This window comes from Nonomuraea sp. CA-218870 (assembly GCF_050936535.1).
GTDB classification, from domain to species: domain Bacteria; phylum Actinomycetota; class Actinomycetes; order Streptosporangiales; family Streptosporangiaceae; genus Nonomuraea; species Nonomuraea corallina.
Map to the genome: position 1 here is coordinate 1,053,387 of NZ_JBNJMN010000001.1, position 111,338 is coordinate 1,164,724.

The window sequence follows — 111,338 nt, forward strand, 5'->3', positions numbered from 1 at the left end:
GCCGGTGCGATCATCGGTTGCGCCAAGGACGACATCAAGAAGGGCCTCGCGGGCTCCACGATGTCGCAGATCGGCTACATGATGCTGGGCGCCGGCCTCGGCCCGGTGGGCTACGCCTTCGCCATCGGCCACCTGATCACGCACGGCTTCTTCAAGGCCGACATGTTCCTCGGCGCCGGCTCGGTCATGCACGCCATGAACGACGAGGTGAACATGCGCAAGTACGGCGGGCTCCGCAAGTACATGCCGATCACCTTCGCCACCTTCTTCATCGGCTACCTGGCGATCATCGGGTTCCCGCTGCTGTCCGGCTACTTCACCAAGGACGGCATCATCGAGTCGGCGATCCACGCCCAGCCGGTCCTCGGCTGGCTGGCCGTGCTCGGCGCGGGCCTCACCGGCTTCTACATGTCGCGGATGGTCTTCATGACCTTCTTCGGCGAGAAGCGCTGGGACGAGGAGGCCCACCCGCACGAGTCGCCGGCCGTCATGACGGTGCCGCTGATCGTGCTGTCGATCGGGTCGATCTTCCTGGGCGGCTACCTGGTGCTGAGCAACACGCTCCTGCTGTGGCTGGCCCCGGCCGTCGGACGTCCCGCGGAGCTTCCTGGCTTCCACCCCTTCAGCGTCCCCGGCCTGTCCACGCTGGCGCTGGTCGCGGTCGGCGCGGCGTTCGCCTGGTTCAAGTACGGGCGCGCCGAGGTGCCCGCCGTGCAGCCGCGCGGCTCGTTCCTCACCACGTTCGCCCGGCGCGACCTGTACGGTGACGCCATCAACGAGTCGCTGATCATGCGACCCGGCCAGTGGCTGACCCGCCTCGCGGTGTTCTTCGACAACCGCGGCATCGACGGCGTGGTCAACGGGCTGGCGGCGGGCATCGGCGGCAGCTCCGGGCGCCTGCGCAGGCTCCAGACGGGCTTCGCCAGAACCTACGCGCTGTCCATCCTGTTCGGCGCCGCCATCCTGACCGGCGCCCTGCTCCTCGTTGGGAACATCTGATGTCGTCACTCTGGCTCCCAATACTCATGGCGGTGCCCGTGCTGGGCGCCGTCGTGGTGGCCCTGCTCCCGAAGGGCAGCACCACCCTGGCCAAGCAGGTCACGCTGCTGGTCTCCCTGGTGGTGCTGGCCCTGACGCTGGTGATGGCGTTCCAGTTCCCGAGCGCCGCCGGTGACCGCTTCAAGTTCGAGGCCACGTACGACTGGATCCCGAGCTTCGGGGTGCACTTCGGCGTCGGCGTCGACGGCATCGCGCTGGTGCTGATCGCGCTGTCGGCGGTGCTGGTGCCGATCGTGGTGCTGGCCTCCTGGCACGACGCCGACGGGGTCAAGGCCGCCGACGGCACCGTGGTCGCGCCCAAGCGCTCGGTGAAGACGTACTTCTCGCTGCTGCTCGTGCTCGAGGCGATGATGATCGGCGTCTTCGCGGCGACCGACGTCTTCCTGTTCTACGTCTTCTTCGAAGCCATGCTGATCCCGATGTACTTCATGATCGGGTCGTACGGCGGCGCGCAGCGGTCCTACGCGGCCGTCAAGTTCCTGCTGTACTCGCTCTTCGGCGGCCTGCTCATGCTGGTCGCGGTCATCGGGCTGTACGTGGTCGCGGGCAAGGGGACGTTCATGTTCCCCGAGCTCGTCGGGGCCATCCAGGACCCGGCCACCCAGAAGTGGCTGTTCGCCGGCTTCTTCATCGCCTTCGCCATCAAGGCGCCGCTCTGGCCGGTGCACACCTGGCTGCCCGACGCGGCCGCGCAGGCGCCCGCCGGGGCCGCCGTGCTGCTCGTCGGCGTGCTCGACAAGGTGGGCACGTTCGGCATGCTCCGCTTCTGCCTGGAGCTGTTCCCGGACGCGGCCAAGGCGTTCACCACGCCGATCATCGTGCTCGCGGTCATCAGCATCATCTACGGCGCGATCGTGGCCATCGGGCAGACCGACATGAAGCGGCTCATCGCCTACACGTCGATCTCCCACTTCGGCTTCATCGTCATGGGCGTGTTCGCCATGTCGCAGGTCGCCCAGGCCGGGGCGGCTCTCTACATGGTCAACCACGGCTTCGCGACCGGCGCGCTGTTCCTGGCCGCCGGGTTCCTCATCGCCAGGCGCGGCTCGCCGCACATCGCCGACTACGGCGGCGTCCAGAAGGTCACGCCGGTGCTCGCCGGCTTCTTCCTGATCGCCGGTCTGGCCGGGCTCTCGCTGCCGGGGCTGTCGTCGTTCGTCAGCGAGTTCATGGTGATGATCGGCACCTACTCCAGCGACGCGTTCGGTTCCGGCGCGCTGGCCGCGGCGGCGATCGTCTCCGCGCTGGCCGTCATCCTCGCCGCCGTCTACATCCTGTGGATGGTGCAGCGGGCGATGAACGGCCCGACCGCCGAGCCGGTCAAGGCGTTCAAGGACCTGAACGCCCGTGAGGTGTGGGTCCTGGCCCCGCTCGTCGCGCTGATCATCGGCTTCGGGTTCTTCCCCAAGCCGCTGCTCGACGTGATCAACCCGGCCGTCACCTCCACCCTGACGAACGTCCAAGTGGACAACCCGGGCGTCGCTGAGAAGGGAGCCGGGCAGTGAACCCGACCATCGAGATGCCGACGATCGAGTACGCGACCCTGGCGCCGCTGCTGCTGGTGTTCGGCGCGGCGATCATCGGCGTGCTCGTGGAGGCGTTCGCGCCTCGCTACCTGCGCCGCTCCTTCCAGGTGCCGCTCACGCTGCTCTCCCTGATCGGCGCGTTCGCGCTGGTCATCGTGCAGGTCGTCAGGGGCGACGTGGAGACCGGGCCGGTCGCCATGGGCGCGCTCGCCGTCGACGGGCCCGCGCTGTTCATCTGGGGCGTCATCCTCGTTCTGTCCGCCGTGTGCGTGCTGCTGATCAACGACGAGGGCCACTTCGTCGCCTCGGCCGCGTCCGTGCCCGGCAGCTCCGACGAGGAGGCGTCCGAGAAGGCGGGCCACGAGCACACCGAGATCTACCCGCTGGTCCTGTTCGCCGTGGGCGGCATGCTCATGTTCCCCGCCGCGAACGACCTGCTGACGATGTTCGTCGGCCTGGAAGTCATGTCGCTGCCGCTCTACCTGCTGTGCGGCCTGGCCCGCCGGCGCCGCCTGCTGTCGCAGGAGGCGTCGATGAAGTACTTCCTGCTCGGCGCGTTCTCCTCGGCGTTCTTCCTGTACGGCACCGCCATGCTCTACGGCTACGCCGGCTCGGTGTCCTTCGCCGGGATCAACCAGGCGCTGGGCCAGGGCTCGCTGCTCGACCCGCTGCTGCTGCTCGGGGCCTCGCTGCTCGGCGTGGGCCTGCTGTTCAAGATCGGTGCGGCTCCGTTCCAGGCCTGGAAGCCGGACGTCTACCAGGGCGCGCCCACGCCGATCACCGCCCTCATGGCCTCCGGCACGCTGGTGGCGGCCGTGGGCGCGCTGCTGCGGGTGTTCTGGGTCGGTCTGGGCAACCTCGACTGGGACTGGCGCCCGGTGCTGTGGGCCGTCGCCGCGCTGACGATGATCGTCGGAGCCGTGATCGCCATCACGCAGACCGACATCAAGCGCATGCTGGCCTACTCCTCCATCGCGCACGCCGGCTTCCTGCTGGTGGGCGTGCTGGCGACGTACGACACCGGGGCGGGCAACGTCGTCTCGCTGCAGGCGATCCTGTTCTACCTGCTGGTGTACGGCGTCGCGACCGTGGGCGCGTTCGCCGTCGTCACGCTCGTGCGCGACGCCGGCGGCGAGGCCAACCACCTCTCCCGGTGGGCCGGCCTGGGCAAGCGGGCCCCGATCCTGTCCGGAGTGTTCGCCTTCTTCCTGCTCGCCTTCGCCGGCATCCCGCTCACCAGCGGGTTCTTCGGCAAGTACGCGCTGTTCACGGCGGCGATCGGCAGCGGCAGGGAGGCCGGCGACTCGCTCGGCGCCTGGATGACCGGCCTGGTGGTGGTCGGCGTCATCGCCTCGGCCATCGCGGCGTTCTTCTACGCCCGCGTGATCGTGCTGATGTTCTTCAGCGAGCCGGTGGCCGACGGACCGACGATCGCGGTGCCGAGTACGGGCACCGTGGCCGTCATCGCGCTCTCGCTGCTCGTTACGGTAGGAGTGGGGCTGTTCCCGGAGCCCGTACTCCAGCTCGCCAACACGGCTGCTTCCAGCCTTTTCGTCAGATAAGGGGAAAACCATATGTCCGCGCCTCCCGTTGTTGACCTTCCCATCGACGATGAGCGGCTGGCGCAGGACGTGGCCACCGGCCTGGCCGCGGTCGAGAAGCTGCTGCGCTCGTCGGTCGAGAGCGAGGACGCCTTCGTCACGGAGGCGTCCAAGCACCTCATCGAGGCCGGCGGCAAGCGGTTCCGCACCCTGATGGTGCTGCTGGCCGCGCAGTTCGGCGACCCGTCGGCGCCGGGCGTGGTGCCCGGCGCCGTGGTCATCGAGCTCACCCACCTCGGCTCGCTGTACCACGACGACGTCATGGACGAGGCCCGGGTGCGCCGCGGCTCGGCCTCCGCCAACGCCCGGTGGGACAACACCGTGGCCATCCTCACCGGCGACTACCTCTTCGCCCAGGCCTCCGCCCTGCTCGCCGACCTCGGGCCCGAGCTGATCAGGATCCAGGCGCAGACGTTCTCCCGCCTGGTGCAGGGGCAGATCCGCGAGACGATCGGGCCGCGCGCCGACGACGACCCCATCGCCCACTACATCCGCGTGCTCGCCGACAAGACCGGCTCGCTGATCGCGGCGGCCGGCCGCTTCGGCGCACTGCTGTCGGGCGCGGCCGCCGACGTCGAGGAACGGCTCAGCCGGGCCTGCGAGGCGATCGGCGTGGCCTGGCAGCTCGGCGACGACCTGCTGGACGTGGCCTCCTCGTCCCGGCAGTCGGGCAAGACCCCCGGCACCGACCTGCGTGAGGGCATCAGGACCCTGCCGGTGCTGTACGCACTGTCCGGCGACCCTGAGTCGCGGCTGGCCAAGCTGCTCGCGGGGCCGGTCGCGGAGGAGGACCTCGACGAGGCGCTGACCCTGCTGCGCGCCCACCCGGCGATGCTGCGGGCCCGCAGCGACCTGGCCGCCTGGGTCGACCGGGCCCGGGCCGACATCGCCGGCCTGCCGGACATCCCGGCCAAGGCGGCCTTCCTGACGCTATGTGACTACGTGGTCGAGCGGTCGGGCTGACCTGCCGACGCGGGCGGCCCGCGCCGCCCGCAAGCTGTCGTACGTGAAGATCGCCAGCGCCAGCCACACGATCGAGAAGCCTATCCACCGGCTCGGCGGCATCGTCTCCTTCGCGACCAGCACGCCGCACAGGAACTGCAGCACCGGCGCGATGTACTGCAACAGCCCGATCGTGCTGAGTGGGACCCGGATGGCGGAGGCGGTGAAGAAGAGCAGCGGCACCGCCGTGATCACCCCGGCGCCGATCATCAGCGCCACGTGCCAGCCGCCCTGGTGCCCGAACGTCGCCTCACCGCTGACCTGCAAGAACCCGATGTACGCCAGCGCGGGTGCCAGCAGCACCAGCGTCTCCACCGTCAGGCTCTCGGCCGCGCCCACGTTCGCGTGCTTCTTGATCAGCCCGTACAGGCCGAACGAGAAGGCGAGCGCCAGCGCCAGATACGGCGGCCGGCCGTAGTCGGCCGTCAGCACGATCACGGCCAGCGTGCCGAACCCCACCGCCGCCCACTGCAGCGGCCGCAGCCGCTCGCGCAGCAGCACCACCCCGAACAGCACGCTCACCAGCGGGTTGATGAAGTATCCCAGCGCGCTCTCCACCACGTGGCCGGAGTTGACCGCGTAGATGTAGGTCCCCCAGTTGACCGTGATGACCGCGGCGGCCAAGCCCAGCAGGGCGAGCTTGCGCGGCTGCCGCACGATCTCCTTGATCCACGACCAGTGCCTGCGCACGGCCAGCACCACGATCACGGTGATCAGTGACCAGGCCATCCGGTGAGCCAGGATCTCGACCGCCCCGGCGGGCTTGAGCAGCGGCCAGTAGAGGGGGAACAGACCCCACATCACATACGCGGCCACACCGAAGAGAACACCGCGCCGTAGTTCAGGCATGAAACCCATCTTCGAGCATGACCACCTTTAAACACAAATGCGGGTTCCTTCACGGAAATATGTAGCGTCTGTTAACGGTTGCACGGTCTGTAGAGTGGACTGCGGAGGTGCGCGATGGGCTGGATGTTCGGAACGAAGACGACCATGGTCACTCCCGAGGAGGCCCTCACCGGCCGCTCGGAGCCGATCCCCGTTCCGGCCCGCCACGCGGTCCTGGACGCCCCCCTCGCGCCGCCCTACCCCGAGGGCTACGAGATCGCCGACTTCGGCCTCGGCTGCTTCTGGGGGGCCGAGCGCAAGTTCTGGCAGACCCCCGGCGTCTACACCACCGCCGCCGGCTACCAGGGCGGCTACACCCCCAACCCGACGTACGAAGAGGTCTGCACCGGGCGCACCGGACACACCGAGGTGGTCCGGGTCGTCTACAACCCGGCCGAGATCTCGTACGAGCAGCTCCTGAAGGTCTTCTGGGAGGCCCACGACCCCACCCAGGGCATGCGCCAGGGCAACGACGTCGGCACCCAGTACCGCTCGGCGATCTACTACCACGGGGCGTCGCAGCAGGCGGCCGCGGAGGCTTCGCGGGACGCGTACGAGAAGGTGCTCGCCCAGGCGGGGTACGGGGGGATCACGACCGAACTGGCCGAGGCGAAGCCGTTCTACTTTGCCGAGGATTATCACCAGCAGTACCTATTTAAGGTGCCTGACGGCTATTGCGGCATCGGCGGTACCGGAGTCACCTGTCCGGTGGGTATCGCGCCGGCCGGTGAGTGAACTGTGACGCCATCCAGTGGTTCCGAGCCGTGCGTAGCCACTGGAAGCCGCTCGCAGTGGTGTCTCGGTTTCTACTGGTGACCACAACTCGAACCGTGAACGCAGCTTCTGCGGGGAAGTCTCTCTTCCGGGCGCACGTCGAGATAGTGCAGACACAGAACAGCGTGCACGACTCTCTGCAGGACCTTGCAGGTAGGCTTGGGACTTTTCTTTCTAGCCATATTTTCGGCGGGCGTAGTGGCTGCCGCCGGCGATGCGGCACTTCTCGTGGCGTTCCTCCCCGGCGTCTTGTTCGTGGTGCTCCAGGGGTGGCTGATATTTCGCTGGTCGTCACGTAGGAAATGGGTGCGCTGGTCCGCCATCGCCATCGAGGTGGTCGCGGTCGGCTGGAGTGTCATCCCGGACGCTGTCGACGGCGAGCTCGGTTGGGCCACGCTGACCAGCCTGGTCCTGCCGCTCGCGATCGTCGTCCTGCTGCTCACGCCCTCGGCGGCACGCTGGTTCGACCGCTGACGTCGCCCAGCATGAGTCCATCGGCACGCGTTCCTCCGCCGATGGACTCATGCTGGCCCCCCGGCCAACTGGAGATCCAGCGGCGGGCGTCTCGCCTCTATACGTTGAGCTGCGGTCGCGGTGGTTTTCGGCGGGCCGTACAACTCCCGGTAGACCTCGTAAAGCTCGACTGCTTCGGGCGGGCCATGCTCCTCGATACCGTCGAGTGACCTCACCTCAGGTGTCCGTACTACCGGGGGAACCTCATCGTGGTTCTATGCAGAAAGATGCTCAGTTGATGTATGACTGTCCTGCACGACGCTACGGAGCTGAGCGTCACCGAAGCGGCCCAGCGAGGGGTTGCCCGCTTGGTGGCTGAGGTGGAGCGGGGGACCGATTCCGCCGACTCAACCAGTTGGAGGAAGCTGCGGCCGATCCGCGAGATCTGGCGCTTGTGCTCGGTCGCTCGGTCACGGATACGGGGGATCGTGTCGCGCATGACGAGGTGCTCGCGGCTTTCGGGCACACCCGTGAGTCGCTGACAGCTGTGCGTCCTCCGCCTGCCGGTCACGAGCTGGTACGGGATGCCGGGCCGGCGTTCAGCGCTCGCGCCGGCGACGTAGTTTGCCGTTCACCCCGCCGAACAGCGCCAGGCCCTTCACCACGAGCACCGGCGCCGACGGGTCGATGTCCGGGCCGCTGTGGACGTCGAAGCCGCCGAAGATGCCGATGCCCTGGCTGCGCACCTCCATCCCCTCCGGCACGATGAGGTCGGCCCCGCCGAAGATCGCGACAATGGTGATCTCGGCTTCTCTCGCCTCGAACTCGGCGTCGGTCAGGTCGAACCGCAGGCCGCCGAAGAGGGCGAGCGCTCTGGTCCGTCGCCGTACGCGCCAACGGCCCTTGCGTTCGGCGCCGCCGAAGACGGCGATCACGTTCTCGGCCTCGGAGTCCGTGGCCGGTGAGGGGGAGAGCGAGGTCGCGGTCACCGGCTGTGTCTGGAGGTCGTGGGTGAGGAGCTGGAGTTCTCCCACGGTCTTGGCCTGGTAGAGCTTGTCCAGGCGTTCGGAGTACTCCTCGTGGCTCAGCTGGCCGGTGCTCATGGCCTCGCCGAGCACGGTGGCGACCTGTTCCCTGTTGCTGTCGGAGGCGCGCAGGTGGGAGGGGTGGGGGTCCATGGGCGAGGGGCGGTTTTCCATATCGGTCACGATAGTACTCGTCCTCCCGCCAGGGGAGTCCGCGTGCCAGGTAGCGGTGGAGAAGGATTCGCGCGGGCGTCACTCACGGTGATGTCCGTGGGTGTCTCTGGAGCGGGAACGTTCCATGATGTCGATCGCAAGAGTTTCACATCTCGGATTGGTAACGCTCTCATATGTCGGGATAGTCATAGGCCGCCCGCATGGCATACGGTCACAGCGACATAACGCTGTTGTGTCTGGGGCCCACGAGGGGAATGCGGGCCACGGGGTGATCGATGTTTCGCGGGCGGTCCCGCGAGCGCTGTTCCGTGTGCGCAAGAGCGCGTCCCTCGGCCGGGCCATACCTCGAAAGGTGAACGATGCTCCGGAAACGCATAGGGCCAGTCCTGGCCGCCGCTTCCCTGGCCGCGGCGGGCGTGCTGGTTCTCGAAGCGCCGGCTCAGGCGGCCTCGTCACACGCCATCGTCAAGACGGGCGGCACCCGCGCCGGTGAGGTGTGGTTCAACCGCGCCGACGGCAGTCACGGCAACAACGCGTGGTTCGACCTGTACGACGCGAAATGCGATGCGGAACCGGTCTACGTCTACTGGAAGTACGTCACCGACGGCCTGTCCAAGTGGAACACGAACAGCAACGACGGCGGCTGCAACACCACCGCCGGCTTCAACCTCAAGAGCGGCAGCTTCACGATCGAATACAAGGTGTGCGTCGACGACGGCGTCTTCAGCGACACGTGCTCAGGCACCGTGAGGGACCGGAATTGAACGGCGAGAGCCGTACGAGGGAGTGCTGCGCATGAGAAGTCGCCTGCTGGCCGTCCTGACCACGCTGGTGCTGGCCGTGGGGGGCACGCTCGCCCTCGCGCCGCCGGCGCTGGCGGCGGCCTCGTCGAACGCGATCGTCAAGACCAACAACACCCGCGCCGGTGAGGTGTGGTTCAACCGTTCGGACGGCAGCCACGCCAACAAGGCGTGGTTCGACCTGTACGACGCCAAGTGCGACGCGCACTCCGTGTACGTCGAGTACCAGATCAACAACAACGGGACCGTCCAGAAGGAGAACGAGGGAGGCTGCGGCAGCACGAAGGGGTTCAACCTGCAGACCGGATACTTCGTGATCGTCTACCGCGTCTGCGTGAACGACACCTTCGGCAACCACCCGTGCTCGAACTGGGTGTCCGACCGCAACTGAGCCGATGAGCTCCGGCTCGCCGGGGTGAAGGGTGCCGGGGCCGGTCGGTGACGACGGGCCCCGGCATCCGACGCGCCGAGCGCCGTCGTCGCGCACGGCTGGAGCGGCAGGAGGGCGCCGGGAACGCCGACGGCGTCACACCTCGGGCGGCTGTCTCGTCGGACGGGTGACGGCCGCCGCGCGGAGGGAACCGACGACGCCATGTCCACACCGTCCGACCCGAGCCTGAGCGTGATCATGAGCGAGCGGGGTCACCTGGTCAACCTCGCGTACCGGCTCCTCGGGTCCCTGAGCGAGGCCGAGGACGTCGTCCAGGAGACGTACGCCCGCTGGTACGCCATGTCGCGGCGGCAGCAGGAGGAGATCGAGGTCCCCGGCGCCTGGCTGACGAAGGTCGCCGGTCGCATCTGCCTGGATCTGCTGCGCTCGGCGCGGGTGCGGCGGGAGCGCTACGTGGGGGACTGGATCCCGGAGCCGCTGCCGGAGCGTACGGAGCCGACGGGCGACCCGGCCGACCGTGTCACCCTCGACGAGTCGGTCAACATGGCCTTCCTCGTGGTGCTGGAGTCGATGACTCCGGCGGAGCGGGTGGCGTTCGTGCTGCACGACGTCTTCCGCTACCCCTTCGCGGAAGTGGCCCAGATCGTCGGCCGGACTCCGGCGGCCTGCCGCCGGCTGGCCTCGTCCGCCCGCCGGCGGGTCCGCGACTCGCGGCCTCCCGTGACGCCGGAGGCGCGGCAGGCGGGCGTCGTCAGGGAGTTCAAGCGGGCCTGGGAGGCCCGCGACATCGAGGCCCTGGTGGGCCTGCTCGACCCGGACGCCACGGTCGTCACCGACAGCGGCGGCCTGGTCGACGCGGTGCCCGGTCCGATCGAGGGCGGCGAGCGGATCGCGCGCCACGCGGTCGACCTCGTCGGCAGGGCGCCCGGCATGGCGATCCTGGAATGCTCGGTCAACGGCCGGCCCGGTCTGCTGGTGCGGCTGGACGGGGTGACGGTGACGGTGATGGCCTTCGAGGTCGCGGGTGACCGGATCACGCGCGTGTGGGGCGTACGGAATCCCGACAAGCTCAAGCCGTGGACCACGGAGTACGAGCGACGCCTCACATTCCCCGGGGCCGTCTCGTCGGATGAGTGAGGGGTTCGCCGACGCGTCCCCTCACGACGTGCCAGGAACGAACAAGGGGATGCCATGTCCACACCCACGACCGAGCAGGCCGGCCTCCGTTCGCGGCTGCCCGACCCGAGCGCGTTCTTCCCCGAGGAGGTGGGGATGCTGGCCGGGGGGATGGCCGCCGTCGTCGGCAACGGGCTGATTCCGCGGACCACCGTCGGCCTGGTGCAGCTCCGCGGCGGGCAGCTGGTCGGGAGCACGTACCACACCGTCCGGCAGGCCGGCCTGCTCCGTGAGGCGGGGGAGCCGGAGGAGCGCATCACCGCCGTGGCGTCCTGGCGGGACGCCCCGTACTTCACCGGCCCCGAACGGGTGGCGCTGGAGCTCGTGGAGGCCGTGCTGTCCCCGAACCCCGCCGGGGAGCGGGTCCCGGACGAGTTGTACGCCAGAGCGCGCGGCCACTACGACGAGCGGGCGCTCTGGACGCTCACCATGGCGATCGGCCAGATCTGCTTCTTCATCCCCGTCGCGCTCATCGCCAAGCCGATCCCCGGCCGGCCGCTGGGGGAGAACTACACAGGATGAACGGCGCCGTCAGTCGAACGCGCCGTGCAGGTCCTCGGCGGCGGCCATCCGCCTGACGAACCCGAACCGGCCGTCCCGCATCTCCCTGGCCGCGTCCATGAACGAGCCCAGCGCGACCCGGGAGAGCGCCCCGCCGACGCTGACCCGGCGGACGCCGATCTCGGCGAGCCGCGTCAGGGTGATGTCCGGGTCGGCGAAGCCCATCACGACGTTGACCGGCTTGCCGACCGAGGACACGACCGCGCGCATCTCGTCGAGCGTGCGCAGCCCGGGGGCGTACAGGACGTCCGCGCCCGCCGCCTCGAACGCCTGCAGGCGCCTGATGGTGTCGTCGAGGTCGCCGGCCTGCCACAGCAGGTTCTCGGCCCGAGCCGTCAGGACGAGGGGGACCGGCAGGGCGCGGGCCGCCTCGACGGCCGCCCGCACCCGTTCGACGGCCAGCTCGAAGTCGTAGATCGGCGCCGCGGGGTCGCCGGTGGCGTCCTCGATGGAGACCCCGGCCGCGCCGGCGGCCCAGGCGTCCGCGATCATCGTGGCCGCCTCGGCGGGGTCGTCGGCGAAGCAGTTCTCCAGGTCGGCGTTGACGGGCAGCGGCGTGGCTTCGCTCACGGCGCGGAGGTTGTCCAGGACGTCCTGCCTGCCCACCCGCCTGCGGCCGAGCTGGTTGGCCACGCCGAAGCTGGTCGTGGCCAGGGCTTCGAAGCCGAGCGAGGCCAGCAGCCTGGCGGTGCCCGCGTCCCACGGGTTGGGCAGCAGGAAGGGCTCGGGGCGCTCGTGCAGCTCGCGGAAGCGGCGGGCTCTGGCCGTCTGATCGTTCACGGGGCTCCTCAAGGGGTCGGATGACGCCCTCCACTCTCGGCCGCTGCCTTCCCTTCCGGCAAATGCATAGAACGGATGCTTCCATCAGGAAAACTGATGGATGTGATGACCATCGACGAAGTCGTGGCCTTCGTGGCCGTCGCCGAGTGGGGCGGTTTCACCGAGGCGTCCAGGCGGCTCAACCTCTCCCAGCCGGCGGTCAGCCGCCGGGTCCGGGAGCTGGAGCGGTCGCTGGGGGCGCCCCTGTACGAGCGGGCCGGTCGCCGGGTGCGGCTGACGGCCGCGGGCCGGGCGCTGCTGCCGCACGCGGAGGCCGTGCTGGCCACGGTCCGCGACGCCGAACGAGCCGTACGGGAGGAGGTGGCGCGGCAGGGTGAGACGAGGAGCCTCGGCCTGGCCATCGTCGGCACGCTGGCCGACTCCCACCTCGTGGACGCGCTGCGCGCGTTCGAGTCGCGTTCCCCCGACGTCGCGGTCGAGCTGACCACCGCCACCAGCCGGCAGGTCAGCGCGCTCGTCCGCACCGGGGAGGCGTCCCTCGGGCTGCGGTACTTCCCGGACGCCGACCCGCGGCTGGAGTCGATCCCGCTCGGGGCGGAGCGCCTGGTGGTGGTGGTCCCGGCCGCGCACCCCCTCACCGCCGGACGCCTGCCCGGCCTGGAGGCGCTGCACGGCGAGCGGTGGCTGGGGTTCTCTCCCGAACGGGGTCAGCCGGACTCGTTCGGGCACCTGCTCGACCGGCTCCTGCCCGCGGGCACGCGGGTGACCAGGATCGACAGCCTCACGGCGCAGAAGCGGCTGGCGCAGGCGGGGCTCGGCGTCGCCCTGATGCCCGTCAGCAGCGTCCACGAGGAACTGCGCATCGGCAGCCTGCGGGCGGTCGAGGTCGACGGCATGGAAGCGCGGCTGCCCGTGGTCGCCGTCCGGCGCCGGGGCGGCCATCGGGGGCCGCTCACGGAGGCGTTCCTGGAGGTGCTGCGCGAGCACACGCCGGGCCTGCGCGGCTGACGCGAGCTGATGTCCGAAATTGTGCGGATGTTGGCGTTCCGGACGGTCGTGCTAGCCGGTCGCCGCTGCCAGGATTCCGGTGACGCAGAATCCGGTCGAAAGAGGAGAAGCGATGGAATCGGGGCAGACGGTCGCGGTGTACGGGGCGTACGGGCACACCGGGCGGTTCGTGGTGGCGGAGTTGCTGGAGCGCGGGTTCGTCCCGATCCTGTCCGGGCGTGACGAGGTCAAGCTGAAGGCGCTGGACCACCCGGGGCTGGAGGTGCGGCCGGCCGCGGTGGACGATCCGGCCGCGCTGGACCGGGCGCTGGCCGGGGCCGCGGCCGTGATCAACTGCGCCGGGCCGTTCGCCACGACCGCCGCCCCGGTGATCGAGGCGGCGCTGCGGGCCGGCATCCCCTACGTGGACGTCGCCGCCGAGATCGAGGCCAACGCCGACACGTTCGCGCACTTCGAGGACCGGGCCCGCGCGGCCGGAGCCGTGGTCGTCCCCGCGATGGCCTTCTACGGCGGCCTGGGCGACCTGCTGGCGAGCGCGGCCATGGGCGACTGGACCGCGGCCGACGAGGCGCACGTCGCCTACGGCCTGAGCGGCTGGCACCCCACCGAGGGGACGCGCCTGGCGGGCCAGGTCTCCGGGCGGCGGCGGGACGGCCGGCGCGTCCGTTTCACCCAGGGGCGGCTGGAATACCACAGTGACGACCTGCCGACGCTGCGGTGGACCTTCCCCGACCCGGCGGGCCCCCGGGACGTGATCGGCGAGTTCACCATGGCCGACGTCGTCACGATCCCCAGCCATCTGCCCATCCCCGAGGTCCGCACGTACATGACCGTCGAGGCGGCCGGAGACCTGGCCTCCCCGGACACGCCGGCGCCGTTCGCGGCCGACGAGCGCGGACGGTCCGGGCAGACGTTCCTCGTCGACGTCGTCGTACGGTCCGGCGAGGAGCGGCGGCGGGCCGTGGCGAGCGGGCAGGACATCTACGCCGTCACCGCGCCGCTCGCGGTGGAGGCGGTCCGGCGCATCCTCACCGGGCGGACCAGGGCCGTCGGCGTGGCCTCCGCCGGCGCCATCTTCGACGCCCCCGACTTCCTCCGCGCGCTGTCCGCGCACCTCACGGTCACGCTGGAGACGCACCCCCCGGCCACGCCGGAGCCGACGGCACCCTGATCATCAGGGCCGGCCCTCGCCGTCCCGGTAGCGCCGCGCGGGTCGCGGTGCCGCTGTGTCCGGTTAATGCCCTCCTCATGTCCTCGATCGGTCTGTCCGGACTCGTGACGATGAAGCGCGGAAGACGGAACGGACAGTCAGGAGGACTGATGGGAACTCGCAGCATGCGCGGCCCCGGACGCGCGTTCAAAGCACTCGCCGGGCTCATCGGGTCGGCACTGGTGGTGTCGACCATGATCATCGCGTCGCCGGCGTCGGCGACCGCCGAATCCAGGGCGGTCACGAACTCTGTCGCGACCGCGGCCTGGGCCCCCCGGGTCGTCCCGCTCTACTCGGGCGAGCCGCGCATGGATCTGAGTTTCCCGGAGATGCGAGAGTCCTTCCTCGACGTCTGCGAGACCGAGGACATGAACGGTTACGCCTGCATCACCGTGGGAGACGGCGATGGGACGCACACCGGCTTCCCCCTGTTCAAGTGCGGATGGCGGAAGGTCTACGACTTCATCAACGCGGGCGCTCTCGTGAACAACCAGTACGGCGGCGCGAGGGTGAGGCTCTACAACGCGTCGCAGGCGGAGCTCGTGTCCTACGGGACCGGCAGGCACGGCATCCCCAACGAGATCCTGTACGCGACGGAGTGGATCAAAATCTGCTGAACCGGCCTTCCCCGGCCGGTCAGTCCGTGCGCTGGAGCAGGAGGGTGACGAACCCGAGGACGCCCCGGTAGCCGTGCAGCCACGAGTCGCGGTGCTCGCGGGCGGCCGCGCGGGCGGCGTCGGCGTCCGGACCGGGGTGTTCGTTGGCCCAGCGCAGCAGCGTCCCGGTCCAGGACCACTCGTAGTCGTCCCATTCGGACAGGTCGCTGGTGTAGGCGTAGACGGTGTCGAAGCCGGCGGACTCGGCGGCGGCGACGGTGCCGGGCAGGTCGAGGAACTCCGACGGCTCGGCACCGAGCCGGGCGAGCGCCTCCGGCGTCGGCTCGCGCTCCCAGAACCCCTCGCCGATGAGGGCCAGGCCGTTCGGCCTGAGGTAGCGCCTGACGTGGCCGGCGGTGGGGATGAGCCCGCCGAACGCGTGCGTGGCCCCGACGCAGAGCACCAGGTCGTACTGTTCGGCCACCGGGAAGCCGGCGGCGGGCCGTTCGTGCAGCCGGACGCGTTCCCACACGCCCTGGGCGTCGGCGTGCTCCTCGGCCGCCTTGAGCGCCTCGGTGGAGACGTCGACGCCGTCGGCGGTGGCGTCCTCGTAGAGCGCCAGCGCGCGCAGCGTCCACGCGGCCTCGCCGCAGCCGAGGTCGAGGATCCTGGCTCCCTCCGGCAGCCGGGCCCGGCGCAGCAGCCGGGTCACGTGCGCCCCGGAGACCGGTGCGGCGATGGGGTGGTCACGGTGGGCGAGATGGCTGATGAGCTGGCGGTCCATGGGACAAATCTGTCCTATGGCGGACGGGCGCACCAGCGGTTCGGCTCCGGTGGTGGACGCGCGGGGCCGGCGGGACGCTCACACCGTGACGACGATCTTCCCGGAGGCGTGTCCCGCCTCGGAACGCCGCAGCGCCGCCGGGATCTCGGCGAAGGCGTAGGTGCGGTCGATCACGGGTGTGACCTGGCCGGACTCGATGAGCTCGGTCAGCGCCAGCAGGTTCCGCCGGTTCTCGGTGCAGCCGATCACGTCGGCCGTGGTCATCGTCTGCGACACGAACGGCGACACCAGGGGCGCCGCGACCACGTGGGGCATGGGACGCAGCCACCGGCCGCCCTTGCCGCCGATGACCACGTAGGTGCCCTTGCGGGTCATCACCCGACGGCAGGCCAGAGCCGAGTGGCTGCCGGCGCAGTCCAGGACGACGTCGTAGCGCCGGCCCAGCCGGGTGAAGTCCTCCTTGGCGTAGTCGACGACCTCGTCCGCGCCGATCGACCTGACCAGGCCGACGTTGCGCGGGCCGCATACGCCGGTGACGTGCGCGCCGAACGCCTTGGCGAGCTGCACGGCGAAGGTGCCCACGCCTCCTGAAGCGCCGATCACGAGCACGCTCTGGCCCGGCCGGACCCGGGCCCGGTCGCGCAGCGCGATCAGGGCGGTGTTGGCCGCTAGGGGCACCGCCGCGGCCTGCTCGAACGTCAGGTTCTCCGGCTTGGGGGCCAGTTCGGCCGCGGGTACGAGGGCGTACTGGCCGAAGCCGCCCTGCTTGGACATCGCGTACACCTCGTCCCCCGGGCCGAACCCGGTCACGCCCTCGCCGACCGCCTCGACCTGCCCCGCGACGTCGGCGCCGAGGATGGCGATCTTCGGCCGGCGCGGCCCCAGGGGGCCGCCCATCAAGCGTGAGACGCGCGGCTCGCCTCTCATGAGGTGCCAGTCGAACGGCTGGACGGAGGTGGCGCGCACCCGGACCAGCACGTCGCCGCGGCCCGGCACGGGCCGGTCGACGGTGGTGAGCTCGAGCGCGTCGGGCGAGCCGTACGAGCGCAGGACGAACGCCTTCATCGTCTTCTCCTCGGAGGGATTCGGAGTCACGCGATCAGCGTAAAAATCCTGTTCAAAGGGGTCATCGGCCGAAAGTACGCCTGATTGAGCGACGATCGGCCAGCTCAGAACGGACCTTTCTGGCGATGAGCCGCCACCGGTCCCACCGTCACGATCGACGGCATGACAGACAAGATGGCGACGCGGCGGGAGCGGGCGGGCTGGACCGTCACCGCCCTGATCGGGCTCGGCCTCATCCCGGTGCTCGCCGGCGGCATCCGCCTGGCCGAGCTGACCGGCGGCGCCACGGTCACGCCGGACAACGCGCGCTTCCTCGCCTCGCCCGTCCCGATCCTGCTGCACATCGTCGGCGTGACCGTCTACACCGTGCTCGGGGCCTTCCAGTTCGTCCCCCGGCTGCGTCGCAGGAAGCCCGGCCGGCACCGGAAGGCCGGACGGCTGCTGGCCCCGTGCGGGCTCGTCGCGGCGCTCAGCGGGATGTGGATGGCCGTGTTCTACGCCCTGCCCGAGCATGACGGGCCGCTCCTGGCCGTCTTCCGGCTGGTGTTCGGCGCGGCCATGGCCGCCTCGATCGTGCTCGGCCTGGCCGCGGTCCGGCGGCGCGACTTCACCGCGCACCGCGCCTGGATGATCCGCGGGTACGCGATCGGCCTGGGCGCGGGCACGCAGGCGTTCGTGCTGGCGCCCTACTACGCGATCGCCGGCCCGCCCGACGCGCTCGCCAGGGCGCTGCTGCTCGGCGCCGGCTGGGTGATCAACCTGATCGTGGCCGAGGCGATCATCCAGAGGTGGCCGGTCCGGTTCAGCTCCTGACCCGGTTCGTCTCGTACGCCCACATGGCGATCTCGACCCGGTTCCGGGCGCCGAGCTTGGCCATCAGGCTGGCGATGTGGGACTTGACCGTGCTGAGTGAGATGTGGAACTCGTCGGCGATCTCCCCGTTGGTCCGCCCGCGCGCCACCGTCACCAGGATCTCCTCCTCCCGATCGGTGAGCGCCTCGACGGGACGGACCGGCGGACCGGCGGGACCGGTCCTGGCGAAGGCGTCGAGCAACCGGGCGGTGACGCTCGGGGCGATCAGCGCGTCGCCGCCCGCCGCGGCGTGCACCGCCTGGGAGAGCAACTGGGCGCCGGCGTTCTTCAGCAGGAAGCCCCGGGCGCCGGCCCGCAGCGCCGCGTAGACGTACTCGTCGAGGTCGAACGTGGTGATGACGACGACCGCGAGAGGATCGGCGACGTCCGGCCCGGCGAGGGCTCGGGTGGCGGCGATCCCGTCGAGGCCGGGCATGCGGATGTCGAACAGGCACACGTCGGGGCGCAGCCGCCGGGCCAGCTCGACGGCCCGCCGCCCGTCGGCGGCCTCGCCGACGACCTCGATGTCCGGCTGCGCGTCCAGGATCATCACCAGCCCGGTACGGACGATCTCCTGGTCGTCGGCGACGAGCACCCGGACGCTCACGTCGCCGCCCCCGTCCGGGGCAGCACGGCGGTCACGGTCCAGCCCCTGCCGGGGTTGGGACCGGCCACGCACGTGCCGCCCAGCAGGCCGGCGCGTTCGATCATGCCGACCAGCCCGTAGCCGGGCGAGGCGTTCAGCCGTACGAGCCCGTCGTCGCTCACCCGCAGATGCACCGACGTGTCGTCGGCGTCGACGCGGACCTCGATGCGGGTGGCGTGGCGGGCGTGCCGCCGGGCGTTGGTGACCGACTCCTGGGCGAGCCGGTAGACGGCGGCGCCGACCGAGGGGGAGAGCCCGTCGAGGTCGCCGGAGACCTCCACGTCGACGGCCGGGCCGGACGGGCTCCCGGCCGCCAGCCGCTGGAGGTCGGCGATGCCCCGGCCGGGCTGCTCGGCGTGGCGCAGCACGCGGACCATGGCCCGCATCTCGTCCAGGGCCCGCGCCGCCTCGGCCTCGATCACCCGCAGCGCGTCGGTCGCGGCCTCCGGTCGCGACGCCGCGGTGGCGAGGCCCGCCTGCGCCCGGATCGCCATGGCCGAGATGTGGTGGGCGACGGTGTCGTGCAGGTCTCGCGCGAGCCGCTCGCGTTCGAGGGACTTGACCTGTTCGAGCTCGCGCGCCCGCGCCCCGGCCCGGAACCGGAAGGCCGCGCCCAGCGCGAGGGCCGCGAACATGACGGCGAGCCCGCCGACCGCGTCGGCGGGCGCCATGCGGCCGGCGGCCATCGCCAGGAAGATCGAACCGAACATGATCGGCAGCCCGATCACGACCTCGCGCCCCGACCCCCACCGGGTCAGCGCGTAGACCAGGATCAGCAGATAGGCCAGGGTGTTCGTCTCCGCGGACTCGCCGGCCGTGACGAGCGTGGCCAGGTTCGTGACGCCGAAGGCGATCGCGAGCATGAGCAGCGGACGGGTGCGGCGCCACAGCAGCGTGGGGATCAGCCCGAGGGTGATGAGCACCGCGACGGTCCGCCACGGGAGGTCCGCCCGCAAGGCTCCTTCGAGCACCGCGACCGGGACGAGCACCGCCACGAGCGCCCAGTCACGCCACCCACGCGCGGGCGGGCCGGGGGGCCGCGGCTCATTCCACAGGGAGCGGACGAGACCGATCACGTGCTCATCGTACGAGAGCGCCCCGTCAGTCGGTCAGGACGAGTTTCCGGCGTCTGCCGAGCACATGGGCGCCGTCAGTTCAGGTTCTGAACGTCTCCTGGTTCCGGCAGTCGTAGAAGGTGTAGACGCCGTTGCTCTCGCCCAGCAGCATCAGCTTGGCTCCGTCGCGCAGTTCCTTGCCGCTGGCGCGGTCGGCGGCCCTTGTCGGGTTCGGCGCTCTCCTGCGTGTCGGAGCGCCGGTCGACCTCTGCGACGGTCATGGGAACTTTCGTGTGGATCAACGCGGAACACGGGATGCCGGGGCGCGATCCGGTGGAACTCCGGCAGCGGCGCCGTCGGCCTCAGCCCCACGTGAGGCCGCGCACCGGGTGCGATGGCGAGGTAGCGGCGGAGGATCTCGGCCCGATGCTCGGACGGGATCTCCTCCAGCAGGACCGGGGTGTCACGCCCCCGGCGGCGGAGCGTGGCCCTGCCACCCGCGGCCCGGACGTTGCGCACCCGGTTCGCGTCCGGCCCGAGCATCGAGACGAGGAACTCGGCGTCGCGGTGGCGGGCGACCGCGACGGGAACCGACGTGACCTTCCCGCTGCGGCGCCCTTCCACCTTCAGCACGGCGGTCCGGTGCGGTGACAGCCGCCGAGCCCCGTAAACCAGGACGTCGAGCCGGTTCATGAGCCGCATGAGCGCGTTCGGCCGCCCTCCGCGGTACATCGCGCGTTTCAGGGCCGCGAGCCCGCGTACGATCATTCAGTCCTCCTCCACAACGCGACCGTGGCCAGACCGGGAACGCACGGAAGGACCAGCAGCCAGCCCAGCAGCGGCGCCAGGCCGACGTCGCCCGAGGTGTCGCGGACGGTCAGCGCGGCGACCGCGACGCAGAGCCCGGACACGAGCAGCGCGACCGCCGCCGAGAAGGTCCAGCGCTTGGCGGCGCCGGCCGCCCAGATCGTGCCGGCCCAGCCGAGGAGTCCCAGCGCCCCGACCACGGCCAGGATCACCAGGTACGCGGTGACGGCGGCGTCGATCTCACCGGACGTGTAGGCCGGGTAGCCCGCCCTGATGTGATCCGCCAGGACGGTCCGGTCAACGAACGGGAACAGGGCGGCGACCACCCGCCGGGCGCGACCACCCCGACCCGCTCAGTGGCCCACGCTCTGGTAGTGGGTGAGCTGGCGGCGCCAGATGAGGCAGGCCGGCCAGAGCAGGACCACGCCCAGCAGCGGGGCGGCCAGGGCCCAGGGGGTGTCGAGCTTGCCCAGCACGACGCTCGACGGGATGTAGGCCACGAAGGCGACCGGCAGCACGTAGGTGAGCAGCCGCTCGGTCACGCCGCCGAAGATCTTCATCGGGTACGAGCCGAACTTGCTGAAGACGTCGTCCAGGAAGACCCGCAGGGCGAAAGTGTCGATCATGCGCAGCGACAGTGAGCAGAGCGCGAGGAGGAAGGCGGCCTCGATGAGGGCGCCGCCGACGATCGCCAGGGCGCAGAAGGCGACCAGGCCGGGGCTCCAGCCGACCTGGGCGTCCTGGGAGGCGACGGCGAGCAGCGCCACGCCCACCAGCAGGTCGCCGAACTGGGCCAGGCCCATCCGGTTGCCCATGAGCTGGACGAGCGGGTTGAGCGGGCGCAGCAGGAAGCGGTCGAACTCGCCGTTGCGCACCACCCAGTGGATGTCGTGCACGCTCATCATGGGGATCATCGCCAGGGCGTGGGCCGTCAGGCGCATGCCGTACAGGAAGGCGATCTCCGCCAGGCCCCAGCCCGCGAGCGAGGGGAAGGTGTGCATCACCACCCAGATGAAGGCGAACCCGGTGCCCTGCCAGATCGCGCCGCTGAGGACGCCGATCGCGGTGTTCAGGCGGTACTGCAGGGCGCCGCGGGCGGAGGCGCGCTGGAGCAGGACGTACAGGCGCAGGGCGCGGACGACCTCAGCCACCCTGGATCACCACCCTGCGACGGGTGCGTGACCAGGTCAGCGTGAGCAGGGCCCACAGCCCGGCGACCCAGGCGAGCTCGACCAGCAGAGGTCCCGAGATGTCGGAGATGTGGCCGACGTAGATCGCCGCGGGCACGTACCCCAGGTACTTGAACGGCAGCACCTCGGCCAGCGTGCCCAGGAAGCCGGGGAAGAAGGCGAGCGGCACCATCGTCCCCGCGAAGAACTGGCTGACCAGCTGGTAGAGCAGCGAGATCGCGCCGATCTCCAGCATCCAGAAGCCCGCGAGGCTGATCAGCAGCGCCAGTTGCACGGCGATCACGTACCCGAGCGCCAGCGTGACCACGTAGCCGGGCCCGTTGACCGGCGCCGTGATCGACCCGACCAGCAGCACCACCGGCACGACCGGGGCGAGCAGCAGCAGGCTGCCCGCGGTGTTGCCGGTCTGGAAGGCGGCCATCTGCCGCAGGTAACCGATCGGCCGGGCCAGGTCGAAGAAGACCGTCCCGGTGCGGATGCGGTGGTGGATGACGCGGGAGACGGTGGTCTGGGTGGCGAAGGCCTGCAGGTTGGCCAGGGTGAGGTAGGCGAGCAGGGCTTCGAGGGTGAGCCCTCCGGCCTCGGGCCGCGACCCGTACACCGCGGTCCAGATCATGCGCAGCAGGAACACCTGGGCGACCAGCGTCACGCAGGTCATGACGATGGTGCTGCGGTAGGCCAGCGCGGAGAGGAAGCCGACGCGGGTCATCGGGCGTAGATCCCTTTGATCACGCTCTCCAGGTCCGGTTCCTCGATCGACAGGTCGCGGATCGTGTGCTCGGCGGAGATCGCGGCGATCATGGCGGGCAGGTCGCCGTGGATGTCGAAGACGTGGCGGCCCTCGTCGTCGCGCGCCACCCCGCGCACCACCTCGGGCGCGGACTCCAGCAGCACCACCAGCCGTCTGGGCTGGTCGACCAGCGCGTCGATGGCGCCGTCGAAGAGCACCTTGCCGTGGTCGATGAGGATGATCCGCTTGCACAGCGCCTCGACGTCGGCCAGGTCGTGCGTGGTCAGGATGACGGTGGTGCGCCCGGTCCGGTTGGTCTCCACGACGAACTCGCGCACCGCCTCCTTGGCCAGCACGTCGAGCCCGACGGTCGGCTCGTCGAGGTAGAGCAGCGGCGGCTCGTACAGCACGGCCGCGGCCAGGTCGCCGCGCATCCGCTGGCCCAGGCTGAGCTGGCGGACCGGGGTGTCGAGGAAGTCGTCGAGCCCGAGCAGGTCACGCAGTTTCTTCAGCGAGGCGTCGAAGCGTGCGGCGGGGACGTCGTAGAGCGAGCCGACCAGGCGTAAGGACTCGATCAGGGGGAGGTCCCACCATAATTGGCTGCGCTGGCCGAAGACGACGCCGACCCGGCGGGCGTTGGCCGACCGGTCGCGCCACGGCACCAGCCCGTTGACCCGCACGGTGCCCGCGGTGGGGGTGAGGATGCCGGTAAGGATCTTGATTGTGGTCGACTTGCCGGCGCCGTTGGGCCCGAGATAGCCGATGACCTCGCCCTCGTCGATGGCGAAGCTGATGTCGTCGACGGCGGTCCTCTCCTCGTACTGGCGGGTCACGAGGGTGCGGAGCGCCCCGAAGGGGCCGGAGAAGGTACGCGGGCGGCGGAAGACCTTGGTTAACCCCTCGACCCGGATCATGACGGAATTTTTTCGGTACGGGTCGAGGGCTGCAAGCTTTTTTCAGGGCTTCATGGCCGGGGTGAAGACGACCGGGAGGGCCGACAGCATGCGGTTCCAGATGTTGCGGCGCCAGCGCAGCTCCTCCGGCGCGACCGCCAGGCGCACGTCCGGCAGCCGGTCCAGGAGGACCTCGACGGCCGTCTTGGAGATGATCTCGGCCAGCTCGGGGGCGGGGAACGGGCAGCTGTACTCGCCGTGGCCGAACGCCATGTGCGCCCGGTTGGCCGCGGAGTGACCCTGCCGCACCTGCGGGTCGGCGTTCGCGCCGACGAGACTGATCACGATCATGTCGCCGCGCCGGATGCGGTGGCCGGCCAGCTCGCAGTCCTGCGCGGCGTAGCGTGACGGCAGGTTCTGGGCGGGCGGGTCCTTCCACAGGACCTGGTTGAGCGCCTCGGCGACGCTGCTCCGGCCGCCCTGGAGGTCCATCTGGAAGTGGTCGTCCACGAGCATCAGGCGCAGCGTGTTGCCGATCCAGCCGGCGCAGTTGTCCTGCGAGGCGATCAGCAGCGACAGCATGTCGTAGACGACCTCGGGGTCGGTGAGCCGGGCGTCGTGCGTCACCAGCCGGGAGGCGAGGTCCTGGCCGGGCCGGACGCGCTTGCCGGCGACCAGGCGGCCCATGAGCTCGCCGACCTTCGTCTCCGCCTCGTCGCGGTTCGCCGGGTCGTTCATGGCCTGGAAGATGGCGCGCAGCAGGGTGCCGACGTCCGGCTCCGGCAGCCCGAACAGCCGGGCGATGACCTGGGCCGGCATCCGGTGGGCATACTGGGAGACCAGGTCGGCCTCGCCGTCGCCGGCGAACAGGTCGACGTTGGCGTCGGCGACCTTCTCGCACAGCTGGGTCAGCTCGATGCGGTCGATCTCGTCCAGCGCGTCGCCGATGGCGCCGCCGCGCCGCCGCCGCTCCTCGCCCTCGGTGAACACCACCGACGGCTGGTACGTGACGTGCGGGCGGGCCGGCCAGTCCGGCGGCACCAGGTCGTGCTGGTTCCAGCGGCGCGGGTCGCGGGCGAACAGCTGCGGCTGGCTCGTCACATGGTGCAGCTCGCGGTAGCCGAGGACGAGCCAGGCGGGCAGGTCGGCGTCGAGCAGCACAGGCACGACCGGGCCGTGCTCCCTGCGCAGCTTCTCCAGGAACGCGGCCGGGTCGTCGAGGACCTCCGGCTCGTACAGCCGGACGGCGCCGGCGTGCTCAGGATGTCCGGGGTTCGTCACGGCTGCCCTCTCAGGCCGGGGTCCGGTCGTACAGGTGGGTGAGATGCTCGACGAGCGTGATCAGCACGTGCTTGCACGACTGCCGCTCCCGCGCGTCGCAGTCGACCAGCGGGATGCCGGGCGACAGGTCCAGCGCCTCGCGCACGGCGTCCAGCGACGGGCCGCCCGCGAAGCGGTTGACCGCGACCACGAACGGCATGTCGTGGTGCTCCAGCCGGTCGATCGAGTAGAACGAGTCCTCCAGGCGGCGGGTGTCGACCAGCACGACCGCCCCCAGGCTGCCGGCGAACAACTGGTCCCAGACGAACCAGAACCGCTCCTGGCCGGGCGCCCCGAACAGGTAGAGCACGGCGCTGTCGCTGACCGTGATGCGCCCGAAGTCGAAGGCCACGGTGGTGGTGGTCTTGGTACGGACCCGGCTCGCGTCGTCGATGCCCACGCTCGCCTCGGTCATCACCTCTTCGGTGCTCAGCGGGCGGATCTCGCTCACCGAGCCCACCATGGTGGTCTTGCCGACGCCGAAGCCGCCCACGACCACGATCTTCATCGCGTCCGCGGCGGAGTCGTGCAGCGGCGCCCGCACGGGGGTCTCGTCAGAGGTTGTTGAGCGCAACGAGCACCTGCCTCAGGATGTCCGGGTCCGGCTTGCCCGCCGTGGCGCCGGCGGACGGGTGGCGTACGGTGATGCGGCCCGTGTCGAGCAGGTCGCGCAGCAGGATCTTCACCACGCTGACCGGCAGCCGCAGCTCGGCGGAGAGCTCCACCACGGCCGTCGGGCGGCGGGCCAGCTGAAGGATCTTGACGTGCTCCGACTGCATGCCCGGGACCGGGTCGCACTCGCTGACGATGAGCGAGACCGAGTCGAACGCGGTCTCGTCGGCGCGGGTGCGGCCCCCGGTGACCGTGTAGAGGCGGTCCGGGCTCTCCCGGTCGATCGGGCGCCGGTTCACGAGGCGTCGCCCTCCGCCGGTCTAGGAGCCGCGGTGAGGTACACCCCGATCTGCTCGACCAGTTCGTTCATGTTGTGCGCGATCAGCCCGACCTCGGCGTCCTCCTCGGCGACCACCGCCAGATGGGCGCCCTCTCCGGCGGGCACGATGAGCAGCAGCCCACCGGCGAACTCCACCATCGCCTGCCCGGCGCCGATCGCGTCGCCGAACTCGGCCGAGGCGCTCAGCGACAGGCTCTGGATCCCGGCGGACAGCGCCGAGAGCTGGTCGGCCCTGTCCCTGGTGAGGCCGCTGCTGTAGCTCATCTTGAGCCCGTCCCTGGTCAGGACCAGGACGTACCTGATGCCGGGGGTCCGGTCCTTGAGGCTCTCCAGCAGCCCGTCAATGGTGCGATCCGTGGAACGCGATGCGTCGATAGTGCTCATCGAAACGCGGGGCGTCCGCCCGGGGGCGGCCCCTGCCTCCTATCTGAGAAGAAGTGGTCCGGTGCTCGCCGCGCCCGGAGGTCTAGGCGTCGCCGGAGGCCGGATCGGCGGGACGCCCGCGACCGCCCGCCTGACGGAACGCGGCGAACCTGGCCGCCGCCTCGCGCCCGCCGCGCTGCGGCTTGACCGCCGTCGCCGGCCGCGACCCGGTGGCCTCGGCGAGCGTCTGGCCGCGCCGCCGCCGCGGCAGGGACTCCTCGGCCTCCTCCACAGGCGCCGCCTGAGCGGGCACCGTCGCGGCCACCAGGGCGGGGCGGGCCTGCCGCTCGATCGCGGCGGGCGGCTCGCCGGCCCTGGGCTGGGTGATGAGGACGCGCGGGATCAGCATCACGACACCGGTGCCGCCCCTGGCCGACGGCCGGAAGCTGACTGTGAGGCCGTACTTGTCGACCAGCCGGCCCACCACGGCCAGGCCCAGCCGGGTGCCGGAGAGCGTGCGCAGGTCGAGCGGCTCGGAGACGAGCTTGGCGGCGTGCCGGCGCTCGCGGGGGCGCATGCCCAGGCCGCTGTCCTCGATCGTGACCACCATGCCGGCGTCCTCCTCGTCCACGTACACGTGCACCTCGGTGCCGTGCGCGGAGAAGGTCGCGGCGTTGTCCATGAGCTCGGCCAGCGCGTGCATCACGCCTTCGGCGGCGTACCCGACCACGGCGACCGTGCTGGTGGAGTGGACGCGGACGCGCTGGTAGGCGCTGATGCGGCCCATCGCGCCGCGCAGGACGCTCTCCATCACGATCGGCCGGGTCCACCTGCGGCCGGAGCGGCCGCCGCTGAGCAGGGCGATGTTGTCGGCCAGCCGGCCGAGCTGGGAGACGCGGTGGTCCAGGTCGAGCAGGTCGGCGAAGACCTCCTCCTGGTCGCCGTACTCCTCCTCCAGGTCGCGCAGCCGCGCGAGCAGGCTGGTGGCCTGGGCCTGCACCCGGGCCGCGGCCCCGGCGCAGGCGGCCATCACGGCGGCGCCCCTGCGGTCACCTTCGGAGAGGTGCTGCGCCGTCTCGGTGAGCAGGTCGCGCAGCGGGGCGTGCACCGGCCGGCGCACCCCGGCGAGCGCGGAGGCGACCGGCTTGCGCTCCGCCTGGATCTGCCTGACCAGTTCGGGCAGCGTGTCGCGGGTGAGCGTGAGGATCTCCGACTCGGTGGCCGAGCGGGACGCGTGCGCGATGGCCCGCTCGCGTTCGAGCCCGTCGAGCTCGTTCGCGGTGGCCTTCAGCAGCTGTTGCAACGGTCCATCGGGAGGCCGCGGCAGGCGGGAGAGCGCGTCGGGGACGGAACTGCCGCCGCGCATCTGGCGGCCGAGCGCCGGCAGCGTGTCCTCGGCCACCCGGACGATCTCGCGCTCCAGCCGGGCGACCCGGGAGGCGGCGGCCCTGGCCTGCTCGCGCAGGCGGCGGCCGGTGGCGACATGGTGGGCGATCACGGCGGCGGCGGTGGTCAGCAGCACCGCGCAGAGCCCACCGGTGATCGCCATCACCCCGCGGGCGTCGGCCGGCGTGGCGAACCCGGCCCACAGCCACAGGCAGGACACCACGACCATGGTGCCCAGGGCGGTGATCACTGTGAGCTCTCGCGGGGCGAGATCGCGCCGCGTCTGAAGAGGTACGTCTGCTGACATCCGCGGTCCTCGGGGGGTCGGTACTGCTGCTCCCCGTGCAGCAGAGGCTTACTGTTACCGCCACGTGACAGAGCGCGAACGGGAACAGGCGCTTACCGTAGCACCAGGTGGATCAGAGACAACAGGCAAAACACCCGTTTCACTTCAGTCCACCTTTAGTCAACTTATATGTCGACTTATCGGGCCGATAACGTCAGCGGTCGAACCAGCGGGCGGCGGCGGGTGTGAGGAGCATGGCGATGACCAGCCCGGGAAGGAGGACGCCGGGCGTCAGGAGCGACCGGGTCGCGAAGCCGGAGTCGATCCACGCGATCACCAGGGAGCTCGCGATCGTGACCGCCTGGAGCGCCGTCGCCCCCCATCGCACCCGTCGCTCCCGCTTGGGGAAGCGCGCGAGGATCCATCCGGTCAGTCCCGTGAGCGTCGCGCCGAGGACGGCGAGGCCCCACAACGCCAGGCGCATGCCGGTCACCGCCGCGACGATGCTCAGGATCAGCCCTATCACCCCCAGCAGCAGTTCGAGCGCCAGGAGGAAGTGCGCGGCCTGCACGGTCAGCGGCCAGCGGGATAACTTGCCGTTGGTCATGCCTGTCACCCTAGAGGCGCGGGTTCACTGAAAGGCGTTGTCCGCGGAATGTCGGGGACGTTTGGTACACAAACACCATGGGTGTGAGTGTCGACGAGTTCCTCGAACTGCTGAAGAGCCTTCCGGAGGTGCGCACGAGCGACGGGCCGGGCTGGGTCGCGATCAAGGTGCGGGGCAAGGGCTTCGGATACCTGTGGGAGGACACCGAGACGGTCGGGCTCAAGTCGACGATCGAGGAGCAGCTGGCGCTGGTGGCCGAGCGGCCCGAGGTGTTCGAGGTGCAGTTCACCGCGGGGCGGTTCGGGTGGGTCGTGGTCCATCTTGACAAGATCGACTACGACGAGCTGTTCGAGCTGACGGCCGAGGCGTGGTGCCTGACCGCGCCGAAGGCCCTGGTCACCGCCTTCGAGGCCGCCCATAAAATAGGCGGTTAATGGGACAGATCAGACTTCGGGAGTGGCTGGAGGAGGACGCGCCGGTCGTGCTGCGCGCCTTCCGGGCACCCGACCTGCGGTCGCAGAGCGCGTGGCCGGTCGTCACCCCGCGCGACGCGGTCGGCTGGATCGCCTCCTGGGAGGGCGCCGGTCACGCCTTCGCCGTCGTCCTGGACGGGTGGGTCGTCGGCAACGTGGCGGTGACCCGGATCGACGACCACGACACCGGCTCGGTGTCCTACTGGACGGTCCCCGAGGCGCGGGGCCAGGGCGTCGCGGCGTCGGCCCTCCGCGCGCTGACGCGCTGGGCCTTCACCGAGCGCGGCCTGCACCGGCTGGAGCTGGGCCACCGGGTCGACAACCCGGCCTCCTGCCGGGTGGCGGTCAAGGCCGGCTTCCGCCGGGAAGGGATCGAACGCGACCGGCTCCACCACGACGGGGGCCGCCACGACGTCGAGCGCCACGCCCGCCTCGCCACCGACCCGCCACCGCCCGTCCGGACCTGACGAGTCCCCCACCACTCGCCCGCCCGGCTCGTGCCGGCCATGCGGAAGCGGGAGCGGGTGGTCAGCGGGTGGGCGGGTGATCTACGCTGGCCGGGTGGACGGCGACAGCCTGGCCGCGGCCGACCTGCTGGCCGCCCTGGGCCGGGTGGCGGGCATCCTGTCCGCGTTACGACACCCGTTCGCGCGCAGCCGCCCCTTCTCCTATGTGGTGCCGCCCGCCGGGGTGCGGACCGGCAACGCGTTCATGCTGCCCGACGGCCGCGAGGTGACGTTCGCCGTGCTCGTGGCGGCGTCCGGCGACGGGTTCCGGGTCGAGGGCGGGGCGACGGTGGAGGACGAGCCGCTGCTCTCGCTGCCCGCCGTGCACGCGCCGGAACTGCGCCGCGCGCTGGCCCTGCTGGACGAGTACGCCGCCGAGGTGGCAGGCGCGGCGGGCCGGCTGCTCGATGGCGCGCTGGACGAAATTGTCTAGTTGTCAGACAATGTCTGGCATGAAGAATGGCCCCCTCGCCGTCGTCGGCGCCGCCGTGCTCTGGGGGACGGCCGGCACCGCCGGGTTGCTCGTCTCCGCCGACTCCGTCGCCCTGGCCGCCGCCCGGCTGGTCATCGGCGGGGCCGCGCTCGCGGTGTTCGCCAGGTCGGGGCTCAGGCGGGCGCTCCGGCCCGGCCTGCTGCTGGCCGCGGTGGCCGTGGCCGCCTACCAGCTCTGCTTCTTCGCCGCCGTGGCGCGCACCGGCGTGGCGATCGGCACGGTGGTGGCGATCGGCAGCGGGCCGGTCTTCACCGGGCTGCTCTCCTGGGCGCTGCACCGCCGCCGGCCGAGCGCGCGCTGGGCGGCGGCCACCGCCGCGGCCGTGGCGGGCTGTGTCGCGCTGATCGCGGGCGGCGGGGCGGAGGCCGGTGGGCAGGTCGTGTCGGGGGTGCTGCTGGCGCTGCTCGGCGGGCTGCTGTACGCGTTCTACGCGGTGAGCGCGGCCGGCGCGATCGGCGCGGGCGCGGAGTCGAACGCGGTGATGGGCGTGCTCTTCGGCGGGGCCGCGGTGCTCATGCTGCCGGTCCTGCTCTGGCAGGGGGTCGGCTGGCTCGGGGAGCCCGCGAGCCTGCTCGCCGTCCTCTACCTGGGCCTGGGGACGACCGCGCTGTCCTACTTCCTGTACGGGCGAGGGCTGCGGACCACGCCGGTGGCCACGGCCGCCACGCTCGCGCTGGCCGAGCCGGCGGTGGCGGCGCTGCTCGGCCTGGTCGTGCTGGGTGAGAGGCTGACCCCTGTCTCGGTGGCGGGGCTGGTGCTGCTGGCGATCAGCCTGGTGGCCGTGGCCCTCCCGGAGAAGGGGCGCGGGACCGTACCAGAAAGTGAGGATGGCTCGGCTTTGGGGCGGGAGGTGCCGGCGGAGCGTTAGAGTCGCACCCGTGCGGACCCCGATCAGACCCGTCTCCGCCGTCGGCGCGCTCGCCGGCGCGCTGCGCGGTCGAGTGCTGTCCGGCGAGATCGAGCCCGGCACGGCCCTGCCCGAGCAGGAGATCGCCGCCGCCTACGGGGTGGCGCGGCCGACAGTGCGCGAGGCGCTGGCCCGGCTCGTCCACGAAGGGCTGCTCCGGCGGGAGCGCAACCGCAGCGCCTACGTCCCGGAGGTGACGACGGCCGACCTGGACGACCTGATGTTCGTGCGGCGTCCGCTGGAGGACCTGATGGCGGGGGCGCTGGCCGGGCGGCGGGTGGCCGAGGCCGACGCGGCGCTGGAGCGGATGGCCGCGCTCGACGCCGGGATGCCGTGGTCGGAGTCGGTGGCGGAGCACATGGCGCTGCACGAGGCGCTGATCGAGGCGGTGGGCAGCCCCCGGCTGGTGCGGCTCTACGGCGTGCTCGCGGCCGAGACCCGGCTCGGGCTGGTGCGGCTGCGCCGGGTCTACGAGGACCGGGACGTGCTGGTGCGCGAGCACCGAGAGCTGCTCGACGCCATCGCGACCGGCCCCGCCGACGCCGCCCGCGCGGCCGTGGCCGCCCACCTCTCCCATACCTGGGGGGCCTGAGGCCGACGGGTACGCGCGAACCCTTGCGGGACAGCCCCAGAACTCGCAAGAATCGCGGCCATGCACGGCAACCCGATGCCGGACTCCTACGTGTACGTCACAGAAGAGGGCGTAACCCGCCACTACGCCGACGGGAGCGTCGAGGCCCTCGCGTGGGAGGACGTCGTGGAAGTCCGTGTGGTCACCGAGACCGATTCCGACGTCCTTTATGTTCTGCTCGACCGCGACGGCGAGGGCTGCGTGGTTCCGCGTTCCGCGACGGACGCGACATTTCTGGCGCGCTTACGTTATCTGCCGGATTTCGACCTGGACCGCCTGACCATGGCGAGCGACGCGCGGCACGCCGGGGTGGTGGTCGTGTGGCGGAGTCCCGACCCCCCGTCGGCGCTGCCCGACCTGGAGTACGACTGACCGTGGCGCCTGGCCGTATCGCCGGGAAAACAAATCCGTAATTCCACGAATACCCTCTCTAGAGATCACTAGTGGATCGTTCCGTCAAGCCCTCAAGGTCGTTGACCTTCGTCCGATTGTGGACATATCACGATATTCCCCATCACCTGGATGATCTTTAGTCTTTAGTGGGGGCCGCCGCCCTTGATGAAGCACGGGGACCTCGCCGACCCGTGAGCGGGGTCAAGGCACGTCTGTCATCACGCGGCACGAAGATTCTGGGTGGTGCTATGAGGGTGCGGACCGGAGAGTCCGTTGGCGCGCTCCTCAACGCTCAACCGCGCCATGCGTCGAGCATCTGGACGCGCGCGTACCTGCGGCTGCTGCTGTCGGGGGACACGGCCTGCGCGCTGCTGGCGTGCGCGAGCGTGCTGGCCGTCCGGCTGCTGAACGGCGTCTACGTCCCGGCGGAGGAGTTCCTCCTGGGCGCGGGGCTGGTCACGGCCTGGCCGGTCACGCTCGCCCTCGGCGGGGCCTACCGGCAGCGGGCCAACGGCGAGGGCACCGACGAGTTCAAGGCGGTGCTCAACGGCGGCGTCGGGCTGATGGCCGCCGTGGCCATCGGCGCGTACGCCACGCAGACCCCGATCGCACGCAGCTTCGTGATGGCGATGCTGCCGCTGGGCCTGATCGCCACGCTCTACTTCCGCTACCGGATGCGCAAGCGGCTGCACCGCAGGAGGGCGGTCGGCGAGTACATGCGCGAGGTCATCGCGGTCGGCCACCGGGAGTCGGTCCTCGACCTGGTGATGCAGTTCCGCCGGCAGACGTACCACGGGATGCGGGTCGTGGGGGCGTGCCTGCCGGCCGAGCGGCAGGACGACGACCTGGACGGGATCCCGGTCCTCGGCACGTTCGCCGACGTCGCGGACGTGGTGGCGCGCACCGGGGCGGACGCCGTCGCCGTGCTCGCCTGCCCCGAACTGGACGGGGTGGCGCTGCGCCGGCTGGCGTGGAGCCTGGAGACGGACCGCACCGACCTGTTCGTCGCGCCGGCCCTGCTGGACGTGGCCGGGCCGCGGATCAGCATCCGCCCGGTCGCCGGGATGCCGCTGCTGCACGTGGAGCACCCCGAGTTCGACGGGACGCGGCAGTTCGTCAAGAGCGTGTTCGACCGGCTGGTCGCCGGGTCGGCGCTGCTGGTGCTGGCCGGGCCGCTGCTGGTCATCGCGGCGCTGATCCGGGCGACGAGTCCCGGCCCCGCGCTGTTCCACCAGATCAGGGTGGGCCGGGGCGGCGGGGAGTTCAGGCTGGTCAAGTTCCGCACCATGGTCCCGGAGGCGGAGCGGCTCAAGGACGGGCTCGCGAACGAGTTCGACGACGTGCTCTTCAAGATGAGGAACGATCCAAGGGTCACCCGGATCGGCGCGTACCTGCGCCGCTACTCGCTCGACGAGCTGCCCCAGCTGCTCAACGTGGTGCGCGGCGAGATGTCGCTGGTGGGCCCGCGCCCGCCGCTGCGCGAGGAGGTCGCCCGGTACGGCGCCGACGTGCGCCGCCGCCTCGTCGTCAAGCCGGGCATGACCGGGCTCTGGCAGGTCAGCGGGCGCTCCGACCTGACCTGGGAGGAGTCGGTCCGGCTCGACCTGCGGTACGTGGAGAACTGGTCGCTCGTCCTCGACCTGCAGATCCTGTGGAAGACCTGGTCCGTGGTCGCACGGGGAGAAGGGGCGTACTGACGGTGAAAGCGCTCGTGCTCGCCGGGGGGTCGGGCACACGGTTACGGCCCATCACGCACACCTCGGCCAAGCAGCTCGTGCCGGTCGCCAACAAGCCGGTGCTGTTCTACGGCCTGGAGGCGATCGCCGCCGCCGGGATCCGCGAGACCGGGCTGGTCGTCGGCGACACCCGGGCGGAGATCGAGGCCGCCGTCGGCGACGGCTCCGCCTTCGGGCTGGAGGTCACCTACCTGCACCAGGAGGCGCCGCTCGGGCTGGCGCACGGCGTGCTGATCGCCCGCGACTACCTGGGCGACGACGACTTCGTCATGTACCTCGGCGACAACTTCGTCGTGGGCGGCATCACCGGCCTGGTGGACCGCTTCGCCGGTGCACGGCCGGCGGCGCAGATCATGCTCACCCGCGTCGGCGATCCGGGGCAGTTCGGGGTGGCGGAGCTGGACGCGCACGGCCGGGTCGTCGGCCTGGAGGAGAAGCCCGCCTCGCCCAAGAGCGACCTCGCGCTGGTGGGCGTCTACCTGTTCAGCCCGGCCGTGCACGAGGCTGTGGCCGAGCTGAAGCCGTCGTGGCGGGGCGAGCTGGAGATCACCGACGCCATCCAGTGGCTGCTGGAGGCCGGGCTGCGGGTGGAATCCTCGATGATCAGCGGCTACTGGAAGGACACCGGGAACGTCGCCGACATGCTGGAGGTGAACCGGCTGGTGCTGGAAGGACTCGACGCGGACAGCCGCGGCCGGGTGGACGGGGCCAGCGAGCTGATCGGACGGGTGCGGGTCGAGGCGGGCGCGGTGGTGGAGCGCTCGCGGCTGGTCGGCCCGGTGATCGTCGGGGCGGGCGCGGTCGTCCGCGACTCGTACGTGGGCCCGTACACCTCGATCGGGGCGGGCTGCGCGGTGACGCGCAGCGAGGTGGAGTACTCGATTCTGATGCCCAGGGCGTCGATCGACGGGGTGGGCCGGATCGAGCAGTCGCTCATCGGTCACGACGCCGAGGTCACCCGGGCGCCCGACACGCCCAGAGCGCACCGGCTCGTGCTGGGCGATCACAGCAAGGTACAGATCAGCTCATGAAGAGGATCCTGGTGACGGGCGGCGCGGGGTTCATCGGCTCGCACTTCGTCCACTCACTCGCCGGCCACTCACTCGCCGGCCACTCAGGGGACGGCGCGGACGTGACCGTGCTGGACAGGCTCACCTACGCCGGCGACCGCCGCAACCTGGACGGCGCCGCGCACACGTTCGTGCGCGGCGACGTCTGCGACGCGCGCCTGCTGGCCGAGGTGGTGCCGGGCCACGACCTGGTGGTCAACTTCGCCGCCGAGTCGCACGTCGACCGGTCGATCGACGCGGCGGCCGAGTTCGTCCGCACGAACGTGCTGGGCACGCAGACGCTGCTGCAGGCGTGCCTGGACGCCGGGGTGCCGCGGGTGGTCCAGGTGTCCACCGACGAGGTGTACGGGTCGATCGACGAGGGGTCGTGGACGGAGGACGCGCCGCTGCGGCCACGCTCGCCGTACGCGGCCTCGAAGGCGGGCGGCGACCTGATCGCCCGCTCGTACGCGATCACCTACGGGCTGAACGTGTCCATCACCCGCTCCGGCAACACCTACGGCCCGCGCCAGTACCCGGAGAAACTCATCCCACTGTTCGTGACGAACCTGCTGCGCGGCAGGAAGGTGCCGCTCTACGGCGACGGCGGGAACGTGCGCGACTGGATCCACGTCGAGGACCACTGCGCGGGCATCCGCCTGGTGGCCGAGGTGGGCGAGCCCGGCGAGGTCTACCACGTCGCCGGCACCGCCGAACTGTCCAACAGGGAGCTGACCGGCCGCCTCCTGGAGGCGTGCGGCAAGGGATGGGACATGGTGGAACACGTCGAGGACCGCAAGGGCCACGACCGGCGCTACTCGCTGGACGACGGGAAGCTGCGCGCTCTCGGCTACCGGCCGCGCGTCCCCTTCGAGCGGGGCCTGAAGGAGACCGTCCGCTGGTACGCGGACAACCGTGACTGGTGGGCCGGCTCATGAGGTGGCTGGTCACCGGCGCCGACGGCATGCTGGCCGCCGACGTGGCGCACCGGATCGCCGTGACGGGGGAGCCGGTGCTCGCGCTCGGCCGCGCCGAGCTGGACCTGCGCGACGCGGGCGCGGTGCGCGACGTCGTGGGCGCCTACCGGCCCAGAGCGGTGATCAACTGCGCCGGGTGGACGGCGGTCGACCTGGCGGAGACCCGCGAGCCCGAGGCCCTGGAGATCAACGGCACGGCGGTGCGCACGCTGGCCGAGGTCTGCGAGCGGGCCGGGACGCGGCTGGTGCACGTGTCGACGGACTACGTCTTCGACGGCACGGCCGCCGGACCGTACCCGGAGGACGCCGAGCCCTGCCCGGTCAACGCCTACGGCCGCACCAAGCTGGCGGGCGAGCGGGCGGCGCTGGAGCACGGCCAGTACGTGGTCCGCACGGCCTGGCTCTACGGCTCGGGCGGGACCAACTTCGTCCGCACCATGATGGAGCTCGCGGCCACCCGGCCGACCGTGGACGTGGTGGACGACCAGCGCGGCCAGCCCACCTGGTCGGCGGACCTGGCCGACCACCTGGTCCGGCTGGCCCAGTCGGACCTGCCGCCGGGCGTCTACCACGGCGTCAGCGCGGGCGAGACCACCTGGTACGGCCTGGCCAGGGAGGTGTTCGCGCTGCTGGGCGCCGACCCGGACCGGGTGCGGCCGGTGCCCGCCACGGCGTTCCCCCGCCCGGCCCGGCGACCCGCCAACAGCCTGCTGGCCACCACGAGAAGCGAGCCGATCCGTCACTGGCGCGACGCGCTGCACGCCGCCTGGCCGGTGCTCGACAGGAGGGAACCCCGGTGCGACGTCGCGTGACACACCCGATCATGGAACCGCTCGGCATCGACGGCGCCTGGCGCCACACCCCGGTGGTGCACGGTGACGCCCGCGGCGCGGTGCTGGAGGCGTTCCGCGCGGACCTGCTGCCGCGGCCGTTCGACCTCGCCCAGGTCAACTGCTCCATCTCCAAGCGGGGGGTGCTGCGCGGGATCCACTTCGCCGAGGTACCGCCGGGCCAGGCCAAGTACGTGACGTGCGTGTCCGGCGCCGTCCTGGACGTGGTGGTGGACCTGCGTGCGGGCTCGCCCACGTTCGGCCGGTGGGAGACGGTCCTGCTGGACGACGAGGAGCGCGCGGCGACGCTGATCGCCGAAGGGCTGGGCCACGGGTTCGTCACGCTCTCGGACCAGGCGACGGTCATCTACCTGTGCACCGCCCCGTACACGCCGGCCCGTGAGCACGGGGTGCACCCGCTCGACCCGGAGCTCGGCATCGCCTGGCCAGAAGGCGTGGAGCCGGTGCTGTCGCCGAAGGACGAGGCCGCGCCCTCGCTTGCGGAGGCGCTGGCCGCCGGGCTGCTGCCCTCGTACGAGGTGTGCCGGGAGTTCTACGCGGCTTTAGGCAGATCGGGAGCGATGGCATGACGACCTGCCGGCTCTGCGGCGCGGACGATCTGGTCTCGGTGCTGGACCTGGGGGCGACCCCGCCGTGCGAGCGGTTCCTCACCGCCGCGCAGCTCGACGAGCCCGAGGTCACCTACCCGCTGCACCTGCGGGTGTGCGCCGCCTGCCGGCTGGCGCAGCTCCCGCCGCTGATCACGCCGGAGGACACGTTCACCGACTACGCGTACTTCTCCTCCTACTCGACGTCGTGGGTGGAGCACGCGCGGGCGTTCGTGGCCGGGCTGCGGCTGCGGCCGGACGCGTTCGTGGTGGAGGTGGCCAGCAACGACGGCTACCTGCTGCGGCACGTCGCCGAGCGGGGCGTGCGCTGCCTGGGCGTCGAGCCGTCGGTGAACGTGGGCGAGGCCGCCCGCCGGGCCGGCGTGCCGACGGTGACCGCGTTCCTCACCCCGGAGACCGCGCGGGCGCTCGTGCGCGAGCACGGCAAGGCCGACCACGTGGTGGCGAACAACGTGTACGCGCACGTCCCGGACGTGGTCGGGTTCACCGAGGGGCTGCGCACGCTGGTCGCCGACGACGGGTGGGTGTCGATCGAGGTGCAGCACCTGCTCACGCTGATCGAGCGCAACCAGTACGACACGATCTACCACGAGCACTTCCAGTACTACACGGTCGACTCGGCCCAGCGGGCGCTGGCGAGCGGCGGGCTGACGCTGGTGGACGTCGAGTCGCTGCCCACACACGGCGGCTCGATCCGGCTGTGGGCGCGGCTGTCCGGCACCCCGGGTGAGCGGGTGCGCGACGTCCTCGCCCAGGAGAAGGCGGCGGGGCTGCACGACCTGTCCGGCTATCTCGGCTTCGCGGCCCGGGTCGCCAAGGTCCGGCGCGACCTGCTGGGCTTCCTCGTCGGCGCGGCCGAGGCCGGGAAGACCGTGGCCGGCTACGGGGCGCCAGGCAAGGGCAACACGCTGCTCAACCACTGCGGCGTCCGGCCCGACCTGCTCGCCTACACGGTGGATCGCAACCCGTACAAGCACGGCAGGTTCACCCCCGGCGCGCGCATCCCGATCTTCGAGCCCGGCAGGATCGCCGCCGACCGGCCCGACTACGTGCTCGTCCTGCCGTGGAACCTGCGGGACGAGCTGGTCGGCCAGCTGTCCTACGTCCACGACTGGGGTGGCCGGCTGGTCTTCCCCATCCCCGAGTTGGAGGTCGTGTGAAGGTCGTCCTCTTCTGCGGCGGGTACGGCACGCGGATGCGCTCCGGCGCTCCCGGGGACGTGCCCAAGCCCATGCAGCTCGTCGGCCCGAGACCGCTGATCTGGCACGTGATGCGCTACTACGCGCACTGGGGGCACAAGGAGTTCGTGCTCTGCCTCGGCTACGGGGCCCACCAGATCAAGGACTTCTTCCTCCGGTACGAGGAGACCGCGTCCAACGACTTCGTGCTCCGGCACGGCCAGGTCGAGCTGCTGGCCAACGACATCTCCGACTGGACGATCTCGTTCGTGCACACCGGCATCGAGTCGTCCATCGGCGAGCGGCTGCGGCGGGTCCGCGACCATCTGGGCGGGGACGCGATGTTCCTGGCCAACTACGCCGACGTGCTGAGCGACGCGCCGCTGCCCGAGATGATCGACCGGTTCGCCCGCTCGGACGCGGGCGCCTCGCTCATGGTGGTGCCGCCGCCCGGCACCTTCCACTGCGTCGAGCTCGCGGAAGGCGGCCTGGTCGGGCAGATCACCGCCGTCACCGAGATGCCCTTATGGGTGAACGGCGGCTACTTCGTACTCCGCCAGGAGATCTTCGACCACATCCCCGAAGGCGGTGACCTGCTCGTCGACGGCTGCCGGGAGCTGGCCAAGCGGGGCCGGCTGCTCGCCTACCCGTACCGCGGCTACTGGCGGCCCACCGACACCGTCAACCAGCGCGTCGAGCTGGACCGCGCCTACGCCCGCGGCGACCGGCCGTGGGCCGTCTGGGAGCCGGCGGCATGATCGGCCTGCTGCCCGGCGCGCTGCGCGGGATCGCCGCCGTCGGCGCGCACTGCGACGACCTCGCGATCGGCGCCGGCGGCACGCTGCTGACGCTCTGCGCCGCCCATCCGGGGCTGCGGGTGGAGGCGCTGGTGCTGTCGGGCGGCGGCACCGAACGCGAGGACGAGGAACGCGAGGCCCTCGCCTCGCTCTGCCCCGGCGCGGACCTGCGCGTGACGGTCGGCAAGATGCCCGACGGCCGGCTGCCAGCGCACTGGGACGAGGCCAAGCGGGCCGTGGAGGACCTGCGCGCGGCGATCTCGCCCGACCTGATCCTGGCGCCGCACCCCGGCGACGCCCACCAGGACCACCGCGGGCTGGCGGAGCTGGTCCCCACCGCCTTCCGCGACCACCTGGTCCTCGGGTACGAGATCGCCAAGTGGGACGGCGACCTCGGCCGCCCCAACGCCTACCAGCCGCTCGTCCCGGCGGTCGCCGAGGCCAAGGCCGCGCTGCTGTGGGAGCACTACCCGTCGCAGCGCCGCCGCTCCTGGTTCGACAGGGAGGCGTTCCTCGGGCTGGCCAGGATCCGCGGCATCGAGTGCCAGGCACGCTACGCGGAGGCCTTCTACCTGCGCAAACTCACTCTCGACCTCGCTGGAGGCTGATCCGCATGCGCGTTCTGCTCACCGGGCACCAGGGATATCTGGGCACCGTCATGGCGCCCGTGCTGGCCGGGGCCGGGCACGAGGTCACCGGGCTCGACTCCGGGCTGTTCGCCGACTGCGTGCTCGGGCCGCCGCCCGCCGATCCGCCCGGTCACCCGGTGGACGTGCGCGACGTGACCGCCGGGCTGCTCGACGGCTTCGACGCCGTGGTCCACCTGGCCGCGCTGTCGAACGACCCGCTGGGCGCGCTCGCCCCCGAGCTGACCTACGCGATCAACCACGCGGCCTCCGTCCGGCTGGCCAGGCTGGCGCGGGACGCCGGCGTGCGCCGCTTCCTGTACGCCTCCACCTGCTCGGTGTACGGGGCCTCGGGCGGGGACGAGCTGCTGGACGAGGACGCGCCGCTGCGGCCGGTGACCCCGTACGCCGAGTCCAAGGTCCGGGTGGAGGACGACCTGGCGGAGCTGGCCGACGGCGACTTCTCGCCGGTCTACCTGCGCAACGCCACCGCGTTCGGGTTCTCGCCCCGGCTGCGGGCCGACATCGTGCTGAACAACCTGGTCGCGCACGCCCACCTGACCGGCACCGTACGGGTGCTGTCGGACGGCACGCCGTGGCGGCCGCTGGCGCACGCGGCCGACATCGCCGAGGCGTTCGCCGCCGCGCTGGCCGCGCCGCGCGACGCCGTGCACGACCGGGCGTTCAACGTCGGCTGGGAGCAGAACAACCTCACCGTGGCCGAGATCGCCGGGCACGTGGTGGAGGCGGTGCCCGGGGCCGAGCTGCTCATCACCGGGGAGAGCGGGGCGGACCCGCGCTCGTACCGGGTGGACTTCTCCCGCATCAGGGCCGCGCTGCCCGGCTTCCACGCCCGGTGGACGGTCAAGGCGGGGGCGGTCGAGCTGGCCGACGCCTACCGGGAGCACGGGCTGACGGCGGACGGGTTCGAGCGGCGCTTCACCCGGCTGGCCAGGCTCGCCGACCGCCGCGCGGCCGGCACCGTCACCCCGGAGCTGCGCGCGTGACCGGTGAGGAGATGCACGCGCTGGTGGAGCGGCTCTACCCGATCTGCCGCTCCATCACCGGCGACGGCGTGCGGCGCACGCTGGAGATCGTCGGCGAGCACCTGCCGCTCGACGTGCGCGAGGTGCCCACCGGGACGCCGGTGCTGGACTGGACCGTGCCCAAGGAGTGGAACATCCGCGACGCGTACGTCAAGGACCCCTCCGGGGCCAGGGTGATCGACTTCCGCCGGCTCAACCTGCACGTGGTGGGCTACAGCGTCCCCGTGCGCGGCACGTACACGCTGGAGGAGCTGCGGCCGCGGCTGCACACGCTGCCCGACCAGCCGGAGCTGGTGCCGTACCGGACCAGCTACTACAGCGAGACGTGGGGGTTCTGCCTCAGCCAGAAGACGCTCGACGGGCTCGGCGAGGGGCCGTACGAGGTGATGGTCGACTCGACGCTGGCCGACGGGCACCTCACCTACGGCGAGCACGTCGTGCGCGGCACGAGCGAGGACGAGGTGCTGATCTCCTGCCACGTGTGCCACCCGTCGCTGGCCAACGACAACCTGGCCGGGATCGCGGTGGCGGTCGCGCTCGCCGCCCGGCTGGAGTCGCCGCGGCTGACGTACCGGTTCGTGTTCGCGCCCGGCACGATCGGCGCGATCACCTGGCTGGCCCGCAACCGCGACCGGCTCGGCCGGATCAGGGCCGGGCTGACGCTCGCCTGCGCCGGCGACCCCGGCCCGCTCACCTACAAGCGCAGCAGGCGCGGCGACGCCGGCATCGACCGGGTGATGGCCCACGTGCTCGCCGGCCGGCCGCACACGGTCCTGGACTTCTCCCCGTACGGGTACGACGAGCGACAGTACTGCTCGCCCGGCTTCGACCTGCCCGTCGGCGGCCTCACCAGGACCCCGTACGCGGGCTACCCCGAGTACCACACCTCCGGCGACCACCCCGGCTTCGTCACCGCCGAGGCCATGACCGGGACGCTGGAGACCCTGTGGCAGGCGGTGCGCGTGCTGGAACGCGACGGCCGCTACCGCAACCTCAGCCCGTACGGCGAGCCGCAGCTCGGCAGGCGCGGCCTGTACGGATCTCTCGGCGGGCGCAGTGACACGCGAGAGGCGCAGCTGGCGATGTTATGGGTGCTGAACCAGTCCGACGGCGGCCCCAGCCTGCTGGACGTCGCGGACCGGTCAGGCCTGCCCTTCGACGCGGTCGCCGACGCCGCGGCCGCGCTCGAAGGCGCCGGGCTGCTCGAACGGGAGGACTGATGGAGCTGCGTGTGGGGGACCTGGTGGAGGTCCGCGGCGAGGAGGAGATCCTCGCCACGCTGGACGAGCGGGGCGAGCTGGAGAGCCTGCCGTTCATGCCGGAGATGACGCGCTACTGCGGGCAGCGGCTGACCGTGCACAAGGTGGCGCACAAGCTCTGCGACACGATCAGCCGCAGCGGCATGCGCCGGATGGAGCGCGCCGTCCACCTCACCGGCGCCCGCTGCGACGGGGACGCGCACGGCGGCTGCCAGACCGCCTGCTCCCTCTACTGGAAGGAGGCCTGGCTCAGGAAGGTCGAGCCGGGCGACGCTCCCGGGCCTGCCGCGCCGTCGCCGCGGCTGCTGCCGCTGCTCCAGGTCAACACCCGCAAGGGCGCGGACGCGTACTCCTGTCAGGCCACCGAGCTGCTCAGGGCCGCACCCACCTGCCTGCCGTTCCGCGACCTCGGCCAGTACGTCACCGACGTGCGCAGCGGGAACGCCGGGATGCCCGCGGTGGCGCGGGCGTTCCTGGTCGGGCTGTTCAACCGGTTCCAGGAGGCGAGCAAGAAGGTCCTGCCGCGCCGGCTGTGGATCAGGCGCGGGCTGCGCTGGGGGTTCGTCGAGGGGCGGGCCGGCCGGACCACGCCCACCGGCAAGCTCGACCTCCAGCCGGGCGAGCTGGTCAGGATCAGGCCCAAGGACGACATCCTGGCCACGCTCAACGACGACCTGCTCAACCGCGGGCTCGGCTTCGAGGAGGAGATGGCCCGCCACTGCGGCCGCACCGCCCGCGTGCGCGCCAGGGTGGAACGCTGCCTGGACGAGAAGACCGGGCGGATGCTGCACATGAAGAGCCCCTGCATCATCCTCGACGACCTCGTGTGCGAAGGGGTCTACAACGCGAACTGCCCGCGCGAGTTCGTCCCCTTCTGGCGGGAGATCTGGCTGGAGAGGGTCGAGGACGGTACGTGAGCGACGTCGGCGAGGTCGGGCGCAAAGCGGGCCGCGGCCTGCGCTGGAGCCTGCTCGGCAACGTGGTCATGAAGGCCGGCTCGTTCGCGATGAGCCTGGTCCTGGCCCGGCTGCTGACGAACGACGACTTCGGCGTGTTCGCCATCGCGCTGGCGGCCAGCCAGTTCGTCATCCACGTCAACGACGCCGGGGTCATCGCCGCCACCGTGCAGTGGCGCGGCAGGCTGGAGGAGATCGCGCCGACCGCGACCGTCGTCGCCATCGCCTCCAGCCTCACCCTGTACGGGCTGTTCTGGGTGATCGCGCCCTTCTACGCGAGCTTCGCCGGCAACGAGGACGCCACCTGGGTGATCCGCATCCTCATGGCCACCAACGTCGTCTACGGGCTGACGGCGGTGCGCAGCGCCGCCCTGATGCGCCGCTTCGAGCAGGACAAGCTGGCCTGGGCCAACCTGGCCGGGTTCGGCGCCAACGCGGCCGTCTCCATCACCCTGGCCGCGGACGGCGCCGGGGCCTACAGCTTCGCCTGGGGGCAGCTCAGCGGGGCCGCGCTCACCGGCGTGCTGGTGCTGGTGCTCGCCCGGGTGCGGATCGCGTTCGGCTTCGACCGGGTGCTGGCCGCCCGGCTGCTCCGCTTCGGGCTGCCGCTCTGCGTCGGGCTCGGCATCGAGGGGCTGCTGCTCAACGTCGACGTGGTGATCGTCGGGGACACGCTCGGCACCGCCCAGCTCGGCTTCTACCTGCTCGCCTACAACATCGCGGCCTGGGTGCCGGGGATCATCGGCACCGCCCTGCGGTACGTGGCGCTGCCCAGCTTCTCGCGGCTGGCCGAGGAAGGGCCGGCCGCGATCCAGGAGGGGGTGCGGCGGGCGGTCCCGCTGCTGGGCTGCCTCGTGCTGCCGATCGCGGCGGTCATGTGCGTGCTCGCGCCCGCGCTGGTGGAGTTCCTGTACGAGCCGCGCTGGCTGCCCTCGGCCCAGGTGCTGCGGTTCCTGGCGATCGTGATGGCCGTGCGGATGCTCAGCCTGCTGATCACCGACATCCTGGCCGGGCTCGGCATCACCAGGGCGACCCTGTGGGTGAACGTGTGCTGGGCGCTCGCGCTGGTGCCCGCCCTGCTCGTCGGCGCTCGTACGGGCGGGATCCAGGGGGCCGCGACGGCGCACGCGGTGGTCGCGGTGGTGCTGGCGCTGCCGCTGCTGGCGTTCGCGCTGCGCCGGGCCGGGGTGCCCGTGGGGCTGTTCGCCGCCGGGCTGGCCAGGCCGTTGCTCGGCGCCGTTCTCGCCGGGGTGGCCATGGCCGGGCTCGCCACCGTGGTCGACGGGGCGTTCCTGGAGCTGTGCGTCGCCGGCGGGGCCGGTCTGCTGCTGTTCGTGCTCGTCGCGGTGCCGCGCGCCGCGCTCCTGCATCTCGTACGCGGAGGGAGGGCCCATGTCGGCCGCTGATCTGGTCTCGATCGCGCTGCCGGTGCGCAACGGCGCCGATCGGCTGGAGGGGGTGATCGGGTCGGTGCTCGCCCAGGACCACCAGAACCTGGAGCTGGTCATCTCCGACAACGCCTCCACCGACGGCACCGAGGAGCTCTGCCGTGACCTGGCCGCCTCCGACTCCCGGATCGTCTACCACCGGCATCCGGAGAACGTCGGCCTGCTCAACAACTTCGTGCACGCCGCCCACGTCTCGCGCGGCGCGTACGTGCGCTGGATCGGCGACGACGACCGGCTCGACCCGCCCTGCGTCTCCCGGGGGCTGGCCGCGTTCGCCGCGGACGAGCGGATCGTGCTGGTCACCACCCAGGTCGCCTACACCGGCCCGGACGGCGTGCCGCGCACCGCCGCCTACGACGGCACCGCGCTGTCCTCCGGCGACCCGGTGGCCCGCTTCGCCGAGCTGCTCAGGTTGCTGAACGAGAGCCACCTACTGATCGACCCGCTGTACGGGATGCTGCGCCGCTCGGTGGCCACCGGCATCCCGCGCCGCAACATGCTGCGCGAGGACGAGGTGTTCGCCGCCAAGCTGGCGCTGGCCGGGCCGTGGGCGCACGTGCCGGAGGTGCTGGCGCACCGCAACTGGCGGGTGGAGCGCATCTCGGGCGTGGCCAGGCGGCTCGGCGTGCCCGCCTGGCAGTCGCACCTGGCCAACACGCTGCAGTGCCGGGAGCTGCTGTCCTGGCTGGGCCGGGCGGGCCTCACCGAGGACCAGCGGCGGCGGGCGCGCGTGGAGGTGCTCAGGATGTACGCGCGACGGCAGCGGCGGACGGTGACGCACCGGGGCCGCAAGCTGCTCTCCCTCGCCCGCCTGGTGTAACACGCCGAATGAACCGTGCGATTTCCTCTTTGTACCGTTATATGCGACGGGGGCGGATGTAGTGGGCTTTTGGAAGACCGTTGTCGGCCTGGCCCTGAGGAAGTCCGTCGGGCCCCCGGTCGTGGTGGCGGCCGTCCTGCTGGCCCTGGCCGGCTGGCTCCTGGTCCCGAACCGGTACGTGTCGACCGCGTCCATGGTGCTCACCGTGCCCGCCAGCGGCGGCACGCTGGAGACCCTGCCCGAGTCCAAGCCGGGGCTGACCAACCCGCTGCTGCAGTTCAACGACGCGCTCCGGACCACCGCCGGCATCCTCATCCTGGCCACGAACACGCCCGAGGTCGCGGCCTCACTCGGGGTCGCCGAGGGCGGGCCGACCTCCCTCACGATCAACGACGGGCGCACCAACCCCGACCTGCTGGGCATCAGCACCAACGGGCCGTTCGTGTACGTCGAGGTGGAGAGCACCTCGCCCCGGGTGGTCAGGGAGGTCATGGCCAAGGCGCAGCAGCGGGTCAAGCTGGAGCTGGCCGAGCGGCAGGTCGCCCTGGACGCGCCGATCAGCACGCACATCGGCATCCTCGACGTCATGCCCGCCTCCGTGCCCAAGCCCATCGTCCAGGACCGCCTGATGGCCGCCGCCGGCGGCGCCTTCGCCGGCGTCACCCTCGGCCTGGCCCTGGCCTTCGCGCTCACCCGGCTCGGCGTCCCCTCCCGCCTCCGCCTGCAGGCCCCAGAGGGCTCCGCGGGCACGCTCGCGGCGGTAGGCGTCGCCTCTCCTGAGGGTTCCGCGGCCCCCGGAAGCGGTGACTCCGCCGGCGACGGAATCGGGGCGGGGGCCGAAGCGCCGCCGCGCCGCAACGGAACGCCCCCTGAACGGACCACCCTCCCGGCCTTCCCCCTGACGGTGGCGGAGCTGGAGGCCGGAGGAGACCAGGACGTCGGCGACACCCAGCAGTTCCGGGTCGTCGGCGGGGACACCGGGCCGATCGAGGTGGTGACCCGCGAAGGTCAGCCCGACTCCACCACCTGAGCGCACCGCCGGATCGCCGCCAGCCTGGACTCCATGGGCGTGTTCGACTTGGCGGAGAGCATCATCCCCACCGCGTCCGGCCCCAGCCGGTCGGCGAAGGCCACCGCCGTCGCCTCGTCCCACGGCTCGTGGTGGTAGCTCAGATGGCAGATCGTCGTGTTCACCGGCGGCGCCGCCTTCAGCACCTCGTCCACGAAGACCCCGTACAGGATGAACTCGGAGATGTGCAGCCGGGAGTTGAAGGCGTCCAGCCAGTCCCGTCCCGTCACCTCGGTGATGCGCCGCTGCATGGCGCGCACGATCTGCGGGTCCCAGAACGTCAGCGCGGTCACGTAGTCGGGCAGCGGAGGCGGCGGCGGTGGCGGCAGCCCGAGCAGCTCACGCGCGACGTGGTGCCAGAGCACGTGCCGCTCCATCGAGGCGGTGACGCCGTCTTCGAGGCGGTACAGGCACAGCCGGCCGTCCCGGGTGAACGACGTCGCGTCGGTCGGCCGTACCAGCACCGCGTCGGAGTCGACGATGAGCATGGCGTCGGCGTCGATCAGCCCGGCGGCGGCGATCTTGACGGTCTGCTGCATCACCCAGCCGCGCAGAGGCGGCCACGGGCGGCGGGAGTTGACGTACACGTCCGTGCCGGGCACCCGCAGGTAGCGGCGGGGCAGCAGTTCGGAGCGGACCCACACGTGGCAGCGCGGCCCCTGGTACGGGGCGAACAGCTCCTTGTCGCCGGGCGGCACGAACACGTGGTGGATGGTGTCCTCGGAGGTGTGCTCCAGCACCGACCGGTGCAGGAGGGCGAACAGTTCGGCGTCTTGGGCGTAGGACGGCGTGATGACCGCCAGCTTGCTCAAGGGGGGCTCCCATCGAGTCCGGTGACCTGGGCGCAGCGCTGGATGGCGGCCAGACGCGCCGCCACGGGGGTCCGCGACTTGGCGGAGATCATCATGCCGATCGCCCGGGGTCCCAGCCGTTCGGCGAAGGCCACTGCGCCGGCGTGGTCGAGCGGGGTGCGGTCCCACCGGCTGTGGCAGATCGCGGTGTCGCCCGGCGGCGGCGTCTTCAGCACCTCGTCGACGAAGACCCCGTACACGATGAACTCCGACACCCGCAGGTGGGCGGTGAAGGCGCCCAGCCAGTCGCGGCCGGTGGTCTCCTCGATCCGCGCGATCATGGCGCGCACCACGGCCGGGTCCCAGCAGGCCAGCGAGCTGACGTAGTCGGGCAGCGGCGGGGTGGCGGTGCCGGGCAGACCGAGCAGGTCACGGGCGGCGCGGTGCCAGGTGACGTGCTCGGGCATGCCGTCGTGCACGGCGCCGTCGGCCCGGTACAGGACGGTCTGGCCGTCGCGGACGAAGTGCTCGGCCCCGGCGTCGCGGACCAGGACCACGTCGGAGTCGGCGACCAGCACCACCCGCGCGTCCAGCCGTGCCGTCACGGCGATCTTCGCCGCCTGCTGGACGACCCAGCCGCGCAGCGGCGGCCACGGCCGCGCCGGGTCGATCCAGAGCGCGGTGCCGGGCAGGTGGGTGATGCGGCGGGGGAGTATCTCCGGGTACGTCCACACCCGGCAGCGCGGCCCCGCGTACCCGGCGAACAGGGCGCGGTCCGAGGCGGGCACGACCACGTGGTGGACGGTGCCGCCGGAGGTGTGCTCCAGGACCGAGCGGTGCAGGTGAGCGAAGAGGTCGGCGTCGGGCCGGTAGGTGGGCGTGACGACGGCCAACTCGCTCATGAAGACCTCTCCAGCCCCCCGTGAAACGCCCCTCTTATCCATATCGCGGGGGTTTGTGGGGCGTTACAGGGACGGCGTTGGCCGACGCCACCACAGTGAGGTGATCCCAGCGAGTTTCCGGTAGCCAGTTGTGCTCTGGGTGAGGACAAGGGCGGCACGACAGCGTAGGCCGCGCACTCATCCCACCCGGCTACTCCCGCAGGGAACCCCGTGATCGTGACCGTCAGGGATGTGCGGGGTGATGTCGGTGTCCGGGTCGTACAAATCGTCAACGGACAGTCGATCCCGGCCGAGCGGCCTTTTCCCCCTGAACCCCGAAACGACCTCTGGACCAGAACCGTCCACCAGGTCGGCCGGCCCCGCAACCGCAACCCCGAACACCGCCACCGCATCTACCCCCGCTCTGCGCCAACAGGCCCAAATGATCTATCTGAACGACATTGGCGCGGGACGGGCTGCTCGACTTCATGAAGAATGGTCCGCTCGGCCACATCCCCAGGCGGGGTATCGAGTCAGGACGCCCCGGACATTGGAACTCCTGCAGATGATCAGTCCATCGAAACGACCCGGGGCCAGCCGTTGAGCTGGGGAAACTGCCGCAGGAAACGCTCGCACCGATCGACGAAATTCCCTCCGCCCCCTTTTAGTCCATACTCGGCAATGAACGACTCGAAATCATCGAAATCAGATGGCATCAACTTGATCTCATCCTGGACCACTCTACCCGCGCTCGCGATCGCCACCCCCAAGGCCACGGAGAGCGATACCACGACTCCGACTACGGTCCTGGTAGGACTTACGATGGCTTCGATTGCCGGCAGCGCTCCCTCGTCATCGAACTCTAGGAACCATGGGTTGTCGAATATGTGCAACCATGCTTGATCCCGATGGCCGGCTATTTCCACTTCGAAGAATAGTGAGCCGCCGAGGTCGTCCGTAGGCTCGCGGGGAATGCTCTCGCCGATTATTAGCGCGTGCAGCTCGTTATCATTCAGAGCTCTACCCATCGAGCGGGGAATTCCCTGCTGATATTCCCGGTCCACTACAATGGCCATGGCGGGCACAACGCTCATTTCTAGGAGAGACTTCATGGTTCGAGTCGCGATCTGCAGCACCGTAGCCAACGTTATTGGCCGGGGGAGCGACACAGTAAGATCCACTGACACGACTCCACCCTACGGTTCTCCCGCAACCGCGGCGAACCTTCGGCATGCGACTTTTAACTTCGATTCGTCAGCGTGAAGGGCGTCAATACTCGGTTCCTGCAGAACGGCTGTCCCAAGATCGGTAACGTGAAGATGGTGGGGCGGGGCGGACAGGTCGCGATGTGATCACATACCGCGTGTTGCTCCCAGAATGAGACGAAGCTCCAGCTAGCAAGGGTCTTCCTGCAGATCTTCGCGCGTGGAGCTTCGTCGTGGCCAAGTGTGCATCCAGCAGGTCACCGCAGTCGTCGGCGAGCGGGACACAGGTGATGGGGTCAGCGGTCACGGGCAGCGGGGCTCGCCCAGGCGATCCGTTCATGTTCCTCCTAGACAGGAGCCACGTGCAGGCCGTGATATTCCTCCAACAGGGTGGATGCCCCGCTCATCGCCGGCCGGCCGTACGAGGCAGCGCGAACCAGGTCGCCTTGCCCGCCAGCCCAGGGCACGTGGCGAACCCCTGCGGATCGCAGCCGTACAGCCCGGCCGACAGCTCTGCCACGATCAGCAGCCCCCGCCCGTGCTCGGCTTGGGCATCCGCACCCCGGCGCACCGGGAGGACGGCTCCGGCATCGACCACCATGCACACCACTTCGACCGGATCGACCCGTACCACCAGCTCGTACGGCGCGTCGCCGTACAGAACCGCGTTCGTGACCAGCTCGCTGACCATCAGCACGGCGTCGTCAACCAGATCCCGCCCCAGACCGACCAGCAGGAGCGCGCGCCGGACGAGGTCACGGGCATCACCGACCGCACGGGCGTCATCCCGAAGCCGCCAGACCATGCTCCGCCCGGCAGAGCTTGAACGCTCCGCCACCGCAGCGGCCTTCGCCGATTGCGCGGCTCCCGGCACGGTCTCGCCGAACAAGGAAGCTTTTCCGTACATTTTGATCCTTTTCTATGGAATGTCGATTTGCTCCCGCTCTAGTCATGTCATCAAGTTTCCGTCTGCAGCGTTGTCCTGTCCATTTCCTGTCATGGTTAGAGATCGGGCGGAAGCCTTTGACTTTCAGTCTGCCCAGGTGAAGACTTATCTTGTAGAAGAAATCAGTGCACAATCGAGTCCCAAAAACCTCCTTCAAATGGGGCTCGTCGTCAACATCTGTCAGCACCCGTCAAGATGCCGGGGAGACAGGTGAGGGGATGGTCATGGGCAACGACCTTGATCCGCGTCTAACACCAGTTCAACGCTTCGGCAGAGAGCTAGCCCGCACACGTCGCGAGCACGAACTGACACAGTCAGCTCTTGGCAAGCGCTTGGACTGCTCGTCATCCCTCGTCGCACATATCGAAAAAGGGGATCGCAAGCCGAAACCGGATTTCGCCGCGGGCTGTGACCAGGTGTTCAGGACAGGCGACCGCTTCGCCCGCCTGTGCCGCAGCATCACATCTCCGTCCGGTCCAGGCTGGTACCTCCGATGGACGGACGAGATCGAGCCCTCGGCCCGTGTTCTCAGAAGCTGGGATCCCCTCCTGATCCCTGGCCTGCTCCAGTCCGAGGACTACGCCAGGGCAGTCTTTCGGGGCGGTCTCGCGGGGATCTCAGACCGAAGCGTTGAGGATGGCGTCAGCGCTCGCATGCACCGCCAGCTCATCCTCGACACCGAAGCACCGCCCACACTGTGGGTCCTCGTTGATGAGTTGGTGCTTCGTCGCCCTGTCGGGGGTCCGCTCGTCATGGCCGCGCAACTGGAGCATCTCCTTGCCGTTGCCGACCGCCCCTACATCACGGTGCAAGTCGTCCCCTTCGACACTCCGTGTACTACCGGCCTGCTGTCCAGCTTCATCATCGCTGAGCTACCGGACAGCCCCACGGCTGTATCGGTGGACTCCGCAGGTAGAGGCGAGGTATCAGCTGAACACGACTTCGTTGCGCTGATCTGGGATAGATATGACAAACTACGAGCAGAGGCTTACCGTCCCGGACAGTCTCTAGAGATGATCGAGGAAGCCCGAGACCAATGGAAGCTCAAGACCTGATCCATGCGGACCTCCAGCGGGCGGCATGGAGGAAGAGTTCCCACAGCGGCGACAACGGCGGAAACTGCGTCGAGATCGCCAGCAATATCCCCGGAATCATCGCCGTGCGTGACAGCAAGAACCCGAACGGCCCCGCGCTCGTCTTCACTCCGCGCGAGTGGCGAGCCTTCCTCAGCGGTGTCAAGCTCGGCGAGTTCGACGCATAGTCTGACGACAGCGAGACTTCCGTCATCCCCTTTGAGGGATATGGGCCGCTTTCATATCGCATTCGCGAGCGCCTGACTGTTTCCGGTGGTCAGGCGCTTGTTATGTCATCGACCGAGGGCCCGAACATAGGTCGAGACGTGAGCGGTCAAGCTGCCAGAGCCAGGAATGGTCGTGGACGAACTCACAATCGGCTGCTGGAGGACCCACCGCACGCAGGCGGGTGCGATGAGTCAGGGCATAACACCCGGTAACAGGACAGATGCTCGTGTAACGCTCCACCCCTGTGCGCCCGACATCCATGGGGCGGCACTCGTACGGGAGGGCGTGTGGACTTCTGGGGGACCATCCTCGTCCTGATCAGACGCTGGTACGTGGCCCTGCCGGCCTTTCTGCTGGCCCTCGGCGGCGCCTTCTACGCGTACAGCACGATCCCGGTCACCTACACCACCACCGCCGTGCTCGTGCTGACCGCGCCGACCAGCGGCGGGATCCTGCCGCCCGACCCCGACCAGCCCGTGCCGGAGGTCAACCCGCTGCTGAACTTCGACCACGGGCTGGACGTGGCCGCCTCCATGCTGATCAGCGTCATGAGCACGCCGGACATGGTGGCCGACATGGGCACCGCAGAAGGCGACACCGAGTACGCGGTCACCAACGGCACCAACAACCTGGAGTCGCTGGCGACCGGGCCGCTGGTGTTCGTCGAGGGGGAGAGCCGCACGCCGGAGGCGTCCGCGGCCATCGTCCGGCAGGTGATCGAGCGGGTCAGGCAGGAACTCGACGTGCGGCAGCGGCAGGTGCACGCGCCGCCGGAGACGTACATCACGATCAGCGAGGCGGTGCCGCCGACCACGCCCGCGCCGCAACAGGGCAGGAAGCTCCGCTCGGCGGCGACGGCCCTCGGCCTCGGCGTGATCGCCGCCCTGACGGCGGCCTTCGCGGCGGAGAGCCTCGCGGCCCCGCTCCGCCGCCGCCGTCCCGGCCCCCAGCCCGAGGAGAGGGAACTGGTCACCGCCGAGAAGGCAGGACCGTGACGGAGCCACCGCCCCGGGCGGATGGGGCGACGGTGGCGGCGGTGTTCGCCTTTGTGCTGCTCGTGGTGCCCGCGCGGCTGGTGCTGAAGTACCTGCCGCTGTCGCTCACGCCCGCGAACGTGGTCAGCCTGGTCGCCGCGCTGCTGTGGCTGTGCGCGCAGCTGACGCTCGCGCTGGGGGCGGCCAAGGGGCGCAACCCCGTACGTACCGCGCTGTTCGCGTATTTCACCGCCATGCTCGCCACGTACGGCTTCGCCACGTACGGCCCGATGGAGTCGGACGAGCTCAACCTGGCCGACCATTCGTTCGTGCTCGTGGTGGCGATCGTCGGGCTGGCGTTGACCGTCTGCGACGGGGTGCGCGGGCTGCGGCGGCTGGACTTCGTGCTGAAGACGCTCGTCGTGGCCGGCGCGGTGATCGCGGTGATCGGCGCGCTCCAGTTCCTGTTCTCGATCGACCTCACCCGGTTCATGGAGCTGCCGATCCTGCGCTACACGACCGAGGGCGACGCGTTCGTGCTGGAGCGGGCCGACCTGCGCAGGGTGGCCGCCACCACCGGGCATCCGATCGAGTTCGGCGTCACCTGCGCGATGCTGCTGCCGCTGGCCGTGCACTACGGCGTGCGGGCGCGGGCGCTCCGGGAGCCGTCGCTGCGCTGGTGGGCGTGCGCGCTGCTGATCGGGTGCGGGCTGATGTTCTCGGTGTCCCGCTCGGCGATGCTGAGCCTGGCCGTGGTGGGCGTGGTGCTGTTCGCGGGCTGGCCGGTCAGGCGGCGGCTCCAGGCGCTGCTGGCGGCGGCCGCGTTCCTGGTGGCGGTCCGCATCGCCGTGCCGGGGCTGCTGGGCACGTTCGTCGGCCTGTTCACCAATCTCGGCAACGACGAGAGCATCCAGTACCGCACCCACGACTACGCGGTCGCCGCGCAGCAGATCAGCCGCCACTTCTGGCTCGGCCGCGGGCTCGGCACCTGGTACGCGCCCAAGCACCAGATCTTCGACAACCAGTACATCCTGTCCATGGTGGAGACCGGGCTGATCGGCACGGCGGCGTTCGCCGGGCTGTTCCTGGTCGCGGGCTACGCGGCGCTGCGGTCGCGCTTCCTCAGCGCCGACCCCGTCACCCGCGACCTCGGGCTCACCGTCGCCGCCTGCCTGGTGGTGCCGCTGGCCGGGTCGTTCACGTTCGACCTGCTGTCGTTCCACACCGTGACGGGGATCTCGTTCCTCCTGGTCGGCGCGGCGGGCGCGCTGCTGCGCGCGGTGCGCGCCGATCAGCTCGCGCCCTCGCAGGCCAGCGGTCCGACGATCGAGGTGACCCGATAGCTCGCGTCGATGGTCACCAGTTCGTTCCCGGCCCAGTCGGCACGGCCGCACTCGGAGTCGACCGGGCCGTACACCCACGACTTGTCGACGAGCTTGTTGCCGCGCACGACCTGCTTGCCGCGCGCGTTGCGCACCTGGATGCTGAACGTGCCGCCCATCACGAGGTTGTTGGTGACCACGACGTCCTCGGACTCCTCGTCCACCAGGAAGATCGGCGCGGTGATGTGCTCGGCCTCGCGCTGGTCGACCGTGTTGTGGTGGAAGGTCAGGCCCTTGCCGCCCTTGTACGCCTGGATGCCGTCGGAGTGGTCGCCGGGGTTCGAGCAGAGTTTGACGTACGAGTCGCGGATCTCGACGGCGTCGCCGGAGACGCGGAAGCCGTCGCTGTGGCCCTGGACCAGCACGCGGGTGGCGGTGTACTTGTCGTGGCCGATCGCGGGCAGCGGGCCGCAGGTCGTGGTGGTGCCGACGGTGGTGTCCGTGATCGTGAACCGGAACGACCTGTCGCCGTCGGCGTTGGTGATGTGCCCGTCGACGACGCTGTTCCTGATCGTGACGTCGTCGGCGTGGACGAGCAGCGGTCCGCGGACGCGCACGCCGTCGAGCACGGCCCCGGCGGTCTGGACCTTGTACGCGACGCCTTCGGTGTTGAGCGGGACCTCGGTCAGCCGGACGCCTCTCGGCGCGCCCGTACAGGCCGGGGTGGGATGGTCGGGGCAGGAGCCGCCGGGCCTGACGATCGAGGCCGACGGGGTCGGCGCGGGCGGCGCCGCCGTCGGCCTGGGCGGCGCGGCCTGACACGCCGCCAGCACCACGACGGCCATGATCACCCATCCGGCCGGCGGGTGGTGGGGTCTGGCGCGTACGGGCATCGACGCCACCTCTCAGCCGCCGAGCCGGCGGGTCAGCTCGGCCCAGGAGCCCGCGCGCAGGTCGCGCTCGCTCACCTCGGTCACCGGCAGGGGCCACGCTACCTTCAGATCCGGATCGTCGTAGCGGACCGCGAGATCCTCCGCCGGGTCGTGCTCGCGGTCGATCCGGTAGCAGGTGTCGGCGGGCTCCGTCAGCGCCTGGAAGCCGTGCAGCAGGCCGGGCGGCACGTACAGGACGGTGAAGTCCTCGTCGTCCAGCCGCACCTCCATCAGCCCCCCGAACGTCGGCGAGCCCGGCCGGGCGTCCACCAGCACGTCGTGGACCGCGCCGCGGGCGCAGCGCACCAGCTTGGCCTCACCCCGCCCGCCGCGCCCGTGCAGGCCCCGCACCGTGCCGCGGACCGAGCGCGACTGGCTGTCCTGGATGAACGCCTCCGGCCGCAGCCCCGCCTCGGCGGCCACGGCGGCGTCGAACGTCCGGGTGAACAGGCCGCGCCGGTCCCGGTGCGGCGCCGGCCTGAACAACAGAACCCCGTCGATCTCGCCCGATTCCACTCTCAAGCTGTCTCCTTCCGAAAGGCGGTGTGATGAAGCCGACGGTCAGTGTGGTGATCCCGGCCCACAACGAGGCAGGCGTGATCGGGACGAACCTGGACGCGTTGCTGGCCGGGGCCGAGCCCGGCGAGTTCGACGTGATCGTGGTGGCGAACGCCTGCGCGGACGGCACGGCGCGGGCCGCGGCCCGGCCGGGGGTGCGGGTGCTGGAGACCTCGCGGCCGGGCAAGGCGGAGGCGCTGCGTCTGGGCGACGCCGCCTGCCGTGCCTTCCCGCGCGTCTACCTGGACGCGGACGTGCGGCTGGACGCGGCGTCGGTGCGCGCGCTGGCGCGGGCGGCGGCACGTCGGGGGGTGCTGGCCTGCGCGCCGCTGCCGGAGTGGGACCTGGCGGGGACGGGGCCGGTCGTCCGGCGGGTGCACCAGGTGCACGACCGGCTGATCGCGCCGTCCCGGGCGCTGGCCGGGGTCGGCGCGTACGTGCTGACCGAGGAGGGGCACCGGCGCGTGTTCCCGCTGCCTGACGTGATCTCCGACGACGGGTACGTGGACGGGTGCTTCGCCGCCGGGGAGCGGGTGGTGGTGGCCGAGGCCAGGTCGGTGGTGCGGCCGGCCCGCACGGTCCGCGCGCATCTGGCCCGCCGGGTGCGGGTGCGGCGGGGGAACCGGCAGCTCGCCCGGCTCGGCAGGCCGGCCCGCTCGCTGCGGGCCGGGGCGCTGCGCGACCTCCTCGCCGCCCGCGAGGTGAGCGTCCTGGACGCCGCCTGCTACCTGGCGGTCCTCGCCGCCGACCGCGTCCTCACGCTGGTGCGGGGCGGCCGGGCCCGCTGGGGTACGGACCCGAGCACCCGCCCCGCTTGACACGGCAGGCATCACCGGATGCCCGTGGCGGCTTCGTACGCCGTGAGCAGGGCTCGTTTCGAGTGCTCCCAGGACAGCGGCCCCGTCACCCGGCACCTGCCGATCTCGCCCATCCGCCGCCGCTCCTCCGGGTCGTCCAGCAGGCGCGCGATGAGCTTGGCGAACTCCGACTCGTCGTCGGCCGGCGCGTACAGGGCCGCCTCGCCCGCCGACACCCGCGCCTCGCGCAGCTCGAAGGAGACGATCGGCCGGGCCATCGCCATGTACTCCATGACCTTGTTCATCGTCGACACGTCGTTGAGCGGGTTGCACGGGTCGGGCGACAGGCACACGTCGGCGGTCGACAGGTAGCGCATCAGGTCCTCGTCCGGGATCCGCCCGGTGAACTCGACGACCTCGTCCAGCCCCAGCTCCCGGGAGAGCGCCACCATCGCGTCGAAGGTGTCGCCGCCGCCGACGAACACCGCGTGCCAGTCGGTCCGCCCGTGCTCGTCGCGCAGCCGCGCCAGGCTGCGCAGCGCGTAGTCGACGCCGTCCTGCGGCCCCATCACGCCCAGGTAGCAGAGCAGGTGCGGCTTGCCCCGGCGCAGCGCGGGCTCGGGCGGCACCTGGTGGAAGCGCTCCACGGCCGGCGCGCTGCGCACCACGAACACCTCCCCGGGCAGTTTGCCGCCGCGCGACAGCGCGACCTGCCGGTAGCTCTCGTTGGTGGCGATCACCACGTGCGCGGCCCGGTACGTGCGCCGCTCCAGCAGGCACACGGCCCGGTAGAGCAGGTCGCGCCCCCGGCCGAAGCGCGACAGGTACAGCTCGGGCACCAGGTCGTGCTGGTCGAACACGAACCGGGTGCCCCCGCCCCGCATGGCCAGCGCCACCAGGAAGAACAGGTCGGGCGGGTTGCATCCGTGCACCACGTCGAAGCGGCCGAGCCCGCGGGCGATGCGGAAGGTGTGCCAGAGCGCCGACCCGTACTCGCGCACGTAGCCGACCGGCCCGCCGGTGGCGGCGCGGAGCGGGTAGCGGTGGATGCGCACGCCGTCGATCACCGCCTCGGCCTCGCGGTCCTGCTTGGCGCCCATCGGGCAGATGACGTGCACCTCCCAGCCCGCCTCGCGCAGCGCGACGCTCTCCTGCCAGACGCGCCGGTCGAGCGGGACGGAGAGGTTCTCGACGAGGATGAGCGCTCTACCAGCCAATGCCCACGTAGTCCCTTCTGTCACGGCGCGCCGCGGCGCCCGGCACGCGCACGAGATCGACGATGACCTTGCCGTCCAGCCGGTCCAGCTCGTCCAGCACCGCCGCGTCGGTGGTGCCGATCACGCACACCTCGGCGTGGTCCAGCACCTCGGCCACCGAGTCGGCGAGCAGGTCGCCCAGGTGCGGCAGCCGCTCGGCGATGTAGGCCCGGTTGGCCCCCATCAGCCGCGACAGCGACACGTTGGCGTCGTGGATGCGCAGGTCGTACCCCTTGCCGAGGAGCCGCTCGGCCAGTTCCACGAGCGGGCTCTCGCGCAGGTCGTCGGTGCCCGGCTTGAACGACAGCCCGAACAGCCCGACCTTGCGCAGCCCGCGCGCGGTGACGAGGTCGAAGGCCCGCCGCAGGTGCGCCTCGTTGGCCGGCAGCACGTGCGACAGCAGCGGCACCGACACGTCCGCCTTGCGCGCCGCGTACACCAGGCCGCGCAGGTCCTTGGGCAGGCAGGAGCCGCCGAACGCGAACCCGGGCCGCAGGTAGGCGGGGCTGATGTTGAGCTTCCTGTCGGCCAGGAACACGTCCATGACCTGGTACGAGTCGACGCCGAGCGCCTGGCAGACCGCGCCCAGCTCGTTGGCGAAGCCGATCTTGACGGCGTGGAAGGCGTTGTCTGCATATTTCGTCATCTCGGCCACCGGGATCGGCACCCGGAACACCTCGCCAGGCAACCCCCCGTACAGCCCCGCCACCACGTCGCCGCTGGCCGGGTCCGACTCGCCGATCACGGTCTTCGGCGGCGCGAAGAAGTCGCGCACGCTCGTCCCCTCGCGCAGGAACTCCGGGTTGACCACCACCCCGAAGTCCGCGCCCGCGCGCAGCCCCGAGGCCAGCTCCAGGATCGGGATCAGCAGCTCGGCGCAGGTGCCCGGCAGCATGGTGCTGCGGAAGACCACGACGTGGCCGGGACGCAGCGCGCGGCCGATCTGCTCGGCGACCCGTTCCAGGTAGGTGGTCGACAGGCTGCCGTTCGGCGCGGACGGGGTGCCGACGCAGACCAGCGACAGGTCGGCGGCCTCGACCGCCGCGGCGGCGTCCGCGGTGGCGCGCAGCCTGCCCTCCCGCACCGCCCGCTCGACCAGCTCGCCGACGCGCTCCTCGACGATCGGCGCCCGGCCGCCGTTGACCAGCTCGATCTTGGCGGGGTTGACGTCCACGCCCACGACCTCGTGGCCCATCGAGGCCAGGCATGCCGCCGAGACGCACCCCACGTAGCCGAGCCCGAAGACGCTGATCCGCATGGTTTCCCCCGCCTGAGCGTGCTGGACCGCTGGACCGTGCCGGTGGAGGCCGTGCGCGATCTTCCTCCCCACCGGATATGTCGGGCATGTCCATTGGAACGTTACGTACGTGTCCTAGTCCGGACAGATCTTGCCGCCGCCCGGGCCCTGGCCATCGCCACCGCCGCCGCCCGACGGGCCGGGTTCCGCGTCACCAGGCCCTGGCACACCCAGGTCTCGCCGGTCTTGGCCCGCCGCTTGTACTCGTCCTCGCCCCTGCCGAGGTCGATCCGGCAGACGCCGAGCGCTGGGGCCGCGGCGACCAGTTCGCGCAGCAGCATCCAGCCCGGTGACAGCCGAGCGAACTCCGGGTCGTACACCGGGAACCACCAGTGGAGCACCCCGCCCGCACGCAGCCCGAAGTGCGCGGCCACCAGCCGCGGCCCGGCGTGCAGCGTGGACAGCACCCCGCCGAACGACCCGTCGCGGGCGTCGAGCAGGCTCTCCAGCAGCCGCACCCGGTCCGGCTCGGCGAAGTGGTCGGCCGCGCCGGTGGCCGCGTACTGCGCCCGCTTGAGCGCGATCACCAGCGCGAGCGCGTCCCGGTCCCGCGAGTCCGCCTCGAACTTCACCGTCCCATGCTCCCGCTCGGCCTTCGCGGCCCGCCGCCGCGCCTGCCCCATGTTGTCCCTGCCGCTGCGCGAGGCCCGCCCCAAATAACCGGGCAGCCCTCCGGTGACGTCCAGGTACGGCGACGGCCTGCGGCCCAGCACCCACGGCCCGAACCCCGGGGCCGCCTCCACCAGATGGTCGAAGGCGTACGCGGCGGCCCCCTCCGACAGCAGGCCGAGCGGCCGGAACGGCGTGCCAGGGGCGAGCACCGGACCTTGGAAGTCCGCGCCCGGCCAGCCGACCGGCCGCAACACCCGCCCGTCGCGGTGGTGCGGCACCAGCGCGTCGATCCCACCGTCGCGCGTGCTCACGGCCACGTGCACGGCCCGCCCGCTCGCGTGCACGGCGGCGGCGAAGCCGGGATGGAAGTACGGGCTGTCCAGCGCCGGGTTGGCCGCCCGCAGCGCGTGCCAGGCGTCCAGCTCGGCGGCTGAGAGCGCGTCGAACGGCACCACCCGCAGGGCCGGGGCGCGGCTCATTGCGGCAGCGCCGTCATCCGGCGCGACGGCCGCACCAGGGCCGCGACGGAGGCGCGCGAGGTGCGCCGGCCCGCGAGCGCGCGTACGGACTCGCCGCCCAGCACCGCCAGGTAGTAGGCCAGCCCGGCCAGCGGCCCGTGCCGCCGCCGGTACAGGCGCACCTTGTTGACCACGAGCAGGGCGGCCAGCACGGGGTCGACGCCGGAGTCGCCGCCGAGGTGCTCGATCACGGACGCGGGCTCGTACCAGGTGACCCAGCCCAGGTCGGCGGCGCGCAGGCAGAAGTCCGTCTCCTCGCTGTAGAGCAGGAACGACTCGTCCCACGGCCCCACCTCGCGGATCACCCGGGGCGAGATCAGCATGGCCGCCCCGGTCGCCCAGGCGAACGCCCCCGGCCGCTCGTAGTCGCGCGGGTCCGTCACCAGCTCGCCCAGCCGGCCCAGCCACCCTGCCCGGGTGCCGCCGATCACCGCCTCCACCAGCGCCCGCCCCACGGTCGGCCGCCGGCGCAGCGACGGCTGCAGCGAGCCGTCCGGGTTGAGCATGCGGGGCACCGCGATGCCCCGGCCCGGTTCGCGCAGGCACTCCAGCAGCGGCGCCACGGCCCCGAGGCGCAGCCGGCAGTCGGGGTTGAGCACGTAGACGCCGTCGACCGCGTCCAGGTCGAGCGCCGCGATCCCGGCGTTGACCGCCGCCGCGTACCCCGCGTTCCTGCCGACAGGGACCATCCTGACCGGCGGACCGGCCCGCTCGGCGACGGCGGCCGAGTCGTCCCGCGAGGCGTTGTCGGCCACCACCACGTCCGTCAGCTCCACCCCTTCGGCCCCGGCGGCGAGCGAGTCCAGGCAGCCGCCGAGCACGCCGGCGCTGTTGTAGGTGACGATCACCACGGCGACCCGGGCCATCAGCGCACCCGCTTGTACAGGCGCATCGCCAGCTTGGCCGCCCGGCGCTGCAGCGGGAGTCCTCCGTCGAGCATCCGCGTGATCCAGCCGCGGTCCAGGTCGTGGCGGAGGCTGGTGCGCGGCTGCAGCCAGGCGCCCGGCCGGGCCCGGCCGCCGTCGCTGGTGTACGCGCGGGTCACGCCCATGCTCCTGAGCCGGTTGAGCACCGACCGGTCGTAGGAGCCGAACGGGATCGCCACCCGCGACACCGGCTCGCCGACGAGCTGCCCCAGCAGGTGGTGCGCGGCCGACAGCTCCTCGGCCGCCTCCCTCGGGCCCAGCGTGCGCCAGTCGCGGTGGGCCCAGCCGTGCGAGCCGATGCGCATGCCCGCGCCGAGCAGCTCGCGCACCCCTTCTGAGCTCAGCCGGCCCGGCTCGCCGAGCAGCCCGGCCAGCACGAAGAACTCGGCCTTCAGCCCGCGCTCGACCAGCCGCGGCAGCGCGATCTCCACGTCGGAGGCGTTGCCGTCGTCGAACGTGAGCCGCACGTCGGGCCGTCCCGCCACGGCGTCCACCACCTGCTCGAACTGCGCCACGCTCACCCAGGTGTCGCCCTCGCCGGGATCCAGCTCGCGGATGGTGCGGCCGATGCCGTGCACGGTCAGGTTGGTCACCGCACGCATCCCGCCCCCTGCGTCAGTCGTCAGGAGGGATATCGCTGCCCCGGATGGGGTGTTACAGGTGCTTTGCGTACCAGGCGACGGTTCGGCGCAGTCCTTCCTCCAACTCCGTTTCCGGCCGCCAGCCCAGCACCCGCTCCGCCGGGCCGGGGTCCGAGCGCTGCGTCCGGTCGAGCGGCCGGGCCGCGACCGCGCCGAACCGGGGCCGCCCCGGCCCGCCCACCACCCGGGCGAGCAGCTCCACCGTGTCGCGGATGGAGACCGGCTCGGCCGTGCCGACGTCGAGCGCCATCCCGGCCGCCTGTCCCGATCCGGCCAGCACGAACGCGTCCACCACGTCCTCCACGTACACCCACGTCACCATCCGGGCGCCCGAGGTCAGCTCCGGGTCCCGGCCGCGCAGCAACTCCAGCGTCGCGTACGGGATCAGCCGCGAGGTCTCCCGCTGGCCCGGCCCATACACCATCGCCACCCGCAGCACCGACACCGGCACCTGCCAGAGCGCGTGGAACATGCGCGCGTAACCGGTGGCCGCCGCCTTGGCGGCCGCGTACGGCGAGCCGGGCGCGAGGCCGTCGCGCGGCTCCTCCACCGACCCGGCCAGCACCACGCCGCGTACGGGAGCGCCGACGACGGCGGTGAGCAGGTTGACCGCGGCGGTGAGGTTGGCCGCCAGCGTGGGCGCCACCACGCCCGGCTCGCGCACCCCGGTCACCTCGCTGGCCAGGTGGAAGACCACCTCGGGCGCGATCCGCTCGACCAGCCTCGCGGCGGCGGCCGGATCGCTCAGGTCGGCGGCGTGCCACCGTTCGCCGTACGCGGAGATCTCCGGCGGACGGCGGCTGACCGCGTGCACCCGCGCCCCGAGCAGGGCCAGCCGCCTGACCAGGTGCGCCCCGATGAACCCGGTCGCGCCCGTGACGAGCGCCGGCGTGCCGTCCCACATGTGCCACTCCCGCTAGTCGTGCCGTTCCGGTTCGGGGATCGGCCCGCCGGTGTCGTGCCACACGTTGCCGCCGTCCCCGCTCAGCTCCGTCTCGGTGCTGAGCAGGATCGGGCAGTCGTACGCGGAGGCGCGGCCGAACCGGTTGCCGGTGACGCGCTGGCCGCGCAGCGGACGGCCGAGCGGTGTGTGGTCGAGGTTCACCACGCACGCGCCGCCGTCCAGGTAGTTGTCCTCGACGCGCAGGTCGTCGGCCGAGGACTGGACGGCGGCGTTGGGGTCGCGGGTGGTGGACAGGTCGATCGTGTTGTGCTCGATCGTGACGCCGGTCTGTCCGGCGAAGGCCTGCACGCCGTCGTTGTGGGTCGGGCCGCCGCCCTGGTCGGGGTCCGAGGCGAACCAGCCCAGGTCGTGGATGTAGGAGTCGCGGACCACGGTGCCGGTGTGCGCCTTGATCCCGTCGACCGTGCCGGTGAACTCCGACCGGAGGATGGTGGTGCGCGCCGCCCAGAGGCCGTCGACCGACGGCGACGGGTGGGCCGGATGGAACTCCGAGTCCTCGACCACGGTGTCGCGGGCGTGCTCGGTGTCGAGCAGCGGGCGCGTCCGGTCGGCCTTCCCGCCGAGGAAGCGGCACTTCCTGAACGTGACGCCGCGCGCGGTGACGGTCACGAAGCCGCGGAACTCCTTGCCCTCGACCACCTCGCCGTCGGCGGCGAACGTCCGGTCACCGGCGACGACGTCGAGCCGGACGCCCGGCGGCACCCCGGTGCTCGCCGCGTCCGGAAACCCGTCCGGCACGACGCGCACCGGCACCGGAAGGCCGGGCGACCCGGTCGAGCGCTGCTGAGGGCCGGGCGAGCCGGTCGAGCGCTCCTGCGGGCCCGGCGAGCCGTCCGGCCGGTCCCCGGGGCCCGGGGCGGCGGCCAGCACCGCGACGACCACCAGAGCGACGACCACCAGAGCGACGACGCCCGCCGCGCCGACCCCCCACCACGCCTTCGCCACCCCGGCATCCTCACCCGGGACCCGCCACCCGCGCCACCCCGCTCCGAGCGGTCACCGATGTCGCCTGCCGCCGGGCCAGGGAGTTCGGCATGCTCTGCTTCGTCAGCGATCGGCTGCTCTCACGCGTCTGAGGCGCCGCCGGAAGCCGGCGACGCCTCAGATGCGGGCCGGGTTCAGCCGATGCGCCAGGTGTCGCCGCCTGTCAGCAGCCCGGCCAGATCGCCCGGCCCCTTCTGCGCCACGGCCTCTTCCAGCTGGGCGGCCATCAGCGTGTCGTAGGACGGCCGGTCGACCTGACGGAAGATCCCGATCGGGACGTGCTCGAACGCCGGCTCGTCCAGCCGTGACAGCGCGAACGCCACCGACGGGTCCGGGCGGTGCGCGTCGTGCACCAGGATCCGGTCCTCCGCCACGCCGTCGCGGGCCACGACGTCCAGGCCGCCGTCGGCGGCCCGGACGACGGCCTTGGACGCCGAGACGATCGGCCGGCCGTGCTCCAGCCGCAGCGTGATGTCGTCGCGGACCTCGGGGTCCTTGAGCGGCTCGAAGGCGTTGTCGTTGAAGATGTTGCAGTTCTGGTAGATCTCCACCAGCGACGCGCCGCGGTGCGCGGTCGCCTCCCGCAACACCGACTGCAGATGCTTGCGGTCGCTGTCCAGGGTGCGGGCCACGAACGACGCCTCCGCCCCCAGTGCCAGGGAGATCGGGTTGAACGGCTTGTCCAGCGACCCCATCGGCGTCGACTTGGTGATCTTCCCGACCTCGCTGGTGGGCGAGTACTGGCCCTTGGTCAGCCCGTAGATCCGGTTGTTGAACAGCAGGATGTTGAGGTTGACGTTACGGCGCAGCGCGTGGATCAGATGGTTGCCGCCGATCGACAACGCGTCACCGTCACCGGTGATCACCCACACGCTCAGATCCGGCCGGGAGGCGGCCAGCCCGGTCGCGATCGCCGGAGCCCGGCCGTGGATGGAGTGCACCCCGTAGGTGTTGAGGTAGTACGGGAACCGGGAGGAGCAGCCGATCCCGGAGACGAACACGATGTTCTCGCGCTTGAGCCCGAGCTCGGGCAGGAAGCTCTGCACGGCGGCCAGGATGGCGTAGTCGCCGCAGCCGGGGCACCAGCGCACCTCCTGGTCGGACTTGAAGTCCTTCAGGCTCTGCCTGGCCTCGGCCCTGGGCACCAGCGACAGTCCCTGACCCTTGCCAGAGCCGGTGCTGGTGCCGTTGATGAGTTCAGTCACTGTCGATCACCACTGTCGTCACTGTCGCTGCTGTCGCCACTGTCGATCACGTCCTGGATCACTCCGGCCAGTTCCTCGGCCTTGAACGGGAGCCCGCGCACCCGGTTGTAGCTGATCACGTCGACCAGGAACCGGGCCCGCAGCAGCAACGCCAGCTGACCCAGGTTGATCTCCGGCAGCAGCACCTTGTCGTAGCGCCTGAGCACCTCACCGGTGTTGGCCGGCAACGGGTTCAGATGCCGCAGATGCGCCTGGGCGACCTTGCCGCCCGCCGCGCGCACCCGCCGCACCCCGGCCGCGATCGCGCCGTAGGTCGACCCCCACCCCAGCACCAGCACCCGGGCGTCCCCGCCGGGATCGTCCACGGCCAGATCGGGCACATCCACACCGTCGATCTTGGCCTGCCGCAGCCGCACCATCCGGTCGTGGTTGTCCGGGTCGTAGGAGATGTTGCCGCTGCCCTCGGCCTTCTCGATGCCGCCGATCCGGTGCTCCAGCCCCGGCGTGCCCGGCACCGCCCACGGCCGCGCCAGCGTGTCCGGATCGCGCAGGAACGGCAGGAAGGAGCCGTCCGGGCCGTTGGGGGTGGTGGTGAACGGCGCGGAGATGTCGGGCAGGGCGTCGATGCCGGGCAGCCGCCACGGCTCGGAGCCGTTGGCCAGATACCCGTCCGACAGCAGCATCACCGGCGTGCGGTAGGCCACCGCGATCCGGGCCGCCTCCAGAGCCGCGTCGAAACAATCGCTGGGTGACATGGGGGCGATGACCGGCAGCGGGGATTCGCCGTTACGGCCGAACAAGGCCATCAGCAGGTCGGTCTGCTCGGTCTTGGTCGGCATCCCGGTCGAGGGGCCGGCCCGCTGCACGTCGACCACGATCAGCGGCAGTTCGGTGGTGACGGCCAGGCCGACGGTCTCGGCCTTCAACGCCACGCCGGGCCCGGAGGTGGTGGTCACCCCGAGCGCGCCGCCGAACGCCGCGCCCAGGGCGGCGCCGACTCCGGCGATCTCGTCCTCGGCCTGGAAGGTGCGGATGCCGAACTGCTTGTGCTTGGACAGCTCGTGCAGGATGTCGGAGGCCGGGGTGATCGGATACGAGCCCAGGAACAGCGGCAGCCGGGCCTGGACGGCGGCGGCGATCAGGCCGTAGGCCAGCGCCTGGTTGCCGGAGATGTTGCGGTAGAGGCCCGGCGCCAGCCGGGCCGGTTTCACCTCATAAGACACCGAGAACGACTCGGTGGTCTCGCCGTAGTTCCAGCCGGCCTGGAAGGCGGCGATGTTGGCCTTGGCGATCTCCGGCTTACGCGCGAACTTGGTCTGCAGGAAGCTGACGGTGTGCTCGGTGGGCCGGTGGTAGAGCCATGACAGCAGCCCGAGCGCGAACATGTTCTTGGCGCGTTCGGCGTCTTTCTTGGAGATGTCGAAGTTCTCCAGGGCTTTGACGGTCAGGGAGGTGAGGGGGACGGCGTGCAGCCGCCATTCGGCCAGCGACCCGTCCTCCAGGGGGTTGGCGGGGTAGCCGACCTTGGCCAGGTTGCGTTTGGTGAACTCGTCGGTGTTGGCGATGATGTCGGCGCCGCGGGGCAGGTCGGCCAGGTTGGCCTTGAGCGCGGCGGGGTTCATCGCGACGAGCACGTTGGGGGCGTCGCCGGGGGTGAGGATGTCGTGGTCGGCGAAGTGCAGCTGGAAGCTGGACACGCCGGGCAGGGTGCCGGCGGGGGCGCGGATCTCGGCGGGGAAGTTGGGCAGCGTGGACAGGTCGTTGCCGAACTCGGCGGTGCCGGCGGTGAACCGGTCGCCGGTGAGTTGCATGCCGTCGCCGGAGTCTCCGGCGAACCGGATGATCACCCGGTCGAGTTGCTGAACCTGCTTGGTCACAGCTCGGTCCTCCTCGACGCGCCTGGGCGCGTTCGCTTCTGGCGCGTTCTCTTTTCCATGCTAGATCCTCAGGAGGTCGCGCGTTTGCACACCGCCCGAAGCGGGTAAACGCGGTGAATTCAGAGTGCGGCGGCGACAACAGAGGTGCGACACAGCCCTGCGGCGAGCCTGCAGAGGTCTACATGCAGGCGTGCGAAGAGGACAGTTCGGGTCACGATCGCCAACTATACGTCCCCCCGCCACTTCTGCTACGTCAGGGGCTCCTTGCGCACGGGTGCGATCCCTGACTTGTAGAGGTGCCCGGCCTGCATCCCTGCCGCCCCGTACAACTCTGGAACGGTGACGAAGGTGTATCCCTTCCCGGCGAGCCGTTCGAGAATGTCCGGAACGGCGGAGACGGTCGTGCTCCGCGTGTCGTGCAGGCGCACGATGGCGCCGGGGTGCGTCCGGTTCACCACCCGGTCGGAGATCTCGCCGGCGTCCAGGTCGCGCCAGTCGGAGCTCTCGACGTCGGCGTCCACCAGCGACAGCCCGAGCTCGCGGGCGACCGTGCGCAGCTCGGGGCCGACCGACCCGTACGGGGCGCGGACGAGCGTCGGGCGCCGGCCGATCGCCGCGGTCACCACGTCCTGAGTGCGGGTCAGCGAGTCGGCGATCTTGCTGGAGGGCAGCCGCGCCAGGTCGCGGTGCTCGTACGAGTGGTTCCCGACGAGGTGGCCCTCGGCGCTCATCCGGCGCAGCAGCTCCGGCGCGGCGGCCGCGTTGCCGCCGACGGCGAAGAACGTGGCGCGGGCGCCGGCCTCCCGCAGCGTGTCGAGCAGCCGGCCCGTCTCCGGCCCCGGACCGCCGCCGAAGGTGAGCGCGACGCACCTGGCCTTGGTGCAGTCGACGGTGCCCGCGCGGTTGCTCGCGGCGGCGGGGGCGGGGGAGGACGACGCCTGGGGCTCCTTCACCGCCACCCGCTGCCCATGCAGGCGGGCGGTCTGCTGGGCGCGCCGCCCGGTGTCCGACAGCAGCGGCCACACCCGACCGGCGGGCACGGCCTCGGCCAGCCTGCCGAGCGAGCACGGCGCGATCTCGCACTCGTCGAACTCCACGACCAGGTCGCCGTCCCGGTTGAAGGCCATCGAGTCGAACCGGTCGGGATCGGGGATCACCTGATCCCGGTCCACCTCGGGCCCGCGGTCCCGCAGCCCGGCCGCGACCAGGTGAGCCACCTCGCGCAGTGCGGGGCCGCCGTTCAGCAGGCCGGTCGAGTCCACGGCCCGGCGGGCGCGGGTGTCGTACCAGAGCGTCGTGGTGGCGTACTCCCAGCCCGAGCCGTGGGAGCGGCCGGCCCGCAACCGCACCCCGATCGCCTCGCCGGCGGCGACGAGCTGCCAGTCGACGTTCAGCTCGAGCGGGGTCAGCTCGGGTGAGGTCAGGTCGGGCGAAGGCTGCTGCCCGGCGGCGCTCTCGCGGAACTCGCTCAGCCGCCGCCGCGCGTCCTCGCGCAGTCTCTCGCTGAGCGGCTCCGCGCCGCTCAGCTCGGGGTGGCTGAGGTGCGCACGCCTGGTCAGGGCGTCGTCGCCGCTCAGGGTCCGGGGTGTCAGCCCCGGGACGCCGGCGGGGTCGACGAAGTCGATCCTGGTGGGGTCGGCGGGGAGCCGGCCGTCCCGCGGGGGAGTGGCCGAGGCGAGTCCGCAGCCGGAGGCCGCCAGGGCCAGCAGGAAGATTCCTCCCATAGATCGAACTTTTGGCATGTATGTGAGCATATGTGGCAGATCTTGTGATTTGCCTGGATTTGGAGGTATAGGGCGTTAGCCTTGACTGGGTTACGATCGCGTTCATGGACGGCTACTACGGGTCCTACCTGCTGGTCGCCGCCCTGCTCGCGATCGGCGTCGCGATCGTGGCCGGGGCGCTCATGGTCAACCGGCTGCTCCGCCCGACCCGGCCCACGCCCGACAAGCTGACCAGCTACGAGTGCGGCGTCGACCCGGTGGGCGACGGCTGGGCCCAGTCCCAGGTCCGCTACTACGTCTTCACCTACCTCTACGTGGTGTTCGCCGTGGACGCGGTCTTCCTCTTCCCCTGGGCGACCGTCTTCGACGCGCCCGGCTACGGCCTCACCACACTGGTCGAGATGTTCGTCTTCCTGGGCTTCATCGCCCTCGGCATCCTCTACGCCTGGCGCAAACGCGTCCTGACCTGGACGTAGCCCTCCTCCCTGATCCGCGCAACAATGGCAGCATGGCAGCGACGGATCTCCCGATGCCGACCGTGGGCCCCATCTCGCGGCTCGCGCCCAAACCCATGCGGTTCGTGCTCAACTGGGGCCGCCGCTACTCGCTGTGGGTGTTCAACTTCGGGCTGGCCTGCTGCGCGATCGAGTTCATCGCCACCTCGATGAGCCGCCACGACTTCATCAGGTTCGGCGTCATCCCGTTCGCCAACGGGCCGCGCCAGGCCGACCTGATGATCGTCTCCGGTACGGTCACCGACAAGATGGCCCCGGCCGTCAAGCGCCTCTACGAGCAGATGCCCGACCCCAAGTACGTCATCTCGTTCGGCGCCTGCTCCAACAGCGGCGGCCCCTACTGGGACTCCTACTGCGTCACCAACGGCGTCGACCAGATCGTGCCCGTCGACGTCTACGTGCCCGGCTGCCCGCCCCGGCCCGAGGCCCTGCTCCACGGCATCATGAAGCTGCAGGAGAAGATCGCGGAGGAGAACCTCGGCGACCGCTACCTCTGGTCGCGTTCCCACGGGGAGGACGTGTGACCGGGTTCCCCGCCGGGCCGCTCGCCGGCCGCGCCGAGGTCACCGACTCCTTCGGCGACACCGTCGTCGACGTCGCCCCCGGCGACTGGATCGAGCTGCTCACCTACGTCCGCGACGAGCTGGGCTACGCCTTCTTCGACTGGCTCACCGGCGTCGACGACCCGCCCGGGGCTTTCCAGGTGGTCGTCCACGTCTACAACCCCGACACCCGCGAGCGCCTGCTGCTGCGCACCGGCGTGCCGCGCGACGACCCGCGCCTGCCCACCGCCGTCGGCGTCTACCGGGGCGCCGACTGGCACGAGCGCGAGACGTACGAGATGTTCGGGGTGATCTTCGAGGGCCACCCGCACCTGGTGCCGCTGCTGCTGCCCGACGGGTTCGAGGGCCACCCGCTGCGCAAGGACTTCGTGCTGGCCGCCCGGGTCGCCAAGCAGTGGCCCGGGGCCAAGGAGCCCGGCGAGTCCGGCCACGGCGCGCCGAGCCGCCGCAAGACTCTGCCGCCGGGCGTGCCGGCCGACTGGGGGTCACCTGATGCTTGACGTGGTGCTGCACTTCGCCGTGATCCTGGTCATCTTCCTCGCCCTGCCGCTGATCGTGGGGCAGACCGAGCACAAGGTCATGGCCCACATGCAGTCCCGTCTCGGCCCCATGTACGCCGGTGGGTTCCACGGGTGGGCCCAGCTCATCGCCGACGGCGTCAAGTTCATGCAGAAGGAGGACGTGATCCCGGCCGCCGCCGACCGGCGCGTCTTCATGATCGCTCCGGGCGTGGCCCTGGTGCCCTACCTGGTGGTGCTGATCGCCCTCCCGCTCGACGACGGGTTCGTCGGAGTCGACCTCGACGTCGGGCTCTTCTTCGTGCTCGCCGTCATGGGCGTCGGCGTGCTCGGCTCGATCATGGCCGGATGGGCGTCGGCTAACAAGTACTCGGTGCTCGGCGGCATGCGGGCGGCCGCCCAGCTCGTCGCGTACGAACTGCCGCTGGTCCTGGCCGCCTCCTCCGTCGCGATGGCCGCGGGCACCCTCTCGCTGCCCGGCATCGTCGAGGCGTGGCAGTGGTGGTGGCTGCCGTGGCAGGCGATCGGCGGCGTGGTCTTCTTCGTCGCCGGGCTGGCCGAGCTGCGCCGGCCGCCGTTCGACATGCCGATCGCCGAGTCCGAGATCATCATGGGCCCGATGACCGAGTACACCGGCATGCGCTTCGCCCTGTTCATGCTCTCCGAGTACGCGGGCATCGTCGTGGTGTCGTTCCTGACCACCGTGCTCTTCCTCGGCGGCTGGCAGGGGCCGCTGCTGCCCGGCTGGCTGTGGACGCTGGTCAAGGTGTTCGCCCTGGCGTTCGTGGTCATCTGGGTGCGCGTCACCTTCCCGCGGCTGCGCGAGGACCAGTTGCAGAAGCTCGCCTGGGCCGGCCTGGTGCCGCTGGCACTCCTCCAGCTCGCCATCACCGGGGTCGTCCAGGTCCTGGTCTGAAACTCCCGGTGCCCTCCGTTCGTCTGACCGTACGGGGCCCTTTTCGAGGGGGTTCGATGACGTACCGCTTGACTCCGATCGGCCCGGCTGTCGACGGCGGCCCGGTGCCGGAGACGGTCCTGACGTGGGACGGCCCGATGCTGGTGGCCACCGCCTGCGACGATTCCGTACGGGTGCGGCCCGCGATGCTCTACCACTACCGCTACGACCGGCGGCAGGCCGGGAGTGACGGGCAGCGGGTGACCGGCCTGGCCGCGCTCGACCGCGACGGCCTGGTCCTGCTGGACCTGCCCGGCGCCTGGCCGCAGGAACAGGTGATCGGCTTCGGCACCGTGGCCGGCGTGCCGGTCGACGGCTGCCGGTTCGAGGTCTCGAATCGGGTACGCGCCCGGCTGTCCGGCCGCGCCCCCGGGTGGCGGCGGGTTCTCGGCGTGCCCCCGCCGAAGCCGTCACGGTGGCGGCTGCCGCTGATCTACGCGGCCGGGGCGGTGGGGCTGGCGGTGATGGTGTACCTGGCCTCGGTCGGCGCCTGGGCGGCCTGGCGCGGGCTGTCGGTGCTCGGCCGGGTGCTCATCGATCTGGTCGAGGTGAAGTGGCTGGTGGTCGCGTTCAGCCCGCTGCTGCTGGCGCTCCGCCCGATCAAGGCCCGCTGGCGCCGGTACGAAGCGAGCAAGGGCATGCGCGCCGGCCCGCTGCACGGCCCCAACCTGGTGATCGGGGCCTCGAAGGAGCTGGAGATCCACAACATCGGGGAGGAGCTCGCCCCGCTGGAGATCGGCAGAGCGCCCGGGCGGGCGGCCGGCATGCTCGCGTACCAGTACGAGGACCGGTCCGGCCTGTTCATCCTGAACCATGCCGGCAGGCCCCTGCACCACATCCCCGGCCCGTGGCCGCCTGAGGACCTGCACCGCCTCGCCGCCGGCAACGACATGAGCCTGTCGGTGTTCCGGCTCAGCCGCGAGGAGTACGTCGACCTGGTCAGGACGTCCAGCCACGGCTCCCCGTGACCATGGGATCCGTCTTGGTCGGGATGTGCGGCCACGGCTCTCCGCGACCGCGTCCCCTGTCTTGGCGGGATGTGCGGCTACGGCTTCCACGACCATGCTCCCTGGCGGCCGGGACGGGTCTCGCTTGTCGGGCGCTGCGTGTCGGCCCGCGGAAACCTCGTTGCGCCTTCCCTCGCCGTGGTGCTGAGCTGGCGGCATGAACCGTGACGAGGCGCTGGCCGCGTTCGACCGCGGGCTGAGGCGGGACGCCCGGCCCATCAGCCCTGGTGACCGTGTCGAACGGGTGGGCCGGGTGATCCGCTACCTCGGGGACGGGTGGGACTGCGTCATCTGGTCGGACCTCGACGACGCCACGGCCGATGCCGAGATCGCCGCCCAGGTCTCGTCCTTGACCTCGCCGGGGCGCGGGTTCGAGTGGAAGCTCTATGCCTACGACCGGCCCTCGGATCTGCCGTCCCGTCTCCTGAAAGCCGGGTTCGTCCCCGGCGATGAGGAGACGCTGATGGTCGCCGAGATCTCCGACCTGGACACGGAGGTCGCGCTTCCCGGCGGTGTCAGCCTTCGTCCGGTCACCACGGATGCCGACGTGGACCTCATGATGTCGGTGCACGACCAGGCGTTCGGCACCTTCTCCGACCTCGCCCCCGCGCTCCGGGCCCAGCTCGCCGCGGACACCTTGGTGGCGTTCGTGGTCATGGCCGGGGACGAGCCGGTCAGCGCCGCCCGTATGGAGCTTTATCCCGGTACGGGGTTCGCCGGCCTGTGGAGCGGCGGCACCGTCCCCGGCTGGCGCGGCCGCGGCCTCTACCGGGCCCTGGTCGCCTCCCGCACCCGCATCGCCGCCGCCCGCGGCTACCGCTACCTCCAGGTGGACGCCTCAGCCGACAGCCGCCCGATCCTCGAACGCCTCGGCTTCCACCCCCTCACCACCACGACCCCGTACGTCTACGAGCCCTGACCCCGTTCAGCCCTTCGCGGGCACGCTCACGCCTGTCAGCCGCACCCGCCGAGCGCTTCCCGGGTCTGGGTCGTGGTCATGGGCGGAACGGGCAGGGGCCGGGCCGCTTCGGCGCGCAGGCCGTCGAGGCTCAGGGCCAGGTGCCTGCGCCAGGCCCCCGGCGCGGTCCGGAACGTCGCCCGTACGGTGCCCGCGACCCCCCAGATGACGAACGCCAGGTCCTCCAGCGTCAGGTCCGGCCGCAACACCCCCGCCTCCTGCGCCCGCGCCACGATCCGCCGCATCAGGGCGTGCCCCTCGTCGGTGCCGGACCTGTCGGTGCCCGCGGACTCCCCGGCCTGGACCGCGCTCACCGGCTCCGCCCCCGGAGCCCACCCGCCCCCGCCGGCCCCCGCGATGCGCACGGCGAGCTCGTTGCAGCCCAGATCGACGGACTGCAACTCGCACACCCCGGTCAGGAAGTCGACGAACCCCTGCCACGCGTCGTCCTCGGCCAGCGCGCGTTCGGCCAGCTCGCGCACCGCCGCCACCCGGTCGGCGAACACCGCCTCCACCAGGTCGTCCCGAGTGGGGAACCGGTTGTAGAGCGTCCCGATGCTCACCCCGGCCCGGCGCGCGACCTCCTCCAGAGGCACGTCCAGCCCTCGGTCGGCGAACAGCTCCCGGGCTGCCCTCAGCAGGCGTTCACGGTTGTGCACGGCGTCCTTGCGCATGCCACTCACTCTAGCTATCTTGAGGCCAGTCTCAACTTGAGGAGGACCTCAACTTATGTCCCGCACCGTCGTCATCACCGGCGGCACGAACGGCATCGGCCTCGCCCTGGCCCGCCACTACAGCGAACGGGGCGACCAGGTCATCGCCATCGGCAGCAGCCAGGCAGGCCAGGACCGGCTCCGGCGACAAGCCCCCCAGGCCCGCTTCGACCGGGCCGACCTCAGCTCCGTCAAGCAGACGAACGAGCTGATCGACCGTCTCCGCTCCACGTATCCGGCCATCGACGTGCTGGTCCTGGCCGCCTTCCGCTATCAGCTGTCCAGGGGTGAGACCGACGAGGGCTTCGAACGCACCTTCGCGCTGTCCGTGGTCAACCGCTGGCTCATGAGCCGTGCCCTGCGCCCGGCCCTGGAGCGCGCCGAGGCCCCGGTCGTCCTCGACCTGTGCGGCGTCGGCGGCATCAGGGCAGGCGAGATCCACTGGGACGACCTGCAACTGGAGCGCGGTTACCGTCCGTTCAAGGCCACCATGCAGGGAGCGCGCGCCGCCGAACTGCTGGCCGCCGCCTACGCCGCCGAGCCCGTCCGTTACGTGCTCTACAACCCGTTGTTCGTCGCCACCGGCCTCTTCGAACCCTTCCGCCAGCCCGTACGCGGCCTCGTCAGGCTCGCCTCGGCGCTGTTCGCCCAGCCGGTGTCGAAGGCGATCCTCCCGATGACGGCGCTCATCGACAGCCCGCCGGCCGCTCCGCTCTCCGCGTACGTCCGAGGCAGGCCGGTCGCCTTCACCCCCGACCCCGCCGCCGCCCGGCGGCTCGACGCCGTCATCCGCGACCTGGTGTCCCCGCTGACCGCCTGACGAGCCCGGTCCCGCCTCCCTTACCGGTCAGCCGTGGCGCGCCCCCGGCCCAGCGGTGGTCAGTGGACGATCGCCAGCATCACGTCGGACGCCGAAGGGCGGTCCTCGGGATTCTTGGCCAGGCAGGCGCCCGCCACGCCGCGCACGGAGGGCGGCAGCGGCGACAGGTCCGGATGGTACGTGAGCACCCGGTTGAAGATCGCGGGCACGGTGTCCTCGCCGAACGCGGGCCGTCCCGTGGCCGCGAACACCATCGTCACCGCCCAGCTGAACACGTCGGAGGGCGGGCCCACGGGAGTGCCGGACAACTGCTCGGGCGACATGTAGGCGGGCGTGCCGACCATCTTGCCGGAGGTCACCGTCACCTGGTCGAGCGCCCGCGCGATGCCGAAGTCGATCACCCGGGGACCGTCGTGGCCGATCAGCACGTTGCTCGGCTTGAAGTCGCGGTGGACGACCCCCGCCTTGTGGATGGCCGCCAGCGCCCCGGCTGTGGACAACGCCAGCCGGGTCAGGCCGTCCTCGTCGCGCGGCCCGTGCCGCCGTACGAGCTGCTCCAGGGAGGGGCCTTCCACATACTCGCTGACGATGTAGGCGAACTGGCCGGTGATGCTCACGTCGAGCACCCGGGCTGTGGAGAACGTCGCCACGCGCCGGGCGGCGTCGACCTCCCTGGCGAACCTCGTCCGCGCCGTCTCGTCGACGAGGTCGTGCAGCACCTTGACGGCCACGCGGACGCCGTTGGGCGCCGACGCGAGGTAGACCGCGCCCTGGCCGCCGCGGCCGAGCGACCGCAGCACCCGGTAGTGGCCGATCCACTCGGGCTCTCCTGGGCGACGGTGGGTCGAGGGCGCGGTGGAGCGCTGGTGGAGGTCGGGCGGGGGATAGGCGGTGGGCAGGCCGGTGTGCGGGCGGACGGCCATGGCGGGGCTTCCGGAACGCGCCCTGGCCATCGCGGGCACCAGGATGCCCGAGTGGATCACGCCGCTGATCCAGCCGATGACGAACATGAGGGAGACGATCGAGCTCATCGGCTCGGGAATGTCGTCGAACTGGTCGTACGTGCTGATCATGATGATGAAGACGCCCACGTTGACGGTGTAGAGACAGGCGGCCACGAACTGGCCTGCGCTCCTCAGCCAGAAGGCCGCGAAACCGATCGTGAAAGGCGTCGCCAAACCGCACGAGAACAGGGAGAGGGCAGCCCAGACGACCGAGGCAGCCCAGGCCGCGCCGCTCGGACGGTCCGGATGGTTCAACGACATGGCGAGAGACTACATCCGGGTACTTGTACATATCGGACGGCCGTGATTCTTGTGGATAACTTCGGGCTAGGCTGTGGATGACTGTGGAAAACCTGGGGACAGTGGGCTGGCGCATTCACGGGCGAGGCCAAGTGCGTCATGATGTTGAGCCATGGCACGGATACCGGGCGTAGGACTGGCGAAAGGGCTGACCATCACCCTGCGCCACATGCTGCGCAAATCCGTGACCCAGCAATATCCCGAGGTCAGGCCCGACCTGCCGCCCCGCAGCCGCGGCGTCATCGCCCTGGTCGAGGAGAACTGCACCTCGTGCATGCTGTGCGCCCGGGAGTGCCCCGACTGGTGCATCTACATCGACTCCCACAAGGAGACCATCCCCGCCCCCGAAGGCGGCCGGCCGCGTCAGCGGAACGTGCTCGACAGGTTCGCGATCGACTTCTCCCTCTGCATGTACTGCGGCATCTGCATCGAGGTGTGCCCGTTCGACGCGCTGTTCTGGTCGCCGGAGTTCGAGTACGCCGAGGGAGACATCAGCGACCTTCTCCATGAGAAGGACAAGCTGGCCACCTGGGTCCCGACGGTTCCGCCGCCACCGGCCCACGACCCCGGGGCCGACCCTCCCAAGGAGCTCTCCGCCGCCCCCCGCCGTCCCGCCCGCGCCAAGGCCGCCGAACCGGCCGCGGCCCCTCGCGCCGACGCCCCCGGGCGTACGGCGGAGCAGTCGACCTCCGGCCCGGCGCAGGCCCTCAGCGGGCCGGACACCACGCCCGGCTCGGCACCGGCCCGAGGACCTGCGGCGGCCCGAGGACCTGCGGTGGCCCGAGGACCTGCGGCGGAAGGCGGGGCCGCGTCGGCTGGGGATGCCGCGCAGGCGGGGGGTGTCGCACCGGAGAGCGGCCCCGCGCCGGAAGGCTCCGAACGGGAAGGCTCCGCACTTGAAGGCTCCGGAGCGGATTCTGAAGCAGGTTCCGGAGCGGATTCCGGACGGCGGGCGCCCGAGGCGGCACCGGGTCGCCGGCCGCGCAGGGCCGTGACGAACGTGCGCGGCATCCGGCCGCCCGGCGCGCTCCCGGCGGACAACCCGCCCGGCGCGGGCACCGGGGGCCCCGCGACCCCAACGGCTCCCGAAGCCGCCGGGAGAGGCGCGGACGACACGGGTGCCGAAGCCGGCGACGCGCCCGCGGAGCACCATGGCCGCGGGGCTTCCGACGCTGCCGGCGAGACGTCGTCGGCGGACGAAGGGCCGGCTTCATCCACAGGCGAGGAGCCGGGACCGGAGTTTTCCACAGGCCGGGAGGAATCACGGCCGGAGCATGGCTCGGGGGAGCAGACTTCAGGCGCGAGACCGCGAAGGCGTCGGATGGCAGATCCTCGTTCCATCCGCCCGCCCGGTCGGCTCGGTCATGAAGAGCCAAGGGAGCCCGAGGAGGACTAGTGACCGAGGCGGTGCCCTCCTATTTGTCACCCACCGGACAAGAGATCGTCTTCTTGCTCCTGGGAGCGGTGGCGGTCGGTTCGGCGCTGCTCGTCGTCACCACGAAACAGCTCGTCCACGCGGCCCTGTGGCTGGTCGTCGCCTTCGGCGCGCTGGCGGGCTGCTACCTGGTGCTCACGGCCGAGTTCGTGGCGTGGGTGCAGGTGCTCATCTACGTGGGCGCTGTGATCGTCCTGCTGCTGTTCGGGATCATGCTGACCAGGGCGCCGGTGGGCCGCTCCGACGACCTCGACAGCGGCAACAGCGTGGCGGCGGCCGTGGTGGCGGTGGCTACCGCAGGCGTCCTGGTGACGGTGGTGATCGACGGCTTCCGCACCGCCTACGCGCCGCTGACGCCGGGCACCGGTGCCGCCCGTGAGCTGGGGGCGAGCATCTTCAGCACGTGGGTGCTCCCGTTCGAGGCGCTGTCCGTGCTGCTGCTGGCCGCCCTGATCGGCGCCATCGTCCTGTCCCGCACCGACATCCGCGGCGCCCCCCCGAGCCCGGCGAACCCCGGGGACGGTTCCGGTGGCGGGCCGGGCGCGGGGGGCCTTGCGGACAGTTCCGTTGCCACGCCGGGTGCGGGTGATTCTGTGGAGCGCCAGGCTGGCGCCGACGTTCGCGAGGGTGCGCCGGGGGGCCACCCTGGGGACGGCCGGGGTGGTGCCGATGCCCGTGGTGACGAGCCCTGGGCCGCCGGACCGGCGGACGGCGCAGGCCGTGGGGACACTCGCGGTGGCGCGTCCGCTGCCGACCCATCCCGTACGGGGGCGTCCAAGGAGTCGCCGACCGATCAGACCGGGGGTCATTAGTGCACATCGTCTACCCGGCGCTGGTTGCCGCGCTCCTGTTCTCCATCGGCGTCTACGGTGTGCTCGCCCGCCGTAACACGATCCTCGTGCTCATGTCGGTCGAGCTGATGCTCAACGCCGTCAACCTCAACCTCGTCGCCTTCGACGTGTGGCTGAGGGACCGGCTCCACAGCGGCCAGGTGCTGACGCTGTTCGTCATCGTGATCGCCGCGGCCGAGGTGGGAGTCGGCCTGGCGATCATCCTGGCTCTCTACCGCAACCGCAAGACGGTCGACATCGACCACCTGCGCGACCTGGCGGAGCCCGCGGACGATCCCCCGCCCGACGACGACCTGGGCGGGCGGTCCGCCTCGGGAGCCCGCATGCCCGCCACTGCTGTGCCGGCCCTGGTGGGAGCGTCCACCGGCGGCTCGCCACCCCGCAGTCATCCTCCGGCCTCTGGTCGGGGTGGCGCCTCCGGCGGGAGCCCAAGGGCGGGCGGCAGCAGCGGCCCTGACACAGCACCGGGCGGACCGGGCCGGTCCGGGGCCAGCCATGGTCCGGCTGCGCCGAGCCGGTTCGGGGAGGGCGACCGGTCCCATGAAGCCGGCGAGCCGACCGAGAGCAGCCGGTTCCCGGAAGAAGCTCGCTACGAAGGAGCCGGCCGGTCTGAGGGGGGCGGTCGGTCTGAGGAAGGTGGGGCCGGGGGCGGCGGTCGGGGTGGTGAGGATCGGGCTGCCGAGGATGGTCCGTCCGCCGAAGGGCTGAGCGCGGAAGAGGGCCGGCCCGGTGAGGATTCCGGTCACATGAGGCGAGGGGGCGCGTCGTGACGATTTTCCCGTTGCTGGCCGTGCTCCTGCCGTTCGCCGCCGCCGCGGCGGGGCTGCTGCTGTCGCGATGGCCGCGCGGCCGGCCGTCGGCGGGCGCCAACCGGCGGGCGGCCTGGATCGCGGTGATCCCGACGGCGGGCGCCGCCGTGTTCGCCGTCTGGCTGGCGTGGGGCCAGGGCTTCGCCTACCTCGAAGGCGGGCCGCGCTCGGAGCCCGTGGGCGCCACGTACGGCGCCATCGTCACCGGCAGCGTGCCGATCTCGCTCACGCTGCAGGCGGACGACCTCTCCGCGCTGCTCGGCGTGCTGGTCACGCTCGTGGCGCTGGCCGTCCAGGTCTACTCGATCGGCTATCTCGAGGACGACCCCCGCTACCCGTCCTACAGCGCCTTCGTCAGCCTGTTCACCGCGGCCATGCTGCTCGTGGTCTACGCGGGCGACCTCCTGGTGCTCTATGTGGGCTGGGAGATCATGGGTCTCTGCTCCTACCTGCTCGTGGGCCACTGGTGGGAGGACCTGGGCAACTCCCGCGCCGCCGTCAAGGCGTTCCTGGTGACCCGGCTGGGCGACGTCGGCTTCCTGTTCGGGATCTTCGTGCTGGGCGTCGGCGCCGGGAGCTTCCGCATCGCCGATGTGCTCGCCGCTGTGCCCCAGATGTCCTCGGGCACGCTCGTGACGGCCACGTTGCTGCTGCTCGCCGGTGTCGCGGGCAAGAGCGCGCAGGTGCCGCTGCACACGTGGCTGCCCGACGCGATGGCGGGCCCGACGCCGATCAGCGCGCTGATCCACGCCGCGACCATGGTCGCCGCCGGCATCTTCCTCGTGGCCAGGCTGTTCCCGGCCTTCACGGCCGCCGGTCCCACGATGGACGTGCTCGCGGTCATGGCCGCGCTCGGCATGCTCGGCGCGGCTCTGGCCGCGCTCGCCCAGGACGACCTGAAACGCGTGCTGGCCTACTCCACGATCAGCCAGCTCGCCTACATGGCGGGCGGCCTCGCCGCCGGGTCCGACACGGCCGCGATCTTCCACCTGGTCACGCACGGCGCGTTCAAGGCGCTGCTGTTCCTCTGCGCCGGGCTGGTGATCCACCACGTCGGTTCCAACCTGATGAGCCGGATGGGCGGGCTCCGGCGCGAGCTGCCCGTGACGTTCGCGGCCACCACGGTCGGCTTCGCCGCGCTCATGGGCCTGCCTCCTGCCAGCGGCTTCTTCAGCAAGGACGCGCTGCTCGCGGCCATGGAAGGCGCCCTGACCGGCCGTGTCACGGACGCCGCCGCCCTGCTCCTGTACGGGTGCGCGCTCGCGACCGTCGCGGTGACCGGCGCGTACGCCACGAGGGCCTGGCTGCGTACCTTCTTCGGCCGGGCGCGTACGGTAGCGCTGCCGGAGCCGGAGCCCGGCACCGCGCACGTCATCGACGTCCGCGAGGGCCCCCGCACCATGCTGGTGCCGGTCGCGCTGCTCGCGGTCCCGGCCCTGCTGCTCGGGTTCGCCGCCGAGCCGCACCTCGACCTCCCGATCGCGGTCATCAGCGTGGCCCTGGCGCTGCTCGGCGCCGCCGTCGTGTACGTCGCCTGGCGGGCCGACCCGCTGGCGGACCCGGCCCGGCTCCTGGGAGTGCTGCGCGTACCGTGCGAGCGGGCGTTCTACGTCGACGGCCTCTACGCCGCGGTCGTGGTCAGGCCGGTGCTGGCGCTGGCCGGGGGCGTCTCGCGGGCCGACGACGTGGTGGTCGACGGCGCCGTACGCGGCTCCGGCCGCACGGCGCGCGGGCTGTCCGGGATGCTGCGGCTCGTCCAGAACGGCAACGTCCAGCTCTACGTGAGCGGGCTGCTGGCCGGCGTCCTTCTGATCGCGGTGGGGGCGGTGGTGTTCGCATGACGAACGGTCTTCCCGTGGCGGCGAGGGCGGTGGTGCCGGCATGAACGGCTGGCTCACCGTCGCGATGGTCGCGGTGCCGCTGCTGGGGGCGCTGCTGCTCCTGGTCGCGGCCGACGTGCTGCGGCCGGTGCTGCGCGGGTACGGGATGGCGGTGTCCGGGGTGACGCTGGCCCTGGCCGCCGTGATGGTGGCGACGTTCGACCACGGGCAGCCGGCCAGGCCGCAGTTCACCGTGGACCTGGCGTGGATCCCGGGGCTGGACCTCCGTTTCCAGCTGGGCGTCGACGGGATCTCGCTGCCGCTGGTCGCGCTGACGGCCCTGCTGGTGTTCCTCTGCTTCGCGTACCTCGGCTGGGGTGGCGGGACCGCGCCGGGGCAGCTGCTGCATCCCGGGCCGGGCGGGGCGCGGCCGAGGGCGCTGGTGTTCACGCTGCTGGTGCTCGAAGTCGGCATGATCGGCACGTTCCTCGCGCTCGACCTGCTGCTGTTCTTCGTGTTCTTCGAGATCGTCCTCATACCGATGTACTTCCTGATCGCCATCTGGGGAGGAAAGGGGCGCAGGGCGGCGGCGGTCAAGTTCATCCTCTACACGCTGCTCGGGTCGGTGGTGATGCTCCTCGGCCTGCTGCTCATCTGGGCGCAGACCGGCACGCTCGACATCGTCGAGCTGGCCGGGAGCCACGGCGCGGGCATGAGCAGGGCGGTGCAGGTGGTGGCGTTCGTGGCGGTGGGCCTCGGGCTGGCCGTCAAGACGCCGATGTGGCCGCTGCACACCTGGCTGCCCGACGCCCACACCGAGGCGCCCACGGTCGGCTCGGTCCTGCTGGCCGGGGTGCTGCTGAAGATGGGCACCTACGGCTTCGCCAGAATCGCGATCCCGATCCTGCCCGAGGGGGCGGCGGCCGTCGCGCCGTGGCTGGGGGCGTTCGCCGTGGTCGGGATCGTCTACGGCGCTCTGGCGTGCCTCGCGCAGCGCGACCTGAAACGGATGATCGCCTACTCGTCGGTCGGTCACATGGGCTTCGTGCTGCTGGGCTTCGCCACCCTCTCGACGGCGGGCGTCAACGGCGCCCTGTTCGCGAACGTCGCCCACGGGCTGATCACCGGCCTGCTGTTCTTCCTGGCCGGGGCGATCAAGGACCGCTACCACACGGCCGACATCCCCTCGCTGGGCGGCGGCCTGCTGGCCAGGCTCCCGCGTCTGGGGGCGATCCTCACGTTCGCGGCCATCGCCTCGCTGGGGCTGCCCGGCCTGGCGGGGTTCTGGGGGGAGATGCTGGCGCTGTTCGGCGCCTTCGAGCCGGCGGCGGCGCTGCCGCGCGGGCTGTTCCTGGTGTTCATGGTCATCGGCGGTCTGGGCGCGGTGCTGACGGCCGCGTACTTGCTGGTCATGCTCTCCCGCGTCACCCACGGCAGCCCCACGGCCGTCACCGCGGGGGCGCCTTCCGGAGGTCCGGCCGTCTCCGCCGGAACGGCGCCGACCGCCGGCGGCCCGGACGTGCTCGCAGGGGTGGCGTCGCGCGCGGCGGGCGAGAGCGTCACCGGCCGGCTGAGCGCCACCCTTCCCGAGCCGCCGGACGAGCAGCCGGTCCATCCTCTCCCGGACACGGAAACACCCCCGGGCGGGCGTCCACCGCACGAGACGCCACCGGGGGCCGGGGGGCCTCACCGGGGGGAGTCGCCTGATGTTCGGCGGCATGAGCTCGTCGCCTGGGTGCCGCTGATCGTGCTGATCCTGCTGTTCGGGCTCTGGCCCCAGCTGTTGCTCGCCCTCACCACGCCGGCTGTGCAGACCCTGCTGGGAGCCCTGTCATGATCCAGCAGATCGACTATTTCGCCATCGCCGCGCCGTTGACGCTCGCCCTGGTCGCCGGGCTGGTACTGCTGCTCGACGCCTTCCTGCCCGCCGGGCCCAGGGTCACGGCCGGGCTGGGGGCCGCCACGCTGGCGGGGGTTCTGGTGGCGCTGGGGTTCGTGACCGCGCAGGCCTTCTCGGGCCGGACCATGTCGACGTTCTGCGTGCCCGAGCGGCTCGACGCTCAGCCGGGGCTCTGCTCGTTCGTGGTGGACCGGTTCACGCTGGTGCTCACAGGGCTGGTGCTGCTGGCGGCCGTGGTGATCGTGCTCATGTCGATGACCGAGCTGGCCGGCGGCGGCATCCCGGTCGGGGAGTGGTACTTCCTGCTGCTGTGCACGCTGGTCGGCGCGGTGACGCTGCCCGCCGCCCGCGACCTGATCATGCTCGTGGTGGCGCTGGAACTGGTCTCGCTGCCGGTCTTCGCGCTCACCGCGCTCAAGCGGTACGACGGCCGCGCCTCGGAGGCCGCGGTCAAGCTCTTCCTCGTGTCGGTGGTGTCGACGGCCGTCATGCTGTTCGGGGTGTCCCTGCTGTACGGGGTCGGCGGCACGGTGTTCCTGTCGCGGCTCGCCGCGGTGCTCGGCGGGGAGGCGCCGGCTCCCGGGTGGCCGGAGGGGTCGTCGTCGCTCGCGGCGGCGGAGCACGGGCTGCCGGGGGTGGTGACGGTGGGGATCGTGCTCGTCCTGGCCGGCTTCGCCTTCAAGATCGCGGCGGTGCCGTTCCACTCCTGGGCGGCGGACGTCTACCAGGGCGCTCCCGTCCCGGTGGCGGCGCTGCTGTCGGTGATCTCCAAGGCGGCCGGGTTCGCCGGGCTCATCCTCGTCCTGGTCGTCGCCCTTCCCGGGCAGTCGGCGACGTGGGCCCCGATCGTGGCCGTCGTCGCGGCGCTCACCATGACGGTGGGCAACCTGCTGGCCCTGCGGCAGCGTTCCGCCGTGCGCCTGCTGGCCTGGTCGTCGGTGGCCCAGTCGGGTTACATCCTGGCGCCGCTGGCCGTGGCCATCCAGGCTTCCGGCCGCGACGTGGGAGCCGGCGCCGCCGGGGCGTCCGTGGCCTACCTGGTGATCTACGCGGCGATGAACCTGGGCGCGTTCGCGGTGGTCATGCTCGTCTCCCGGGCCGCCCCGCGCAACGAGCTCGGCGACTACCGGGGCCTGGCGCTCCGCCGGCCGACGGTGGGGCTGTCGCTGGCGTTCTGCCTGATCTGCCTGGCCGGGTTGCCGCCGGGGCTGGCGGGGCTGTTCGCCAAGGTGGTGGTCTTCCGCGAGATCGTAGAGGGCGGGGCGGCCTGGCTGGCGCTGGTCATGGCGGTCAACACGGTGGTCGGGCTCTACTACTACGTGGTCTGGACGGCCCGGCTCTTCGTCCCCGAGCCGGGCGCCCCGCCCGCCGCGCCGCGGCGGCATCCGGCGGCGTGGGCGGCGACGGGACTGGCGGTGGCGGCGGCGGTGCTGTTCTCCTTGGCGCCCCAGCTCGTCCTCGACATGACGCTCCTGTCGGGCTGACCTCCCGGCCGACGCATGCCGGGACGCCGGTCGTCCCGCAGGTCGCGGCCGGTGACCCCGGTCGCGCCGCCGCTCATCGGCGTGCCGTCGCTCCGCCACAGGGCGCGCACCGCGGGGAACGCTGAGGCAGGGCATCGTCGTTGTACTGGTGCACCCGGGACCACGAAGGGGGGAACCTTGCACCACAACGGTCTGCGCACCGCGCTCCTGCTCGGAGGATTGTCCGCGTCGATCATCGCCGTGGGCTGGTGGTTGGGTGGCGGCATCGGTCTGCAGATCGCGTTCGTGCTGGCTCTCGCGACGAACGGCTTCGCCTACTTCTTCTCGGACCGCATCGCGCTGTCGGCGATGCGGGCCCGGCCGGTCAGCGAGGTCGAGCAGCCCGTGCTCTACCGGATCGTGCGCGAGCTCTCCACCGAGGCCCGCCAGCCGATGCCCCGCCTGTACGTCTCGCCCACGGTCCAGCCGAACGCGTTCGCCACCGGCCGCAGCCCCCGCCAGGCCGCGGTCTGCGTCACCTACGGGCTGACCCAGCTCCTCGACGAGCGTGAGCTGCGCGGCGTCATCGGCCACGAGCTGTCCCACGTGTACAACCGCGACATCCTCGTCTCCTCGGTGGCCGGAGCGCTCGCCACAATGATCACCTGGATCAGTTACGTGGCGGTGTTCTTCGGCGGGTCCGACGACGACGAGGGCCCCGGCTTCCTGGGCGCGCTGCTCATGATGCTGCTCGGCCCGGTGGCCGCGGGGATGATCCAGATGGCGATCTCCCGTACCCGCGAATACCAGGCGGACGAGTCGGGGGCCAGGCTGACGGGTGACCCGCTGGCGCTCGCCTCCGCCCTCCGCAAGATCGAGATGGGTGCGCGGCGGCTGCCGCTCCCGGAGAACAGCCGTCTGACCTCCGCCTCCCACATGATGATCGCCAACCCGTTCAGCGGGGCGGGCCTGGGCCGCCTGTTCTCCACCCACCCGCCCACCTCGGAGCGCGTGGCCAGACTGGAGCGGATGGCCGGTTACCGGCGCTGACCCGGGCGGTGATGCGCGACAATCGGGCCATGGCGCGATCCTTACGCTTGACCGAGGCCGAGCGAAAGGTGTGGAACGCCTTCCCGACCGGGGAGATGGTGTCGTTCGCCGACACCGAACCGCAGGCCACCCGCACGGCCGGGGTCAACGCGCCCCGAGACGGTCACACCTGGGGTCCCGAGCGCACCGTACGGGCCGAGGTGATCACGAAGCTGCTGCTCGGCGCCCGTCAGGCGGGCGTCGGCGCGGTCCCCGCGGTACGCGTCCGCGGCGCGCGGATCACCGGCTCGCTGCAGATCTTCGGCGGTACGGTCGAGCACGAGCTGGTGCTCACCGGCTGCCACCTGGAGGGCCCGGTCCGGTTCACCGACTCGCGGACGCGCACCGTACGGCTGACCAACTGCAGGCTGCCCTCGTTCGGCGGGGTGGGCATGCGGGTGGAGGGGCATCTGAGCCTGTCGGGCTCGCACGTCACGGGGCCGGTGTGGGTGATGCGCGCCCAGTTCGGCAGCGGGCTGTGGCTCGGCGGCACCAAGGTGGAGCACGCGCACGACGAGGAGCCGGCGGTGCGGTGCGACGCCGTGGTGGTCGACTCGGTGACCTTCCTCGGCAACGCCGACATCACCGGGATGGTGCGGCTGGCCGGGGCCCGGCTCAACGGCGGCGTCTCCCTGATCGGCACGAAGATCCGCAACCCGGGCCGGATCGCGCTGGACGCCGACGGCATGGTCGTCGAGGACACGATGCGCTGCACCGGCGACTTCCTGGCGCTGGGCTGTCTGCGCATGCGCGGGGCCCGGGTGAACGGCCTGCTCGCGATCAGGGGCGTCATCCGCAGCCCCGACACCCCGTACGCGCTGCACGCCAGCCACATGGAGGTCCGTGAGCTCTACCTCAAACCGGACGAGCCGATCGACGGGGTGGTGACGCTGGCCCACTCGACGGTCGGCACCCTGCAGGACTCCCCGGACACCTGGCCGGAGAGGCTGCGCCTGAACGGCCTGACGTACGAGCGGCTGCGCGGCAGCGGCGTCGCCCGGCGGATCGACTGGGTGGGCCGCGACCCGGAGGGGTTCCGGCCGCAGCCGTACGAGCAGCTCGTGGCGTGGTACCGCCGTGACGGCAACGAGGCGCTGGCCCGCCGCGCCCAGCTCGCCAAGCTGCGCAACCGGCGGAGGACCGAAGGGCTGGGAGGGCGGCTGTGGGGGCGGCTGCTCGACGTCACGGTCGGGTACGGGTACCGGCCCTGGCTGGCCGCGGTGTGGTTCGGGATCCTGCTGCTGATCGGCACGGTGGTGTTCGGGCTGAACCCGCCGCGACCGCTCAAACCGGACGAGGCCCCGGGCTTCGAGCCGTTCGCCTACACCTTCGACCTGCTGCTGCCCTGGTCGACGTTCGGCCAGCGGGACATGTTCGACCCGGCCGGTTGGACGCAGGCTCTCGCGTACGGGCTGGTCGTGTCGGGGTGGATCCTGGCCACGGCGCTGATCACGGGCGCGGCCCGGGTGCTGCGCCCGGCGTGAGGCGCGGGCGGGCGCTACGCCGGCCCGGTCTCCGCGTTGACGGCGCGCAGGATCGCCGCCAGGTCCGGCGGGAAGACGGTCTCGCCGGTCGTCTCCAGCTCCTCGACGCTCCACCAGCGGTGGCCGATCGTGGTGTCCTTCTCGATCTGCTCCATGTGCTCGAACGAGATCCGCGCCGGCCCGACCCGTACGGCGAAGAACGTCTGGTCCTGGACGATCGCGTACTGCGCCCAGGCGAACTCGATCGTGCTGGTCCGGTGCGGCCCGGTGAGCGCCTCGACCGGCACCCGGATGCCGGCCTCCTCGAACAGCTCCCGCGCGGCGGCCTCCTGGAGGGTCTCCTCGCCCTCCAGCGCCCCGCCGATGGTGAACCAGAACCGCCGCTCGGGCCGTGCCGGGTCGAACCCGTTGAGCAGCAGGACACGCCCCAGGTCGTCGATGGGCAGCGCACGCGCCGTGAACCGGCGCAGGGGGATCATCGTCACGTCTGCCAACCCTATGTCCCGTCCTTCCCATGACGGCGGCATGAACCCTGGGTGACGTCCCGGCCTGCGGCTATGCCTTGGTCAAGGGTTCACGCGCGTCGTCACACGCTTTCCGGCTCTGGTCATGGTCCGTTTCCTATTTGTTCACTTTGGACCGCTTCTATCGAGGTGCATCGAGTACGGATCTCTACGGAGAAGGACGCACACCGTGACCAGTGGACAGCGCCGCCTCAGCGCGGCGGCGACGGCCGCCATCCTCGTGGCCCTTTCCGCCGCATGTGGCGGCACCAACACCACTCAGCCCGCCGGCGAGAGCACCACGAACAGCGGCCAGAGCGCCGGCGGCGAACTGGCCGGCCAGGTCAAGGCGGACGGTTCCAGCACGGTGGCGCCGCTGACGAGCGCCGCGGCCGAGTTCTTCGCCGAGGAGCAGCCCAGGGTCAACGTGACCGTCGGCACCTCCGGCACCGGCGGCGGCTTCGAGAAGTTCTGCAACGGCGAGACCGACATCTCCAACGGCTCCCGTCCGATCAAGGACGAGGAGAAGGCCGCCTGCGACGCCAAGGGCGTCAGGTACGCCGAGCTCACCGTCGCCACGGACGCCCTGACCGTCGTGGTGAACAAGGAGAACACCTGGGCCTCCTGCCTCACCACCGACCAGCTCAAGAAGATGTGGGAGCCCGCCGCCGAAGGCAAGATCACCAGCTGGAAGCAGATCGACGCCGAGTTCCCCGACGAGCCGCTGAAGCTGTTCGGCCCGGGCACCGACTCCGGCACGTTCGACTACTTCACCGACGAGATCAACGGTGAGGAGGGCGCCAGCCGCAAGGACTACAACCCCAGCGAGGACGACAACATCACCGTCCAGGGCGTCACCGGCACCAAGGGCGGGCTCGGCTACTTCGGCTTCACCTACTTCGAGGAGAACGCCGACAAGCTCAAGGCCGTCCAGATCGACTCCGGCGACGGCTGCGTGGCGCCGAGCGTGGAGACCGCGCAGAACGGCACCTACACCCCGCTGTCGCGGTCGCTGTTCCTCTATCCGTCGCTCGAGTCGGTCAAGCGCCCCGAGGTCGGCGCCTTCCTCGACTTCTACGTGGCCAACATCGGCAGGATCGCGACCGACGCTCAGTACATCCCGCTCAACACCGAGCAGGAGACCAAGCTCAAGGCCGACCTCGACGCCCTGAAGCAGGGCTAGATGGCGATGCGAGACTCCGCGACCGCGTCAGGGACACCCTCGTCCCTGGCGCGGTCGCGCCCGCGTTACGGCGAGGCGGTCATCAAGGCGGTCCTGCTGCTGGCCGCTCTGGTCTCCGTCGCGACCACGATCGGGATCGTGGTGTCGCTGGTGGAGCCGACCATCGGGTTCTTCACCCAGGTCAGCGTGGTGGAGTTCGTCACCTCCACGGAGTGGGGGCCGCTGTTCGAGCCGCCTTCGTACGGGGTGCTGCCTCTGGTGAGCGCGACGCTCATCACGACGGGGATCGCGGTGCTGGTTGCCGTGCCGCTGGGCCTGGCCGCCGCCGTCTACCTGTCGGAGTACGCCGACCCGCGCGTCAGGAAGGTCTGCAAGCCCGCGCTGGAGGTGCTGGCCGGCATCCCGACCGTGGTCTTCGGCTTCTTCGCGCTGAGCTTCGTCACCCCGCTGCTGCGGGGCGTCCTGCCGTTCGAGATCGAGATCTTCAACGCGCTGAGCGCCGGGCTCGTCGTCGGGTTCATGATCATCCCGATCGTCGCCTCGCTCTCCGAGGACGCCATGTCCGCCGTCCCGGCCGGGCTGCGCGAGGGCTCGTACGCGCTCGGCGCCTCCAAGATGGTCACCTCGCTCCGCGTGGTCCTGCCCGCGGCCTTCTCCGGCATCGTGGCGGCCGTCATCCTCGCGATCTCGCGCGGCGCGGGCGAGACGATGATCGTCTACATGGCCGGCGGCGGGCAGCCCAACTTCACCCTCGACATCGGCCAGGCGATGCAGACCATGGCGGCGTTCATCGCCCAGGCCGGGTCGGGCGACGTCCCGGTCGGCACCGTCGACTACAACACCATCTTCGCCGTCGGCTCGCTGCTGTTCGTGATGACGCTGGTGATGAACTTCGTCAGCGCCCGCCTGGTGCGCAGGTTCCGTGAGGTGTACGAGTAATGGCCGTCCTGTCCACCCCGCGCTCGGCCGTTCAACTGGCCGGCAAGGGGCAGCCGCTCCGGGAGCACCTGTTCAGGATCGCCCTGATCTCCAGCCTGGCGATCGCGTTCGTCTTCCTGGCCGCCCTGCTCACGTACGTGCTCGTCGAGGGCTGGCCGCGGCTCGACTCCCGGCTGTGGGAGAACATGCCGTCGATCCGCAACCCCGAGATCGCCGGCGCGCAGTCCGCCATCACCGGGACGCTCTGGGTCATCTCGCTGACGGCGGTCCTCACCCTCCCGACGGGCGTCGCGGCCGCGATCTACCTGGAGGAGTACGCGGACAAGACCCGCTGGTGGAACCGGGTCATCGAGGTGAACATCCAGAACCTGGCCTCCGTCCCCTCGATCGTCTACGGCATCCTGGGGCTGGGCATCATCGCCCGCTCGTTCGGGCTGGGGTTCAGCGTCATCACCGCGGCGATCACCCTCGGCCTGCTCGTGCTGCCCGTCGTGATCATCGCCTCCCGTGAGTCGATCCGCGCGGTGCCGCCGTCCATCCGCGAAGGCTCGCTCGCCCTGGGCGCGACGCAGTGGCAGACCGTCTCCCGCCAGGTCCTGCCCGCCGCGATCCCCGGCATCGCGACCGGCTCCATCCTGGCCCTGTCGCGGGCCATCGGCGAGGCGGCCCCGCTGCTGATGCTGGGCGCCGTCTCCTTCATCCGGTTCAACCCGGACGGCGTCATGGCCAGCTACACCGTCCTGCCGATCCAGATCTTCAACTGGATCTCCCAGTCGCGCGAGGGCTTCCACTACCTGGCCGCCGCGGCGATCGTGGTCCTGCTCGCGATCCTGCTGCTGATGAACTCCGCCGCCATCTGGCTCCGTAACCGCTACCAGAAGCGCTGGTGAGAACGAGAATGAGCGAGACCACCATCATGAAGAACATCCAGGTCAGTGCCACCGGGGCCCCCCGTACGATCGAGTCGCTCGACCCGGTGTTCACCGTGTCGGGCCTGAGCGTCTTCTACGGCGCGTACGAGGCCGTGCGCGGCGTCGACCTGACCATCGGCAACCGCGAGATCACCGCCATGATCGGCCCGTCCGGCTGCGGCAAGAGCACCGTCCTGCGCTGCTTCAACCGGATGAACGACCTCATCCCCGGCGCCCGCGCGGTCGGCGAGATCCTGTACCACGACGAGGACCTCTACGGCGACCACGTCGACCCGATCGAGGTACGGCGGCGCATCGGCATGGTCTTCCAGAAGCCGAACCCGTTCCCCAAGTCCATCTACGACAACATCGCCTACGGCCCCCGGGTCAACGGCATGAAGGGCAAGATGGACGACCTCGTCGAGGAGGCGCTCACCCGGGCGGCCCTGTGGGACGAGGTCAAGGACAAGCTGAAGCAGAACGCGCTGTCCCTCTCCGGCGGCCAGCAGCAGCGGCTGTGCATCGCGCGGGCCATCGCGGTCAAGCCCGAGGTGATCCTGATGGACGAGCCCTGCTCCGCGCTCGACCCGATCGCCACCACCAAGATCGAGGACCTGATGCAGGAGCTGGCGCGCGACTACACGATCGTCATCGTCACGCACAACATGCAGCAGGCCGCCCGCGTCTCTCACCGCACCGCGTTCTTCACCGCGGAGGTGGACGAGAAGGGCGAGCGGCACGGCCGCCTGGTGGAGTACGACGAGACCAGCCGCATCTTCACCAACCCGAGCGACAAGCGCACCGAGGACTACATCACCGGGCGCTTCGGCTGACCCGGCCGGTGCCCTCGATGATCACGTCGATCACGTCCTGCCGGCTGATCTGCTTGTGCGCGAAGAGCCCGGCCGTCGCCAGCTCGGCGAGGCCGTGCGCGGTGGCCATCAGGGCCATCATCGCGGCCTTGTTGACGGGCTGGTGGTCGGCGACGTCGAGGCTGAGCGCGGTCATCAGGTCGTCGATGGCCTGCTCCATCTCCGGATGGTCGCCGGCGGAGAACGCCGAGGCGAAGACGAGCCGGTATTCCTCGCGGTGCTTGGCGGCGTACTCGACGTAGCTGTCGTAGAAGGCCCGCAGCCGCTCCTGATGACCGGTGCGCGCGAGGACGGCGGCGGCGACGTGGGTGCTCAGGTCGGTGATGACGCGGGCGGCGAGGGCGGCGAGCAGGGCGGTCTTGTCGGCGAAGTGCCGGTACGGGGCCATCCGGGACAGGCCGGCCAGCTCGCCCACCGCGCGCAACGTCACGGCGTCGAGACCCTCGTCGCGCAGCAGGCGCAGGGCACTCTCGATCAGCCGGTTCCTGGTGTCGTCCACCATGGCTCCCACTCTCTCACGACCTCCGGTGTTGACAACGTCAGCATGAGTGCTGACACTGTCAACAACCGATGGTTGACGTCGTCAGCAGGAGCGAACATGAAAATCATGGTGAACGGCGAGCCCGGCGAGGTGGACGCCGGCCCCGACGACGTGGTGGTGGACATCCTGCGCGACGGCCTCGGGCTCACCGGGACCAAGGCGGTCTGCCGTACCGGGGTCTGCGGCGCGTGCACGGTTACGGTGGACGGCACGCCGCAGGTGAGCTGCCTGCTGCCGGCCACCGCCGTCGAAGGACGCGCGATCGTCACCGCAGAAGGACTCGACCATCCGGTGCAGCGGGCGTTCGCCGCCCACGACGGCCTCCAGTGCGGCTACTGCACGCCGGGCTTCGTGGTGGAGGCCGCCGCGTTCGTCGACGCCTGGCGCGAGGAGCACGGCGACGTCGCGCCGCCCCGCGAACGGGTCGCCGCCGCCATGGCCGGACACCTGTGCCGCTGCGGCGCGTACGCGGGGATCTACTCCGCGATCGAGGCCGCCTGCCGGGGCGAGCACGACACCGGCCCCGCGACCCCCGTCCGGGTCGAGGCCGTCGAGAAGGTCACCGGCCGCGCCCGCTACACCACCGACATCCGGCACGAAGGCCAGCGGGAAGGCGTCATCATCCGCTCGACCAGGGCGCACGCCCGGATCACCTCGGTCGACGCCGGCGGCGCGACCATGGTCGACCTGCTGCCGCCCGACCGGACCGTCCGCTACGCCGGCCAGCCGATCGCCGCCGTCGCCGCGCCGACGCGCCGGGAGGCGCTGGCCGCCGCCGGAGCCGCCAGGATCGGCTACGACCCGCTTCCCGCCGCGCTCGACGACGCGCCCGACGCCCCGCCGGTCTACGACGAGCGGAGCAGGAAGAACGCCCCGTCCTCCGGCGAAGGCCTCACCCTGCCCGGCGCCTGGAACGGCAACGTGCGCGGGCCGTTCACCCGGGCGAGCCGCCGCGGCGGCACCGCGGCCGGACGCATCGACCAGGCCCGGAGGCGGGGCGACCCCCTCCTGGTGACCGGCACGTACACCACCGCCGTGCAGGTCCACACCCCGCTGGAGCCGCACGCCTGCGTGGCCCGCTGGGACGAACGGGGAGACCTCCACCTGCACCTGTCCACCCAGGCGGTGGCCGACGTCGCCGAGAAGGCGGCCAAACGCTGGAAACTGGACCCCGGCCGGGTGCACGTCGCCGCCGAGCACGTCGGCGGCGGCTTCGGCGCCAAGGCCGGGCTCACCGTGGAAACGGTCGCCGCGGTCGAGCTCGCCCGCGCCTGCGGAGCCCCGGTGCGCGTCGTGCTCAGCCGCGCCGAGGAACTCACCGACGCCGGCAACCGGCCGGGAACCAGGACCGACATCGCCCTGCTCGCCGACGCGAAAGGCGACCTGTCGGCCCTCGCCGTGGACACGCACGGCCGCGGCGGCGTGGCCGTCAGCTCCGCCGTCGCCCTGCTCGCCCGTCTCATGTACGGCACCGCGCCCCGGCGGCTGCGCGACTTCGACGTCGTCACCAACGAGCCGCCGGGCACGCCGTTCCGCGGCCCCGGCGCCCCGCCCCTGCTCTGGGCCCTGGAACAGGCCGTCGACGAGATGGCCCACCGCCTGGAGGAGGACCCGATCGCGCTGCGCCGCCGCTGGGACGGCAACCCCAAGCGGCACGCCCTCTACGACCGGGCCGCGACACTGCCTCTCTGGCTGGACAGGCCCCGCACCGGCGCCCCGACCGGCCGCTTCCGCCGCGGCGTCGGCGTGGCCGCCGCCAACTGGATCTACGGGGTCAACCCCGGCACCGAGGTCGAACTGGAGATGGAAGGCGACGTGGTGGTCGCCCGCACCGCCACGCAGGACATCGGCACCGGCATCCGCAGCGTCATCGCCGGAGTCCTGCGCGACGAACTCGGCCTGCCGCCCGACCGGATCCGCGTCGAGATCGGCACCTCCGACACCGTCCCCGGGCCGGCGTCCCTCGGCAGCCGCACCACCACCTCGGTGGCGCCCGCCGTACGGGACGCCGCCCGCCGGCTGCGCGCCCAGGGGATGACGCCCGGCGCCAAGGTCGTCGGCAGGCGGCGGCGCGACCGCGGCGGCTACGTGACCCCCTTCGCGATGCAGGGCATGGCGGTCGGCCGCGGCTTCAGCGGCGCCGTCCACATCACCGAGGTCGAGGTCGACACCCGCCTCGGCACCGTCAGGCCGCTGCGCGTCTGGGGCGGCATCGCGGCCGGCCGCATCTACGCCGAACGCCCCGCCCGCAACCAGTGCGAAGGCGGCATCATCCAGGGCATCGGCTACGCCCTGTACGAGGAACGCCACGTCGACCCCGTCACCGGCACCGTACTGACCGCCAACCTGGAGGACTACCGCATCCCCGGCATCGGCGACACCCCCGAGATGACCATCCACTTCCACCAGGACGGCTGGGACCACGTCAACGGCCGCGGCGTCGGCCTGGGCGAGGTCTCCACGATCGGCGTCGCCGCCTCCGTCGCCAACGCCGTGCACAACGCCACCGGCTGGCGCCCCCACGACCTGCCCATCCGCCCCGACCGGCTGCTCGAAGGGATCGACACGTGACCCTCCTGGACAATCTCCCGCCCGGCGAGCTCCGCGCCGGCGGCACCGACCTGATGAGCCGCCCCGGGACCGGACCGTACGTGGACCTCGGAGGGCTGCCCGACCTGTCGGGCGTGACCTGGCAGCCGGACGGCTCCGCCAGCATCGGCGCGCTGACCACGATCGCCCAGCTCGCCCGCGACGAACGGCTCCGCGCCGCCTACCCCGCGCTGACCCTGACGGCGGAGGCGCTGGCCACCCCGCAGATCCGGGCGGTGGCGACCCTCGGCGGCAACCTGCTGCAGCGCAACCGCTGCTGGTACTACCGCAACCCCGCCTTCTCCTGCCACCAGAACGGCGGCGACTCCTGCCCGGCCCGCGCCGGCCTCAGCCTCTACTCCGCCGTGATCGACACCAGCCCGTGCCTCGCCCCGCACCCGTCCTCCATGGCGATGGCGCTGCTGGCCTACGACGCCACGGTCGAGGTGCATGGCAGGGACCCGTTCGTGGTGGGCGAGCTGTACGGCTCCGACCCCACCCGTGACCATCTGCTCGACCCCGGGGAGATTCTCCTGGCGGTCCACCTGCCGCCGCCCGTGGCCGGCGAACGGGCCGCGTACCACCGGGCCACCAGCCGGTCCGAGGCCGAATGGCCGCTGGTCGAGGCCGTGGCGCGGGTCGTACCCGGCGGCACGGTGGCCGTGTGCGCCGGCGGAGTCGCCCGCGTCCCGCTCCGGCTGCCCGAGGTGGAAGAGGCGGTCATGGCCGGCGAACCCCTGGACACGGCGGCAGGCCGGGCCGCGGCCAGATGCACGCCGACGAGCACGAACGGGTACAAGGTGGCGCTGCTGACAGCCACGGTGCTGGAAGTCCTGGAACAGGCCGCGACCCCGTCCTGACAGACCGGCGGGATGGCCGGGGGCACGACACGCCCGTCACGTGCCCCGGCCACCGCACTCCACCACGCCAGGTCAGCGGTAGTTGACGAACTGCAGGGCGATGTCGAGATCCTTGCCCTTGAGCAGGGAGATGACCTCCTGCAGGTCATCCTTCTTCTTCGAGCTGACCCGCAGCTCCTCGCCCTGGATCTGCGCCTTGATGCCCTTCGGCCCCTCGTCGCGGATCAGCTTGGAGATCTTCTTCGCGTGCTCCTGGTCGATGCCCTCCTTCAGGGCCACCAGCATCTTGTACTCCTTGCCGGACAGCTTGGGCTCGCCCGCGTCGAGGATCTTCAGCGAGAGACCCCGCTTGATGACCTTCTCCTTGAACACGTCCAGCGCGGCGCCCGCCCTCTCCTCGCTGTTGGCCTTGATCTCGATATGGTCCTGGCCGGACCAACTGATGGCCGCTCCCGTACCCTTGAAGTCGAAGCGGTGCCCGATCTCCTTGACGGTCTGGTTGAGCGCGTTATCGACCTCCTGCCGGTCGATCTTGCTCACGATGTCGAACGATGAATCGGCCAAAGCACACATCCTCTCAGCTGCGTCAGCACTGGTGAGCGTCCGCCTCCGAACGCACCCCAGCGAGCGAGCCTAGCCAGCATCGCCGCCCCGTGCAGGATCCGCCTCCGGCCCTTGTAGACCGGGGGCTGACCTCGGCGAGGCGGTGATCGATACGGAGGGGGTGCCGGGACAAACCGGTGTCACGTGCACTGCAGAAGTCCGCTATTCTTCTGTCTGTCGCCGCGAGAGCGGAAGACACGGCAGGTTGCCCGAGTGGCCAAAGGGAGCGGTCTGTAAAACCGTCGGCTCAGCCTACGCAAGTTCGAACCTTGCACCTGCCACCAGCAGTAGCTGCAGGTCAGAGGCCCTTCGGGGCCTCTTCTGCGTTTCAGGGGTATGCAGCCAGATGCCGCTCTGAGCGGCCGTTTGTCGCTGGTCACGCAATATACGCGCAATGATCTTTAGGGTGTTTCCCCAGGTCGGAGCGGGCTTTTCGCGAGACGGGTGCCCCTGGAACGCGATCGGGCCCCGGAGATCATCCGAGGCCCGAAGTGGCGGTGTGTCATGCTGCCAACGCGTCGTCTATTCGCCGATTCGCGATCTCTTGCTGGCCGTCGACGCACTTGGCGTAGACGCGGAGGAGAACGTCAACGCTGTGCCCCGCCCGCTCGGCGACTTCAGGAGCCGGTACGCCCGCGTTCAGCCAGAGCGAGACGGCCGCGTGGCGAAGGTCGTACGGTCGGCGGGCGAGGGGAGAGGCGACCTGGGCGGGGGTCAGGGCCAGCTTCCGCGCCTCCTGCCATACCTCGGTGTAGGCCGTCGAGGCGACCACCCCGCCACGCTCGCTCTGGAATAGCCGGCCATCCGGCCCGAGCCCGAACTCGGCGATGTGAGCCCGGATTATCTTGACCAAGGCCGGTGGGATGGGCACGGGCCGGACATCATCCCGGCCGCGATGCTTGAGCCCGCGTTCCTCGTGGGCATCGCCGGTGTCCGTCCACTGAGTGTTGACCTCCGGCCGGGAGACGTCGATGAGGAGACGTCCCCACCCTGACGCAGGAAGATCGCAGTCGTCCATGCGCAGGGCGATCACCTCGGCGGGCCGGAGGGCGGCGTAGTACATGCACGCGAACAGGGCCATGAGGCGCCTGCCACGTCCCCGCCTGCCGACATAGGTCACCGCGGTCAGGAGCTCTTGAGCCTGCCGAGGGTTGACCACAATCCGGGGGTCTACTGTCTCCGTTGTCTTCGGCGGCTTCCACTTGATCCGGTGCAGTGGATTTGCCGAAAGCTCCTCCAACTCCACGGCGTACTCCAACACCGCGTGCAGCACGGCGCGCTTACGCCGAACGGTGTTTGCGCCAGCCGCCTTGCCGTCGAGCCGAAGAGCTATCGCGTCGAGTGCCAGCCGTACGGTCTTCGCCTCGCCGAGGTCGGCCAGGTCGAGCGATGCGCCTTCCAGCCACCGAATCGCCCGCTGCATGTCGGCAGGAGGGACGGGACGTTTCCCTTCAGGGAGGAGCGCGTACTTGCGCAGGGCCGTGCGCAGCACCTCGGCGTCAGGACGGCCGGGCTTGTCCTTCACGAGTGCCGGGAGCGCTGTCGCGAGCGCGTCAGACATGCTGTCGCGGCTCTTGGCCGCCATATGCGGCCATTTCATCTCGACATAGGCCCTGACGAAGTCGAGGACCGTCCGAGCGCTCTTGGCCTGAATCATGGAGAGCGGAAGACCCGTCTCCATGTCGAACGGCTCCCCGCGCTTGGCCGCCTGCCGTAGATCCGACAGCAGGTTCTCGGCGTGCGCCTTGGTTCGGAGCGTTTTCGACTTCTGACGGCCGCCGACCTTCCACCGGACGACATAGGACGGCGTCTTACTCGACTCGTTCCGCGTGATCGCCCAGAACTTCACGTCATAGGAGGTGTTCACGCGGCCTCCCGCAGGCTCTCAAGCCACGCGGTGAACTCGCTCCGGTAGATACGGAGTTCGCCGTTGGGCAGCTTGAAGCCCTCTGGTGCCTTGCCGATCGCGCGCCAGCGGTAGAAGGTGCGGCGGGAGACTCCGCCGAGTTCTTCGAGGACCTGGGCGACGGTGAGGAGTTCGTCCCGCCTGCTCATGCCGCCCTCCCTGTCTGCTCAGTTGCCGAAAGATCTCGTCCGGCCGCTCTGACCTCCAGCTCTCTGAGGTGGGCGCGCCATCGTTGGCGTTCGGCCACGGTGCGCAGGAGGCGTACGGCGAGGGGAGGCACGTTGGCGTCTCCGGCCGGGACGGGCCGCCAGATGTAGCGGTGTGGGTCGGTCGGTTCGGTGGCCTGGCCGAGGGCTTCCAGAACCCAGGTACGACGGTCCTGCTTGTGCTCAGCGAGGGTCTTGTTCGACCACTTACGGGAGACCAGCACGCGACGGCCCGCGTAGCCCAGATGTTCGGGCTTGTGCGCCTTGGAGCGGCAGCGGCCGGGGGCCATGCCCGGCTTGGCGTTCTTGGGCTGTACGCCGTAGCGGAGCCAGTTCGGGCAAGTCGGCGAGCAGGGCTCGTAACGCAGTGCGTCGACCATGCGGGCGGCGTGCTCGCGCTGGGCCTGGCCGCCGTCGAGGGTCTCGCCGATGGACTTGGTCAGGTACTTGGACAGATACCGGATGCACTGGTCAGCGTCCGGCGTACCGGCGAGAACACCTTGCACGTCCACCTGATCGCCGAAGCGCAGCACGTGGAGGGGCTCGGCGTCCTCGTCCAGGGCGTCGAGGGCCTCGTCCCAGGTGGGCAGGACCTCGCCGGTAGCCGCGTCGAGGTAGCCGGCCTCCTCGTCCCAGACGGGCAGGTGTTCGCCATCGAAGATGACCTGGTCGATCGGAGGCCACCACACCTGGTGATAGGTAGCCGCTGCGATCTGCTTGATCTCCGCACGCGGGAGGGTGCCCCGGAGCGCCATGTGCAGGTGCGGAGCCAGCCTCTTCTGAGGTTCGACAGCGGCGAAGTACTGCACGTCATAACCCGCCACCCGGCGAAGGTTCTGCACGAACCGATCCACCAGCTTGGAGAAGTGCAGCGCGTCCCGAGCCGCCCGCGCATAGTCGTAGGTCTCAGGATCGACCGGGACGCCGTCGCGGACCCTGCCATAGGAGGGCAGGGTGAGCGTGACGAACAGCGACGGTCGATAGACCTTGCCGTCCGAACCGGTGAACGTCCGACCGAGCGTCGTGTTGACCATCTTCCGCCGGGGCAGGTCCGGCGCGTCCTGCCGCCGCCGAGTGGATCGGGTGCGCTTGGCCGTGGTCCGGCCGAGGACATGGCCACGCATCCCAGCCGCGTTTATCTCGTCATCCAGGCCAGACAGGACCGCGTCCAGGTCGGTGGTGTCGTCCCCGGCCTGCTCGGCGGCGTCCCGGCGGGCTTGCATGTCGGCGCGGAACTCGACCAGCCAGCGTTGTTCGTCGTTCGGCTCGTCCGGCGTGATGGCCGGTTCCTGGTCGAGGTGCCAGCCCTCCCGGCACTGCGCCATACGGAGTTGCCGGTTGCGCTTGGCGCACGGCGGGCAGACGGCCTCCATCGTGGCCCCGCAAGGCACGTCGATGATCTCGCTCTGCCCGGTGGTGGTGTCGAGCCGCTTGAGCGCGACGGGGCGGATGCACACGCCGTGCTGCTTGGCAACCTCCAGAGCGACATCACGCGCCCACGGCATCCGCAGCCGCTCAGCCCGGGGGAGAGCGCGATCGTAGGTCATGCTTCCTCCTCGGTGTCGACGGCGATGAGCGCCCCCTGGCCGCACTCGCGGCACTCGACAGTTCCGGGAACCAGGTCGAGCCAGAGCGTGTTGTCAGCGAGGCAGGAGGAGCAGCGCAGCCCTTCCAGCAGGTAAGCGAGGTCACGCATCGCTGTTCACCTCCGTTTCGGTCAGATCGGCGCACAGCCGGTGCAGGCCCTCGTACGGGTTGGTGACGACGCGGGCGTGGTGCAGTTCGAAGACCCGCATGCGCGGCAGATCACGAGCCGTGAGCAGGACCATCAGCGAGCGGCCCGCCACCAGGTCGAGTTCGTCGGCGGTGCCGTGGAAGCAGACCCTCATGCCGCCCTCCCGAAGGCGTCAGCCATGGCGCGGATGTCTGAGTCGGAGACGTACGCGGCACGGACCCGGATCGGCTCAGGCGAGGTTTCCAGCCGGACGTATCCGACTCCCGCCCCCAGCTCCGGGACGGGGGAGATGCGATCGGCCAGCGCGCCCCGGTCACGTGCACCGTCGCCGAGGACCATGTCCACCTGCTCGGACTCGTCCAGGCGGAGGGCGATCTTGTCGGGGAACAGGTTGCGGATGTTCATGACCTCTTTGCGCGGGTCCTGGAGCGCAGCCAGGACGCCGACGCCCACCGCGCGGCCCTGGGTGGTGAGCGTCGCGAGTGCGGCGGAGATACGTTGCCGGAGTTGGCGGTCGGTCTGGTACGCGGTCAGGAACGCCACCTCATCGACCACGATCAGGACGAATGGGTCCTGGACGGTGGGCGTGTGGGAGCGCTGGAGCCCGGCGAACCGCGCGGCCCGCTTCTGCATGACAGCGACAGCATCGTCCAGCAGATCGGCGCACTCTTCCGGAGTGGCGGCGTACCGGGAGCCGAACAGGGCGCGGCCGTAGGAGAGTTCCATGAGCTTGGGGTCCAGCGCCCACAGCTCCACCAGGCCCTCCGCCGCAGCGGGGAGAAGCCCGCGGATCGCAGACCACAGGATCGAGCCCTTGCCGGCCCCGGTTGCGCCCGCGACCAGGACATGGGTGCCGTGGACCTTGAGCCGCCACGGTTGCCCGTCTTCCTGCTTGCCCACCTCGATCGCATCGACGGTGGCCACGTCGGGCAGCGGGAGCGCAGGCATCGGGACCGCCAGCGGGTCATGACGCGGAAACGTCAGGGTGAGCCGCCCGGCCTTGGACAGCGCGACGCGGCACGAGGCGGCGCCGAAGCCCTGAGCGAGGTGGTCGAGGCGATCGGCCCAGTCCTTGACCGCCTGCCCTTTGAGCATGCGCACGGTGATTAGGTCGGCCCACGGGGTGCAGGTGACCTTGCCGAGGCGAGGCAGATAGTCCCGCCCACGGATGTGCCTGCCGAGCCCGGAGACGATCATCACGGGTTGCCAGTGCCGCCGGTAGATCCAGATCAGCCGCCACCAGGCTTGCAGCCGACGCCCGACCAGCCGGACGAACGACTCCCGGTCCGTCAGGGCCCAGGCGGACAGCCCGACCGGGATGGGTGCGGTCAGCAGAAGCGCGGTCTGCCAGCCGTACAGGAGCGTGAGCACGCCGGGAGCGACCACGACAAGCACGGCGACGGGATGCCGCCAGGTCATCCGGACCAGCCCGGCCAGGCTCCGGCCGATCAGGATCATCAGTGTGAGGATCGCGGGCGTGGTGACGACGGCCGGGCGGAAGACGACGGCCGTGTCCGGCGTGGTGGTGACGAGGTCGCGTGCCTGGTCACCGGGAAGGCGCTTGAACATAAGCTGGACACCTCCTCATTGATGTGGAAGTCAGGGGAGAAAGATCGGGGGCCGCCGGAAGTTGCCGCTTCTGGCGGCCCCGCCTTGCATCAGCCCGCCGCACTCTGGGCGGACTCGGCCGACTGTTCGGTGTGCAGGCGCTCGCAGTCGGCCAGGTAGCGAGCGGCAGCGGCGAAGATCTCGCGGGCGGTGGACACATCGGCGTCGGTGACCGGTCCGGCCCCGGTGGTGGAGATGTGCACGTTCGCGTCGCGGGAGCAGATCTCCAGGTACGGCCTCACGTTGTTGAACAGCAGCCCGGCGCTGACCCGCAGGCCCGGCGTGTGGAATGCGATGGCCAGACGAGGCGCGGCGTCAGGCTGCATCGTCAGGGTGACGTAGGTGTACGGGCCGGAGCTCACGCCGCCGCCTCCTTACCGGCGGGCGCCTGCTGCTTGGGCCGAGCGGGCTTCATCCCGGTGGCCCGGTAGGAGTAGGCCAGCCGCCCGGCCTGGTTCACATACGGCGTGACGGTCATGCCGGTGAACTCGACCGGCGCGATCGGCAGACCGGCCAGCGCGGGCGGCGGAACGGGTTCGACCTCGGACAGGATCTTGACCGCGATCGTCTTCTGCCCGGCCTTGAGGGTCGGGTCGCCGTCCATGACGGGGACCTGCCAGATCGGCTCACCGGTGGTCTTGTCCCGGGCGAAGACGGTCTTGCCGCCGGTCGAGGCTTCGAAGTTCTTGACCTGCTCGACCTGGCCGACGAGGAAGCAACCGTGCGGGAACGCCTGCTCGAAACCGATCGGGATGGGGCCTTGGATGGCCATGGGTATTCCTCCTTTCAACGGGGACGGCTCTTCATTCGCTCGTCCACTTGTCCGCATGAGTTGAAGAGTAGGTGATCGCAACTCGTCCGCACAAGTGGACGGGCGGTAAGGGGCGGGTAAGAGTTAGCTCACCTTGAAGACATCTTCGAGTTCGTGCAGGCTCCCGGGCAGGGCCAGGCTGACCGCCATCAGCACGTTGCCGGCCGGATCGTGCACGGTGGCCAGCACGCCGAGGACGGGATTGGACGACCCGAGCAACTCGACTTCCTCGGGGGTGGGCGTGCGCGCGCTGACGCGTTCGGTGATGTGGTCGAAACGCAGGTGCTTGACGGCCTGGAGGTGCTGGCGGACGCCGCGCCGCAAGGGCTCGGGCTTGTCCAGGTCAGTGCCGATCGCGTGTTCCAGCGGCACCCAGATCTGTTCCACGGCTGAGATCACATCGGCCTGGCGGGCTACCCGCTTGCGCGCGATCACCGGGGTTCCCTCGACGACGCCCAGCAACCGCGCGATATGACGGGGAGCGGGGACGCGCCCGGCCTCCAGCACGGCATCGCCACTCTCGCCCTGCTCGGCACTGGTCAAGCTCGGGCGTACGCGATCAACCGCGCTCTCGGGACGGCCTTTCACAAACGACCCGCGGCCGTGTTCACGCTCAATCCAGCCCTGCATAGCTAGGGTCTGGAGAGCACGTACCACGGTTGTCCGGCCGACGCCGAGTTCGCGCACAAGCTGGGTCTCGGACGGCAGCATGTCACCGGGGGAGTACTCGCCCGATTCGATCCGCTCTTGGATCGTCCGCATGACCTGCACGTATTTGGGTGGAGCGAAATCCATACCCATGTCAACCGCCCATTCACTCTTCCACTTGTGCGCATAAGCACAGTACCGGCTGAGGCAACGGCTGTCAGTGGGCCGCATTCAAAGGCCAGCAGGATGTAACCGACTCACAAGCCGAAGTGTCGCAAGCAGACGGGGCAAGCCTTGGGCACTTTCGGCGAGAAGGGCACCGACCAGCCGCACACCGGCAGAGGCTCGGCCGGCGAGAAGCACACCCCCATCGCAGTCCTCGGTTGCACGGCATGGAACACGATCGCCCCATGGCTCTTCGACCACCCGGTTACGAAGTCCGGGGCACGTTCCACCGCGACCGGTTCCTCCAGATCGAGGTCATCCCATCGCAGCGGCCAACACTGCACGCGGCCGGGCAGTTCGTCGGGATCGTCGTCAAGCTTGACCAGCGCCGTGGTTCCGTTGCGCAGCACCGCCACCACCACGCCTTCACGGCCGATCAGCGCCGAGGCATGCGCACGAGTGAACGCGTGACTGTGGAAGGTGCTGACGATCGAGGCCCGGTAGCCGATCCGGGAACTCGCCCACCTCACAACGGCTCCGCCGAGGTACCCAGCGGGACAGAGCCGATCGGGGGTTGCTGGGAGCGGAGTTCGGCGTAACGCATCGCGATCCGCCGAGCAGCCCGGAACGGATCACTGACCGGATGCCAGGCGTAGATGACCCGGTGACGTTCGGCATTCCAGCCGGTGCGCCACCAAAAGCGCGCGCCGTCGCACCAGACGACCAGCCCGACCCAGACCGATACCAACGCGAGCCCGTATCCATCGTGAACGTCGGAGTCGATGCCGTTGCTCCGCAGCACATCCTGGAGCACTTCGGCGGACTCGCACGGGTCCATGACGACGATCGCAGGCGAGATCATGCGCTCACCCGCTCAAACCGCACGGACCCGGCCGGATCCACGGAAGCCCGGAAGATCTCGCGTTGTGTCCAGGCGTTCTCACCGGCGCCGAAGTCATAGAACTTGTGCCGGATGATGCCGCAAATAGCCGACTCGCCCGGCATACCACGCATCGCCGTACGCAGCTCGTCCATAGCGGTGGCCTGGAATGCGCTCCACCCGCTCGGGCCAGGGGTTTCCCCGTTGTCGGCCTGAATGCGGATTTCCCACTCGAAACCCTCGCGCGGCATCTCAACGAGACCGGGGCAGTAAAGGCAGTCCTCTTGAGCGGAGGCGGCCAGCCCAGGCCAGAGGCCGTCACGTGGCCGCGCCGGGTGACGATCTTCCACCCGCGACCGTCGCACTCGGTACATCTCACTGGCGTTGTCATGCCGGACAGCATGAGGGCCGATACTTTTCAGACCTATCTCACGCTGATATAGCACGAGCGCATATAGGCTCGGCGTTATCGCACGTCATCATCCCGGCATCGCGAGTCGGAGGTCCGGAATGCAAAATGGCGCGTTTGATCCAATAGAGCTACCCGCATCCGTATGGGATCGGGACGAAACGCGGGAAATCCTCAAGAAACGTGACATCGCGGCACTCTTCGGCCTCGCACGCAAGTACGGGGCGAGCCAGGTACGCATGGGCACCGCCACCGGCCTGGGACAGCCGCGCGTCAACAAGATCCTCAACGGCGGCAACACGGTCAAGGAACTCGCCGTCATCGAACGCATCGCCGCCGGCCTCCGCCTGCCCGACCACGCCCGCATCCTGCTCGGCCTGGCCCCGCTCAACGGAGCATCACCTAGCGACGACCACGACGACGAGCACGACCAGCAGGCCCGCGACCTGGCCGACCTGTTGGACAGCGCCGCCACCATCGACCCCACCATGGTCATGATCCTGCGCACCGACACCAACAACCTGCGCCTGTTGGACCGCCGTCTCGGGGGAGTGGCCATCGCCGACAAGATGCGCGCCCAGATCTCCCAGATCCAGCGCGCCCACCGCCACGCCGTACGCCCCGGCATCCGCGCCGAGCTGGCTCACCTGCTCGCCGAGACCGCTTCATTGGCCGGATGGCAGGCCATCAACGCCCTGGCTCTCAACGACGCCTGGCACCACTACGAGCAAGCCAAGGCCGCCGCCCACGAAGCGGACGATCCCGCCGTCCTGGCCTACGTCTCCGGCGAACAGGCATACGTCCTCATGGACTTGGGCCGCCCCGCCGAAGCCGCGGAACTTCTCCAGCACATCCACGCCACCCACCGAGACCGCGTCCCCGCCCGCCTTCGCACCTGGCTCGCCTCAGCCGAAGCGGAAGCCGCAGCGATCCTCGGCGACGAGACCGCCTGCCGTCGCGCGCTCGACCAGGCCGCAGCCGTCCTGCCGGAAGGCGACAGTGACCCGGAGATGCCTTACCTGTCCATCAACGCGCACCACTTCGCCCGCTGGCGCGGAAGCTGCCTGCTCCGCTTCGGCGATCCCGGCACCGTCGAAGACCTCCGCTCGGCGCTGGCCGGAATGGACGGCACCTACAACCGCGCCGAGGCAGGTGTCCGCTGCGATCTCGGACACGCTCTCCTGGCGGCCGGCGACCCCGAAGCGGCCCAGCCCCACATTCACCGCGCACAGCAGTTGGCTGCTATGACGGGTTGCAGGCGCCAGCGGCGCCGCATTGATGAGCTCGCCAAGGCCGTCAACCGCGCGCTCGGCCGTTGAGCCATACCTGGGCCTGGAGTACCCCGATCAGCGTGCCCGATGTCCAGATGTCGCCGCGGGCGATCATGCCGGGGATCTCCGCCATCGGGATCCACTCGATGCGGTCGGCTTCCACTTCACCCTCAGGCTTGCCTACCAGTTCGGCCCCGCGCCCGACGAACAGGATGTGCTCGGAGTCGACCATGCCGGCCATCGGCTGATACGACACCAGAGGCTCAAGGCTCTTGGGCCGGTATCCGGTCTCCTCCTCCACCTCGCGCAGAGCGGTCACCCCCGGGTTCTCGCCGGCCTCGATCAGCCCGCCGGGAAGCTCCCACCCCCACCGATCGAACACGAACCGATGCCGCCACATCAAAAGGACGCGGTCTTGCTCGTCCAAGACGACAGCGATCGCGGCCCGGTCGAGATGCACCACGTGATGCTCGAACCGCTCACCGCCAGGGATCTCTACGTCGGCCAGCGCCAGCCGGATCCACCGGTTGTCGTAGACCAGTCGTTCCCCGTGCACCAGCCAGCGCGTCAGCTCAGCGTCATCGCCCACACCGCGAAGCTACCGCCTTCCCTATCCGAGGTACATGGCTTCCAGTCTGCGCCGTAGCAGAAGCAGGAAGCTCGTCCCAAGCGCACGACACTCGCGCCGATTCGTAGCCCGCAAGCTCAGTCTCATCCCCGTCACGTCGGGTGCCACTACGGGCACGCCGCAGGGCGCAGGGATGTCGGGGACCAGGTTCTGAGTAGCATTACATCACGCTACGCATTGATTTTTATCAGCCGAACGATCAGCGCACTATCACGTGGAATCTTGTCGTGGTCAAACGGCTATAGCCAAACAGGCGACACCACGGCCGGTAGGCGATATTAGGCAGCTGAAACGCTGGCGCAGCAATAACGTTCTTCCGCAATCCAGGCGAGGCAGAATAAAGCCCTCTTGTCGCTGCCCCCATGGAGTGTCTCCGATCGGTAGACGTGGCGGCCTGCAAACGTCTATTCTGTGCACGGCTACAGGCGCAGGCGTCTCGATAGTAGATAGCTGCGTTATGTGTGCAGCCACTGGTTGACACCTGAGAGTTATGGGACCCTGATGTCTGCGACACCCGAAATTTCGAAAGCCCAATTGCTTCTGGTTGAGTATCAGGCCTTAAAAGACGAACAAAAGGCTCGCATTGGGTTCCGTGACAACCTGCTTTATGTGACACTTGGGGCGGTTGTCACGGCCTTGATAGCAAGTAAACAGCTTGATATTGCATCGGCTCTCCTCGCTTTGCCCGTGATATGCCTTATTCTCGGCTGGACCTACGTTGCGAACGATGAGAAAATCTCGGCGATAGGACGATACGTTCGCGGTACTTTGGCACCTAAGTTGGCCGCCTTGATGCCTGCAGGCACGTCTGATTCCGAACTGTTTGCATGGGAGAGCTTTCATCGGACGGATAGGCGGAGAAAGGCTCGTAAAGTCTTCCAATGTGCAGTTGATTTGACATGCTTCTGCTTGATACCGCTTGCAGCGATCGTGGGATATTGGTCTTCTCCAGAGCCCGCAAGCCTGTTGGTCGTTACTTCTCTGGCTGAGTTGATAGCGATCCTTCTTCTTGGCTGGCAGGTGCTGGTTTATGCACGAGCGCACTTCGAGGACTGACACGTGTATCCACTACGGCACCATGCGGTGATCTATCACGTTCCGTGCTTGACCAGCTGCGTAACGTAGCTATGAGGCGGGCAGTGAATCGTGCCAGGCAAGTAGTTGCCGGGGCTAGGATGGACGCACGTCGGCGGATCTAGCATGGGGTGCAGACATGCCAGCTGAGGGTGGGATCGTAGTTGTGCTGACAGCACTGCCGCTGGAGTACCAGGCCATCCGCCGGCATCTGGAGAAGGTGCAAAGGGAAGACCATCCTTCTGGCACCCGCTTCGAGATCGGGCTGCTGCCTAATACGCCCTGGCAAGTAGCCATTGCTAGAACGGGAGAGGGTAACGCCTCTGCCGCTGTTATCGCCGAGCGCGCGCACACGAGCTTCAAGCCGCAGGCGCTCTTCTTCGCAGGAGTTGCCGGCTCCCTCAAAGCAGACGTTCAGATCGACGACGTGGTCGTAGCTACGAAGGTCTATGACTACCAGGGTGCCAAGGAGACAGCCGAAGGAAAACTGGCGCGCCCGAGGGCATGGGAAGCGTCTCACTGGCTCGAGCAGGCCGCTGCCGCAGCCCTTGGTGACGAACGATGGTGGCACCGAGTCCCGCCAGAAATGCGCGCACAACGAGCGTCATTGAGGTCGCCGAAAGTGCATTTCAAACCTATCGCAGCCGGGGACGTCCTACTCGCAGATGCTGCAGGTCCTACCGCGCAGCTTCTGAAGGCGATCTACAACGATGCAGTGGCGATTGAGATGGAAGGCGCTGGCATCTCAAAAGCTGCTCATATTGGCGGCGGAGTGCCCGCACTCGTCGTACGAGGCATCAGTGATATGGCCGACGGTGGGAAGAGCGCCGCTGATGCCGCTGGGTCCCAGGAACGTGCCGCAGCTAATGCGGCAGCAGCGGTTAGTGCCATAATCGCTGATCTGATTCCCCGTAAAACGAGCAAAACGGCTAATTCTACTTCGGCGAATGCTCAAGCATCCATCAAGGGGCCATCTGGGGACCATATCGACTTTCGAGGAAGTACCTTCTATGGGCCAGTAGTAGGCAAGAAGGAATAGCGGCTCAACGCAGCGGGGCCAGCCTAGTTCTCTGGAGTCCAAGGATGGGCAAAGTCTTCGGCATAGCCGTTCCGCGGCTACTTCGAATCCGCGCAAAGGCGGATCCCGCGGGAGATACCTTCCCTGTGGACTCGGATGGATTCCTCCCGGAGGGGTGGTCCCTATTCGCGGCGAGGTCCGGGGTATCAGTAGCAGACCTTGTCACCCCTGAGGAGGTAATAAAGGACGGGGTCATGGTACTGCTGGGCGAACCAGGATGCGGTAAGACTACTGTGCTGCGCAGTCTGCTCGGTGGATTGTCGCCCGCTGAAGATCCCGACCCTTATGCTGTGGACAGATATATCTGGGTGAATGGATACGAGGTGACAGAGTTCTCATATGAAGAACTCCTGGGTCGCTTCCTTGTCACGCCCGCTGACCTCTCGCGTGAACAGGAATCCGCAGCTTCGGGACTGCAAGGGACTGCCACAGCACGAACAAGTCGTCTAACGGTAGTGATAGACCAGCTGGACGAAAGTCCCATATTGCGGCAACTGCCAGGCAAATTGGATCGTTCGCTGAAGGGGCGTAAGTCTGCAGATCTCCGGTTCATGATTGCATGTCGAACTGCTGATTACCCTCCCCATTTGACTGACGTTCTGCGCAAGCACTTTGATGACTGCCCATTGGCTGACCTTGCACCATTGACACGGACTGACGCAGTCCGGCTCGCTGACAGCGCAGGCGTTGACGGGACCAGCTTGATATCGGCTGCAATCTCTGTGCAGGCTGGCGTCCTGGCAAGTGTCCCGCTGACTCTGGAATTGCTGGTTACCCTATACAAAGACAAAGGTACTTTGACCGGGACGCCTCGTGAGCTCTTCGAACAAGGGGTGAGGCTTCTTGTCCAGGAACATAGCACTGAGCGTCCTGTGACAACGACAACATCTCCTGCGCAGCAGTTGGTGGTCGCCGGGCGTATTGCCGCGCGGATGTTGCTCTCTGGCCGACGTACTTTGTGGCGTGGAAGGGGACCGCAAGCCGTTAGCAGAAGGCATGATTTGGATCTTGATCTTGCCATGATAGCTGGAGGAAATGAGGAGACGGCTCCTGGACAGTCTTTTGCGATAACAGATCCGATAGTCAATGAAGTGCTCCGTTCAGGGCTATTCGTTGCCTATGACGATTCACGAGTACTATTTAGGCACTCGTCAATAGCGGCTTTTCTCGCAGCAGCTTACATCGTGAAGCGTAAGGTAGACGGAGATCGTCTGGCTTCGCTGTTTCTAGTCAAATCCCCAGACGATGACGAGAATTCCATTATCCCCACGCCCTTGCGCGAGACTGCAGCATGGCTAGTGGCGCTTGACCCAAACAACACTGAGTGGCTCGCGTCGGCAGATGCCGAGAGCCTTGCAGTCCATAGTGCTCTCGTGCAGTCCGATCGGATTCGAGAGTTGATTGTGTCTCGACTACTAGCCAGAGCAGGTGATGTCGAAGTAAGTAGCGCCGCCTGGTATTACAGGCACTGGGATCTTAAGCATCCAGGCCTATCAGGACAATTGGTCGCTGCGCTTGAAGTAGAACCTGGAAATGTAGTCGCTAGCTGGGACGAGCGCGCTCGTATTCGCGTTGCTCTACGCCTTGCTCAAGAATGCCCAACCCCTGAATTGACCACACCGCTGCTCGGCATTATGCAGGACGACAGGTGGCCTTATCCTGAGCGGCTCTTGGCAACGACGGCAGCATTTGATGGCTCTCCAGATGAGTGTGTAGCGCCGCTCCGGCAACTGCTCGTCAAGCTTGAAGATGCCGAGTACGCGTCACGTATGGATCCGAATGATGAGTTGCGTGGCACTGCGCTGTCTCTACTCTGGCCGGATTATGTCGATATCAAGGATCTACTCGGCTGGGTGACGACTCCTCAGAACGAGGCCATGATAGGAGCATATTCTCGCTTTCTTCGCACGATGGCTGACTCGTGTTCTGATGAGGATATTTATGATGTCTTGCAGTGGCTGAACAAGATCTACGAAGGCGCACAAACTTCCATCACTCCAAAACTGTCTGCGACGGATGACGAATCTGGGGAGGCACAGGAGTACCGCAGTTTGCGTGTTGGCCCTAGGTTGTTCTCGCGTGGCAGTTCAACAGAGCAGCTTTTTGATGCAAGCATAAATCGGGCCCTGACGTTACAAAACGTCGACAAGTGCCTGCCGTTGATGGCATCAGTGATTGTTCGAAGACTGCAAGAGTATGAACCTATGCACATGCCGGCGGTCCTGGATGAGACCGCTTTGGAGGACCAGGAAAAGGACAAAGCTGTCTCACTCAGGCGCGCCCTGCTAGTTGCTCTAGTTCGAGCTGCCGCTGATTCCAGTGAACACAGGCAGCACATGGTTTGGGCGATAGTCAACGAGTGGAAGAGAAGTCCATCCTTTTCATGGTCGTCAGATCAAAGTGTCGAGACACTTCGACGTTCGAGGTTGGCTGACCCATCTGACTTCGAATGGGTACTTGCGCAGGCCCATACTGCTGATGCAGCAGGTGACGTGGAAGTGGCGGACCTGTTTGGTCGCATTGCTTCATTTCTGTTCAACAGAGAAGACCGGTATCACTTTGAGCTCGCTTATGATCATCGACGGAATCCAGCTTGGCCGTACATTGAGTGGTTTTATAGCGGTATAGACATCGATAGCGACCTAGCCAGGGCCTGGCGAAGGAATCATGAGGCTAACCGACGTCCTGAGTGGCCTCAGTCGGCTAACTTTCTTAACAGTTTGCGCGACGAGTTCCAAGCGGCGAAAGGGGGGAATACAACGAGCTTCTGGAGGTTGCTATGGTTCCTTCAGATTGATCCCAGGACTGGTGAGGGACAAGTACGCTTCGATGATGACTTCTTGTCGTGGCCTGGCACGGAGATCTTTGACTCGGGCGATCGTGCCGACCTCATAGCCACGTCTCATTATTATCTGGACCATGAGTGCGATCATGGAAGTGACTGGCTGGGTCACTTGACTATCGACAAACGTGCCCGGGCCGGTTACCTCGCACTTGCGCTTCTGTGCCGCGACGGCGAATTGGCGCGTCTGTCGCGGGACAGGTGGGCACGATGGACAGCCGCTGTCCTTGGAGTCCGTCTGTCTAGTCCTGGAGAAGCAGGTAACAGTATTCGGCCAACCTTGCTGAGGGAAGCCGCGGTAAACGCTGCACGGGAGTTTGCGCTTGATTTTTGCCGTCAGGTTAGAGTTGAAGCGTCCCAAGGCCAACATACCTGGGATGTGCAGCTCTTGGATCCATCGTGGTCAAGGGAGCTTGCCGCTGCAATGGAGTGCCTTGCGTGTGACCTGACTGAGGCCCTGATATCGAGTGTACTCAGTGAGGGGGACGCCAAGCCCAGTCTCGAATATCCCCATACCCATGTAGGCGATGGCCGTATTGAACTGCCCTCAACGCCTGAAGCTCGCACAGCAGCGGCCCGTGTTCTGTCGGATCTGCTTGGCTTGCTCGCAGCTAATGGCAGCATGTTGGTCGGTGCGACAGCGGAGTACGTTTTTGACTTCCTGGAAGCGCACCAGCTAAGGGATTTTAGTGCCGCTGTTGTAGTTGCACGCACTCTCCTGTGGTCGGACGCAGCCGCGGCGTGGGAACGAGTCAGGGGCTTTGTCCACGCCTACCCGAACTTTGGGCGTGAGCTGGCGGGATCCTGTGCTACGAGCGACGTTAAGACTATCATCGAAGCCTCGTTGAATGTTGCTCAGCTGGAAGACGTGTATCTGTGGCTTAATTCGCTCTACCCTCAGGATGACCTGGTTTTTGAACTAGGAGCGAGTTGGGGTCGGTCGGACGCGGAGGCCGGTAAGTGGCGAGATGGCGTGGCTAATGCCATCGCCCGCAGAGGTACGGCTGAGGCTATTGCGAGTCTTAAGAGCCTCGTCAATCGCTTTCCTGAGCGACTCGCTCTGAGAGCCTCCCTCGTGCAAGCGAAAGTTGGCTATGCAGAAGCAGGCGCGTCCCGTCCCCTTTATGAGACGATTGTGGCCATGCTGGAGTCTCCGAGCGACCAGAGAGCTGTTTATAACTATTTCGGAGATCATGTTAACTTTAGTAATAGTACGTTTTATGGACCCGTCGTTGGCAAGTATGTAGATGATGCAACTCCTGACTCGGACGGCTGTTCTGGACCGGTGGAGTAGCGATCTGGTCTGTGCTACTTCTGATTTTGTGTCGGAGTGCGACATGAAGAAGATGGCGCCACCGCATCTAAGATGATGTGCAAT

At 70.1% G+C, this 111,338-nt stretch carries 115 protein-coding genes, 1 tRNA gene and 1 pseudogene (1 of these 117 only partly in view); 65 read left to right on the forward strand and 52 right to left on the reverse strand.

Annotated elements, in window-relative coordinates:
- The 4 genes in view from nuoL to ACQEUU_RS05320 are tightly spaced (at most 14 nt apart) and all read left to right on the forward strand, a layout consistent with a single transcriptional unit that may run on beyond the window.
- On the forward strand, positions 1–999 hold the 3' portion of the coding sequence (nuoL, locus tag ACQEUU_RS05305) for an NADH-quinone oxidoreductase subunit L (protein WP_433071739.1). It extends 852 nt beyond the left edge of the window; the window shows 999 of its 1,851 coding nt (coding positions 853–1,851); its start codon lies off the left edge, out of view; it ends in the stop codon at positions 997–999.
- Entirely contained in the window at positions 999–2,564 is a 1,566-nt protein-coding gene (locus tag ACQEUU_RS05310; RefSeq protein ID WP_433061042.1) for an NADH-quinone oxidoreductase subunit M, read from the forward strand. Before nuoL ends, ACQEUU_RS05310 begins: the two co-directional genes overlap by 1 nt.
- A 14-nt stretch (positions 2,565–2,578) precedes the next feature.
- A complete protein-coding gene (nuoN, locus tag ACQEUU_RS05315; protein WP_433071741.1) occupies positions 2,579–4,147 on the forward strand; it encodes an NADH-quinone oxidoreductase subunit NuoN in 1,569 nt (522 codons plus the stop codon).
- Between the two features lie 12 nt (positions 4,148–4,159).
- The gene (locus ACQEUU_RS05320; RefSeq protein WP_433061045.1) at positions 4,160–5,149 is read left to right on the forward strand and encodes a polyprenyl synthetase family protein; all 990 of its coding nucleotides are present in this window, start codon (positions 4,160–4,162) and stop codon (positions 5,147–5,149) included.
- Here ACQEUU_RS05320 and rarD read toward each other — a convergent pair.
- The gene (gene rarD, locus ACQEUU_RS05325; protein ID WP_433061047.1) at positions 5,117–6,037 is read right to left on the reverse strand and encodes an EamA family transporter RarD; all 921 of its coding nucleotides are present in this window, start codon (positions 6,035–6,037) and stop codon (positions 5,117–5,119) included. The two genes, ACQEUU_RS05320 and rarD, sit on opposite strands and share 33 nt — an antisense overlap.
- Before the next feature lie 123 nt (positions 6,038–6,160).
- Here rarD and msrA point away from each other — a divergent pair, with 123 nt between their 5' ends.
- Positions 6,161–6,811, forward strand: a complete 651-nt coding sequence (gene msrA / locus ACQEUU_RS05330) for a peptide-methionine (S)-S-oxide reductase MsrA (protein ID WP_433061050.1) — start codon at positions 6,161–6,163, stop codon at positions 6,809–6,811.
- A 345-nt stretch (positions 6,812–7,156) separates the two neighbouring features.
- Positions 7,157–7,324, forward strand: a complete 168-nt coding sequence (locus tag ACQEUU_RS05335; RefSeq protein WP_433061052.1) for a hypothetical protein — start codon at positions 7,157–7,159, stop codon at positions 7,322–7,324.
- 578 nt (positions 7,325–7,902) lie between these two features.
- Here the strand turns inward: ACQEUU_RS05335 and ACQEUU_RS05340 are convergent.
- Positions 7,903–8,502 (reverse strand): DUF1707 SHOCT-like domain-containing protein, encoded by a 600-nt coding sequence (locus tag ACQEUU_RS05340; RefSeq protein WP_433061055.1) that lies wholly within the window; start codon positions 8,500–8,502, stop codon positions 7,903–7,905.
- A 359-nt stretch (positions 8,503–8,861) separates the two neighbouring features.
- Between ACQEUU_RS05340 and ACQEUU_RS05345 the strand changes: the two genes are divergently transcribed.
- The 4 genes from ACQEUU_RS05345 (at position 8,862) to ACQEUU_RS05360 (ending at position 11,391) form a co-directional block, all read left to right on the forward strand.
- Positions 8,862–9,266 carry a hypothetical protein gene (locus ACQEUU_RS05345; RefSeq protein WP_433061057.1) on the forward strand — a complete coding sequence of 135 codons (405 nt, stop codon included), beginning with the start codon at positions 8,862–8,864 and terminating at the stop codon, positions 9,264–9,266.
- Between the two features lie 31 nt (positions 9,267–9,297).
- Positions 9,298–9,693: a hypothetical protein gene (locus ACQEUU_RS05350; protein ID WP_433061059.1), complete on the forward strand. Its 396-nt coding sequence runs from the start codon at positions 9,298–9,300 to the stop codon at positions 9,691–9,693.
- 201 nt (positions 9,694–9,894) lie between these two features.
- Positions 9,895–10,830 carry an RNA polymerase sigma factor SigJ gene (gene sigJ / locus ACQEUU_RS05355; RefSeq protein ID WP_433061062.1) on the forward strand — a complete coding sequence of 312 codons (936 nt, stop codon included), beginning with the start codon at positions 9,895–9,897 and terminating at the stop codon, positions 10,828–10,830.
- Between the two features lie 54 nt (positions 10,831–10,884).
- Entirely contained in the window at positions 10,885–11,391 is a 507-nt protein-coding gene (locus ACQEUU_RS05360) for a carboxymuconolactone decarboxylase family protein (RefSeq protein ID WP_433061064.1), read from the forward strand.
- Positions 11,392–11,400: 9 nt separating this feature from the next.
- On the opposite strand, the gene ACQEUU_RS05365 is transcribed toward ACQEUU_RS05360, so the two are convergent.
- Positions 11,401–12,210, reverse strand: a complete 810-nt coding sequence (locus ACQEUU_RS05365) for an isocitrate lyase/PEP mutase family protein (protein WP_433061067.1) — start codon at positions 12,208–12,210, stop codon at positions 11,401–11,403.
- A gap of 105 nt (positions 12,211–12,315) precedes the next feature.
- Between ACQEUU_RS05365 and ACQEUU_RS05370 the strand changes: the two genes are divergently transcribed.
- From ACQEUU_RS05370 to ACQEUU_RS05380, 3 genes are all read left to right on the forward strand, one after another.
- A complete protein-coding gene (locus ACQEUU_RS05370) occupies positions 12,316–13,218 on the forward strand; it encodes a LysR family transcriptional regulator (protein WP_433061069.1) in 903 nt (300 codons plus the stop codon).
- Positions 13,219–13,330: 112 nt separating this feature from the next.
- On the forward strand, positions 13,331–14,389 hold the full coding sequence (locus ACQEUU_RS05375) for a saccharopine dehydrogenase family protein (protein WP_433061072.1): 1,059 nt from the start codon (positions 13,331–13,333) through the stop codon (positions 14,387–14,389).
- Between the two features lie 149 nt (positions 14,390–14,538).
- Complete coding sequence (locus ACQEUU_RS05380) at positions 14,539–15,045, forward strand: hypothetical protein (protein WP_433061075.1); 507 nt, start codon at positions 14,539–14,541, stop codon at positions 15,043–15,045.
- A gap of 19 nt (positions 15,046–15,064) precedes the next feature.
- On the opposite strand, the gene ACQEUU_RS05385 is transcribed toward ACQEUU_RS05380, so the two are convergent.
- Positions 15,065–15,808 carry an SAM-dependent methyltransferase gene (locus tag ACQEUU_RS05385; protein ID WP_433061078.1) on the reverse strand — a complete coding sequence of 248 codons (744 nt, stop codon included), beginning with the start codon at positions 15,806–15,808 and terminating at the stop codon, positions 15,065–15,067.
- 78 nt (positions 15,809–15,886) lie between these two features.
- Positions 15,887–16,903, reverse strand: a complete 1,017-nt coding sequence (locus tag ACQEUU_RS05390) for an NAD(P)-dependent alcohol dehydrogenase (protein ID WP_433061081.1) — start codon at positions 16,901–16,903, stop codon at positions 15,887–15,889.
- A gap of 132 nt (positions 16,904–17,035) precedes the next feature.
- Here ACQEUU_RS05390 and ACQEUU_RS05395 point away from each other — a divergent pair, with 132 nt between their 5' ends.
- The gene (locus tag ACQEUU_RS05395; RefSeq protein ID WP_433061084.1) at positions 17,036–17,686 is read left to right on the forward strand and encodes a DUF2306 domain-containing protein; all 651 of its coding nucleotides are present in this window, start codon (positions 17,036–17,038) and stop codon (positions 17,684–17,686) included.
- Here ACQEUU_RS05395 and ACQEUU_RS05400 read toward each other — a convergent pair.
- The 13 genes from ACQEUU_RS05400 to ACQEUU_RS05460 form a co-directional block, all read right to left on the reverse strand.
- Positions 17,676–18,332, reverse strand: coding sequence for a response regulator (locus ACQEUU_RS05400; protein ID WP_433061087.1), 657 nt, complete (start codon positions 18,330–18,332; stop codon positions 17,676–17,678). The genes ACQEUU_RS05395 and ACQEUU_RS05400 overlap by 11 nt on opposite strands.
- Positions 18,329–19,447, reverse strand: coding sequence for a sensor histidine kinase (locus ACQEUU_RS05405; protein WP_433061090.1), 1,119 nt, complete (start codon positions 19,445–19,447; stop codon positions 18,329–18,331). The genes ACQEUU_RS05400 and ACQEUU_RS05405 overlap by 4 nt, the downstream gene beginning before the upstream one ends.
- A gap of 150 nt (positions 19,448–19,597) precedes the next feature.
- Positions 19,598–20,194: a nitroreductase/quinone reductase family protein gene (locus ACQEUU_RS05410; RefSeq protein ID WP_433061093.1), complete on the reverse strand. Its 597-nt coding sequence runs from the start codon at positions 20,192–20,194 to the stop codon at positions 19,598–19,600.
- Positions 20,191–20,559 carry a hypothetical protein gene (locus ACQEUU_RS05415; RefSeq protein WP_433061096.1) on the reverse strand — a complete coding sequence of 123 codons (369 nt, stop codon included), beginning with the start codon at positions 20,557–20,559 and terminating at the stop codon, positions 20,191–20,193. Before ACQEUU_RS05415 ends, ACQEUU_RS05410 begins: the two co-directional genes overlap by 4 nt.
- A 27-nt stretch (positions 20,560–20,586) precedes the next feature.
- Positions 20,587–21,384 (reverse strand): ABC transporter permease, encoded by a 798-nt coding sequence (locus ACQEUU_RS05420; protein WP_433061099.1) that lies wholly within the window; start codon positions 21,382–21,384, stop codon positions 20,587–20,589.
- Positions 21,377–22,132 (reverse strand): ABC transporter permease, encoded by a 756-nt coding sequence (locus tag ACQEUU_RS05425; protein WP_433061102.1) that lies wholly within the window; start codon positions 22,130–22,132, stop codon positions 21,377–21,379. The genes ACQEUU_RS05420 and ACQEUU_RS05425 overlap by 8 nt, the downstream gene beginning before the upstream one ends.
- The gene (locus ACQEUU_RS05430) at positions 22,129–23,067 is read right to left on the reverse strand and encodes an ABC transporter ATP-binding protein (protein WP_433061105.1); all 939 of its coding nucleotides are present in this window, start codon (positions 23,065–23,067) and stop codon (positions 22,129–22,131) included. Before ACQEUU_RS05430 ends, ACQEUU_RS05425 begins: the two co-directional genes overlap by 4 nt.
- A gap of 42 nt (positions 23,068–23,109) precedes the next feature.
- A complete protein-coding gene (locus ACQEUU_RS05435; RefSeq protein ID WP_433061107.1) occupies positions 23,110–24,327 on the reverse strand; it encodes a cytochrome P450 in 1,218 nt (405 codons plus the stop codon).
- Positions 24,328–24,337: 10 nt separating this feature from the next.
- The gene (locus tag ACQEUU_RS05440; protein WP_433071743.1) at positions 24,338–24,874 is read right to left on the reverse strand and encodes a GTP-binding protein; all 537 of its coding nucleotides are present in this window, start codon (positions 24,872–24,874) and stop codon (positions 24,338–24,340) included.
- 46 nt (positions 24,875–24,920) lie between these two features.
- Complete coding sequence (locus ACQEUU_RS05445) at positions 24,921–25,277, reverse strand: DUF742 domain-containing protein (RefSeq protein ID WP_433061110.1); 357 nt, start codon at positions 25,275–25,277, stop codon at positions 24,921–24,923.
- Positions 25,274–25,702, reverse strand: coding sequence for a roadblock/LC7 domain-containing protein (locus tag ACQEUU_RS05450; protein WP_433061113.1), 429 nt, complete (start codon positions 25,700–25,702; stop codon positions 25,274–25,276). Before ACQEUU_RS05450 ends, ACQEUU_RS05445 begins: the two co-directional genes overlap by 4 nt.
- An 82-nt stretch (positions 25,703–25,784) precedes the next feature.
- A complete protein-coding gene (locus tag ACQEUU_RS05455; RefSeq protein ID WP_433061115.1) occupies positions 25,785–27,374 on the reverse strand; it encodes a sensor histidine kinase in 1,590 nt (529 codons plus the stop codon).
- A 193-nt stretch (positions 27,375–27,567) separates the two neighbouring features.
- Positions 27,568–27,960, reverse strand: a complete 393-nt coding sequence (locus ACQEUU_RS05460) for a hypothetical protein (protein ID WP_433061118.1) — start codon at positions 27,958–27,960, stop codon at positions 27,568–27,570.
- 77 nt (positions 27,961–28,037) lie between these two features.
- Here ACQEUU_RS05460 and ACQEUU_RS05465 point away from each other — a divergent pair, with 77 nt between their 5' ends.
- The 20 genes from ACQEUU_RS05465 (at position 28,038) to ACQEUU_RS05560 (ending at position 45,744) form a co-directional block, all read left to right on the forward strand.
- Positions 28,038–28,394 (forward strand): MmcQ/YjbR family DNA-binding protein, encoded by a 357-nt coding sequence (locus tag ACQEUU_RS05465; RefSeq protein WP_433061120.1) that lies wholly within the window; start codon positions 28,038–28,040, stop codon positions 28,392–28,394.
- Positions 28,394–28,900 carry a GNAT family N-acetyltransferase gene (locus ACQEUU_RS05470; protein WP_433061122.1) on the forward strand — a complete coding sequence of 169 codons (507 nt, stop codon included), beginning with the start codon at positions 28,394–28,396 and terminating at the stop codon, positions 28,898–28,900. The genes ACQEUU_RS05465 and ACQEUU_RS05470 overlap by 1 nt, the downstream gene beginning before the upstream one ends.
- A 94-nt stretch (positions 28,901–28,994) precedes the next feature.
- The gene (locus ACQEUU_RS05475) at positions 28,995–29,372 is read left to right on the forward strand and encodes a hypothetical protein (RefSeq protein ID WP_433061125.1); all 378 of its coding nucleotides are present in this window, start codon (positions 28,995–28,997) and stop codon (positions 29,370–29,372) included.
- Positions 29,373–29,391: 19 nt separating this feature from the next.
- Positions 29,392–30,300: a DMT family transporter gene (locus tag ACQEUU_RS05480; protein ID WP_433061128.1), complete on the forward strand. Its 909-nt coding sequence runs from the start codon at positions 29,392–29,394 to the stop codon at positions 30,298–30,300.
- A 10-nt stretch (positions 30,301–30,310) separates the two neighbouring features.
- Complete coding sequence (locus tag ACQEUU_RS05485) at positions 30,311–30,931, forward strand: GntR family transcriptional regulator (protein ID WP_433061130.1); 621 nt, start codon at positions 30,311–30,313, stop codon at positions 30,929–30,931.
- A gap of 60 nt (positions 30,932–30,991) precedes the next feature.
- Complete coding sequence (locus tag ACQEUU_RS05490; protein ID WP_433061133.1) at positions 30,992–31,342, forward strand: hypothetical protein; 351 nt, start codon at positions 30,992–30,994, stop codon at positions 31,340–31,342.
- A 269-nt stretch (positions 31,343–31,611) separates the two neighbouring features.
- The gene (locus ACQEUU_RS05495) at positions 31,612–33,060 is read left to right on the forward strand and encodes a sugar transferase (protein WP_433061135.1); all 1,449 of its coding nucleotides are present in this window, start codon (positions 31,612–31,614) and stop codon (positions 33,058–33,060) included.
- A 2-nt stretch (positions 33,061–33,062) separates the two neighbouring features.
- Positions 33,063–34,130 carry a glucose-1-phosphate thymidylyltransferase gene (locus ACQEUU_RS05500; protein WP_433061138.1) on the forward strand — a complete coding sequence of 356 codons (1,068 nt, stop codon included), beginning with the start codon at positions 33,063–33,065 and terminating at the stop codon, positions 34,128–34,130.
- Positions 34,127–35,086 carry a dTDP-glucose 4,6-dehydratase gene (gene rfbB / locus ACQEUU_RS05505; protein ID WP_433061141.1) on the forward strand — a complete coding sequence of 320 codons (960 nt, stop codon included), beginning with the start codon at positions 34,127–34,129 and terminating at the stop codon, positions 35,084–35,086. The genes ACQEUU_RS05500 and rfbB overlap by 4 nt, the downstream gene beginning before the upstream one ends.
- Complete coding sequence (gene rfbD, locus ACQEUU_RS05510; protein ID WP_433061142.1) at positions 35,083–35,937, forward strand: dTDP-4-dehydrorhamnose reductase; 855 nt, start codon at positions 35,083–35,085, stop codon at positions 35,935–35,937. The genes rfbB and rfbD overlap by 4 nt, the downstream gene beginning before the upstream one ends.
- The gene (locus tag ACQEUU_RS05515) at positions 35,922–36,545 is read left to right on the forward strand and encodes a dTDP-4-dehydrorhamnose 3,5-epimerase family protein (protein WP_433061145.1); all 624 of its coding nucleotides are present in this window, start codon (positions 35,922–35,924) and stop codon (positions 36,543–36,545) included. Before rfbD ends, ACQEUU_RS05515 begins: the two co-directional genes overlap by 16 nt.
- Positions 36,542–37,744, forward strand: coding sequence for a class I SAM-dependent methyltransferase (locus ACQEUU_RS05520; protein WP_433061148.1), 1,203 nt, complete (start codon positions 36,542–36,544; stop codon positions 37,742–37,744). Before ACQEUU_RS05515 ends, ACQEUU_RS05520 begins: the two co-directional genes overlap by 4 nt.
- Positions 37,741–38,520, forward strand: coding sequence for a glucose-1-phosphate cytidylyltransferase (locus tag ACQEUU_RS05525; protein ID WP_433061151.1), 780 nt, complete (start codon positions 37,741–37,743; stop codon positions 38,518–38,520). The genes ACQEUU_RS05520 and ACQEUU_RS05525 overlap by 4 nt, the downstream gene beginning before the upstream one ends.
- Complete coding sequence (locus ACQEUU_RS05530) at positions 38,517–39,167, forward strand: PIG-L deacetylase family protein (protein WP_433061153.1); 651 nt, start codon at positions 38,517–38,519, stop codon at positions 39,165–39,167. The genes ACQEUU_RS05525 and ACQEUU_RS05530 overlap by 4 nt, the downstream gene beginning before the upstream one ends.
- A 5-nt stretch (positions 39,168–39,172) precedes the next feature.
- The gene (locus ACQEUU_RS05535; RefSeq protein WP_433061156.1) at positions 39,173–40,192 is read left to right on the forward strand and encodes an NAD-dependent epimerase/dehydratase family protein; all 1,020 of its coding nucleotides are present in this window, start codon (positions 39,173–39,175) and stop codon (positions 40,190–40,192) included.
- On the forward strand, positions 40,189–41,451 hold the full coding sequence (locus ACQEUU_RS05540) for a DUF4910 domain-containing protein (protein WP_433061158.1): 1,263 nt from the start codon (positions 40,189–40,191) through the stop codon (positions 41,449–41,451). The genes ACQEUU_RS05535 and ACQEUU_RS05540 overlap by 4 nt, the downstream gene beginning before the upstream one ends.
- Positions 41,451–42,407 (forward strand): hypothetical protein, encoded by a 957-nt coding sequence (locus tag ACQEUU_RS05545; RefSeq protein ID WP_433061160.1) that lies wholly within the window; start codon positions 41,451–41,453, stop codon positions 42,405–42,407. The genes ACQEUU_RS05540 and ACQEUU_RS05545 overlap by 1 nt, the downstream gene beginning before the upstream one ends.
- Positions 42,404–43,852: an oligosaccharide flippase family protein gene (locus tag ACQEUU_RS05550; protein ID WP_433061163.1), complete on the forward strand. Its 1,449-nt coding sequence runs from the start codon at positions 42,404–42,406 to the stop codon at positions 43,850–43,852. The genes ACQEUU_RS05545 and ACQEUU_RS05550 overlap by 4 nt, the downstream gene beginning before the upstream one ends.
- Positions 43,839–44,714 (forward strand): glycosyltransferase family 2 protein, encoded by an 876-nt coding sequence (locus ACQEUU_RS05555; protein ID WP_433061166.1) that lies wholly within the window; start codon positions 43,839–43,841, stop codon positions 44,712–44,714. The genes ACQEUU_RS05550 and ACQEUU_RS05555 overlap by 14 nt, the downstream gene beginning before the upstream one ends.
- Positions 44,715–44,775: 61 nt before the next feature.
- Positions 44,776–45,744: a hypothetical protein gene (locus ACQEUU_RS05560; protein WP_433061169.1), complete on the forward strand. Its 969-nt coding sequence runs from the start codon at positions 44,776–44,778 to the stop codon at positions 45,742–45,744.
- Here the strand turns inward: ACQEUU_RS05560 and ACQEUU_RS05565 are convergent.
- The 4 genes from ACQEUU_RS05565 to ACQEUU_RS05580 all read right to left on the reverse strand — a co-directional run bounded on the left by ACQEUU_RS05565 (position 45,723) and on the right by ACQEUU_RS05580 (position 49,549).
- Positions 45,723–46,595 (reverse strand): DUF6492 family protein, encoded by an 873-nt coding sequence (locus tag ACQEUU_RS05565; protein ID WP_433061171.1) that lies wholly within the window; start codon positions 46,593–46,595, stop codon positions 45,723–45,725. The two genes, ACQEUU_RS05560 and ACQEUU_RS05565, sit on opposite strands and share 22 nt — an antisense overlap.
- Positions 46,592–47,476: a DUF6492 family protein gene (locus ACQEUU_RS05570; protein WP_433061174.1), complete on the reverse strand. Its 885-nt coding sequence runs from the start codon at positions 47,474–47,476 to the stop codon at positions 46,592–46,594. Before ACQEUU_RS05570 ends, ACQEUU_RS05565 begins: the two co-directional genes overlap by 4 nt.
- Positions 47,477–48,024: 548 nt before the next feature.
- Positions 48,025–48,591, reverse strand: coding sequence for a hypothetical protein (locus tag ACQEUU_RS05575; RefSeq protein ID WP_433061177.1), 567 nt, complete (start codon positions 48,589–48,591; stop codon positions 48,025–48,027).
- Positions 48,592–49,063: 472 nt separating this feature from the next.
- Positions 49,064–49,549: an ATP-binding protein gene (locus ACQEUU_RS05580; protein ID WP_433061180.1), complete on the reverse strand. Its 486-nt coding sequence runs from the start codon at positions 49,547–49,549 to the stop codon at positions 49,064–49,066.
- A gap of 281 nt (positions 49,550–49,830) precedes the next feature.
- On the opposite strand from ACQEUU_RS05580, the gene ACQEUU_RS05585 reads away from it, so the two are divergent.
- The 4 genes from ACQEUU_RS05585 (at position 49,831) to ACQEUU_RS05600 (ending at position 53,224) form a co-directional block, all read left to right on the forward strand.
- Positions 49,831–50,661, forward strand: coding sequence for a helix-turn-helix domain-containing protein (locus ACQEUU_RS05585; protein ID WP_433061183.1), 831 nt, complete (start codon positions 49,831–49,833; stop codon positions 50,659–50,661).
- Complete coding sequence (locus ACQEUU_RS05590) at positions 50,643–50,867, forward strand: DUF397 domain-containing protein (RefSeq protein WP_433061186.1); 225 nt, start codon at positions 50,643–50,645, stop codon at positions 50,865–50,867. The genes ACQEUU_RS05585 and ACQEUU_RS05590 overlap by 19 nt, the downstream gene beginning before the upstream one ends.
- Before the next feature lie 327 nt (positions 50,868–51,194).
- Entirely contained in the window at positions 51,195–51,902 is a 708-nt protein-coding gene (locus tag ACQEUU_RS05595; protein WP_433061188.1) for a hypothetical protein, read from the forward strand.
- A complete protein-coding gene (locus ACQEUU_RS05600) occupies positions 51,899–53,224 on the forward strand; it encodes an O-antigen ligase family protein (RefSeq protein ID WP_433061190.1) in 1,326 nt (441 codons plus the stop codon). The genes ACQEUU_RS05595 and ACQEUU_RS05600 overlap by 4 nt, the downstream gene beginning before the upstream one ends.
- Here ACQEUU_RS05600 and ACQEUU_RS05605 read toward each other — a convergent pair.
- Together ACQEUU_RS05605 and ACQEUU_RS05610 are read right to left on the reverse strand one after the other, a co-directional pair.
- Positions 53,173–54,096 carry a hypothetical protein gene (locus ACQEUU_RS05605; RefSeq protein WP_433061193.1) on the reverse strand — a complete coding sequence of 308 codons (924 nt, stop codon included), beginning with the start codon at positions 54,094–54,096 and terminating at the stop codon, positions 53,173–53,175. The genes ACQEUU_RS05600 and ACQEUU_RS05605 overlap by 52 nt on opposite strands.
- Before the next feature lie 12 nt (positions 54,097–54,108).
- Positions 54,109–54,651, reverse strand: a complete 543-nt coding sequence (locus ACQEUU_RS05610) for a dTDP-4-dehydrorhamnose 3,5-epimerase family protein (protein ID WP_433071745.1) — start codon at positions 54,649–54,651, stop codon at positions 54,109–54,111.
- Positions 54,652–54,683: 32 nt separating this feature from the next.
- Between ACQEUU_RS05610 and ACQEUU_RS05615 the strand changes: the two genes are divergently transcribed.
- A complete protein-coding gene (locus ACQEUU_RS05615) occupies positions 54,684–55,511 on the forward strand; it encodes a glycosyltransferase (RefSeq protein WP_433061195.1) in 828 nt (275 codons plus the stop codon).
- 11 nt (positions 55,512–55,522) lie between these two features.
- Here the strand turns inward: ACQEUU_RS05615 and ACQEUU_RS05620 are convergent, their stop codons facing one another.
- The 10 genes from ACQEUU_RS05620 to ACQEUU_RS05665 form a co-directional block, all read right to left on the reverse strand.
- A complete protein-coding gene (locus tag ACQEUU_RS05620) occupies positions 55,523–56,707 on the reverse strand; it encodes a glycosyltransferase family 4 protein (RefSeq protein WP_433061198.1) in 1,185 nt (394 codons plus the stop codon).
- The gene (locus ACQEUU_RS05625) at positions 56,697–58,004 is read right to left on the reverse strand and encodes a nucleotide sugar dehydrogenase (RefSeq protein ID WP_433061200.1); all 1,308 of its coding nucleotides are present in this window, start codon (positions 58,002–58,004) and stop codon (positions 56,697–56,699) included. Before ACQEUU_RS05625 ends, ACQEUU_RS05620 begins: the two co-directional genes overlap by 11 nt.
- 101 nt (positions 58,005–58,105) lie before the next feature.
- Positions 58,106–59,134 carry a GNAT family N-acetyltransferase gene (locus ACQEUU_RS05630; protein ID WP_433061203.1) on the reverse strand — a complete coding sequence of 343 codons (1,029 nt, stop codon included), beginning with the start codon at positions 59,132–59,134 and terminating at the stop codon, positions 58,106–58,108.
- Positions 59,131–60,039, reverse strand: coding sequence for a glycosyltransferase family 2 protein (locus ACQEUU_RS05635; protein WP_433061206.1), 909 nt, complete (start codon positions 60,037–60,039; stop codon positions 59,131–59,133). Before ACQEUU_RS05635 ends, ACQEUU_RS05630 begins: the two co-directional genes overlap by 4 nt.
- On the reverse strand, positions 60,039–60,701 hold the full coding sequence (locus ACQEUU_RS05640; protein ID WP_433061209.1) for a polysaccharide deacetylase family protein: 663 nt from the start codon (positions 60,699–60,701) through the stop codon (positions 60,039–60,041). The genes ACQEUU_RS05635 and ACQEUU_RS05640 overlap by 1 nt, the downstream gene beginning before the upstream one ends.
- A gap of 52 nt (positions 60,702–60,753) precedes the next feature.
- Entirely contained in the window at positions 60,754–61,644 is an 891-nt protein-coding gene (locus ACQEUU_RS05645) for an NAD-dependent epimerase/dehydratase family protein (protein WP_433061212.1), read from the reverse strand.
- Between the two features lie 12 nt (positions 61,645–61,656).
- The gene (locus tag ACQEUU_RS05650; RefSeq protein WP_433061214.1) at positions 61,657–62,649 is read right to left on the reverse strand and encodes a hypothetical protein; all 993 of its coding nucleotides are present in this window, start codon (positions 62,647–62,649) and stop codon (positions 61,657–61,659) included.
- A 173-nt stretch (positions 62,650–62,822) separates the two neighbouring features.
- Complete coding sequence (locus tag ACQEUU_RS05655) at positions 62,823–63,893, reverse strand: 2-oxoacid:ferredoxin oxidoreductase subunit beta (RefSeq protein WP_433061217.1); 1,071 nt, start codon at positions 63,891–63,893, stop codon at positions 62,823–62,825.
- Positions 63,890–65,770, reverse strand: coding sequence for a 2-oxoacid:acceptor oxidoreductase subunit alpha (locus ACQEUU_RS05660; RefSeq protein WP_433061220.1), 1,881 nt, complete (start codon positions 65,768–65,770; stop codon positions 63,890–63,892). The genes ACQEUU_RS05655 and ACQEUU_RS05660 overlap by 4 nt, the downstream gene beginning before the upstream one ends.
- Before the next feature lie 248 nt (positions 65,771–66,018).
- Positions 66,019–67,494, reverse strand: a complete 1,476-nt coding sequence (locus ACQEUU_RS05665; RefSeq protein ID WP_433061223.1) for a polysaccharide deacetylase family protein — start codon at positions 67,492–67,494, stop codon at positions 66,019–66,021.
- 104 nt (positions 67,495–67,598) lie between these two features.
- On the opposite strand from ACQEUU_RS05665, the gene ACQEUU_RS05670 reads away from it, so the two are divergent.
- From ACQEUU_RS05670 to ACQEUU_RS05695, 6 genes are all read left to right on the forward strand, one after another.
- On the forward strand, positions 67,599–67,970 hold the full coding sequence (locus tag ACQEUU_RS05670) for an NADH-quinone oxidoreductase subunit A (RefSeq protein WP_433061226.1): 372 nt from the start codon (positions 67,599–67,601) through the stop codon (positions 67,968–67,970).
- Between the two features lie 32 nt (positions 67,971–68,002).
- The gene (locus tag ACQEUU_RS05675) at positions 68,003–68,533 is read left to right on the forward strand and encodes an NADH-quinone oxidoreductase subunit B (protein ID WP_433061228.1); all 531 of its coding nucleotides are present in this window, start codon (positions 68,003–68,005) and stop codon (positions 68,531–68,533) included.
- Positions 68,530–69,072, forward strand: a complete 543-nt coding sequence (locus ACQEUU_RS05680) for an NADH-quinone oxidoreductase subunit C (protein ID WP_433061231.1) — start codon at positions 68,530–68,532, stop codon at positions 69,070–69,072. Before ACQEUU_RS05675 ends, ACQEUU_RS05680 begins: the two co-directional genes overlap by 4 nt.
- Entirely contained in the window at positions 69,065–70,006 is a 942-nt protein-coding gene (gene nuoH / locus ACQEUU_RS05685; RefSeq protein WP_433061234.1) for an NADH-quinone oxidoreductase subunit NuoH, read from the forward strand. Before ACQEUU_RS05680 ends, nuoH begins: the two co-directional genes overlap by 8 nt.
- 56 nt (positions 70,007–70,062) lie before the next feature.
- Positions 70,063–71,013 carry a hypothetical protein gene (locus ACQEUU_RS05690; protein ID WP_433061237.1) on the forward strand — a complete coding sequence of 317 codons (951 nt, stop codon included), beginning with the start codon at positions 70,063–70,065 and terminating at the stop codon, positions 71,011–71,013.
- 196 nt (positions 71,014–71,209) lie between these two features.
- On the forward strand, positions 71,210–71,971 hold the full coding sequence (locus tag ACQEUU_RS05695; RefSeq protein WP_433061239.1) for a GNAT family N-acetyltransferase: 762 nt from the start codon (positions 71,210–71,212) through the stop codon (positions 71,969–71,971).
- A 35-nt stretch (positions 71,972–72,006) separates the two neighbouring features.
- Here the strand turns inward: ACQEUU_RS05695 and ACQEUU_RS05700 are convergent, their stop codons facing one another.
- Positions 72,007–72,684, reverse strand: coding sequence for a TetR/AcrR family transcriptional regulator (locus ACQEUU_RS05700; protein WP_433061242.1), 678 nt, complete (start codon positions 72,682–72,684; stop codon positions 72,007–72,009).
- A 55-nt stretch (positions 72,685–72,739) separates the two neighbouring features.
- On the opposite strand from ACQEUU_RS05700, the gene ACQEUU_RS05705 reads away from it, so the two are divergent.
- Complete coding sequence (locus tag ACQEUU_RS05705) at positions 72,740–73,543, forward strand: SDR family NAD(P)-dependent oxidoreductase (RefSeq protein WP_433061244.1); 804 nt, start codon at positions 72,740–72,742, stop codon at positions 73,541–73,543.
- Between the two features lie 59 nt (positions 73,544–73,602).
- Here the strand turns inward: ACQEUU_RS05705 and ACQEUU_RS05710 are convergent, their stop codons facing one another.
- Entirely contained in the window at positions 73,603–74,721 is a 1,119-nt protein-coding gene (locus tag ACQEUU_RS05710; RefSeq protein WP_433061247.1) for a serine/threonine-protein kinase, read from the reverse strand.
- A gap of 238 nt (positions 74,722–74,959) precedes the next feature.
- Between ACQEUU_RS05710 and ACQEUU_RS05715 the strand changes: the two genes are divergently transcribed.
- From ACQEUU_RS05715 to ACQEUU_RS05750, 8 genes and pseudogenes are all read left to right on the forward strand, one after another.
- Positions 74,960–76,243, forward strand: coding sequence for a 4Fe-4S binding protein (locus ACQEUU_RS05715; RefSeq protein WP_433061250.1), 1,284 nt, complete (start codon positions 74,960–74,962; stop codon positions 76,241–76,243).
- Positions 76,244–76,311: 68 nt separating this feature from the next.
- On the forward strand, positions 76,312–77,094 hold the full coding sequence (locus ACQEUU_RS05720; RefSeq protein ID WP_433061252.1) for an NADH-quinone oxidoreductase subunit J family protein: 783 nt from the start codon (positions 76,312–76,314) through the stop codon (positions 77,092–77,094).
- Positions 77,094–77,402, forward strand: a pseudogene (nuoK, locus tag ACQEUU_RS05725) (NADH-quinone oxidoreductase subunit NuoK); the annotation flags it as partial. The gene ACQEUU_RS05720 and the pseudogene nuoK, both read left to right, overlap by 1 nt.
- A gap of 497 nt (positions 77,403–77,899) precedes the next feature.
- Positions 77,900–79,783, forward strand: a complete 1,884-nt coding sequence (locus ACQEUU_RS05730) for an NADH-quinone oxidoreductase subunit 5 family protein (protein WP_433061255.1) — start codon at positions 77,900–77,902, stop codon at positions 79,781–79,783.
- 40 nt (positions 79,784–79,823) lie between these two features.
- Complete coding sequence (locus ACQEUU_RS05735) at positions 79,824–81,599, forward strand: NADH-quinone oxidoreductase subunit M (RefSeq protein WP_433061258.1); 1,776 nt, start codon at positions 79,824–79,826, stop codon at positions 81,597–81,599.
- A complete protein-coding gene (locus ACQEUU_RS05740; RefSeq protein WP_433061261.1) occupies positions 81,596–83,146 on the forward strand; it encodes an NADH-quinone oxidoreductase subunit N in 1,551 nt (516 codons plus the stop codon). The genes ACQEUU_RS05735 and ACQEUU_RS05740 overlap by 4 nt, the downstream gene beginning before the upstream one ends.
- 177 nt (positions 83,147–83,323) lie before the next feature.
- The gene (gene htpX, locus ACQEUU_RS05745; RefSeq protein WP_433061264.1) at positions 83,324–84,175 is read left to right on the forward strand and encodes a zinc metalloprotease HtpX; all 852 of its coding nucleotides are present in this window, start codon (positions 83,324–83,326) and stop codon (positions 84,173–84,175) included.
- A gap of 29 nt (positions 84,176–84,204) precedes the next feature.
- Positions 84,205–85,698, forward strand: coding sequence for a hypothetical protein (locus ACQEUU_RS05750; RefSeq protein WP_433061267.1), 1,494 nt, complete (start codon positions 84,205–84,207; stop codon positions 85,696–85,698).
- Between the two features lie 14 nt (positions 85,699–85,712).
- On the opposite strand, the gene ACQEUU_RS05755 is transcribed toward ACQEUU_RS05750, so the two are convergent.
- Positions 85,713–86,177, reverse strand: coding sequence for an NUDIX hydrolase (locus tag ACQEUU_RS05755; RefSeq protein WP_433071747.1), 465 nt, complete (start codon positions 86,175–86,177; stop codon positions 85,713–85,715).
- A gap of 214 nt (positions 86,178–86,391) precedes the next feature.
- On the opposite strand from ACQEUU_RS05755, the gene ACQEUU_RS05760 reads away from it, so the two are divergent.
- From ACQEUU_RS05760 to pstB, 4 genes are read left to right on the forward strand one after another with little or no spacing between them, the layout of a single operon-like run.
- The gene (locus tag ACQEUU_RS05760; RefSeq protein ID WP_433061270.1) at positions 86,392–87,384 is read left to right on the forward strand and encodes a PstS family phosphate ABC transporter substrate-binding protein; all 993 of its coding nucleotides are present in this window, start codon (positions 86,392–86,394) and stop codon (positions 87,382–87,384) included.
- Positions 87,385–88,323, forward strand: a complete 939-nt coding sequence (gene pstC, locus ACQEUU_RS05765) for a phosphate ABC transporter permease subunit PstC (RefSeq protein WP_433061273.1) — start codon at positions 87,385–87,387, stop codon at positions 88,321–88,323. It abuts the gene before it with no gap.
- Positions 88,323–89,213 carry a phosphate ABC transporter permease PstA gene (gene pstA, locus ACQEUU_RS05770; protein WP_433061276.1) on the forward strand — a complete coding sequence of 297 codons (891 nt, stop codon included), beginning with the start codon at positions 88,323–88,325 and terminating at the stop codon, positions 89,211–89,213. The genes pstC and pstA overlap by 1 nt, the downstream gene beginning before the upstream one ends.
- A gap of 26 nt (positions 89,214–89,239) precedes the next feature.
- Positions 89,240–90,067: a phosphate ABC transporter ATP-binding protein PstB gene (gene pstB, locus ACQEUU_RS05775; RefSeq protein ID WP_433071749.1), complete on the forward strand. Its 828-nt coding sequence runs from the start codon at positions 89,240–89,242 to the stop codon at positions 90,065–90,067.
- Here the strand turns inward: pstB and ACQEUU_RS05780 are convergent.
- Positions 90,048–90,608, reverse strand: coding sequence for a TetR/AcrR family transcriptional regulator (locus tag ACQEUU_RS05780; RefSeq protein WP_433061278.1), 561 nt, complete (start codon positions 90,606–90,608; stop codon positions 90,048–90,050). The two genes, pstB and ACQEUU_RS05780, sit on opposite strands and share 20 nt — an antisense overlap.
- 96 nt (positions 90,609–90,704) lie before the next feature.
- Between ACQEUU_RS05780 and ACQEUU_RS05785 the strand changes: the two genes are divergently transcribed.
- Together ACQEUU_RS05785 and ACQEUU_RS05790 are read left to right on the forward strand one after the other, a co-directional pair.
- Entirely contained in the window at positions 90,705–93,218 is a 2,514-nt protein-coding gene (locus ACQEUU_RS05785) for a molybdopterin-dependent oxidoreductase (RefSeq protein WP_433061281.1), read from the forward strand.
- Positions 93,215–94,096, forward strand: a complete 882-nt coding sequence (locus tag ACQEUU_RS05790; RefSeq protein WP_433061284.1) for an FAD binding domain-containing protein — start codon at positions 93,215–93,217, stop codon at positions 94,094–94,096. Before ACQEUU_RS05785 ends, ACQEUU_RS05790 begins: the two co-directional genes overlap by 4 nt.
- Before the next feature lie 72 nt (positions 94,097–94,168).
- Here the strand turns inward: ACQEUU_RS05790 and ACQEUU_RS05795 are convergent, their stop codons facing one another.
- Positions 94,169–94,669: a YajQ family cyclic di-GMP-binding protein gene (locus tag ACQEUU_RS05795; RefSeq protein ID WP_433061287.1), complete on the reverse strand. Its 501-nt coding sequence runs from the start codon at positions 94,667–94,669 to the stop codon at positions 94,169–94,171.
- Positions 94,670–94,898: 229 nt separating this feature from the next.
- On the opposite strand from ACQEUU_RS05795, the gene ACQEUU_RS05800 reads away from it, so the two are divergent.
- Positions 94,899–94,983 (forward strand) — tRNA-Tyr (locus ACQEUU_RS05800).
- Positions 94,984–95,201: 218 nt separating this feature from the next.
- Here ACQEUU_RS05800 and ACQEUU_RS05805 read toward each other — a convergent pair.
- From ACQEUU_RS05805 to ACQEUU_RS05860, 12 genes are all read right to left on the reverse strand, one after another.
- Positions 95,202–96,566: a tyrosine-type recombinase/integrase gene (locus tag ACQEUU_RS05805; RefSeq protein ID WP_433061290.1), complete on the reverse strand. Its 1,365-nt coding sequence runs from the start codon at positions 96,564–96,566 to the stop codon at positions 95,202–95,204.
- On the reverse strand, positions 96,563–96,754 hold the full coding sequence (locus tag ACQEUU_RS05810; RefSeq protein ID WP_433061292.1) for a helix-turn-helix transcriptional regulator: 192 nt from the start codon (positions 96,752–96,754) through the stop codon (positions 96,563–96,565). Before ACQEUU_RS05810 ends, ACQEUU_RS05805 begins: the two co-directional genes overlap by 4 nt.
- Positions 96,751–98,358 carry a replication initiator gene (locus tag ACQEUU_RS05815; RefSeq protein WP_433061295.1) on the reverse strand — a complete coding sequence of 536 codons (1,608 nt, stop codon included), beginning with the start codon at positions 98,356–98,358 and terminating at the stop codon, positions 96,751–96,753. The genes ACQEUU_RS05810 and ACQEUU_RS05815 overlap by 4 nt, the downstream gene beginning before the upstream one ends.
- Complete coding sequence (locus ACQEUU_RS05820; protein WP_433061298.1) at positions 98,355–98,507, reverse strand: hypothetical protein; 153 nt, start codon at positions 98,505–98,507, stop codon at positions 98,355–98,357. Before ACQEUU_RS05820 ends, ACQEUU_RS05815 begins: the two co-directional genes overlap by 4 nt.
- On the reverse strand, positions 98,500–98,700 hold the full coding sequence (locus ACQEUU_RS05825) for a hypothetical protein (protein ID WP_433061301.1): 201 nt from the start codon (positions 98,698–98,700) through the stop codon (positions 98,500–98,502). Before ACQEUU_RS05825 ends, ACQEUU_RS05820 begins: the two co-directional genes overlap by 8 nt.
- Positions 98,697–100,115, reverse strand: coding sequence for an FtsK/SpoIIIE domain-containing protein (locus tag ACQEUU_RS05830; RefSeq protein WP_433061304.1), 1,419 nt, complete (start codon positions 100,113–100,115; stop codon positions 98,697–98,699). Before ACQEUU_RS05830 ends, ACQEUU_RS05825 begins: the two co-directional genes overlap by 4 nt.
- A gap of 89 nt (positions 100,116–100,204) precedes the next feature.
- Positions 100,205–100,516 carry a hypothetical protein gene (locus ACQEUU_RS05835; RefSeq protein WP_433061306.1) on the reverse strand — a complete coding sequence of 104 codons (312 nt, stop codon included), beginning with the start codon at positions 100,514–100,516 and terminating at the stop codon, positions 100,205–100,207.
- Complete coding sequence (locus ACQEUU_RS05840; protein WP_433061309.1) at positions 100,513–100,926, reverse strand: plasmid replication, integration and excision activator; 414 nt, start codon at positions 100,924–100,926, stop codon at positions 100,513–100,515. The genes ACQEUU_RS05835 and ACQEUU_RS05840 overlap by 4 nt, the downstream gene beginning before the upstream one ends.
- A 123-nt stretch (positions 100,927–101,049) precedes the next feature.
- The gene (locus tag ACQEUU_RS05845) at positions 101,050–101,766 is read right to left on the reverse strand and encodes a GntR family transcriptional regulator (RefSeq protein WP_433061312.1); all 717 of its coding nucleotides are present in this window, start codon (positions 101,764–101,766) and stop codon (positions 101,050–101,052) included.
- A 104-nt stretch (positions 101,767–101,870) separates the two neighbouring features.
- The gene (locus ACQEUU_RS05850) at positions 101,871–102,308 is read right to left on the reverse strand and encodes a hypothetical protein (RefSeq protein ID WP_433061315.1); all 438 of its coding nucleotides are present in this window, start codon (positions 102,306–102,308) and stop codon (positions 101,871–101,873) included.
- Positions 102,305–102,640: a hypothetical protein gene (locus tag ACQEUU_RS05855; RefSeq protein ID WP_433061318.1), complete on the reverse strand. Its 336-nt coding sequence runs from the start codon at positions 102,638–102,640 to the stop codon at positions 102,305–102,307. The genes ACQEUU_RS05850 and ACQEUU_RS05855 overlap by 4 nt, the downstream gene beginning before the upstream one ends.
- On the reverse strand, positions 102,637–102,813 hold the full coding sequence (locus ACQEUU_RS05860) for a hypothetical protein (RefSeq protein ID WP_433061321.1): 177 nt from the start codon (positions 102,811–102,813) through the stop codon (positions 102,637–102,639). The genes ACQEUU_RS05855 and ACQEUU_RS05860 overlap by 4 nt, the downstream gene beginning before the upstream one ends.
- Before the next feature lie 355 nt (positions 102,814–103,168).
- Here ACQEUU_RS05860 and ACQEUU_RS05865 point away from each other — a divergent pair, with 355 nt between their 5' ends.
- The gene (locus ACQEUU_RS05865) at positions 103,169–104,386 is read left to right on the forward strand and encodes an XRE family transcriptional regulator (RefSeq protein ID WP_433061324.1); all 1,218 of its coding nucleotides are present in this window, start codon (positions 103,169–103,171) and stop codon (positions 104,384–104,386) included.
- Here the strand turns inward: ACQEUU_RS05865 and ACQEUU_RS05870 are convergent.
- Positions 104,364–104,927 (reverse strand): NUDIX hydrolase, encoded by a 564-nt coding sequence (locus tag ACQEUU_RS05870; RefSeq protein WP_433061327.1) that lies wholly within the window; start codon positions 104,925–104,927, stop codon positions 104,364–104,366. The two genes, ACQEUU_RS05865 and ACQEUU_RS05870, sit on opposite strands and share 23 nt — an antisense overlap.
- Before the next feature lie 540 nt (positions 104,928–105,467).
- Here ACQEUU_RS05870 and ACQEUU_RS05875 point away from each other — a divergent pair.
- From ACQEUU_RS05875 to ACQEUU_RS05885, 3 genes are all read left to right on the forward strand, one after another.
- Entirely contained in the window at positions 105,468–106,022 is a 555-nt protein-coding gene (locus tag ACQEUU_RS05875; RefSeq protein ID WP_433061329.1) for a hypothetical protein, read from the forward strand.
- Between the two features lie 184 nt (positions 106,023–106,206).
- On the forward strand, positions 106,207–107,079 hold the full coding sequence (locus ACQEUU_RS05880; protein WP_433061332.1) for a 5'-methylthioadenosine/S-adenosylhomocysteine nucleosidase: 873 nt from the start codon (positions 106,207–106,209) through the stop codon (positions 107,077–107,079).
- 1,040 nt (positions 107,080–108,119) lie between these two features.
- Positions 108,120–111,254 carry a hypothetical protein gene (locus ACQEUU_RS05885; RefSeq protein ID WP_433061334.1) on the forward strand — a complete coding sequence of 1,045 codons (3,135 nt, stop codon included), beginning with the start codon at positions 108,120–108,122 and terminating at the stop codon, positions 111,252–111,254.
- Positions 111,255–111,338: the final 84 nt, after the last annotated feature.

Coding starts and splice junctions, on each gene's coding strand:
- sigJ (WP_433061062.1), top strand. CDS start 9,895: ATGTCCACACCGTCCGACCCGAGCCTGAGCGTGATCATGAGCGAGCGG.
- ACQEUU_RS05875 (WP_433061329.1), top strand. CDS start 105,468: ATGTCTGCGACACCCGAAATTTCGAAAGCCCAATTGCTTCTGGTTGAG.
- ACQEUU_RS05310 (WP_433061042.1), top strand. CDS start 999: ATGTCGTCACTCTGGCTCCCAATACTCATGGCGGTGCCCGTGCTGGGC.
- ACQEUU_RS05795 (WP_433061287.1), bottom strand. CDS start 94,669: ATGTGTGCTTTGGCCGATTCATCGTTCGACATCGTGAGCAAGATCGAC.
- ACQEUU_RS05820 (WP_433061298.1), bottom strand. CDS start 98,507: ATGCGTGACCTCGCTTACCTGCTGGAAGGGCTGCGCTGCTCCTCCTGC.
- ACQEUU_RS05350 (WP_433061059.1), top strand. CDS start 9,298: ATGAGAAGTCGCCTGCTGGCCGTCCTGACCACGCTGGTGCTGGCCGTG.
- rfbB (WP_433061141.1), top strand. CDS start 34,127: ATGAAGAGGATCCTGGTGACGGGCGGCGCGGGGTTCATCGGCTCGCAC.
- ACQEUU_RS05705 (WP_433061244.1), top strand. CDS start 72,740: ATGTCCCGCACCGTCGTCATCACCGGCGGCACGAACGGCATCGGCCTC.
- ACQEUU_RS05755 (WP_433071747.1), bottom strand. CDS start 86,177: ATGATCCCCCTGCGCCGGTTCACGGCGCGTGCGCTGCCCATCGACGAC.
- nuoN (WP_433071741.1), top strand. CDS start 2,579: ATGCCGACGATCGAGTACGCGACCCTGGCGCCGCTGCTGCTGGTGTTC.
- ACQEUU_RS05520 (WP_433061148.1), top strand. CDS start 36,542: ATGACGACCTGCCGGCTCTGCGGCGCGGACGATCTGGTCTCGGTGCTG.
- ACQEUU_RS05740 (WP_433061261.1), top strand. CDS start 81,596: ATGATCCAGCAGATCGACTATTTCGCCATCGCCGCGCCGTTGACGCTC.
- ACQEUU_RS05635 (WP_433061206.1), bottom strand. CDS start 60,039: ATGGCCCGGGTCGCCGTGGTGATCGTCACCTACAACAGCGCCGGCGTG.
- rfbD (WP_433061142.1), top strand. CDS start 35,083: ATGAGGTGGCTGGTCACCGGCGCCGACGGCATGCTGGCCGCCGACGTG.
- ACQEUU_RS05425 (WP_433061102.1), bottom strand. CDS start 22,132: ATGACCCGCGTCGGCTTCCTCTCCGCGCTGGCCTACCGCAGCACCATC.
- ACQEUU_RS05370 (WP_433061069.1), top strand. CDS start 12,316: ATGACCATCGACGAAGTCGTGGCCTTCGTGGCCGTCGCCGAGTGGGGC.
- ACQEUU_RS05585 (WP_433061183.1), top strand. CDS start 49,831: ATGGGCAACGACCTTGATCCGCGTCTAACACCAGTTCAACGCTTCGGC.
- ACQEUU_RS05630 (WP_433061203.1), bottom strand. CDS start 59,134: ATGAGCCGCGCCCCGGCCCTGCGGGTGGTGCCGTTCGACGCGCTCTCA.
- ACQEUU_RS05455 (WP_433061115.1), bottom strand. CDS start 27,374: ATGTCAGCAGACGTACCTCTTCAGACGCGGCGCGATCTCGCCCCGCGA.
- ACQEUU_RS05830 (WP_433061304.1), bottom strand. CDS start 100,115: ATGTTCAAGCGCCTTCCCGGTGACCAGGCACGCGACCTCGTCACCACC.
- pstB (WP_433071749.1), top strand. CDS start 89,240: ATGAAGAACATCCAGGTCAGTGCCACCGGGGCCCCCCGTACGATCGAG.
- ACQEUU_RS05340 (WP_433061055.1), bottom strand. CDS start 8,502: ATGGAAAACCGCCCCTCGCCCATGGACCCCCACCCCTCCCACCTGCGC.
- ACQEUU_RS05860 (WP_433061321.1), bottom strand. CDS start 102,813: ATGGACGAGCTGCGTACGGCGATGCGTGGTATGCCGGGCGAGTCGGCT.
- ACQEUU_RS05700 (WP_433061242.1), bottom strand. CDS start 72,684: ATGCGCAAGGACGCCGTGCACAACCGTGAACGCCTGCTGAGGGCAGCC.
- ACQEUU_RS05615 (WP_433061195.1), top strand. CDS start 54,684: ATGAAGCCGACGGTCAGTGTGGTGATCCCGGCCCACAACGAGGCAGGC.
- ACQEUU_RS05815 (WP_433061295.1), bottom strand. CDS start 98,358: ATGACCTACGATCGCGCTCTCCCCCGGGCTGAGCGGCTGCGGATGCCG.
- ACQEUU_RS05625 (WP_433061200.1), bottom strand. CDS start 58,004: ATGCGGATCAGCGTCTTCGGGCTCGGCTACGTGGGGTGCGTCTCGGCG.
- ACQEUU_RS05495 (WP_433061135.1), top strand. CDS start 31,612: ATGAGGGTGCGGACCGGAGAGTCCGTTGGCGCGCTCCTCAACGCTCAA.
- ACQEUU_RS05780 (WP_433061278.1), bottom strand. CDS start 90,608: ATGGTGGACGACACCAGGAACCGGCTGATCGAGAGTGCCCTGCGCCTG.
- ACQEUU_RS05570 (WP_433061174.1), bottom strand. CDS start 47,476: ATGAGCGAGTTGGCCGTCGTCACGCCCACCTACCGGCCCGACGCCGAC.
- ACQEUU_RS05470 (WP_433061122.1), top strand. CDS start 28,394: ATGGGACAGATCAGACTTCGGGAGTGGCTGGAGGAGGACGCGCCGGTC.
- ACQEUU_RS05360 (WP_433061064.1), top strand. CDS start 10,885: ATGTCCACACCCACGACCGAGCAGGCCGGCCTCCGTTCGCGGCTGCCC.
- ACQEUU_RS05810 (WP_433061292.1), bottom strand. CDS start 96,754: ATGAGCAGGCGGGACGAACTCCTCACCGTCGCCCAGGTCCTCGAAGAA.
- ACQEUU_RS05320 (WP_433061045.1), top strand. CDS start 4,160: ATGTCCGCGCCTCCCGTTGTTGACCTTCCCATCGACGATGAGCGGCTG.
- ACQEUU_RS05855 (WP_433061318.1), bottom strand. CDS start 102,640: ATGATCTCGCCTGCGATCGTCGTCATGGACCCGTGCGAGTCCGCCGAA.
- ACQEUU_RS05690 (WP_433061237.1), top strand. CDS start 70,063: ATGACGTACCGCTTGACTCCGATCGGCCCGGCTGTCGACGGCGGCCCG.
- ACQEUU_RS05605 (WP_433061193.1), bottom strand. CDS start 54,096: ATGCCCGTACGCGCCAGACCCCACCACCCGCCGGCCGGATGGGTGATC.
- ACQEUU_RS05865 (WP_433061324.1), top strand. CDS start 103,169: ATGCAAAATGGCGCGTTTGATCCAATAGAGCTACCCGCATCCGTATGG.
- ACQEUU_RS05465 (WP_433061120.1), top strand. CDS start 28,038: ATGGGTGTGAGTGTCGACGAGTTCCTCGAACTGCTGAAGAGCCTTCCG.
- ACQEUU_RS05545 (WP_433061160.1), top strand. CDS start 41,451: ATGGAGCTGCGTGTGGGGGACCTGGTGGAGGTCCGCGGCGAGGAGGAG.
- ACQEUU_RS05410 (WP_433061093.1), bottom strand. CDS start 20,194: ATGATCGTACGCGGGCTCGCGGCCCTGAAACGCGCGATGTACCGCGGA.
- ACQEUU_RS05735 (WP_433061258.1), top strand. CDS start 79,824: ATGAACGGCTGGCTCACCGTCGCGATGGTCGCGGTGCCGCTGCTGGGG.
- ACQEUU_RS05845 (WP_433061312.1), bottom strand. CDS start 101,766: ATGGGTATGGATTTCGCTCCACCCAAATACGTGCAGGTCATGCGGACG.
- pstC (WP_433061273.1), top strand. CDS start 87,385: ATGGCGATGCGAGACTCCGCGACCGCGTCAGGGACACCCTCGTCCCTG.
- ACQEUU_RS05450 (WP_433061113.1), bottom strand. CDS start 25,702: ATGAGCACTATCGACGCATCGCGTTCCACGGATCGCACCATTGACGGG.
- ACQEUU_RS05490 (WP_433061133.1), top strand. CDS start 30,992: ATGCACGGCAACCCGATGCCGGACTCCTACGTGTACGTCACAGAAGAG.
- pstA (WP_433061276.1), top strand. CDS start 88,323: ATGGCCGTCCTGTCCACCCCGCGCTCGGCCGTTCAACTGGCCGGCAAG.
- ACQEUU_RS05440 (WP_433071743.1), bottom strand. CDS start 24,874: ATGAAGATCGTGGTCGTGGGCGGCTTCGGCGTCGGCAAGACCACCATG.
- msrA (WP_433061050.1), top strand. CDS start 6,161: ATGTTCGGAACGAAGACGACCATGGTCACTCCCGAGGAGGCCCTCACC.
- ACQEUU_RS05430 (WP_433061105.1), bottom strand. CDS start 23,067: ATGATCCGGGTCGAGGGGTTAACCAAGGTCTTCCGCCGCCCGCGTACC.
- ACQEUU_RS05555 (WP_433061166.1), top strand. CDS start 43,839: ATGTCGGCCGCTGATCTGGTCTCGATCGCGCTGCCGGTGCGCAACGGC.
- ACQEUU_RS05535 (WP_433061156.1), top strand. CDS start 39,173: ATGCGCGTTCTGCTCACCGGGCACCAGGGATATCTGGGCACCGTCATG.
- ACQEUU_RS05825 (WP_433061301.1), bottom strand. CDS start 98,700: ATGAGGGTCTGCTTCCACGGCACCGCCGACGAACTCGACCTGGTGGCG.
- ACQEUU_RS05670 (WP_433061226.1), top strand. CDS start 67,599: ATGGACGGCTACTACGGGTCCTACCTGCTGGTCGCCGCCCTGCTCGCG.
- nuoH (WP_433061234.1), top strand. CDS start 69,065: ATGCTTGACGTGGTGCTGCACTTCGCCGTGATCCTGGTCATCTTCCTC.
- ACQEUU_RS05460 (WP_433061118.1), bottom strand. CDS start 27,960: ATGACCAACGGCAAGTTATCCCGCTGGCCGCTGACCGTGCAGGCCGCG.
- ACQEUU_RS05395 (WP_433061084.1), top strand. CDS start 17,036: ATGACAGACAAGATGGCGACGCGGCGGGAGCGGGCGGGCTGGACCGTC.
- ACQEUU_RS05675 (WP_433061228.1), top strand. CDS start 68,003: ATGGCAGCGACGGATCTCCCGATGCCGACCGTGGGCCCCATCTCGCGG.
- ACQEUU_RS05785 (WP_433061281.1), top strand. CDS start 90,705: ATGAAAATCATGGTGAACGGCGAGCCCGGCGAGGTGGACGCCGGCCCC.
- ACQEUU_RS05385 (WP_433061078.1), bottom strand. CDS start 15,808: ATGGACCGCCAGCTCATCAGCCATCTCGCCCACCGTGACCACCCCATC.
- ACQEUU_RS05665 (WP_433061223.1), bottom strand. CDS start 67,494: ATGGGAGGAATCTTCCTGCTGGCCCTGGCGGCCTCCGGCTGCGGACTC.
- ACQEUU_RS05640 (WP_433061209.1), bottom strand. CDS start 60,701: ATGCGTGCGGTGACCAACCTGACCGTGCACGGCATCGGCCGCACCATC.
- ACQEUU_RS05645 (WP_433061212.1), bottom strand. CDS start 61,644: ATGTGGGACGGCACGCCGGCGCTCGTCACGGGCGCGACCGGGTTCATC.
- ACQEUU_RS05530 (WP_433061153.1), top strand. CDS start 38,517: ATGATCGGCCTGCTGCCCGGCGCGCTGCGCGGGATCGCCGCCGTCGGC.
- rarD (WP_433061047.1), bottom strand. CDS start 6,037: ATGCCTGAACTACGGCGCGGTGTTCTCTTCGGTGTGGCCGCGTATGTG.
- ACQEUU_RS05480 (WP_433061128.1), top strand. CDS start 29,392: ATGAAGAATGGCCCCCTCGCCGTCGTCGGCGCCGCCGTGCTCTGGGGG.
- ACQEUU_RS05750 (WP_433061267.1), top strand. CDS start 84,205: ATGGCGCGATCCTTACGCTTGACCGAGGCCGAGCGAAAGGTGTGGAAC.
- ACQEUU_RS05715 (WP_433061250.1), top strand. CDS start 74,960: ATGGCACGGATACCGGGCGTAGGACTGGCGAAAGGGCTGACCATCACC.
- ACQEUU_RS05590 (WP_433061186.1), top strand. CDS start 50,643: ATGGAAGCTCAAGACCTGATCCATGCGGACCTCCAGCGGGCGGCATGG.
- ACQEUU_RS05380 (WP_433061075.1), top strand. CDS start 14,539: ATGGGAACTCGCAGCATGCGCGGCCCCGGACGCGCGTTCAAAGCACTC.
- ACQEUU_RS05695 (WP_433061239.1), top strand. CDS start 71,210: ATGAACCGTGACGAGGCGCTGGCCGCGTTCGACCGCGGGCTGAGGCGG.
- ACQEUU_RS05840 (WP_433061309.1), bottom strand. CDS start 100,926: ATGGCCATCCAAGGCCCCATCCCGATCGGTTTCGAGCAGGCGTTCCCG.
- ACQEUU_RS05345 (WP_433061057.1), top strand. CDS start 8,862: ATGCTCCGGAAACGCATAGGGCCAGTCCTGGCCGCCGCTTCCCTGGCC.
- ACQEUU_RS05375 (WP_433061072.1), top strand. CDS start 13,331: ATGGAATCGGGGCAGACGGTCGCGGTGTACGGGGCGTACGGGCACACC.